The sequence below is a fragment of the Methylocystis sp. MJC1 genome (assembly GCF_026427715.1).
GTDB lineage: Bacteria > Pseudomonadota > Alphaproteobacteria > Rhizobiales > Beijerinckiaceae > Methylocystis.
In genome coordinates, this window is the sequence record NZ_CP107558.1 from 1,242,983 (window position 1) to 1,355,192 (window position 112,210).

General features: G+C 64.0%; 105 protein-coding genes, 1 tRNA gene and 1 pseudogene (2 of these 107 cut by a window edge). 52 read left to right on the forward strand and 55 right to left on the reverse strand.

The annotated features are described in order from the left end of the window. The 3 genes from OGR47_RS05990 to OGR47_RS06000 all read right to left on the reverse strand — a co-directional run. On the reverse strand, positions 1-675 hold the 5' portion of the coding sequence (locus OGR47_RS05990) for a L,D-transpeptidase family protein (RefSeq protein WP_165047835.1). It extends 642 nt beyond the left edge of the window; the window shows 675 of its 1,317 coding nt (coding positions 1-675); the start codon lies at positions 673-675; its stop codon lies off the left edge, out of view. A gap of 83 nt (positions 676-758) precedes the next feature. Continuing rightward, a complete protein-coding gene (locus OGR47_RS05995) occupies positions 759-1,031 on the reverse strand; it encodes a (2Fe-2S) ferredoxin domain-containing protein (RefSeq protein WP_165047837.1) in 273 nt (90 codons plus the stop codon). 53 nt (positions 1,032-1,084) lie between these two features. Continuing rightward, the gene (locus OGR47_RS06000) at positions 1,085-1,591 is read right to left on the reverse strand and encodes a hypothetical protein (RefSeq protein ID WP_246729510.1); all 507 of its coding nucleotides are present in this window, start codon (positions 1,589-1,591) and stop codon (positions 1,085-1,087) included. 153 nt (positions 1,592-1,744) lie between these two features. Here OGR47_RS06000 and OGR47_RS06005 point away from each other — a divergent pair, with 153 nt between their 5' ends. Continuing rightward, a complete protein-coding gene (locus OGR47_RS06005; RefSeq protein WP_165047840.1) occupies positions 1,745-2,716 on the forward strand; it encodes a helix-turn-helix domain-containing protein in 972 nt (323 codons plus the stop codon). Positions 2,717-2,901: 185 nt separating this feature from the next. On the opposite strand, the gene gyrB is transcribed toward OGR47_RS06005, so the two are convergent. The 7 genes from gyrB to OGR47_RS06040 form a co-directional block, all read right to left on the reverse strand. Beyond that, positions 2,902-5,334: a DNA topoisomerase (ATP-hydrolyzing) subunit B gene (gene gyrB / locus OGR47_RS06010; protein WP_165047842.1), complete on the reverse strand. Its 2,433-nt coding sequence runs from the start codon at positions 5,332-5,334 to the stop codon at positions 2,902-2,904. Positions 5,335-5,517: 183 nt separating this feature from the next. Beyond that, entirely contained in the window at positions 5,518-6,123 is a 606-nt protein-coding gene (locus tag OGR47_RS06015) for a glutathione S-transferase family protein (protein ID WP_165047844.1), read from the reverse strand. Between the two features lie 89 nt (positions 6,124-6,212). Further along, positions 6,213-8,012 carry a DNA helicase RecQ gene (recQ, locus tag OGR47_RS06020; RefSeq protein WP_165047846.1) on the reverse strand — a complete coding sequence of 600 codons (1,800 nt, stop codon included), beginning with the start codon at positions 8,010-8,012 and terminating at the stop codon, positions 6,213-6,215. 320 nt (positions 8,013-8,332) lie between these two features. Further along, a complete protein-coding gene (locus tag OGR47_RS06025; protein WP_165047848.1) occupies positions 8,333-9,961 on the reverse strand; it encodes an alpha-D-glucose phosphate-specific phosphoglucomutase in 1,629 nt (542 codons plus the stop codon). Between the two features lie 139 nt (positions 9,962-10,100). Next, entirely contained in the window at positions 10,101-10,496 is a 396-nt protein-coding gene (locus OGR47_RS06030) for a hypothetical protein (RefSeq protein WP_165047850.1), read from the reverse strand. Between the two features lie 146 nt (positions 10,497-10,642). Continuing rightward, positions 10,643-11,095: a cyclic nucleotide-binding domain-containing protein gene (locus OGR47_RS06035; RefSeq protein ID WP_246729511.1), complete on the reverse strand. Its 453-nt coding sequence runs from the start codon at positions 11,093-11,095 to the stop codon at positions 10,643-10,645. 26 nt (positions 11,096-11,121) lie between these two features. After that, entirely contained in the window at positions 11,122-11,703 is a 582-nt protein-coding gene (locus tag OGR47_RS06040) for a winged helix-turn-helix domain-containing protein (RefSeq protein WP_165047853.1), read from the reverse strand. 55 nt (positions 11,704-11,758) lie between these two features. On the opposite strand from OGR47_RS06040, the gene OGR47_RS06045 reads away from it, so the two are divergent. Continuing rightward, positions 11,759-12,289, forward strand: a complete 531-nt coding sequence (locus tag OGR47_RS06045; protein ID WP_165047855.1) for a L,D-transpeptidase family protein — start codon at positions 11,759-11,761, stop codon at positions 12,287-12,289. A gap of 161 nt (positions 12,290-12,450) precedes the next feature. Here OGR47_RS06045 and OGR47_RS06050 read toward each other — a convergent pair whose 3' ends face one another. Continuing rightward, entirely contained in the window at positions 12,451-13,125 is a 675-nt protein-coding gene (locus OGR47_RS06050; protein WP_165047857.1) for a YggS family pyridoxal phosphate-dependent enzyme, read from the reverse strand. 122 nt (positions 13,126-13,247) lie between these two features. Between OGR47_RS06050 and OGR47_RS06055 the strand changes: the two genes are divergently transcribed. From OGR47_RS06055 to holA, 4 genes are all read left to right on the forward strand, one after another. After that, positions 13,248-13,832 (forward strand): HdeD family acid-resistance protein, encoded by a 585-nt coding sequence (locus OGR47_RS06055; protein ID WP_165047859.1) that lies wholly within the window; start codon positions 13,248-13,250, stop codon positions 13,830-13,832. Positions 13,833-13,928: 96 nt separating this feature from the next. After that, entirely contained in the window at positions 13,929-16,562 is a 2,634-nt protein-coding gene (leuS, locus tag OGR47_RS06060) for a leucine--tRNA ligase (RefSeq protein ID WP_165047861.1), read from the forward strand. A gap of 88 nt (positions 16,563-16,650) precedes the next feature. Further along, positions 16,651-17,151, forward strand: a complete 501-nt coding sequence (locus OGR47_RS06065) for a hypothetical protein (protein ID WP_246729512.1) — start codon at positions 16,651-16,653, stop codon at positions 17,149-17,151. 166 nt (positions 17,152-17,317) lie between these two features. Beyond that, positions 17,318-18,340, forward strand: a complete 1,023-nt coding sequence (gene holA / locus OGR47_RS06070) for a DNA polymerase III subunit delta (protein ID WP_165047866.1) — start codon at positions 17,318-17,320, stop codon at positions 18,338-18,340. 186 nt (positions 18,341-18,526) lie between these two features. On the opposite strand, the gene purQ is transcribed toward holA, so the two are convergent. The 4 genes from purQ to purC all read right to left on the reverse strand — a co-directional run bounded on the left by purQ (position 18,527) and on the right by purC (position 21,039). Then, positions 18,527-19,216, reverse strand: a complete 690-nt coding sequence (purQ, locus tag OGR47_RS06075; protein WP_165047868.1) for a phosphoribosylformylglycinamidine synthase subunit PurQ — start codon at positions 19,214-19,216, stop codon at positions 18,527-18,529. Between the two features lie 118 nt (positions 19,217-19,334). Continuing rightward, positions 19,335-19,571, reverse strand: coding sequence for a phosphoribosylformylglycinamidine synthase subunit PurS (gene purS, locus OGR47_RS06080; RefSeq protein WP_165047870.1), 237 nt, complete (start codon positions 19,569-19,571; stop codon positions 19,335-19,337). A gap of 274 nt (positions 19,572-19,845) precedes the next feature. Further along, complete coding sequence (locus OGR47_RS06085) at positions 19,846-20,220, reverse strand: Uma2 family endonuclease (RefSeq protein ID WP_246729513.1); 375 nt, start codon at positions 20,218-20,220, stop codon at positions 19,846-19,848. 24 nt (positions 20,221-20,244) lie between these two features. Further along, a complete protein-coding gene (purC, locus tag OGR47_RS06090; protein ID WP_165047872.1) occupies positions 20,245-21,039 on the reverse strand; it encodes a phosphoribosylaminoimidazolesuccinocarboxamide synthase in 795 nt (264 codons plus the stop codon). 361 nt (positions 21,040-21,400) lie between these two features. Here purC and OGR47_RS06095 point away from each other — a divergent pair, with 361 nt between their 5' ends. After that, positions 21,401-21,724, forward strand: coding sequence for a DUF1476 domain-containing protein (locus OGR47_RS06095; RefSeq protein ID WP_165047874.1), 324 nt, complete (start codon positions 21,401-21,403; stop codon positions 21,722-21,724). Positions 21,725-21,944: 220 nt separating this feature from the next. After that, positions 21,945-22,937, forward strand: coding sequence for a tyrosine recombinase XerC (locus OGR47_RS06100; protein ID WP_165047876.1), 993 nt, complete (start codon positions 21,945-21,947; stop codon positions 22,935-22,937). A gap of 168 nt (positions 22,938-23,105) precedes the next feature. On the opposite strand, the gene ribB is transcribed toward OGR47_RS06100, so the two are convergent. Continuing rightward, positions 23,106-24,188, reverse strand: coding sequence for a 3,4-dihydroxy-2-butanone-4-phosphate synthase (ribB, locus tag OGR47_RS06105; RefSeq protein WP_165047878.1), 1,083 nt, complete (start codon positions 24,186-24,188; stop codon positions 23,106-23,108). 75 nt (positions 24,189-24,263) lie between these two features. Beyond that, positions 24,264-24,653, reverse strand: a complete 390-nt coding sequence (locus OGR47_RS06110; protein ID WP_165047880.1) for a hypothetical protein — start codon at positions 24,651-24,653, stop codon at positions 24,264-24,266. A gap of 126 nt (positions 24,654-24,779) precedes the next feature. Between OGR47_RS06110 and OGR47_RS06115 the strand changes: the two genes are divergently transcribed. After that, positions 24,780-25,538: a phosphodiester glycosidase family protein gene (locus OGR47_RS06115; RefSeq protein WP_165047882.1), complete on the forward strand. Its 759-nt coding sequence runs from the start codon at positions 24,780-24,782 to the stop codon at positions 25,536-25,538. A gap of 3 nt (positions 25,539-25,541) precedes the next feature. Here OGR47_RS06115 and OGR47_RS06120 read toward each other — a convergent pair whose 3' ends face one another. From OGR47_RS06120 to OGR47_RS06140, 5 genes are all read right to left on the reverse strand, one after another. Beyond that, entirely contained in the window at positions 25,542-25,859 is a 318-nt protein-coding gene (locus OGR47_RS06120; protein WP_165047884.1) for a hypothetical protein, read from the reverse strand. 10 nt (positions 25,860-25,869) lie between these two features. Next, entirely contained in the window at positions 25,870-26,874 is a 1,005-nt protein-coding gene (locus tag OGR47_RS06125) for a histone deacetylase family protein (protein ID WP_165047886.1), read from the reverse strand. Between the two features lie 346 nt (positions 26,875-27,220). Continuing rightward, entirely contained in the window at positions 27,221-28,294 is a 1,074-nt protein-coding gene (aroC, locus tag OGR47_RS06130; protein ID WP_165047887.1) for a chorismate synthase, read from the reverse strand. A gap of 44 nt (positions 28,295-28,338) precedes the next feature. Beyond that, positions 28,339-29,451: a hypothetical protein gene (locus OGR47_RS06135; RefSeq protein WP_165047890.1), complete on the reverse strand. Its 1,113-nt coding sequence runs from the start codon at positions 29,449-29,451 to the stop codon at positions 28,339-28,341. 24 nt (positions 29,452-29,475) lie between these two features. After that, positions 29,476-30,009, reverse strand: coding sequence for a SixA phosphatase family protein (locus tag OGR47_RS06140; RefSeq protein ID WP_165047892.1), 534 nt, complete (start codon positions 30,007-30,009; stop codon positions 29,476-29,478). Between the two features lie 159 nt (positions 30,010-30,168). Between OGR47_RS06140 and OGR47_RS06145 the strand changes: the two genes are divergently transcribed. Further along, on the forward strand, positions 30,169-31,902 hold the full coding sequence (locus OGR47_RS06145) for a hypothetical protein (protein WP_165047894.1): 1,734 nt from the start codon (positions 30,169-30,171) through the stop codon (positions 31,900-31,902). A gap of 1,025 nt (positions 31,903-32,927) precedes the next feature. Here the strand turns inward: OGR47_RS06145 and OGR47_RS06150 are convergent. Beyond that, a complete protein-coding gene (locus tag OGR47_RS06150) occupies positions 32,928-34,250 on the reverse strand; it encodes a methyl-accepting chemotaxis protein (protein WP_165047896.1) in 1,323 nt (440 codons plus the stop codon). Positions 34,251-34,378: 128 nt separating this feature from the next. On the opposite strand from OGR47_RS06150, the gene gshB reads away from it, so the two are divergent. Both gshB and OGR47_RS06160 read left to right on the forward strand, forming a co-directional pair. After that, the gene (gene gshB / locus OGR47_RS06155) at positions 34,379-35,335 is read left to right on the forward strand and encodes a glutathione synthase (RefSeq protein WP_165047899.1); all 957 of its coding nucleotides are present in this window, start codon (positions 34,379-34,381) and stop codon (positions 35,333-35,335) included. Positions 35,336-35,340: 5 nt separating this feature from the next. Further along, a complete protein-coding gene (locus tag OGR47_RS06160) occupies positions 35,341-38,148 on the forward strand; it encodes a [protein-PII] uridylyltransferase (protein ID WP_165047901.1) in 2,808 nt (935 codons plus the stop codon). Positions 38,149-38,277: 129 nt separating this feature from the next. On the opposite strand, the gene OGR47_RS06165 is transcribed toward OGR47_RS06160, so the two are convergent. Next, complete coding sequence (locus tag OGR47_RS06165) at positions 38,278-38,979, reverse strand: hemerythrin domain-containing protein (protein ID WP_165047903.1); 702 nt, start codon at positions 38,977-38,979, stop codon at positions 38,278-38,280. Between the two features lie 132 nt (positions 38,980-39,111). Here OGR47_RS06165 and grpE point away from each other — a divergent pair, with 132 nt between their 5' ends. Together grpE and corA are read left to right on the forward strand one after the other, a co-directional pair. Further along, complete coding sequence (gene grpE, locus OGR47_RS06170) at positions 39,112-39,720, forward strand: nucleotide exchange factor GrpE (RefSeq protein WP_165047904.1); 609 nt, start codon at positions 39,112-39,114, stop codon at positions 39,718-39,720. A gap of 8 nt (positions 39,721-39,728) precedes the next feature. Continuing rightward, positions 39,729-40,742 carry a magnesium/cobalt transporter CorA gene (gene corA, locus OGR47_RS06175; protein ID WP_165047906.1) on the forward strand — a complete coding sequence of 338 codons (1,014 nt, stop codon included), beginning with the start codon at positions 39,729-39,731 and terminating at the stop codon, positions 40,740-40,742. A 309-nt stretch (positions 40,743-41,051) separates the two neighbouring features. On the opposite strand, the gene OGR47_RS06180 is transcribed toward corA, so the two are convergent. After that, a complete protein-coding gene (locus OGR47_RS06180; RefSeq protein WP_165047908.1) occupies positions 41,052-41,417 on the reverse strand; it encodes a c-type cytochrome in 366 nt (121 codons plus the stop codon). Between the two features lie 196 nt (positions 41,418-41,613). On the opposite strand from OGR47_RS06180, the gene OGR47_RS06185 reads away from it, so the two are divergent. Then, positions 41,614-43,122, forward strand: a complete 1,509-nt coding sequence (locus tag OGR47_RS06185) for a Do family serine endopeptidase (RefSeq protein WP_165047910.1) — start codon at positions 41,614-41,616, stop codon at positions 43,120-43,122. Between the two features lie 236 nt (positions 43,123-43,358). Continuing rightward, complete coding sequence (locus OGR47_RS06190; RefSeq protein ID WP_165048399.1) at positions 43,359-44,042, forward strand: response regulator transcription factor; 684 nt, start codon at positions 43,359-43,361, stop codon at positions 44,040-44,042. Positions 44,043-44,121: 79 nt separating this feature from the next. Here the strand turns inward: OGR47_RS06190 and OGR47_RS06195 are convergent, their stop codons facing one another. After that, positions 44,122-44,574, reverse strand: a complete 453-nt coding sequence (locus tag OGR47_RS06195; RefSeq protein ID WP_165047913.1) for a hypothetical protein — start codon at positions 44,572-44,574, stop codon at positions 44,122-44,124. A gap of 158 nt (positions 44,575-44,732) precedes the next feature. Between OGR47_RS06195 and OGR47_RS06200 the strand changes: the two genes are divergently transcribed. Further along, positions 44,733-46,139 carry a sensor histidine kinase gene (locus tag OGR47_RS06200; RefSeq protein WP_165047915.1) on the forward strand — a complete coding sequence of 469 codons (1,407 nt, stop codon included), beginning with the start codon at positions 44,733-44,735 and terminating at the stop codon, positions 46,137-46,139. Here OGR47_RS06200 and OGR47_RS06205 read toward each other — a convergent pair. Together OGR47_RS06205 and pepN are read right to left on the reverse strand one after the other, a co-directional pair. Beyond that, positions 46,043-48,472: a PAS domain-containing sensor histidine kinase gene (locus OGR47_RS06205; protein ID WP_165047917.1), complete on the reverse strand. Its 2,430-nt coding sequence runs from the start codon at positions 48,470-48,472 to the stop codon at positions 46,043-46,045. The genes OGR47_RS06200 and OGR47_RS06205 overlap by 97 nt on opposite strands. Before the next feature lie 123 nt (positions 48,473-48,595). After that, positions 48,596-51,244, reverse strand: a complete 2,649-nt coding sequence (gene pepN, locus OGR47_RS06210; protein WP_165047920.1) for an aminopeptidase N — start codon at positions 51,242-51,244, stop codon at positions 48,596-48,598. Between the two features lie 236 nt (positions 51,245-51,480). Between pepN and OGR47_RS06215 the strand changes: the two genes are divergently transcribed. The 3 genes from OGR47_RS06215 to OGR47_RS06225 are packed head-to-tail and all read left to right on the forward strand — an operon-like array spanning position 51,481 to position 57,057. Then, complete coding sequence (locus OGR47_RS06215; protein WP_246729514.1) at positions 51,481-52,635, forward strand: efflux RND transporter periplasmic adaptor subunit; 1,155 nt, start codon at positions 51,481-51,483, stop codon at positions 52,633-52,635. A gap of 7 nt (positions 52,636-52,642) precedes the next feature. After that, entirely contained in the window at positions 52,643-55,759 is a 3,117-nt protein-coding gene (locus OGR47_RS06220) for an efflux RND transporter permease subunit (protein WP_165047922.1), read from the forward strand. Then, the gene (locus OGR47_RS06225; RefSeq protein ID WP_165047924.1) at positions 55,756-57,057 is read left to right on the forward strand and encodes a TolC family protein; all 1,302 of its coding nucleotides are present in this window, start codon (positions 55,756-55,758) and stop codon (positions 57,055-57,057) included. Before OGR47_RS06220 ends, OGR47_RS06225 begins: the two co-directional genes overlap by 4 nt. 106 nt (positions 57,058-57,163) lie before the next feature. Here the strand turns inward: OGR47_RS06225 and OGR47_RS06230 are convergent, their stop codons facing one another. Together OGR47_RS06230 and OGR47_RS06235 are read right to left on the reverse strand one after the other, a co-directional pair. Then, the gene (locus OGR47_RS06230) at positions 57,164-58,624 is read right to left on the reverse strand and encodes a hypothetical protein (RefSeq protein WP_246729515.1); all 1,461 of its coding nucleotides are present in this window, start codon (positions 58,622-58,624) and stop codon (positions 57,164-57,166) included. 136 nt (positions 58,625-58,760) lie between these two features. Beyond that, positions 58,761-59,633 (reverse strand): alpha/beta fold hydrolase, encoded by an 873-nt coding sequence (locus tag OGR47_RS06235; protein WP_165047926.1) that lies wholly within the window; start codon positions 59,631-59,633, stop codon positions 58,761-58,763. Between the two features lie 216 nt (positions 59,634-59,849). Between OGR47_RS06235 and OGR47_RS06240 the strand changes: the two genes are divergently transcribed. The 3 genes from OGR47_RS06240 (at position 59,850) to lexA (ending at position 63,150) form a co-directional block, all read left to right on the forward strand. Then, positions 59,850-60,815, forward strand: coding sequence for an acetyl-CoA carboxylase carboxyltransferase subunit alpha (locus OGR47_RS06240; protein ID WP_165047928.1), 966 nt, complete (start codon positions 59,850-59,852; stop codon positions 60,813-60,815). A gap of 257 nt (positions 60,816-61,072) precedes the next feature. Continuing rightward, entirely contained in the window at positions 61,073-62,242 is a 1,170-nt protein-coding gene (locus OGR47_RS06245) for a L,D-transpeptidase family protein (protein WP_165047931.1), read from the forward strand. Between the two features lie 194 nt (positions 62,243-62,436). After that, positions 62,437-63,150, forward strand: coding sequence for a transcriptional repressor LexA (lexA, locus tag OGR47_RS06250; RefSeq protein ID WP_165047933.1), 714 nt, complete (start codon positions 62,437-62,439; stop codon positions 63,148-63,150). A gap of 176 nt (positions 63,151-63,326) precedes the next feature. On the opposite strand, the gene OGR47_RS06255 is transcribed toward lexA, so the two are convergent. Continuing rightward, the gene (locus OGR47_RS06255; RefSeq protein ID WP_165047935.1) at positions 63,327-65,582 is read right to left on the reverse strand and encodes a ComEC/Rec2 family competence protein; all 2,256 of its coding nucleotides are present in this window, start codon (positions 65,580-65,582) and stop codon (positions 63,327-63,329) included. 94 nt (positions 65,583-65,676) lie between these two features. Continuing rightward, on the reverse strand, positions 65,677-65,886 hold the full coding sequence (locus tag OGR47_RS06260) for a hypothetical protein (protein WP_165047560.1): 210 nt from the start codon (positions 65,884-65,886) through the stop codon (positions 65,677-65,679). Between the two features lie 145 nt (positions 65,887-66,031). On the opposite strand from OGR47_RS06260, the gene OGR47_RS06265 reads away from it, so the two are divergent. After that, on the forward strand, positions 66,032-67,102 hold the full coding sequence (locus tag OGR47_RS06265; protein WP_165047937.1) for a DUF2336 domain-containing protein: 1,071 nt from the start codon (positions 66,032-66,034) through the stop codon (positions 67,100-67,102). A 20-nt stretch (positions 67,103-67,122) separates the two neighbouring features. Here OGR47_RS06265 and OGR47_RS06270 read toward each other — a convergent pair whose 3' ends face one another. The 3 genes from OGR47_RS06270 to OGR47_RS06280 are packed head-to-tail and all read right to left on the reverse strand — an operon-like array spanning position 67,123 to position 70,173. After that, a complete protein-coding gene (locus OGR47_RS06270) occupies positions 67,123-67,464 on the reverse strand; it encodes a DUF1491 family protein (RefSeq protein ID WP_165047940.1) in 342 nt (113 codons plus the stop codon). A gap of 47 nt (positions 67,465-67,511) precedes the next feature. Further along, positions 67,512-68,351 (reverse strand): peptidoglycan-binding domain-containing protein, encoded by an 840-nt coding sequence (locus tag OGR47_RS06275; protein WP_165047942.1) that lies wholly within the window; start codon positions 68,349-68,351, stop codon positions 67,512-67,514. Then, positions 68,344-70,173, reverse strand: a complete 1,830-nt coding sequence (locus OGR47_RS06280) for a sensor histidine kinase (protein WP_246729541.1) — start codon at positions 70,171-70,173, stop codon at positions 68,344-68,346. The genes OGR47_RS06275 and OGR47_RS06280 overlap by 8 nt, the downstream gene beginning before the upstream one ends. A gap of 258 nt (positions 70,174-70,431) precedes the next feature. Between OGR47_RS06280 and OGR47_RS06285 the strand changes: the two genes are divergently transcribed. Next, a complete protein-coding gene (locus OGR47_RS06285) occupies positions 70,432-70,704 on the forward strand; it encodes a hypothetical protein (protein ID WP_165047947.1) in 273 nt (90 codons plus the stop codon). A 180-nt stretch (positions 70,705-70,884) separates the two neighbouring features. Next, positions 70,885-71,532: a hypothetical protein gene (locus OGR47_RS06290; protein ID WP_165047949.1), complete on the forward strand. Its 648-nt coding sequence runs from the start codon at positions 70,885-70,887 to the stop codon at positions 71,530-71,532. Between the two features lie 107 nt (positions 71,533-71,639). Here OGR47_RS06290 and OGR47_RS06295 read toward each other — a convergent pair whose 3' ends face one another. Continuing rightward, positions 71,640-72,449, reverse strand: coding sequence for a hypothetical protein (locus OGR47_RS06295; RefSeq protein ID WP_165047951.1), 810 nt, complete (start codon positions 72,447-72,449; stop codon positions 71,640-71,642). Between the two features lie 308 nt (positions 72,450-72,757). On the opposite strand from OGR47_RS06295, the gene lepA reads away from it, so the two are divergent. From lepA to OGR47_RS06315, 4 genes are all read left to right on the forward strand, one after another. Further along, entirely contained in the window at positions 72,758-74,566 is a 1,809-nt protein-coding gene (gene lepA / locus OGR47_RS06300; protein ID WP_165047953.1) for a translation elongation factor 4, read from the forward strand. Positions 74,567-74,624: 58 nt separating this feature from the next. Further along, positions 74,625-74,879: a type II toxin-antitoxin system Phd/YefM family antitoxin gene (locus tag OGR47_RS06305; RefSeq protein WP_165047956.1), complete on the forward strand. Its 255-nt coding sequence runs from the start codon at positions 74,625-74,627 to the stop codon at positions 74,877-74,879. After that, positions 74,876-75,130: a Txe/YoeB family addiction module toxin gene (locus OGR47_RS06310; RefSeq protein WP_165047958.1), complete on the forward strand. Its 255-nt coding sequence runs from the start codon at positions 74,876-74,878 to the stop codon at positions 75,128-75,130. Before OGR47_RS06305 ends, OGR47_RS06310 begins: the two co-directional genes overlap by 4 nt. A gap of 88 nt (positions 75,131-75,218) precedes the next feature. Further along, a complete protein-coding gene (locus OGR47_RS06315; protein ID WP_165047960.1) occupies positions 75,219-75,581 on the forward strand; it encodes an endonuclease domain-containing protein in 363 nt (120 codons plus the stop codon). A gap of 48 nt (positions 75,582-75,629) precedes the next feature. On the opposite strand, the gene OGR47_RS06320 is transcribed toward OGR47_RS06315, so the two are convergent. The 3 genes and pseudogenes from OGR47_RS06320 to OGR47_RS06330 form a co-directional block, all read right to left on the reverse strand. Further along, positions 75,630-76,532 (reverse strand): EamA family transporter, encoded by a 903-nt coding sequence (locus OGR47_RS06320; protein ID WP_165047962.1) that lies wholly within the window; start codon positions 76,530-76,532, stop codon positions 75,630-75,632. Positions 76,533-76,658: 126 nt separating this feature from the next. Then, a complete protein-coding gene (locus OGR47_RS06325) occupies positions 76,659-77,393 on the reverse strand; it encodes a class I SAM-dependent methyltransferase (RefSeq protein ID WP_165047964.1) in 735 nt (244 codons plus the stop codon). Positions 77,394-77,446: 53 nt separating this feature from the next. Then, a pseudogene (locus tag OGR47_RS06330) lies at positions 77,447-78,147 on the reverse strand (MOSC domain-containing protein). Between the two features lie 122 nt (positions 78,148-78,269). Here OGR47_RS06330 and OGR47_RS06335 point away from each other — a divergent pair. Next, positions 78,270-78,602, forward strand: coding sequence for a hypothetical protein (locus OGR47_RS06335; protein WP_165047967.1), 333 nt, complete (start codon positions 78,270-78,272; stop codon positions 78,600-78,602). An 88-nt stretch (positions 78,603-78,690) separates the two neighbouring features. Next, entirely contained in the window at positions 78,691-78,951 is a 261-nt protein-coding gene (locus tag OGR47_RS06340; RefSeq protein ID WP_165047969.1) for a hypothetical protein, read from the forward strand. A gap of 73 nt (positions 78,952-79,024) precedes the next feature. Here OGR47_RS06340 and OGR47_RS06345 read toward each other — a convergent pair whose 3' ends face one another. Next, positions 79,025-80,239 carry a polyhydroxyalkanoate depolymerase gene (locus tag OGR47_RS06345; RefSeq protein ID WP_165048405.1) on the reverse strand — a complete coding sequence of 405 codons (1,215 nt, stop codon included), beginning with the start codon at positions 80,237-80,239 and terminating at the stop codon, positions 79,025-79,027. A gap of 114 nt (positions 80,240-80,353) precedes the next feature. Here OGR47_RS06345 and OGR47_RS06350 point away from each other — a divergent pair, with 114 nt between their 5' ends. Then, positions 80,354-81,010 carry a glutathione S-transferase family protein gene (locus OGR47_RS06350; protein WP_165047971.1) on the forward strand — a complete coding sequence of 219 codons (657 nt, stop codon included), beginning with the start codon at positions 80,354-80,356 and terminating at the stop codon, positions 81,008-81,010. Between the two features lie 80 nt (positions 81,011-81,090). Further along, the gene (locus tag OGR47_RS06355; RefSeq protein ID WP_165047973.1) at positions 81,091-82,071 is read left to right on the forward strand and encodes a YihY/virulence factor BrkB family protein; all 981 of its coding nucleotides are present in this window, start codon (positions 81,091-81,093) and stop codon (positions 82,069-82,071) included. A gap of 155 nt (positions 82,072-82,226) precedes the next feature. Here the strand turns inward: OGR47_RS06355 and OGR47_RS06360 are convergent, their stop codons facing one another. Continuing rightward, positions 82,227-83,258, reverse strand: coding sequence for a sodium:proton exchanger (locus OGR47_RS06360; protein ID WP_246729516.1), 1,032 nt, complete (start codon positions 83,256-83,258; stop codon positions 82,227-82,229). A 180-nt stretch (positions 83,259-83,438) separates the two neighbouring features. On the opposite strand from OGR47_RS06360, the gene OGR47_RS06365 reads away from it, so the two are divergent. The 3 genes from OGR47_RS06365 to OGR47_RS06375 all read left to right on the forward strand — a co-directional run bounded on the left by OGR47_RS06365 (position 83,439) and on the right by OGR47_RS06375 (position 87,270). Next, positions 83,439-83,786: a hypothetical protein gene (locus OGR47_RS06365; RefSeq protein ID WP_165047976.1), complete on the forward strand. Its 348-nt coding sequence runs from the start codon at positions 83,439-83,441 to the stop codon at positions 83,784-83,786. Positions 83,787-83,948: 162 nt separating this feature from the next. Next, positions 83,949-84,122, forward strand: coding sequence for a hypothetical protein (locus tag OGR47_RS06370; protein WP_165047978.1), 174 nt, complete (start codon positions 83,949-83,951; stop codon positions 84,120-84,122). A 139-nt stretch (positions 84,123-84,261) separates the two neighbouring features. Continuing rightward, positions 84,262-87,270, forward strand: coding sequence for a PAS domain S-box protein (locus OGR47_RS06375; RefSeq protein WP_165047980.1), 3,009 nt, complete (start codon positions 84,262-84,264; stop codon positions 87,268-87,270). A 176-nt stretch (positions 87,271-87,446) separates the two neighbouring features. Here the strand turns inward: OGR47_RS06375 and OGR47_RS06380 are convergent, their stop codons facing one another. After that, positions 87,447-87,701 (reverse strand): hypothetical protein, encoded by a 255-nt coding sequence (locus OGR47_RS06380; protein WP_165047983.1) that lies wholly within the window; start codon positions 87,699-87,701, stop codon positions 87,447-87,449. 104 nt (positions 87,702-87,805) lie between these two features. After that, a complete protein-coding gene (locus tag OGR47_RS06385; RefSeq protein ID WP_165047985.1) occupies positions 87,806-89,302 on the reverse strand; it encodes an undecaprenyl-phosphate glucose phosphotransferase in 1,497 nt (498 codons plus the stop codon). Between the two features lie 194 nt (positions 89,303-89,496). Here OGR47_RS06385 and OGR47_RS06390 point away from each other — a divergent pair, with 194 nt between their 5' ends. Then, positions 89,497-89,973: a DUF2948 family protein gene (locus OGR47_RS06390; RefSeq protein WP_165047987.1), complete on the forward strand. Its 477-nt coding sequence runs from the start codon at positions 89,497-89,499 to the stop codon at positions 89,971-89,973. Positions 89,974-89,978: 5 nt separating this feature from the next. Here OGR47_RS06390 and OGR47_RS06395 read toward each other — a convergent pair whose 3' ends face one another. After that, positions 89,979-90,992: a fatty acid desaturase family protein gene (locus OGR47_RS06395; RefSeq protein WP_165047989.1), complete on the reverse strand. Its 1,014-nt coding sequence runs from the start codon at positions 90,990-90,992 to the stop codon at positions 89,979-89,981. A gap of 210 nt (positions 90,993-91,202) precedes the next feature. On the opposite strand from OGR47_RS06395, the gene hisD reads away from it, so the two are divergent. The 3 genes from hisD (at position 91,203) to OGR47_RS06410 (ending at position 93,486) form a co-directional block, all read left to right on the forward strand. Beyond that, positions 91,203-92,504: a histidinol dehydrogenase gene (hisD, locus tag OGR47_RS06400; RefSeq protein WP_165047991.1), complete on the forward strand. Its 1,302-nt coding sequence runs from the start codon at positions 91,203-91,205 to the stop codon at positions 92,502-92,504. Position 92,505: 1 nt separating this feature from the next. Further along, complete coding sequence (locus OGR47_RS06405; RefSeq protein ID WP_165047993.1) at positions 92,506-92,985, forward strand: UPF0262 family protein; 480 nt, start codon at positions 92,506-92,508, stop codon at positions 92,983-92,985. 63 nt (positions 92,986-93,048) lie between these two features. Then, on the forward strand, positions 93,049-93,486 hold the full coding sequence (locus OGR47_RS06410; RefSeq protein WP_165047995.1) for a low molecular weight phosphatase family protein: 438 nt from the start codon (positions 93,049-93,051) through the stop codon (positions 93,484-93,486). 263 nt (positions 93,487-93,749) lie between these two features. Here the strand turns inward: OGR47_RS06410 and OGR47_RS06415 are convergent, their stop codons facing one another. Further along, entirely contained in the window at positions 93,750-94,163 is a 414-nt protein-coding gene (locus OGR47_RS06415) for an MAPEG family protein (RefSeq protein WP_165047997.1), read from the reverse strand. Between the two features lie 117 nt (positions 94,164-94,280). Here OGR47_RS06415 and OGR47_RS06420 point away from each other — a divergent pair, with 117 nt between their 5' ends. Beyond that, complete coding sequence (locus tag OGR47_RS06420; protein WP_165047999.1) at positions 94,281-94,658, forward strand: winged helix-turn-helix transcriptional regulator; 378 nt, start codon at positions 94,281-94,283, stop codon at positions 94,656-94,658. A gap of 23 nt (positions 94,659-94,681) precedes the next feature. On the opposite strand, the gene OGR47_RS06425 is transcribed toward OGR47_RS06420, so the two are convergent. Further along, positions 94,682-95,848: an amidase gene (locus tag OGR47_RS06425; protein WP_165048001.1), complete on the reverse strand. Its 1,167-nt coding sequence runs from the start codon at positions 95,846-95,848 to the stop codon at positions 94,682-94,684. A 183-nt stretch (positions 95,849-96,031) separates the two neighbouring features. Continuing rightward, positions 96,032-97,888, reverse strand: a complete 1,857-nt coding sequence (locus OGR47_RS06430) for a long-chain-acyl-CoA synthetase (RefSeq protein ID WP_246729517.1) — start codon at positions 97,886-97,888, stop codon at positions 96,032-96,034. Between the two features lie 168 nt (positions 97,889-98,056). On the opposite strand from OGR47_RS06430, the gene OGR47_RS06435 reads away from it, so the two are divergent. After that, positions 98,057-99,355 carry an O-acetylhomoserine aminocarboxypropyltransferase/cysteine synthase family protein gene (locus OGR47_RS06435; protein WP_165048003.1) on the forward strand — a complete coding sequence of 433 codons (1,299 nt, stop codon included), beginning with the start codon at positions 98,057-98,059 and terminating at the stop codon, positions 99,353-99,355. Next, positions 99,352-100,299 (forward strand): homoserine O-acetyltransferase/O-succinyltransferase family protein, encoded by a 948-nt coding sequence (locus tag OGR47_RS06440; RefSeq protein ID WP_165048005.1) that lies wholly within the window; start codon positions 99,352-99,354, stop codon positions 100,297-100,299. The genes OGR47_RS06435 and OGR47_RS06440 overlap by 4 nt, the downstream gene beginning before the upstream one ends. Before the next feature lie 42 nt (positions 100,300-100,341). Here the strand turns inward: OGR47_RS06440 and OGR47_RS06445 are convergent, their stop codons facing one another. Continuing rightward, positions 100,342-100,590, reverse strand: a complete 249-nt coding sequence (locus OGR47_RS06445) for a phosphopantetheine-binding protein (protein WP_246729518.1) — start codon at positions 100,588-100,590, stop codon at positions 100,342-100,344. 196 nt (positions 100,591-100,786) lie between these two features. Here OGR47_RS06445 and OGR47_RS06450 point away from each other — a divergent pair, with 196 nt between their 5' ends. The 4 genes from OGR47_RS06450 to OGR47_RS06465 are packed head-to-tail and all read left to right on the forward strand — an operon-like array spanning position 100,787 to position 104,339. Continuing rightward, on the forward strand, positions 100,787-101,995 hold the full coding sequence (locus OGR47_RS06450) for an acyl-CoA dehydrogenase family protein (RefSeq protein WP_165048008.1): 1,209 nt from the start codon (positions 100,787-100,789) through the stop codon (positions 101,993-101,995). 26 nt (positions 101,996-102,021) lie between these two features. Next, positions 102,022-102,945: an amino acid--[acyl-carrier-protein] ligase gene (locus OGR47_RS06455; RefSeq protein WP_165048010.1), complete on the forward strand. Its 924-nt coding sequence runs from the start codon at positions 102,022-102,024 to the stop codon at positions 102,943-102,945. Between the two features lie 19 nt (positions 102,946-102,964). Further along, complete coding sequence (locus OGR47_RS06460; protein ID WP_165048012.1) at positions 102,965-103,426, forward strand: cupin domain-containing protein; 462 nt, start codon at positions 102,965-102,967, stop codon at positions 103,424-103,426. A 16-nt stretch (positions 103,427-103,442) separates the two neighbouring features. Further along, the gene (locus tag OGR47_RS06465) at positions 103,443-104,339 is read left to right on the forward strand and encodes a branched-chain amino acid aminotransferase (protein WP_165048014.1); all 897 of its coding nucleotides are present in this window, start codon (positions 103,443-103,445) and stop codon (positions 104,337-104,339) included. 47 nt (positions 104,340-104,386) lie between these two features. On the opposite strand, the gene OGR47_RS06470 is transcribed toward OGR47_RS06465, so the two are convergent. Continuing rightward, positions 104,387-106,060 (reverse strand): thiamine pyrophosphate-binding protein, encoded by a 1,674-nt coding sequence (locus OGR47_RS06470; protein ID WP_165048016.1) that lies wholly within the window; start codon positions 106,058-106,060, stop codon positions 104,387-104,389. Positions 106,061-106,067: 7 nt separating this feature from the next. Beyond that, a complete protein-coding gene (locus tag OGR47_RS06475; RefSeq protein ID WP_246729520.1) occupies positions 106,068-106,901 on the reverse strand; it encodes a GNAT family N-acetyltransferase in 834 nt (277 codons plus the stop codon). 140 nt (positions 106,902-107,041) lie between these two features. Between OGR47_RS06475 and OGR47_RS06480 the strand changes: the two genes are divergently transcribed. From OGR47_RS06480 to OGR47_RS06490, 3 genes are read left to right on the forward strand one after another with little or no spacing between them, the layout of a single operon-like run. After that, on the forward strand, positions 107,042-107,290 hold the full coding sequence (locus tag OGR47_RS06480) for a phosphopantetheine-binding protein (protein ID WP_165048020.1): 249 nt from the start codon (positions 107,042-107,044) through the stop codon (positions 107,288-107,290). Then, complete coding sequence (locus OGR47_RS06485; protein ID WP_165048022.1) at positions 107,274-108,650, forward strand: AMP-binding protein; 1,377 nt, start codon at positions 107,274-107,276, stop codon at positions 108,648-108,650. Before OGR47_RS06480 ends, OGR47_RS06485 begins: the two co-directional genes overlap by 17 nt. Then, a complete protein-coding gene (locus OGR47_RS06490) occupies positions 108,650-109,375 on the forward strand; it encodes an SDR family NAD(P)-dependent oxidoreductase (protein WP_165048024.1) in 726 nt (241 codons plus the stop codon). The genes OGR47_RS06485 and OGR47_RS06490 overlap by 1 nt, the downstream gene beginning before the upstream one ends. A 267-nt stretch (positions 109,376-109,642) precedes the next feature. Here the strand turns inward: OGR47_RS06490 and OGR47_RS06495 are convergent, their stop codons facing one another. The 3 genes from OGR47_RS06495 to OGR47_RS06505 all read right to left on the reverse strand — a co-directional run bounded on the left by OGR47_RS06495 (position 109,643) and on the right by OGR47_RS06505 (position 111,129). Beyond that, positions 109,643-109,936 carry a hypothetical protein gene (locus OGR47_RS06495; protein ID WP_216697890.1) on the reverse strand — a complete coding sequence of 98 codons (294 nt, stop codon included), beginning with the start codon at positions 109,934-109,936 and terminating at the stop codon, positions 109,643-109,645. A gap of 248 nt (positions 109,937-110,184) precedes the next feature. Continuing rightward, a complete protein-coding gene (locus tag OGR47_RS06500) occupies positions 110,185-110,601 on the reverse strand; it encodes a DUF4326 domain-containing protein (protein WP_206527379.1) in 417 nt (138 codons plus the stop codon). A gap of 345 nt (positions 110,602-110,946) precedes the next feature. Further along, complete coding sequence (locus OGR47_RS06505; RefSeq protein ID WP_165048026.1) at positions 110,947-111,129, reverse strand: hypothetical protein; 183 nt, start codon at positions 111,127-111,129, stop codon at positions 110,947-110,949. 183 nt (positions 111,130-111,312) lie between these two features. On the opposite strand from OGR47_RS06505, the gene OGR47_RS06510 reads away from it, so the two are divergent. Continuing rightward, positions 111,313-111,747, forward strand: a complete 435-nt coding sequence (locus OGR47_RS06510; RefSeq protein WP_165048028.1) for a hypothetical protein — start codon at positions 111,313-111,315, stop codon at positions 111,745-111,747. A 91-nt stretch (positions 111,748-111,838) separates the two neighbouring features. Here OGR47_RS06510 and OGR47_RS06515 read toward each other — a convergent pair. Further along, positions 111,839-111,915: transfer RNA gene (locus OGR47_RS06515), tRNA-Pro, on the reverse strand. Positions 111,916-111,990: 75 nt separating this feature from the next. After that, a protein-coding gene (locus tag OGR47_RS06520) for a dihydrofolate reductase (protein ID WP_165048030.1) crosses the window boundary here: on the reverse strand, positions 111,991-112,210 show its 3' portion. The gene runs 311 nt beyond the window's last position; the window shows 220 of its 531 coding nt (coding positions 312-531); its start codon lies off the right edge, out of view; it ends in the stop codon at positions 111,991-111,993.

Sequence of the window (112,210 nt, forward strand, 5' to 3'; positions counted from 1 at the left end):
GGCCGTGAAGCGTTCGATCGCATTGCCGTCTTCCACGGCTTCGACGGAGGCCGCTGGAATGTTGACGTCGACATAGCGGTCGCTGAAGCGAAAATGCATCTTCGCAAGACGCGCCGCCGTCATCTCGAGCTCACGCGCGCGGTTTGCGGCGGGGACGTTCAATTCCCGCAATGTCTCGCGCGAGACGTCGCCTGTTTGCTCGAGGCCCATATGCGCCTGGAAACGGCGCAAAGCGTCGCTCAGCGCATCATCCCATGCGCTGTCGCCGCTGTCTTGCGCGTTGGGGAGATAGCCTTCGATGGCGAGCCTGCGGCGCAGCAGCGCGACCGGCTTGCCGCTGGCGTTGGCGCCGAACGGCTTGGCGATGCGCGGCCAGCCGCCGGACGCCGCGATTGTCGCGTAACGCCGTAAGGCCTCGGCGGTGGCGTTCGCTGTTTCGGGGCCATAAGCAGGAGAAACGCGCCGGGGCTGTTCGACCCGTGGCGGTGCTTCTTGAGGTTGTTCGTCTCTAGGCTGATCCACTTGGGGCGGCGGCGCGACGGGGCCATTTTCTGGGCGCTCGTAGCCCGGCTGCGGCGCGTCTGTTCCTTGCTGCGCGCCCGCCGGCGCGAGGGTGAGGAAAATCGCGGCGGACGCCAGGAGCTTCAAAGCGCTGGCGCAAGGCAGTCTTATCATTGGAATGTCTCGCTGCGCCGGGATCACGGCGCCGGCGCGTCGCCCCTCTACCTAGCGCGCGCGGAGCTGGCGGGGATTGGCAGCTAACGCAGCGCCGCCGAAACCTCGTGGATCAGCTCGTCAACATCGGGGTCGGAGAAGGCGTCGCCCGAAGGCTCCAGCCGCACCACGGGATCGCGCGTGCAGAGCCGCAGGCACTGGCGTGTCGAGATTTTGAGGCGGCCGTCGGCGAGCGCGTCGGGAAAGGTGGCGGAAAGCGCCGCTTGAACCTCGGCCAGCAAGGCGCGCCCGCGGCCATGAGCATCGCAGTTCGGGCCGACGCAGACAATGAGGCGGGCGGGCGGTTTGTTACTCACGGCTGCGATGGCTATGCGGCGTTTCACCAGGAGATGCAACGCCGCTTGCCTTGCTACATCGTCTTGGTCAAGATCGCTTGTTCTTTTTCAAGCAATTCATGCGCCGATGCGTTGTCCCTGCGCTGAAATGTCGACCGTAGGACGCTGATCGCCCCTCCGCCGAAGCCATAGGTCGCGGTCGGCAGGCTGATCATCAGATAGACACGGAAAAACAACGGCAGAAGCCCATCCGCGGGAACAGGGGAATCCAGGAGCGGAAAAATCGCTTGCAGTAGGAAAAGGCTCGGATTTGTGAAAGCGCCAACGACCATCAACCAGCGTACGGACCAATGCAAGGGAACCCGTGCGGCATAGAAGCCAAAAATCAATGCGCTCATCAACAGATAGTCGATGTGGGCCTGCACCAGTCTCGACTGTTTGCCAGCAAAGATCGCCTTCAGGAGCGGGACGCCGAAATTCAGCCCCACGAGGCAAAAGGCCAGGAGCAGCGCGACGAGAAGCCATAAGGCCGCCGCTCTTAGGAGCAGAACATTGGTCTCTTCGGGCGTGCGTTGCGTCATTTCCTTGTGTCCTCGGCCAGCAGTTATCTCGTGTGCGCCCACCATAGATACGCGGCGGGCGTCTGCTCGACCGAGACGGAACGATAATTTGACTGGGACGGCGCTCGCTGTGTTAGCGTTCAAGGAGTGAAAGGAAAGGCCCGGGCAAACGTAATGACCACGCGACTGCCGAGTCCAATGGTCCTGTCGACGGATCATCTTCCCATCAAGCAACGCGAAGAATGGTTGCGCGAAATGATCGGGAGAGAGTTCGCCGATGTCGAGATCAGTCCGCCGACGGAAGGGCGCTTGTTCAATGAAACGACGATCTACCCGTGGGAGGAGCTTCGCCTTTCGTCGATCAGATCGAACGCCATCGCGATCGAACGATTGCCCAAGGAGCCAGCCAAGATCAGTCAGGACGTTTATCTCGCGGTCGTTCTTCTTTCGGGACGCTATTCATTGGAGCAGGACGGCCGCGCGGTCGTGCTGCGTCCAGGGGATATGACGATCTATGACGCGACGCGTCCGCATCGCATCGATTGCCCGGGAAGTTTCTCGAAACTGATCGTTTCCATTCCTCGCGGAAAACTCAAAGAGAGAGTCGGCGGCGTCGAGCGTTGCTCGGCTGTGCAAATTGCTGGAGATCGGGGCGTGGGCGCTGTGGCTGCCGCATTCCTGCGATCCTGCGCCGAGCAGGCGCAGGAATTATCCGCGCCCCAATTTGCCGCGCTTTCTGAAAATTGCATGGATCTTTTGGCTCTGGCGTTGGCGGCGACCGGGCTGCCTGTGGAGGCCGCCTCATTCGTGCGCTCCAAGTCGCTTACGAGAATCAAGAATTTCATCGATCGGAACCTGCGGAATCCAGAACTCGACGCCCCCATGGTGGCCTCTGGAGTGGGCATGTCGTCGCGCTACGTCAACGACCTTCTATCGGACGAAGGGGCCTCTCTCATGCGCTATGTCTTGAGGCTCAGACTGGAAAAATGCCGGCGGGAGCTTTCCTCCCGAGCCGGAGCCCCGATCACCGACATCGCGTTTCGCTGGGGCTTCAATGACATTTCGCATTTCAGCCGCAGCTTCAAACAAAAATTCGGTTGCTCGCCGCGCGACTATCGGCGGATGTTTGCCGACCGACCCGAGTGAGCGAGGTAACGAGAAAACGTGCGGGAAATCTGCTCGATCCGTTCAGGGTCATTCCCGACGCTCGCGCAGCGAGCGATCGGGAATCCAGAGCAAAGCCAGCTACTCTGGCTCTGGATTCCCGGTCGGGCTTTCAGCCCGCCGGGAATGACAAAACCCAATGCGAGCCGCCCCAACCGGAAATAGCGTCACACATCCAAATTCGCCACGTTCAGCGCATTCTCCTGAATGAACTCGCGGCGCGGCTCGACCACGTCGCCCATCAGCTTCACGAAGATGTCGTCGGCCTCCACGGCTTCCTTCACCTTCACCTGCAGGAGCGAGCGCGCGTCGCGGTCGAGCGTCGTCTCCCAGAGCTGCTCAGCGTTCATCTCGCCCAGGCCTTTGTAGCGCTGGATGGTGAGGCCCTTGCGGCCGATCTGGTTCATGGCGTCGTAGAGCGCCACGGGGCCGGAGAGCTGCGCCTCGTCGCCGCGGCGGATCAAGGTCGCGGGCGCCGAGAAGACGTCGCGCAGCGAGTCCGCGCGCTCTTGCAGCTTGCGCGCCTCGGATGAATTCAACATGGCGGCGTCGAGAACCACCGCCTGCGTCACGCCGCGTAGCGTGCGCTTGAAGACATAGCCGTCCTCACGCGGTTCGCCTGTCCAGCCCCGCTCGGTTTCTTCGGCGATGGCGTCGAGACGCCGCGCGACTTCCTGCGCGAGACGCTCGCTCTCGCCGTTTTCGCCATGCGGCTTCAAGGCGCCCGCCATGGCCGCCTGCTCGACGACGCTGCGGTCGTAGCGCGAATGCAGGCTTCCCATCACCGTGCGGAAGGCGCGCGCGTCCTCCAGCACTTTGCGCAGATCGGCGCCGGCGCGATCTTCCGTTCCCGTGCGCAGCACGGCGCCGTCGAGCAGCGCGTCGATGAGGTAATCTTCGAGCGCGCGCTCGTCCTTGAGATATTGCGTCGACTTGCCGCGCGTCACCTTATAGAGCGGCGCCTGCGCGATGAAGACATGGCCGCGATCGATCAGCTCCGGCATCTGCCGGTAGAAGAAGGTCAGGATCAGCGTGCGGATATGGGCGCCGTCGACGTCGGCGTCGGTCATGATGATGATCTTGTGATAGCGCAGCTTGTCGGCGTTGAATTCGTCGCGTCCGACGCCTGTGCCAAGGGCCGTGATCAGCGTGCCGATCTGCTCGGAGGAGAGCATTTTGTCGAAACGCGCGCGTTCGACATTGAGGATCTTGCCGCGCAAAGGAAGCACCGCCTGGAAGGCGCGATTGCGACCTTGCTTGGCGGTGCCGCCGGCCGAGTCGCCCTCGACGATGAAGAGCTCAGCCTTCGCGGGATCGCGTTCCTGACAATCGGCAAGCTTGCCGGGGAGGTTGGCGACATCGAGGGCGCCCTTGCGCCGCGTCAGCTCGCGCGCCTTGCGCGCCGCCTCGCGCGCTGCGGCCGCCTCAACCACTTTGGATACGATATTCTTCGCGTCGGCCGGATGCTCCTCGAGCCACTGGCCGAGGAGATCATTCATGACATTCTCGACCGCGGGGCGCACTTCGGAGGAGACGAGCTTGTCCTTTGTCTGCGAGGAAAACTTCGGGTCGGGCACTTTCACCGACAGAACGCAGGTCAGGCCCTCGCGGCAGTCGTCGCCGGAGAGATCGACCTTCTCGCGTTTGGTGAGGCCCGAGGAGTCGGCGTAGCCGGTGATCTGGCGCGTCAACGCCGCGCGGAAGCCGGCGAGATGGGTGCCGCCGTCGCGCTGCGGGATGTTGTTGGTGAAGGCCAGCACATTCTCGTGATAGCTGTCGTTCCACCACAGCGCGACTTCGACGCTGATGTGTTCGCGCTGGCCCTTGATGAGGATCGGCGCCGAGATGAGCGGCTGCTTGGTGCGGTCCAGCCAGCGCACGAAGGCCTCCAGCCCGCCCTCGTAAAAAAGCTCTTCCTGCTTCACCTCCGCATGGCGCGCGTCGGTGAGGAGGATGCGCACGCCGGAGTTCAGAAAGGCGAGTTCGCGCAGGCGATGCTCGATCGTCGCATAGTCGAAATCGACCATGGTGAAGGTCGCGGGGGAGGGCTGGAAGGTGACTTCCGTGCCGCGCTTGGGCGCGCCGTCCTCGATCGGCGCAACGCCGACGACCTTGAGGTCCTCGACGGCGTCGCCATGCGAGAACTCCATGGCGTGCTCTTTGCCGTTGCGCCAGATGCGCAGCTTGAGCCAGACGGACAGCGCGTTGACGACCGAGACGCCGACGCCGTGCAGACCGCCGGAGACCTTGTAGGAGTTCTGGTCGAACTTACCGCCGGCGTGGAGTTGGGTCATGATGACATTCGCCGCCGACACGCCCTCCTCATGGTGGATGTCAGTGGGAATGCCACGGCCGTTGTCGGTGACCGTGCAGGAGCCGTCGGCGTTGAGCGTGACCGTGACGCGCGTGGCATGACCGGCGAGGGCCTCGTCGATGGCGTTGTCGACGACCTCATAGACCATGTGATGCAGGCCGGTGCCGTCGTCCGTGTCGCCGATATACATGCCCGGACGTTTGCGGACGGCGTCCAGGCCACGCAGCACCTTGATGGAGTCGGCGCCATATTCGGCGGGGTCGGTCGGCTTCTCGTTATCGCTCATTTCGCTCGGCTTTTTGGGGGATTGGGCCCCTTGATTCGTAAAGCCCATTCTACTCCGGAAGGGCTTGCGAATGCGAGCGAAGAAAGGGGTTTTCCCTATGCTGCAAGATATTGAATTGGCGCAGTTTTCCTAAACGCCTAACTGCACTGCCGCCAAGCCCTGGCGGCTGCGGCTTTGTCGCCCTCAGCGATAGCCTTCCTCGGCGAGCACCTGGCGCACGGCGGGCCGGGTCTTCATGCGGGCGTAATGGGCGGCGCAATTGGCCGGCAGGTCCATGCCGATCTTATCCGCCCAGAACTCCACATAGAACAGCGCGGCGTCGGCGATGGAGAAGGCCCCGGCCGCATAATCCCGCCCGGCGATCTCGCGATCGATCGCCTCGAAGGCCGAGGCGGCGATGGCGCGCCCCTCGGCGATGGTGGCTTCCCGGTTCGCGCCATAGCGCTCGGGCGTGAAGACGCGCCGGAAGCCTTCGCCGTGGATATGGCGCGTGCAGAAATCGAGCATGGCGCGGGCCTCGTCGGCCAAAACCGGGTCGTCGGGCAGAAGCTGGCGGCGTGGATATTTTTGCGCCAGCCATGTCGCGATGCTGACGAAGTCCGTCAAAGCGGTTCCGTCGTCGCGCAGCAGCGTCGGGATCGTGCCATTGGGGTTGATGGCGAGATATTCGGGCTTCAAATGATCGCCGCGCGGCAGATTGAGCACATAGGCCTCGAAAACAAGGCCGATTTCCTCGAGCAAAATATGGATGCCGGTCGAGCAGGAGCCCGGCGTCATGTAGAATTTCATTTGGGCGCGCCTTTCGGTTGAAGCTGTTGTGCAACGGGGGCGCCAGCCGCCGTCATTGCTTCGCTTCGCTCGCAATGACGGGGTCGTCTCTACCGCAACGCCTCTTCCAGCGCCTCCAGAAAGGCGTCGCCATAACGCGCGACCTTTCTTTCGCCGACGCCATGCACGGCGAGCATCTCATCGAGCGTCGCCGGCCGCTTCTCGGCCATGTCGATCAGCGTGCGGTCGGCAAAGATCACGTAAGCGGGCACGCCTTCCTCCTGCGCCAGATCGCGCCGCTTGCGTTTCAAGGCGGAGAGGATGCGGTCCGTCGCCTCGTCGAGATTGGCCGCCGCCTTCTCGCGGCGCTCGCGGCGCCGCAAGGGGTCGCTGCGCAGCAGGATCGTCTCGCGGCCCAAGAGAATATCCTCGCCCTTGGCCGTCAGCGCGAAACCGCCATGCTCCGCGCTCGCCGTCCGCAAGGCGCCGGCGGCGAAGAGCTGGCGCAGGATCGAGGCCCATTCCGTCTTGGAATGTTCCTTGCCGACGCCGAAGGTCTTGATCGCGTCATGGCCATGGCGGCGCACGGTCTCCGTGGCCTCGCCCGTCAGCACGTCGGCAAGATGGTTCGCGCCAAAGCGCTGGCCGGTGCGATAGACCGCCGAAAGCGCCTTTTGCGCGGGGATGACGCCGTCGAAGACGGAGACCTTGCCCAGGCAGACGTCGCAGCTCCCGCAGGGGCCCGCTTCCTCGGCGAAATAGGCGAGCAGCGTCTGACGCCGGCAGCGCGGCGTCTCGCAGAGCATGGCGAGCGCCGAGAAGCGGTCGTGCTCGATGCGGCGCCGTTCCTCGTCGATATCCTTTGCGTCGATCTGCCGACGACGAAAGGCCATGTCGTCGAGGCCATAGAGCGTCAGCGTGTCGGCGGGCAGGCCGTCGCGCCCGGCGCGGCCGATCTCCTGATAATAGCTTTCGACCGACGAGGGGATGTCGGCATGCGCCACGAAGCGCACGTCCGGCTTGTTGACGCCCATGCCGAAAGCGATGGTCGCGACGGCGATGACGCCGTCCTCGCGCAGGAAGCGGTCGCCATTGCGATTGCGCGTCTCCTGGGCGAGCCCCGCGTGATAGGGCAGCGCATCATAGCCCTGCTCGGCGAAATAGGCCGCGAGGTCCTCGGTGCGCTGGCGCGACGAGCAATAGACGATGCCGCTTTCGCCCTTGTGGCGTTCGAGAAAGCGCGACAATTGCCGGCGCGGCTGATCCTTCAGCGCGAAATTGAGCGCGATGTTCGGCCGGTCGAAACTATGCAGGAAGAGGCGCGGCGGCGCGGGGAAGAGGCGGCGCGCAATGTCGTCGCGGGTCGCGGCGTCGGCGGTGGCGGTGAGGCCGACGACCTGGATATTGCCCAGCGCCTCCGCCGCGCGGCCGATCTCGCGATATTCGGGGCGGAAATCATGCCCCCATTCCGAGACGCAATGGGCTTCGTCGATGGCGAGGCGGCGGGGCTTGGCGCGTTTCAGCTCCGCAAGGAGGCCATCCATCATCAGCCGCTCCGGCGAGACGAAGAGAAGCCGCAGCCCGCCCTCGCGCATGGCGCGGCGGGCCTCCTCGTTTTCCTCCGGGCCATTCATGGAATTGAGCGTCGCGACGCCGACGCCGAGCGCGCGCATCTGGCGCACCTGGTCGCGCATCAGTGCGATGAGCGGCGACACCACGACGGTGAGCGCCTCCTCCATGATCGCCGGCAGCTGATAGCACATGGATTTGCCGCTGCCGGTCGGCATGACCGCGAGCACCGGGGCGCCGTCGAGCACGGCCGCGATGATCTCCGCCTGACCGGGGCGGAAATCGTCATAGCCGAAGACGGATTTGAGCAGCGCGCGCGCTTGCGGGGGCAGGGAGGGCATGCGGAGGGCATAGCATGGGCGGGGCGGCCGGGGCCAATGGGGCAGGCGTCCCTGTCGAGCGCCATTGGGAGAGCGGCGATCTCACTCGTTACCCCCCCAATACCTCCCCTTTACGGGGAGGTCGGTGGCCAAAGCCCGCCGGGTGGGGTTCGTGCAGCAACCACGGTGGAGGCGGCTGGGCCCCACCCGACCCCGCTTCGCGGGGCCATCTTCACGGTAAAGGCTAGCGTATGCACACATCTTCATGACGGCCCCGAAATGTGTGACTCCCTTAGCCGTAAAGGGGCAGGATTGGCTCGCGCTGAGGGTTCTAGCCGCCGTCAGGTAATCACGCTCGGAGTCTTGCGTTGCGTGAAGCGTTCGATCTCGGCGATCTCGTGCGAGCGCGCGATCAGGTCGGACAGCGCTTGCTGCGTCTCGACGAATTGCTTCGCCGGATCGGCCTCGTAGCGCTCGATATAGACGCGCAGAGTCGCGCCCGCCGTGCCTGTGCCCGAGAGGCGATACACAATGCGCGCGCCGTCGGCGAACATCACGCGTAGTCCCTGGTTCTTCGAATCCGATCCATCGACCGGATCGTGATAGGCGAAATCGTCGGCGTCTTTCACTTCCAGCGCGCCGAAGGTTTTTCCTTTGAGCGAGGGCAGGCGGTCGCGCAGCGTCTTAATGAGCGCATTGGCGCCGTCGCTGTCGACTTCCTCATAGTCGTGGCGCGAATAATAATTGCGGCCATAGATCGCCCAATGTTCGCGCACGATCGTATCGACGCTCTGCTTGCGCGCGGCGAGAACGTCGAGCCACAGCAGCACCGCCCAGAGCCCGTCCTTCTCGCGCACATGGTTCGAGCCCGTACCCGCGCTCTCCTCGCCGCAAATGGTGACGAGTCCGGCGTCGAGGAGATTGCCGAAGAATTTCCAGCCGGTCGGCGTTTCATACATGTGAATTCCAAGCTTCGCCGCGACGCGGTCGGCGGCGGCGCTCGTCGGCATCGAGCGCGCAATGCCGGCAATGCCGTTCTTGTAGCCGGGCGCGAGATGGGCATTGGCGGCGAGGATGGCGAGGCTGTCGGAAGGCGTGACGAAACGCGAGCGGCCGAGGATGAGATTGCGGTCGCCGTCGCCGTCCGAGGCCGCGCAAAGGTCCGGCGCCTTGTCGGACATGGCGAGATCATAGAGATGCTTGGCGTAGACGAGGTTGGGGTCGGGATGATGGCCGCCGAAATCGGGCAGGGGCGCGCCGTTGAGCACGCTGCCGGGCGCGGCGCCCAGCATGCCTTCGAGAATGGCGTGCGCGTAAGGGCCGGTCACCGCCGACATGGCGTCGAATTTGATCGTGAAGCCCGAGCGGAAAGCGTCGCGGATGCGATCGAAATCGAAGAGCGTCTGCATCAGCGCGGCGTAATTTTCGACGCTGTCGACGATCTCGACGCGCATGGCGCCGAGTTGCGTTGCGCCGATCCTGTCGATGTCGACGTCCGGCGCCTCCTCGATCTTGAAGGAGGCGATCGCCTTGGTGCGGGCGTAAATGGCTTCCGTCACCTTTTCGGGCGCGGGGCCGCCATTGGCAACGTTATATTTGATGCCGAAATCGCCCTCGGGTCCGCCGGGATTGTGGCTCGCCGAAAGGACAATGCCGCCGAAAGCCTCGAGCGAACGGATGAGCGCCGAGACCGCGGGCGTCGATAAAATGCCGCCGCGGCCGACGACCGCGCGGCCGAAGCCATTGGCGGCGGCGATCTTGAGGATTTTCTGGGTCGCCTCGCGATTATAGTAGCGGCCGTCGCCGCCCACGACGAGCGTCTGCCCCTCGAAGCCCTCCAGGCTGTCGAAGATCGACTGCACGAAATTCTCGACATAATGGCGCTGCTGGAAGACGGGAACCTTCTTGCGCAGACCCGAGGTGCCGGGGCGTTGATCCTGATAAGGGGTAGTCGCGATTTCTTTCGCCATTTCTGCCTCTGCGCGCGGCTGGGGGCTTCTCGGAACGCCGCCGACGGGGCGGAATCTATAGTCGGAACGGCGTTAAAAAAACGGCGGCGCGCTTTCGCGCCGCCGCCGCTGATTTCTGGGGGGAAAGCTAGAGAGCCGCTCACCAGCCCCAATAATTGTAGGCAGGATAGGCGTAGCCATATCCGTAGGGATAATAGCCGCCGCCGTAATAGCCGCCGCCGTAATAGGGGTAGTAGCCGCCGTAATAGCCGCTGCTCGAGGCGGCGAGGCCCGCGCCCAGGAGGCCGAGGCCCACGCCCGCCGCGACCGCAGCGCCGGGATTATAGCCGCGGCGATAATAGCCCCCGTAATAGGGCCGGCGATAGCCATAGCCATTGCCGCGGCGGTACCAGACCTGATCGACCGGGGCCGAGAGGCCCACCGTCGCAGGCGGGGCGACGCCCATCGGACCCGCCAGAACCTCGGTCGGGATCGCCGTCATCGCCATGGCACCGATCACAGCGCCGGAAAGCGCTAAATTCAGGATCTTACGCATATGCACCTCCCAATTTGCGGGCGACGCGGCGAAGACGCGACGCAGCCGGCCCGCGAAGCTCGAGCGTCAATACACTCGAATCTAAACCTGAATCGTCGCCCGTCGAGTGGGGCGCGCCTCTTTTCGCAAGTGGCGTAAATTCGGTTTTACTCGCTTGCCGAAAGTCCCGTCATTGCATGGCGGGTGAAATCGACAAGGCGGTCACGGAAAAAGTCCCGAGTCCGCGCCGCAGTCGCCGGATATTGTTCGAGAATTTGATGGAACATGGCGCGCCCGATTTTGAGCGCCGTGGTCGGCTCCATCGCGCGCGCCGTAACCGGCCGCCGAGACGCGGCCACCAGAGCAGTCTCGCCGATCAGCGCCCAGGGGCGCAGAACATGGGTCGGCGGGCGATCGTCGTAAGGCAAGAGACCGACCGAACCCATCGCAAGGATATACCCGCCGTCGGACTCTTCGCCGCGACGAAAAAGCGTGTCGCCCGAACGAAAAAGGCGCGTCTCCGAAGAGAGCGCCAATTTTCGCAGCGCGCCTGCTTCGAAGATCGCAAAAAGCGGAATGCGCGTCAGATGGTCGAGATCGTCTTCCGGAGTCATTTGCATTTAAAAGCGCGACTTATGCCGCTTTTTTATGGCGAGAAATTCGCTTCGTCCCAATTCTCGATCCGATAGCCGCCGTCTTCGGTCCGCAATTTTCGCGGGCGTCGGGGATCGCGTTCCACTTTCTTTCGCAGACGATGAATATGGGTTTCCAACGTTCGCGTCGAGACGTTGGGGCCATAGCCCCAAACATCGGCCAGCAATTCCGCCTTCGAGACCGCCGCGCCCCTTGCCTGCATGAGGCGATCGAGAATGGCCGTCTCCTTTTCCGTAAGCCTCGCGCCAGACGCTTCCGTCGCTTGCGGTTTCAATGGCGTCGGCTCCAGGGCGGCGAGGAGGTCCGCGAAGCGGAAGGGGCGGGCGAGCGCCGTGTCGGCGTCGGGCGCCTTGTCCCCGATAATCACGATTGCGCCGGCAAAGCCTGCCTCACGCAGTCCTCGCGCCAGTGCGGGGGCGTCGCAAAACGCGCCGTCGAGCACGGCTGCATCCGCTCTGTCATTCCCGGCGCTCTCATCGAGCGGGCGCAACTCGTGTCCCCCGAGCGCTGCGAATTGCTGCGCGAGGCTTGCAAAGAGCCGCGGACTGGCGGCGATGAGCAGGCGTAGAACCATGAAATGCGTGCGATCTTTGCTATAGAGCGGGAAAAGGGAAAGGCGATCTTGGTCTATGCCTCGATTTTGCGCAACGCGCCTCTCGATCCTCCGCGTCGCCCGACGTATCGGCGGCAAGCCGCATGAAGGGCGCCTGATCGCCGGCGCGCTGGTGATCCCCTGCGCCTTGGGCCGCGCGGGCGTCACGCATCACAAGCGCGAGGGCGACAGCGCGACCCCGGCCGGGCGCTGGCGGATTTTGGGCTTCTATCTGAGGAAGCCCACGCCCTTGCGTGCGCCCTGGCGGCTGACGCGGCGCGACGACGTTTGGTGCGACGACCCAGGCAGCTTTCTCTACAACCGCCCGCTCCGGGCGCCGGCGCGCCTGAGCCATGAGGAGATGTGGCGCAAGGACCGGCTCTACGACCTGGTCGGGGTAATGGATTACAACATTGTCCCGCGCGTGCGGGGCAGGGGCAGCGCGATTTTCTTTCACATTGCGACGGAAGAACTCGGCCCGACGGCCGGCTGCGTGGCGCTGCGGGCGCGCGACATGGCGCGGCTGGCGCCCAGGTTGGGTCGGAAGGCGATAATCTTTGTGGATTGATGCGCGGCCCCCTCCCCAACCCTCCCTCGCTTCGCGGGAGAAGGGGCGGATTGGCGCCTTCATCCAGAAGGTTGATCGTGAGCGTCCCCTCTCCCGCCATAGCCCGTCGAGAGAGGGGCGTCTTGCAGACGCCCTATGGCGGGGGAGGGACAGGGTGGGGGTCAAGCTTGCGGATATTCCCGCGTCCCCATGATCGCCGACCCCACGCGCACATAGGTGGCGCCGAGCTGGATCGCGAGCTCATAGTCCGAGCTCATGCCCATGGAGAGCTCCGGCACACCATTGCGCCTGGCGATATCCGCGAGCAGCGCGAAATGCGGCGAGGCCTGCTCGTCCACCGGCGGCACGCACATGAGCCCGGAAATCTCGAGCCCATATTTGTCGCGGCAGGCGACGATGAAGGCGTCGGCGTCCTGCGGCAAGACGCCCGCCTTCTGGGGCTCGGCGCCGGTGTTGACCTGAATGAAAAGACGCGGGCGCTTGCCCTGTTTCGCCATCTCCTCGGCGAGCGCCTGCGCGATCTTCTCGCGGTCGACGCTCTGGATCACGTCGAAGGTCTCGACGGCTTCCTTGGTCTTGTTGGATTGCAGCGGTCCGATGAGATGCAGCTCGACGCCTGGAAATTTCTCGCGTAGCGCCGGCCATTTGCCCATGGCCTCCTGCACGCGGTTCTCGCCGAAGACGCGGTGGCCGGCGTCGAGCAGCGGCAGCACGTCCTCGGCCGGGAAGGTCTTGGTCACGCAGACCAGCGTGACGGTCGCGGGGTCGCGGCCGCAATCCGAGGCGGCGCGCGCGATGGCGTCCTTGGTGTCGTTGAGGCGTTCGGTGATGCTCATAGCCGCCACATCGGAGATTTGACGCCGAGGGTCAAGCCGGAACCCGATGGGACCGTCCGCCGTTACCTTTGGGGTCACGCGCCGGGCGCAAGCTCGGCGATCACGCGGCGGAGATCAAACCCATGACCAGCGCCAATACTTTTCCAACCCGTTCCACCGAATTCCATACCGCGCATTGCCGGGCCAAGTGGGGCTGGATCGTCGCCCTAGGCGCACTCTTCATCGTCGGCGGCATATTCGCGCTTTTCAACGTGTTCGCGGCCACGATCGTCACCGTGATTTATATCGCCGCGGCTATGGTCATTGCGGGCGCCTGGGAGATTGTCACCGCCTTCCACATCAAACCTTGGGGGCGCGCCGTGCTCTGGGGCGTGGTGGGCGCGATCACCGTCTTCGCGGGATTAGCGACCGCACGCTATCCGCTCGTCGCGGCCATGTCGCTGACTGCGCTGGTCGGCGCGCTGCTGATCGCGGGCGGGATCATGAAGCTTGTCCTTGCGTATCAATTGCGCGACTTGAGCCGCTGGCAGTTGATCGCGCTCTCGGGGGCTCTAAGCTTCCTGCTCGGCATCCTGATTCTCGCCGAGTGGCCCGCGTCGGGGCTTTACATTCTGGGCATTTTCCTCGGCGTGAACCTGCTCTTCGAGGGCGTCGGCTGGGTGGCGATGGGGCTCGCGGCGAAGCCGGCGGAGAGGATAGCAGCGTAACGCGGCTTTAGCGGCGCGGTCTCCCTTTGACATCCCCCCTCCCGCCCGGCATTTAGAGGCGCAAATCCATCGCCTCCCACCGGACAGCCGCCAAAGATGAGACCCGACCGCTATAATTTCGCCGAATCCGAGCCGCGCTGGCAGAAGATCTGGGAGGGGGCGCAAGTCTTCAAGGCGGGGACGAAGCCTGAGGCGCCTAAATATTACGTGCTGGAGATGTTCCCCTATCCGTCGGGGCGTCTCCACATGGGCCATGTCCGCAACTATTCCATGGGCGACGTCATCGCCCGCTACATGCGCGCCAAGGGCTTCGACGTTCTGCATCCGATGGGCTGGGACGCCTTCGGCCTGCCGGCGGAAAACGCCGCGGCGCAGACCGGCGCGCATCCGGCCAAATGGACCTACGCCAATATCGCCGCCATGCGCGCCCAGCTCAAAACGCTGGGCCTGTCGCTCGATTGGTCGCGCGAGATCGCCACGTGCGACCCGGAATATTACGGGCGCCAGCAGAAGCTCTTCCTGGATTTCCTGAAGGCGGGCATCGTCGACCGCAAGAAATCCAAGGTGAATTGGGACCCGGTCGATATGACCGTGCTCGCCAATGAGCAGGTCATCGACGGGCGCGGCTGGCGCTCGGGCGCGCTTGTCGAGCAGCGCGAGCTGACCCAGTGGTTCTTGAAGATCACCAGCTATTCCGTCGAGCTTCTCGAAGCGCTCGATACGCTGGAGCGCTGGCCCGACAAGGTGCGCCTCATGCAGCGCAACTGGATCGGCCGCTCGGAAGGCATGCTGGTGCGTTTTGCGCTCGCGCAGCCGCTCGACGACGCGCGCGAGGTCGAGGTCTTCACCACGCGACCGGATACGCTCTTTGGCGCGAAGTTTGTCGCGCTCGCCGCCGATCATCCGCTGGCCAAAGCCGCCGCCGCGAAGAACCCCGAACTCGCCGCCTTCTGCGACGAATGCCGTCGCGGCGGCACCTCGGCGGAGGCGATCGAGACCGCCGAGAAGCAGGGCTTCGATACCGGGCTGCGTGTCGCGCACCCCTTCGACCCCTCATGGACTCTGCCGGTCTATGTCGCGAATTTCATTCTGATGGACTATGGCACGGGCGCGATCTTCGGCTGCCCGGCGCATGACCAGCGCGACCTCGATTTCGCGACCAAATATGGCCTGGGCTTCACGCCTGTGGTGTGCCCTGAAGGCGTCCATGAGGGCGACCTCCAAGCTAAAATCCTGCACAGCGGCGAAGCCTTCGATGGCGACGGCAAGCTCGTGAATTCGTCCTTCCTCGACGGCTTCACCGTCGAGCAGGCCAAGGAGGAAGTCGCCAACCGTCTGGAGACGACGGCGCTGTTCAACGCGCCGCAGGGCGTCCGTAAGGTGAATTACAAGCTGCGCGACTGGGGCGTCTCGCGCCAGCGCTATTGGGGCTGCCCGATCCCCATCATCCATTGCGAGACCTGCGGCCCCGTTCCCGTGCCGGACGCCGATCTGCCGGTGAAGCTGCCCGAGGACGTCACTTTCGATCAGCCCGGCAATCCGCTCGATCGCCATCCGACCTGGAAGAACGTCCCCTGTCCCTCCTGCGGCAAGCCCGCGCGCCGCGAGACCGACACGATGGACACATTCGTCGATTCGTCCTGGTATTACGCGCGCTTCACCGACCCGCATAACACTGAGGCCCCGGCGGCGCCGGAAGCGCTGAAGCGCTGGCTGCCGGTCGACCAATATATTGGCGGGATCGAGCACGCGATCCTGCATCTGCTCTATTCGCGCTTCTTCGCCCGCGCCATGCGCGACAGCGGCCATGCGGCCGTCTCTGAGCCCTTCGCCGGCCTCTTTACGCAGGGCATGGTGGTGCACGAGACCTACCGCGCCCATGGGCAGTGGGTTTCGCCCGCCGCGATCCGTATCGAAAGCGGGGAGGGGGGCCGCCGCGCCTTCCTGCTCGACAGCGGCGCGGAAGTCGACATCGGCCCCATCGAGAAGATGTCGAAGTCGAAGAAGAACACGGTCGACCCCGACGACATCGTGGCGAGCTATGGCGCCGACACTGCCCGGCTCTTCGTGCTCTCCGATAGCCCGCCCGACCGCGACGTGATCTGGTCGGACGAAGGCGCTCAAGGAGCGTGGCGCTTCGTCCAGCGCCTGTGGCGCATCACCGGCGAGCTCGGCCGCGTCGCCGCGCCTCTGGGGGCGGAAGCGCCGGCGGAAATCGGGGCCGAGGCGCTCAAAGTTCGCAAGGCGACACACAAGACCGTCGCCCAGGTGAGCGACAACATCGAGCGTCTGCGCTTCAACAGCGCCATCGCCCGCATCCGCGAATATGTGAATGAGCTGACGGCGGCGCTCGACGCCGTGACGGAAACCCCTGTCGGCGCCGATCTCGCTTTCGCCTTCCGCGAGGCGGCGGATGCGCTCGCGCGTCTCGTCGCGCCGATGACGCCGCATGTGGCCGAGGAGTGTTGGGCCGATCTCGGTCACAAAGGCCTGGTATCTGAGGCGTCATGGCCCATTGCCGAGCCGGCGCTGGTCGCGCAGGATATGATCAGCCTCCCCGTTCAGGTGAACGGCAAGAAGCGTGCGGAAATTCTCGTGGCGCATGACGCCGACGAGGAATCCATTCGCAAGGAGGCGCTGGCTCAGGAGGGCGTCATCCGCGCCATCGAGGGCAAGCCTTTGAAGAAGTTCATTCTCGTGCCGAAGAGGATCGTCAATGTGGTCGTTTGAGCGACTCTGGACCGCGAGCCTTCAGGCTCGCCCGACGCAATGCGCGCCTGAAAGCGCGCGGTCCGAACGGCTGCGGGGCGTTTTTCTAATGCTGGCCGCCGCCCTTCCGCTCGGCGGCTGCATCGAGCCGCTCTACGGCGCAAATGGGGCTTTCGATTCCTCGCCGCTCGCCTCGGAGCTTCAGGCGATCGAAGTCGACGAGATTCAGGGCCGCATGGGCCACTATCTCCACAACGAGCTGATCTACGCCTTCAACGGCACAGGCTCGACGGTTCAGCCGCGCTATCGGCTCTCCATCACGCTGCGTGAGCGCGTGCAGACGCCGATCCTCGACACGGTCACCGGCCGCGCGACATCCGCCACCGTCATCGCCGACGCCGACTACCGCCTCGTCACCTTGCCGCAGAATGTGGAAGTGACCAAGGGCACGGCCTTCAACATCGCAAGCTACGACCGCTTCTCGAACCGCTTCGCCAACGTCCGCGCGGCGCGCGACGCCGAGATACGCGACGCCAAAGTAATCGCGGATTCGATCCGCACGCGCGTCGCGACAGAGATGGCGGCGCGGGCCCCGGGCCTCGCCCGCTGACGCGGGAGCGGGGAGTGGGTAGGCGCATTTATCCACATTGCTGTCATTGCGAGAGGCGTAGCTACGAAGCAATCCAGAGCCGCGGGCGTTGCTCTGGATTGCTTCGCTGCGCTCGCAATGACGGTCGTCCCCGTTAGCGGGAGAGGGACAGGGAGGGGGCTGAACCTTGGTCGCCGTCTCGAGCCGCGAGGCTGAGCGCTTCATTGCGTCTCCGCCCGAGAATATCTTTCTCTTTCTCGTCCATGGCGCCGACGCGGGCATGGTGCGCGAGCGGGCGCTCGCCATCATCGGTAAGCGCGTCGATGATCGCCACGATCCCTTCCAATTCGTCGAGCTTTCGGGCGACGCGGTATCCGCCGATCCGCTGACCCTCCTCGATGAAGCCAACACCACGCCGCTCTTTGGCGGGCGGCGCGCCATTCTCGTGGAGACAGGCGCGAAATCCGTCATACCTGCCGTTACCTCGCTCATCTCGGCCCCGCCTGCCGCCTGCGCAGTGGTCCTCACCGCCAGCGCGCTGAAGAAGGATGCGCCGCTACGCAAGCTGGTCGAGGGGGCGAAGCAGGGGGCGGGGATCGAATGCCTGCCCGACACCGAGCAGGATATTCACGCGCTCGTCGATCGCACGCTGCGTGAGGCCAATCTCGTTGCGACGCCGGAAGCGCGCGCGCTTCTTCTCGCGGCGCTGGGCGAGGACCGGCTGATGAGTCGCGCCGAGCTCGCCAAGCTCGTTCTCTATATGCATGGGCGCGAGCATGTCGAAGCGGCGGATGTCGAAGCGATCGTGGCGCATGCCTCGAGCATTGCTTCCGATCGGGTCGTGGCGGCGGCCTTCGCCGGCGACGCGGGCGAGACGCTCGATGCTTATTTCGCGCAAGGGGGCGATGCGGGCGCGATCCTCTTCGGCGCGCTGCGTTACGCCGTGGCGCTGCATCGCGCGCGGCTCGCCATGGAGCGCGAGAGCGGACGCACGGACGCGGGGGTCACGGCGCTGTTTCGCGCCGGCTTCGGCTTCATGCATCGCGCGCTGATGGAGGAGCAGCTCAAGGCCTGGACCTCGGCGCGTCTCGCCGCGCTGATCGAGCCGCTGCGCGAGGCCCAAACCCGCGTCCGCGCCAATGCGGCAAGCGCGCAAATGGAGGCCGAGCGGGCATTGTGGCGGGTGGCGAAGGCGGCGCGGAGAAGGTGATCGCGGGCGGGCAACGATCTAGATTGTCGACCCCCACCCCCTAGCCCCTCCCCGCAAGGGGAAGGGGGACGTGATCCCGCCCTTGGCTGGCGATGACGGCTACGCTGATGATTGATCCCCTCCCTCCCCCTCGCGGGGAAGGCAGGGTGGGGGGAGCCGCGGCGACAAGCTGGAAAGTTATCCCGCTTAAGCCGCGCTGGCGAGGCTCTCGAACAGCGCGCGGCCGTCGACGCCGCCCACCAGCGGATCGATGAGATTCTCGGGATGCGGCATCAGGCCGAGCACATTGCGCTGCTCCGAATAGATCCCGGCAATGTCGTTGCGGGAGCCATTCGGATTCGCGGCGCCGCCTACGCCGCCTGCCGAATCGCAGTAGCGGAATGCGACGAGCCCTTCGCCCTCCATCCGCTCGATGGTCGCGTCGTCGGCTTCGTAATTGCCCTCGCCATGGGCGATGCAGACCTCGATCACCTGTCCCTTGGCGTATTGCCGGGTGAAGGCCGTGTCGTTCCGCTCGACGCGCAAATGCTGCATCTTACAAACGAAGCGCAGATTGGCGTTGCGCATCAGCACGCCGGGCAGCAGGCCGCTCTCGCAGAGAATCTGGAAGCCGTTGCAGACGCCGAGCACCAGGCCGCCGCGCGCGGCATGCGCTTGCACCGCGTCCATGATGGCGGCGCGGCCGGCGATGGCGCCGCAGCGCAGATAGTCGCCATAAGAGAAGCCGCCGGGCAGAACGACAAGATCCGTGCCTGCCGGCAGCTCATGGTCGGCGTGCCAGAGCATGGTGGGCTTCTTCCCCGTCGCCTGCTCGAGCGCGTGCGCCATGTCGCCCTCGCGATTGGAGCCGGGGAATACGATGACGGCGGCTTTCATATCGGCTCTTCTTCTTCTCAGCGTGCGTCATTGCGAAGAGCGGAGCGACGAAGCAATCCAGAGCCCCGGTGTGGTTCTGGATTGCTTCGCTGCGCTCGCAATGACGGGAAAGCGAATGTCACAGATCGATCTGGTAGTTCTCGATAACGGTGTTGGCGAGGAGCTTCTCGCAGGCGGCGGTGAGCTGCGCCTTGGCGGCGGCGGGGTCGGCGCCCGCCATCTCCACGTCGAACACCTTGCCCTGACGGACGCTGGCGACGCCCTCGACGCCGAGCGAGTTCAACGCGCCTTCGATTGCCTTGCCTTGCGGATCGAGGACGCCGTTTTTCAGGGTGACGACGACACGTGCTTTCATGGGGCTCGATTTCCGTTTCTTTGGCGACACGGTTAGCGGTCTTGCGCGCAAAGGGCAAGCGTTCCGCGTGGGGCGCGCCCGTTAGAGGAGGCCCGTGTCGCGATAGATGTCGCGAAGCGACAATCGCGCGCCGATGATCGGCAGTTCCAGCTCGGCGTCCGCCGTCTCGAAACGGCGCTCGGCGAAGCCCGTCTTGCGGTCGTAGGAGACGAGTTCGACGGCGTCCTGAGCGACGACAATATACTGTGACAGGGACGGCAGCGTCGCATAGGCCTTACGCTTCCAGCGCAGGTCCTTGTTTGGCGGTCGAGGGAGAAAGGACCTCGAAAGCGACCATCATGTCGCTGCATTCGACGCCCTTGAGATCGTCATTGGGCCGGATCAGGAGGTCAGGAACGGGGACGCTGATCTCGGATAAACGAACGCCCAAGCCTGGCAGAACTTCCCAAGCACCATTGCCGCCTCGGGCGAGCGCTCCAAGCAAGAGCGATAGGTTGAGAAGGATCTTCTGGTGCAGGCGGCTTGCGGACGCGTTCAAGACCGGCTCCCCCTCGATCAGCTCCCATTTTTCGTCGTTTGGGCGCGCGGCGGTGAACGCGAAGAATTCCTCCGCGTTCATCGGTCGAGGGTCGAGAAAAGGGACGCCCATGGCCTCCTCTTTCTGGTCGGTCTCCTACTGCACCAGCTTGGGCGCGCCGACGCGGACGGTTTCGCCTTCCTGCATGATGCCGAGCCGGCGGGCGACCTCGGTATAGGCCTCCACCAGCCCGCCGAGATCACGGCGGAAGCGGTCCTTGTCCAGCTTGTCGTTGGACTTGATGTCCCACAGACGGCAGCTGTCGGGGGAGATTTCGTCGGCGACGACGATCCGCATCATGTCGCCTTCCCACAGGCGGCCGCACTCCATCTTGAAATCGACGAGGCGGATGCCGACGCCCAGGAACAAGCCGGACAGGAAATCGTTGACGCGAATGGCGAGCGCCATGATGTCGTCGATCTCCTGGGGCGTCGCCCAGCCGAAGGCGGTGATATGCTCTTCCGACACCATCGGATCGTCGAGCGCGTCGTTCTTGTAATAGAACTCGATGATCGAGCGCGGCAGCTGCGTGCCTTCCTCGATGCCGAGGCGCTTGGCCAGCGAGCCCGCGGCCACGTTGCGCACGACGACTTCCAGCGGAACGATCTCGACCTCGCGGATGAGCTGCTCGCGCATGTTCAACCGGCGGATGAAATGCGTCGGCACCCCAATGTTGTTGAGGTTCTGGAAGATATATTCCGAGATGCGGTTGTTGAGGACGCCTTTGCCATCGATGACTTCATGCTTTTTGGCGTTGAAGGCGGTGGCGTCATCCTTGAAATGCTGAATCAACGTGCCAGGCTCCGGGCCCTCGTAGAGGACCTTGGCCTTGCCTTCGTAGATACGGCGACGGCGGTTCATTGGGATCAACCGGGGCTTGAGAAAGTCCATGGGGTCGGCCGCGGCTCCTCCGATATGGTCCCGCGACCGGGATTCGTCCAGGGAGCGGGAGGCTAAGGTGACCGACCGCAACGATGCGCGGTCGTAACGTCTTTGGGGGCCAGTGACAAGCCAGTGGCCGCCTTAGAAAGGCGACGCCTCACTTTATCCGAAACGGAAAGGCGATACAACGCGCTATTTTTGGGCGGGTTTCAGCTTTTTTGGCGACGCATGCCCCAATATGTTGCAAAAGCGGCTTGGCATTGGCGCCGGGCGCAGTTTTCGCCTATATGCGTGCGGCGCATTCAAATGCGGCGCGCGGCGGATTCGCCGCCAGATTCCAGCAAAGACAAAAACCGGCCGAGGAATGGACATGAGCACTTTCGACCAGCGCGAAGATTCGTTCGAGAAACGCTACGTCCACGACGAGGAGCTGCGGTTCCGCGCCGAGGCGCGCCGCAACAAGCTCATCGGACTCTGGGCGGCGGAGAAGCTCGGCAAGACGGGCGCGGACGCCCAGGCCTACGCCGAGGCCCTGGTGGTGGCGGAAGTCTCCGCGCATGCCGACGAGCAGGTCGTCGCGACGGTGAAGAAGGACTTCGAGGCCGCCGGCGTCGACCAGTCCGAACATCAGATCCGTCGCACGATGGAAGAAATGCTCGCCAAGGCCAAGGCGGAAATCCAGGCGGGCGAGTAAGGAAGCGCCCACGGAACAGATGACGATCGCACGCCTCCCTTTCATGGGGAGGCAATCACCGCTATGCTCTGGACCGCGAGCCTAAGGCTCCCCGTCATTGCGAGCGGAGCGAAGCAATCCAGGGCCGCTATAGCTGCCCTGGATTGCTTCGTCGCTTTGCTCCTCGCAATGACGAGCGGTCCTAGGCGTTCCTTTAAGCTTTGCGCGCCAAGCTTCGCCCATGCGCCAACCCTCCTCTCGAAACGCCCGTCCGGCTCCAAAGCCTTTGCCCGACGCCGCGCGGTTTTCCGCCGCGCCGCAAATCGCGCGAGAGGCCGGTTTTTGGCTGCAGGCGCTCGCGGGCGAAAAACGCGCCTCGCGCCACACGATCGACGGCTATACGCGCGACGTCGCAGGCTTTCTGGCCTTTCTCACGGAACATCTCGGCGCGAAGCCAGATTCCGCGGCGCTCATCGCATTGCAGCCGGCGGATTTGCGCGCCTATCTGGCGAAGCGCCGCAATGAGGGGCTGGAGAACCGCTCGCTGCTGCGGGCGCTCGCGGCCATCCGCAATTTCCTGCGGTTCCTGGAGAAGAAGGGACTCGCCAAAACCGACCTCTTCGGCGCCGTGCGCGCGCCCAAGAAGCCGCACAGCCTGCCCAAGGCGCTCGCCGTCCAAGACGCCCGCGATCTCATCGACCCGGAGCAGCGGGCGGGCGAGGCGCGTGAACCCTGGGTGCTGGCGCGAGACGCCGCCGTGCTCGCTTTGCTCTATGGCGTGGGGCTGCGCATCTCCGAGGCGCTGTCGATCGCGCACGCCGAGGCGCCTATTGGCCGCATCGACCGGATGACGATCACCGGCAAGGGGAACAAGACGCGCACGCTTCCCGTGATCGAGCCCGTGCGGCGGGCGATCGAAGCCTATCTTGCGATCTGCCCCTATGAACTCTCCGGCGGCCCGCTGTTCGTGGGCGTCAAGGGCGGGCCGTTGTCGCCGCGAATCGTGCAACTCGCCGTTCAGCGCCTGCGCGGGGCGCTGGGCCTGCCCGACAGCGCGACGCCGCATGCGCTACGCCACTCTTTCGCGACGCATCTTCTCGGGCGCGGCGGCGATCTGCGCACGATCCAGGAGCTTCTGGGGCACGTCTCGTTGTCGACGACGCAGATTTATACGGCCGTCGACAAGAAGCGCCTGCTCGATGCTTATAAGTCAGCACATCCGAGAGCGGATTAACGCCGGCGCTCATCGGCGTTTGGTTCCCTGTCATTCCCGACGCTCGCGTAGCGAGTGATCGGAAATCCGGGGCAAAGCCAGCCTACTTGGCTCTGGATTCCCGAGCGGGCCTCCGGCCCGTCGGGAATGACATGCCCAGCGTGAGCGGTTTATGCAAAACGCCTGATATTACTCCACCGGCTCCACCGCCGTAATCTCGATCCCGAACCCCGACAGCCCCACAAACGCCCGCGGCTTGGCCGAAGACGAACGCAGCCGGATCGACGACACGCCGATGTCCTTCAAAATCTGTGCGCCGAGGCCGACGTCGAGCCATTGCCGCTTGCGCGTTTCTTCGGCGTTCTCATCCGAGAGGCCGACGACATTGGTCGGCACGCCGGCCGCGCCGTCGCGCAAATAAACCAGCACGCCATGGCCTTCGCGGGCGAAGCGCGCGAGCGTCTTCTTGATGGTCGGCGCGCCGCCCATGACGTCGGCGAGAATATCGGCGCGGTGCAGCCGCGCCGGCACGTCGCGGCCGTCGCCAATCGCGCCCATCACAAAGGCGAAATGCTGGACGCTGTCGAAGGGCGTGACATAGGCGTGGCCGGTGAAATCGCCATATTCCGTATGCACGGGGAAGGTGGCGACGCGCTCGACGAGCTTTTCGCGCGCCTGGCGATAGGCGATGAGATCGGCGACCGAGACAAGCTTGAGGCCGTGCTTTTGCGCGAATTCGACGATCTGCGACCCGGTCATCACCGTGCCGTCGTCATTGGCCAATTCGCAGATCACGCCGACCGGCGGCAGGCCGGCGAGCCGGCACAGATCCACGGCGGCTTCCGTATGGCCGGAGCGCATCAGCACGCCGCCGTCCTTGGCGATGAGCGGGAAGACATGGCCCGGCCGCACGAAATCGCCCGCGCCCATATTGCCGTTGGCCAGCGCCCGCACCGTATTGCAGCGCTGCTCGGCGGAAATGCCGGTGGTGAGCCCATGGCGCACGTCGACGGAGACGGTGAAGGCCGTGCCGAGCGGGGCGTCGTTCTGCGCCACCATGGGCGCAAGATGGAGCCGCCGCGCCTCTTCGAGCGTCAAGGGCGCGCAGACGATGCCGCAGCAATTGCGGATGATGAAGGCCATTTTCTCGGGCGTGCAGAGCGACGCCGCTATGACGAGATCGCCTTCATTCTCGCGGTCGTCGTCGTCGGTGACGACGACGATCTCGCCGCGCGCAATGGCCTCGATGGCCTCAGTGATGGAGTGGGACAAGCGGGTCTCCAAAAGGCGCCGGACGGCGCCGCTCCCGCATATGTAGCGGCGCAGGCGCGCCGATTCAAATCGCGGTCATTCGCTCGGCGGGGCGCCTGCGATGCGCGGCGCGCCGCAGTTGGTGCAGGGGAGGAAGCGAAGCTGCCCTGCCGGAAGGCCCTCGGTCGGCTCGCGGCGGGCAGGGGCGTCGACGGCGTCGGTGGAAACGAGCTTGATCCGGATGTCGTCGCCGATATGCAGGCCCGTATCCTCGATCCATTCGACGCTCTGCTCCCCGGCGGGATCGGAGGCGTCGATGCCGCCCACGCGCAGATCGAGGCCCTCGATGGCAGGGCCGTCGGCCAGGAGGGAAGGAGCCCCGGCTCCCTTGCCGACCCAGGTGAGCATGAAGGAAATCACGCCGTTCTCGTTGACGCCAGCCGTTGCGAGCTTCTCGCCGTTCTTCCAAATCTCGAAGCCGAGCAATCTAGCCTCCCACCGTTGTCCTCCCGCAATGAATAGCGCCCATATCTTGACAATTCGAAACGGTTTTTCCGAAAAACTTTATCGAAACGCGGGCCTTGCCCGTTTCGTCGAGCTGGAAAGGGTTTCATGCGCATCGCTAATCGACGGTTAACCACAGCGCTTGCGCTGACCCTGATCTGCGCCGCGCCGCGAGCCGCCGACGCCGCCTGTGTGGAGATGTCGCAAGCGGGCGCCTCCTATACGGTCTGCGACTATGACGCGCGGCGATCGTCGATCAGGCTGTTTCTGCGTGACGCGAAGGGCGAAATCTATGGCGCTTTCTCACGCCTAGCGGACGATCTTTCTGCGAAGGGGCAAAGCCTCATCTTCGCGATGAACGCGGGGATGTATGGCGAAGATTTTTCGCCCGTGGGCCTTTATGTCGAAGCGGGCAAAATGTCGCATGCCGCCAATACCGCGAATGGCGCGGGCAATTTTCACCTGAAGCCCAATGGGGTCTTTTGGATCGATGGCGCGCGCGCCGGCGTGACGGAGACGAGCCGATTCTTGAGATCGGGCGCGCATCCCACCTACGCCACGCAGTCGGGGCCGATGCTGCTGATGGGCGGGCGGATCAATCCGCATATTCACGAGAGCGGGACGTCGGAGAAGTTTCGCAATGGCGTCGGCGTTTTCGGCGGGCATGTCGTGCGCTTCGCCATCTCGAACCAACCGGTGACCTTCCACCAATTCGCGTCGCTCTTTCGCGATCGGCTGAAGTGTCCAGACGCACTCTTTCTCGACGGCGGCTCTGCTTCGGCGCTCTACGCGCCGTCGATCTCGCGCCACGATCGCTTTCACCCGATGGGACCGCTGGTTGGCGTCGTGGAGAATGCGGCGCGTTGAGGTCTATTTTTTCTTCGGCTCGGTGACGCAGCGGCGCGCCTCGCAGGAAGCGGCCACATCGTCCACCGCCGAGCCGAGGCAGAAGAAATATGTATGGTTCAACCTATCCTGCGCTTCCTCGGCATAAGTGGCGCTCACAGCGAGGCCCGATTGGCAAGGCACGGAGACGAGCGCGCAATCGTCGTTCGTCTTGCAGGCGAACCATGCTGCGGGGAGGCTGGCTTCGGCGCGGATGCGCGCGTCGTAGTCGTCGAGGTGGTGGGCTTGCGCCGTTGGCGGAAGGAAGGCGACCAGCAACGACAGGGCGAAAGCTTTTTTCATATGACCCTCTTCAGGCGCTCATCAGCGCGCCGACATGCGCCGCGACGGAGGCCGCGAGATCGGGCGGACGATAGCCGCCTTCGAGCAGCGATACGATGCGCCCGTCGCAGCGCCGCGCAGCGACCTCCATTATGCGCAGCGTCGCCTCGCGGAAATCCGGTTCCACGAGACGCAGCCCGCCGAGCGGGTCGTGAAGATGCGCGTCGAAGCCTGCGCAGATGATGACAATATCCGGCCGGAAGGCGTCGAGCCGGGGAAGGATGCGGGTCTTGATCGCGGCGCGAAAAGCCTCGCCCCCGTCTCCCTTGCGCAGCGGCGCATTGACGATGTTGTCGTAAGCGCCTGTCTCCGTAACGGCGCCCGTGCCGGGGTAATGCGGCATCTGATGCGTCGAGCAATAAAGGACGTTCTTCTCGCTCCAGAAAATTTCCTGCACGCCGTTGCCGTGATGCACATCGAAATCGACGATGCCGACGCGCTCGGCGCCGAGCGCCGCAAGTGCGTGACGCGCCGCGATGGCGGCGTTGTTGAAGAAGCAGAAGCCCATCGGCGCTTCGACGCGCGCATGATGGCCGGGCGGGCGCGCAGCGACGAAGGCGTTGCGCGCTTGTTTTGTCATGACGGCGTCGATCGCTGCGACGGCGCCGCCGGCCGCAAGATATGCGGCGCGTAGCGTTCCAGCGCTCATGACGAGGTCATTGCCGAGGCGCGCCTGGCCCTCCTTCGGCGCGGCTTGCTCCAGATGCGCAAGATGCGCGGCCGAATGAACGCGCAGCAGCGCCTCTCGCGGCGCTTCGCTCGCTTCGAGACGCGAGAGCGCGGCGAAGCTGGGTTCGCCCAGCCGCGAGAAGAGCGCCGTCAGCCGCGCGGGACTGTCGGGGAAGCCGGGGCCGGGGTCGTGTTCGAGTTCGGCGGGGTGGGAGACGAAGAGGGTGGAAGAGGCCCCTGCCTGCGCGCCGACGGCGGCGAGGCTTGCGGCGCCGGCGAGGGCGGCGCGGCGGGTGATCGAGGCCATGATCGACGCTCCCCTTTGGAAATTTCCGCTGCGCTTATCGATTGTGTTCGTGGCAGGCAAGGGCGGCGACCCCCTACCTCCTTGTAAAGGGCTACCGCATGCTACCCCGTCATGGCCGGGCTCGTCCCGGCCATCCACGCCGCGCAGTGACGGCTCATGTTAGGCGGCTGGACCCCACCCTCGAAAAATACTCCATTAGGAACGTCGCCCGGGTCGGTCTTTGGCGCAGAGCCGGTCCTGTCCGTGGCAGGGCTGTGCCCGTTGGCGTGGGTGGCCGGGACAAGCCCGGCCATGACGTCCCCGAAATGTGTGACTCCCTTAGGCCTCGTTAAATGGAGGGATTCGCTCAGCCGATCTGCCCCCTGTGCCGCAGAAAGTGGTCCGCCAGCACGCAGGCCATCATCGCTTCGCCCACCGGCACGGCGCGGATGCCGACGCAGGGATCGTGGCGGCCCTTGGTGACGATTTTCGTCTCATTGCCCGCGCGGTCGATGGTGCGGCGGGGCGTTAGGATCGAGGAGGTCGGCTTCACCGCGAAGCGCACAACGATCGGCTGCCCCGTCGAGAGCCCGCCGAGCACGCCGCCGGCGTGGTTCGAGAGAAATGTCGGACCGGCGCGCATTTCGTCGGCGTTTTCCTCGCCCGTCAGCTCCGCGGCGGCGAAGCCGTCGCCGATCTCGACGCCCTTCACAGCGTTGATCGACATCATGGCCGAAGCAAGATCGGCGTCGAGCTTGCCATAGAGCGGCGCGCCCCAGCCGGCCGGCGCGCCTTCCGCGACAACCTCCACCACGGCGCCGATGGAGGAGCCGGCCTTGCGCACGCTGTCGAGATAGTCGGCCCATTGCGCGGCCATGACGGCGTCGGGGCAGAAGAGCGGATTGCGCTCGACCTCCGCCCAGTCGAAGCGGGCGCGGTCGATCTTGTGCGGGCCGACCTGCACCAGGGCGCCGCGCATCGTCACGCCCGGGATCACTTTGCGCGCCACCGCGCCGGCCGCGACGCGCGCGGCGGTTTCGCGCGCCGATGAGCGCCCGCCGCCGCGATAGTCGCGAATGCCGTATTTCGCCTCATAGACAAAGTCGGCGTGGCCGGGACGGTATTTATTGGCGATCTCGCCGTAATCCTTCGAGCGCTGGTCGGTGTTCTCGATCATGAGCGCGATCGGCGTGCCGGTCGTGACCTGCCGGCCCTCGGTGTCAGTGAAGACGCCGGACAGAATTTTCACTTCATCCGCCTCGCGCCGCTGCGTGGTGAAGCGCGATTGACCGGGCTTCCGCTTGTCGAGAAAACCCTGGATGTCGGCCTCCGTCAACGCGATCCCGGGCGGGCAGCCGTCGACGATCGCGCCAAGCGCGATTCCATGGCTTTCGCCGAAAGTGGTGACGCGGAAAAGGTGGCCGAAGCTGTTGTGGGACATGGGCGCGTTCTAAGTCGCGCGGGCGGGCGGGTCAAACGGGTGCCTCATCGCCGCGAGGTCGCTTCGGGCGCCCCCGCGCCGGGCGTCGCTGGTTGATCCAAAAGCCGCTTCAGCTGCGCGACAGCCGCCGTCACCAGTCCCCCGCGCGGTCGGGCGGGGCCGATTTCGACGGCGGCCATATTGACGAGCGCCTTGGCGAGATTGTCCGTCGGCTGTCCGTCGGCGTCGAACAGCGCGAGGTCGTCGTTCGGCGTCGCGGCGATTCCCTCCGAGACATGCGCGGCGTAATTGCCGATGCGCGCCAGCTCGCCCGAGCAGTCGACCGAGCCAATCGAGGGCAGGGGTGGAAGCGGCGGCGGAAGGGCGGCGAGCGAGGCTGTCGCGTTGAGGTTGGGCTCGGGCAACGGCGCCGGCAGTGGTTTGGCGCGCTTGGGCAGCGCCTCGGACACGCCCGCCATGATCGACGGAGCCGGGATGAGATCCGGCGTCCCGGGGCGGGCGCGTCGCGCTCCCCAGCCGACGTCGCCGCGGCCATGGGCGGCAAGCCAGCGGGCGCGCAGCGTATTCTGCAAGCCGCGCGGCGCGAGCCCCATCGGCACGATGCGCTGTGGCAGCATGCGCATCATGCCGGCGCGAGACGCCGGCGTCACTTTCGCCGTCTGGCCGGCCGCCACGATCGGAGTCGACCGGGGCGCTGCGGGGGGCGTCGCGCGTGCGATCACAAGCGAGCATTGCGCCGGCGCCCATCGCTCGACGATGGCGCGGGCGCTGTGGCGCTTGTAATCGACGTAATAGCGCCGCAGCAGCAAAGCCGCGACGGCGGCGCCTTCCTCGGCCGAGGCGAAAGCGACATGCCCGTCTGCGTCGGCGGCGATCTCGCCGTTCCAGCCGGCGCTTTTCACGCACCAATAATTATTGAGCTTCACGCAGCGCGCCGGTTCGCCATCCTCGGCGTCGAGGGCGCGTCTCGCGGCGTCGAGCGGCTTCATGTCGAGCCAGAGGGCGCTTTCGACGCGCCAATTGTCGACGGCGCGCTTTTCGGGCGCATAGGCGGGCGTCGGCGTGCGCCAAAAGAGCGAGGCGGGGGCGATCGCCAGCGGCGGCGGCTTGGCGGGCGCGGCGGCGGCGATGAGCGTCACGAGCGTTTCGATCAGCATCTGCCCCTGCGACTTAGGTAAAGCTCAGTCCGGATCGTCCGCGTCGCCGCCCAATGTCGAGGGCGTCACGAAGCGCTGGAGCCGGCCGGCGCCTCTGCGCACCTCTGCCCAATGTTCGGTATCGAAATCGAGAATGGCAAGCGCGGCTGTTGGAAAGCTCGAGCGCATATGAGCGAGCTCTTTCTCCTCGCCGCTCCCCGCGAGCCAGACAGCAAGCTCGGCGAAACCCGGATTATGGCCCACCGCCAGCAGGGTTTGCGCCTTGTCGGGCGTTTGCCGCAGCACGTCCACGAGATGGTCGGCCTCGGCAAGATAGATCGTATTCTCGACGACATGCGTGACATGGCCGGGAAAGGCCTTGAGCGTCAGCTCCATCGTCTGCTTGGCGCGGCGCGCGTTGGAGGCGACGGCGAGATCGGGGGTAATTCCCGCCTCGCGCAAAAAGGCTCCCATGCGGCGGGAGTCGTCCTCGCCGCGCCGCGTGAGCGGGCGCTCGCGGTCTCCCCCAGCTGAGTGTCGATCGGCTTTGCCGTGGCGCAGAAGAAGCAGTCGTCGCATGGCGCCTCTGTAGCACGCATTCGAAAGTTGGGGCTAATCTCGCGCGGGCGATTTACCACCGTGCGCCCCTTGGAATGCGGGGATTACTCATCGAGGCTTTACCCGGCCTCGCGCGCCGTGCAAGCTCCGTCCGCCACCTGCCCCGCTAAGGATCTTCAAGTGACGATCATGCAAGAGCTTAGACAACGGAAGGCGGCTCTGGCGCGCGTTGTTTTTTCTGGCCTTGTCGCTGCGGCGTGCCTCGCCCCGCTGGCCCCGCTGGCGGGCGAGAGCGACATCGCTTTGGAAAATGTGAGCTTCACGGTCGGCGCCACGACCTATCGCATTCCCCGTCTTGAGCTCAAAGGCGCTTCTTTTTCGGCGATGGATTTCGCCGATCTCTTCAAGGGCGACGAAAAGGCCGTCGACGGTCGGCTCGCGCGTCTTTCCGCGAAAAGCCTGCGTATTCCCGCGCTTACGACCGAGACCAGGGCCGGCGGGATCGTGGAGCGAAGCGCCTATCGCGACATAGAAGTTGCCGACATCGTCGCCGGCAGAATCGCCCTCCTGCGCGCGGCGGGCGCCGAGCAGACGGTGGAAAAGCCCGATGGCGGCGCGCAGCGCTATCTCTGGGGCGCGAGCCTCGCCAAGGGGATCGACTTGCGTCAGCTCGTCCATCTCTCGCTCGCGACGCGGCTCGATCCGCAGGAGACGGCAAAGCCGCTCGTCGATGAGGAAAGCGTCGAATCGCTTAGGATCGAAGATAAAGCCGAGCGGATGACCACCACGATCGGCCGTCTCGCCGTCACCGGAGTGAAGGGCAGGGCGCTGCCGTTTCCCCTCGCGGAGCTTCGCGAGCGGCTTGCGAAATTCGATCCCGACAAGGCGGAGGCGGACCCGGCGCTGCTGAAGGGCGTCATCGACGCGCTTGCTTCCGTCGACGTGGGTTCGTTGGAGATTCGCGAGATCGCCGCCACCGGCAAAGGCGAGCCTTCTGACAGTCCTTACACGGTAAAAATCGGCCGCGTCGCCGCTGGCGGCATGGCCAACGCCAATGTCGGGAACGTTGTGCTGGAGGATGTCTCGCTCGTCGCCTCGGACGGCGGACGCCTGTCGCTGAAGCGCTTCGGCCTGCGCGACGCGCGTCTGTCCTCCCTTGTCGAACGTCCCTTTCCGCAGGTCGGGCATTTTGAAGCCAAGGGCCTCGAAGGCGACCTCCCCGACGCACGGCTGGGCGAGAGCTCGCGCACGAAATTCAGCCTTGGTTCTATCGAGGCGAATTTCGCCGACTTCCGCGAGATTGCGCCGACGAAGCTTACGGCGCGAGTGGATCGGCTCGCCATTGATCTCGCGTCGCGGGGCGAGGCGCCCTCGACGGCGCAATTCCAGGCGCTGGGCTATCGCGGTCTCGACCTCTCGGCCTCGCTCGCCGGGGAATGGCGCGAGAAGACCCAGGAGGCGGTTTTCTCGCCCGTGCGCGTCGAGGGGAAGGATATGGGCGCGGCGACGCTCGACGTGACCTTTGCCGGCGTATCGGGCGCCGCCTTTTCTCCCCTGGCGATCGTCTCCAAGGCCGCGTTGCTGGCGTCGTCGTTGAAATCGGCGGAGCTGACGCTCGAGGGCGGCGCCCTTGTGGAGCGGGTGCTGGCGCTCGAATCCAAAACCGAGAAGAAGCCGGTCGACAAGCTGCGCGCGGACTATGCCAGAACGGCGGCGGGGGCCGTCGCGGCCGTGTTCGGGGGCGGTGAGAAGGCGCGCAGGATCGCCGACGCTGTGGCGGCCTATGTCATGAAGCCCAAGCGGCTGCATGTGCGTCTCGCTTCCGAGAAGGGCGTCAATGCGCTCGACGCGATGGCGCACAGGCCGGGGGATATATTGGAGAGCATGGAGGTGGAGGCGATTGCCGACAAATAGGCTGTGCTCGCGTCGGAGTTCGGTCATTGCTGCGTGGGCCCCCTCCCTGTCCCTCCCCCGCTAAAGCGGGAGAGGGGACGCTCGCGATCAGCATTCTCGGTGAAGGCGCCAGCCTGCTCCCTCTCCCGCGAAGCGGGGGGAGGGTTGGGGAGGGGGCGTTCAGCGCCACGACTCCCGCCGCCGTTTCCGACGCAGGTTGATCCAGGAAGCCGGGACGCCCCGGCCCCGTTCGGCCGGTAGCGTGAGAAAATAAGCGCGTCGGAACCAAGGCGTCCCGGCTGCGGTCTTTATTCGCGCGCACCTTTCCGGGCCGAAGTAGCGCCATCCTGTGGCGGTTCCTCCGTCCAGCACGACCGCCAGGCGGCGGCCGCTTCTTTCCCGAAGGCTCGATCGCCTTCGAGCGCGTCGCAAGGGGGCAACATGCGCCGCCTCCGGCCCGCCGGCGCTTTCCCTTTCGGTACTCGGGCCGCGTGTCGCGGACACGAAAACTATGCCCAGCCTTTGCGTGACTTGCGCCACGCAATCTCCCCACGAAGGAGAGACCCGGCGGGCGGCGCCGGACTCCCGCGCGGAACGAGGGTCGTCGCCCCACGCTTAACCGACCCCGCCGGCGCCGCCGATCCTGACGGCGCCCCTGCAAGTTGGCGAGGCGAGGGAAGCATAAGGGAGGTTTGGAGGGTGGGGATAAATTAGGCGGCGAGATTCTTGATGAAGGCCGCGCTCTACCCCTCTCCCCGCGCGGGGAGAGGTTGGGTGAGGGGCTTGGGGGATGAGTGGAAGCGATAAACTTAGCAGGGCGCACGGGTTTTTAATGAACGCCCGGGCTCCGGCACCGGCCCCTCACCCAGCCTCTCCCCGCAAGCGGGGAGAGGGGCAGGCCGCTACTCAGCGTCGAGGTAACAGAACGGCCCGGAAAGAAGGGTGACAGTCTTCTCGGCACCGGACGGGCCAGCCGATGCCTTGGCGGACATAAAAAACGGGCGCCCCGGAGGCGCCCGCCGACAGCTTCGTTTGTTGATGGCGCCTCAGCTCGCGAGGCTTTTCGCCAGCTCGCCCGTATGGGCCTGCATGGCCCGAGCCATCTGGTCGATCTCGCGCGCCATCGACACCATCGATTCGACGCCCGCGCCGGTCTGCGCCATCGCGTCCGCCACTTGGCCGGCATGGGCGGACATGGACTGCGCGCTCGTCGCCGCCGAGCGGACGCTACGGGCGATTTCCTTGGTCGCCGTATCCTGCTCGTGAACCGCCTGGGTGATGATCGCGGAAATATGCTCGACCTCGGCGATCTTCGCCTTGATCTTATCCATCGAGGCCACCGACATATTGGTCGCCGCCTGGATTTCGGCGATCTGATCGGCGATGTCCTGCGTCGCCTTGCCGGTCTGGGTCGCAAGGCTTTTGACCTCCTGCGCCACGACGGCGAATCCGCGTCCCGCCTCGCCGGCGCGGGCGGCCTCGATCGTGGCGTTCAGCGCGAGGAGGTTGGTCTGGGCGGCGATTTTCGAGATCAAGTTCACGACATCGCCGACGCGATTGGCCGCCGCGGAAAGGCGCAGCATCTCGGCGGAGGAGCCGTTCGTTTCGACCACGGCCTGGCGCACAACGGCCGTCGATTCCACCGCCTGCTTGCTGATCTCGCCGATGGCCGCAAGAAGATGCTCGGAGGCGGTCGCGACCGAGCCGACGTCGGCGGCGGCCTGGGTGGAGGCGGTGCGGGCAAAATCGCTGTCGGCGCGGGCGCTGCGTTCGTGCACGATCATTTCCTCGGATGCGGCGGCCATGCGCTTGGTCATGTCGCCCAGCTTGGCGGTGGTGGCCGAAAGTTCGACCGAATAATGCTCGACCTTTTCGCGGATCGCGGCCTCGCGCCGCAACCGCTCCTCGCGGTCGTCTCGCGCCTTGATTTCGGCCGCCATTTCATTGTTGGCTCGCACCGCGTCGCGAAGCACGACGAGCGCGCGGGAGATGTCGCCGATCTCATCGGCGCGGTCGGTGTCGCTGACGTCCAGGCTGGTGTCGCCGGCGGCGAGGTCGGTCATCTGCCGGGCGACATTCTTTATCGGCACCGCGACTGTGCGATGCATGGTCGGCACCGAGACGCCGACGATCAGAAAGCTCGAGATCAGCGTGCCGATAAAAAGCTCGATGGAAAGGGAGCTTGCCGAGTCATGCGCCGCCCTGGTGAGAGCCGCCATCTGCGCATGATCGACGGCCCCGGCTGCCGCCGCCGTCAGATCGCGCACATTCGCGGCGCCGAAATAGGCGGCTGCCCCCATAATGAGCAGTAGCGCGAGGAACAGGAATTGGCGAAAGACCAGGCCGGCGCCGATGGAAAAATTGCGCATGTGCTCGATTGTCCTGCTAATGATCCCCGACGGCCCGGAAATTGGTTCGGGTAGGTTAATTCACACTCTTTCACAGTCGGTTAACGGCGGCGGCATAGGCGCGTATAAAGCGTTGGCGGGAGCGAGAAATGCTGGAAATCGCAGTGCAGATGGACCCCCTCGAGCGGATCAATTTCGCCGGGGATTCGACCTTCGCCCTCATGCTGGAGGCCAAGCGGCGCGGACATCGCCTCTGGTTCTACACGCCTGACCAGCTTTCCCTCGAAGGGGGTACGCTCACGGCGCGGGCCCATCATATCGACGTCTTCGACGACCCCTCCCGCTATTATGCGCTTGGCGAGGCGAGGGAGCTCGATCTCATCAAGATGGACGTCGTTTTGCTGCGGCAGGACCCGCCCTTCGATCTTGCTTATATCACCTCGACGCATTTCCTCGAGCGCATCCAAACGCGCGTGCTGGTGGTGAACGACCCCGGCCATGTGCGCAATGCGCCGGAAAAGGTCTTCGTGATGGAGTTCGCGGACCTCATGCCGCCGACGCTCATCACCCGCGACCGCGCGGCGATCGAGCGCTTCCGGGCGACGCATGGCGACATCGTCATGAAACCGCTTTACGGCCACGGCGGCGCGGCGGTCTTTAAAGTTACGCCGCGCGACCCCAATTTCGGCTCGCTCTTCGACATGTTCAGCGCGAGCTTCCGCGAGCCCTGGGTGGTGCAACAGTTTTTGCCGGAGGTCGCCAAGGGCGACAAGCGCATCATCTTCGTCGACGGCGAGGCGATGGGCGCCATCAACCGCGTGCCGGCGCAGGACGACATTCGCTCCAATATGGTGCGCGGCGGCGCGGCGGCGGCGACCGAGCTCGATCCGCGCGAGCAGGAGATTTGCGCAAGACTGGGGCCGGAGCTCAAGGCGCGCGGACTGGTCTTTGTGGGTATCGACGTGATCGACGGCCGTTTGACCGAAATAAACGTGACCTCGCCAACGGGGCTGCGCGCGCTGAAAAGGGTCGGCGGCCCGGATCTTGCCGCGCCCCTCTTCGAGGCGATCGAGCGGCGGCTCATGGCGTTGCGCGCCGCAGGATGAGCGTGATGGATCAGACGTTGAACGCAAGCATTTTCGACGACCTCGAGCCGGCGACGGGCTTTCTCGGGCTGCGCGCTGCGCTCGCGGCCCCGATCGCGCAAATTTGCAAGGCGGAGAAGGGCCATGCGCGGCGGACGGCGGTCGTCGATCTTTTCCGTTCGATCCTCGCCGAGGGACGCGACCGCGCGCGCACCGGGCTGGAGGCCAGGGGATCGGGACTTGCTTGCGCGCGGTTGATTTCGCAGCTCGAGGACGAGCTGATCGGCGCGATCTATGATTACGTCGTCGCTTACGTTTATCCCGCCGACAATCCGACCTTCGCGGAGCGGCTGACCATCGTCGCCGTCGGCGGCTATGGGCGCGGCATGCTGGCGCCGGGCTCCGACATCGATCTCCTCTTTCTGCTGCCCTACAAGCAGACGCCGTGGGGCGAGAGCGTTGTCGAAGCTATCCTCTATGTTTTGTGGGATCTGCGTCAGAAAGTCGGCCACGCCACGAGATCCGTTGCGGAATGCATGCGCCAGGCGCGCGCCGATATGACGATCCGCACCACGCTGCTGGAGGCGCGCTTCATCCTCGGCAGCGCCGAGCTTTTCACCGAATTGCAGGACGCCTTCGACCGCGAGGTGGCGCGTTCTGACGCGCGCGAATTCGTGGCGGCGAAGCTTGCCGAACGCGACACGCGCGTACGCCGCGCGGGCGCCTCGCGCTATCTCGTCGAGCCCAATGTGAAAGAAGGCAAGGGGGGCTTGCGCGACCTCAATACGCTCTTCTGGATTTCGAAATATGTTTATCGCGTGCGCGACGTGGAGGAGCTGGTCGCCGCGGGACTCTTCACCTCGGCCGAGCTCTCCCTCTTCGAGCGCTGCGAGGAGTTCTTGTGGCGCGTGCGCTGCCATCTGCATTTTGCCACCGGGCGCGCGGAGGAGCGGATTTCCTTTGATATTCAGCCGCTGATGGCGCGGCGGCTCGGCTACAACGACCGCGCCGGCCTGTCGCGCGTCGAGCGCTTCATGAAGCATTATTTTCTGGTCGCGAAGGATGTCGGCGATCTCACCGCGATCGTGTGCGCGGCGCTGGAAGAGAGGCAGGCGAAGCCGCGTGCGATCTTCGAGCGCTTCATGCAGCCGTTCCGTCGCCGGCGCGCCCGCGTGCTGCATGGCGACTTCATCATTGCGCATGACCGCATCAGCGTCGCGGATGAAGATGTGTTTCACCGCGATCCGGTGAATATCATCCGGCTCTTCTGGATGGCTGATCATCACAGCCTGCCGCTTCATCCCGACGCGCTACGCGCTGTGACGCTGTCATTGCGGGAGATTGACGCCGATCTGCGCGCCGACAAGGAGGCGAACAGGCTCTTCCTCGAAATCCTGCTGTCGCGGAACATGACCGAGATCATTCTGCGCCGCATGAACGAGACCGGCGTGCTCGGCCGTTTCATTCCGGATTTCGGCCGCATCGTCGCGATGATGCAGTTCAACATGTATCATCACTACACGGTCGACGAGCATCTCCTGCGCGCGGTGGGCGCGCTCTCCGATCTCGAGGCCGGGCGCCTGCCCGAGCATCAGCAGCTCGTGAGCGAAATTCTCCCCACGATCGTCAATCGCAAGGTGCTCTATCTCGGGTTGTTCCTCCACGACATCGCCAAGGGGCGCAAGGAGGATCACTCGATCGCCGGCATGGAGGTGGCGCGCACGCTGTGCCCGCGTCTCGGCTTCACTCCGGGAGAAACGGAGACGGTCGCCTGGCTCGTCGAGCACCACCTCACAATGTCGACCTATGCGCAGAGCCGCGATCTCTCGGACCGCGTGACGATCGAGAATTTCACGGCGATCGTGCAAACGGTCGAGCGGCTCAAAATGCTCTTCGTGCTGACCGTCTGCGACATCAACGCGGTCGGCCCCGGCGTGCTCGACACCTGGAAATCGCAGCTTCTGCGCGTTCTCTACTGGGAGACCGAGGTTGTGCTCGGCGGCGGTCATTCCTCGGTCGATCGCAAGAGCCGGGTGACGGGCGCCATCGCCGAGCTATGCGCCGCGCTGCCCGAGTGGAGCGCGGAAAAATTCGAGAACTACGCCAAACGGCATTATCCCGCTTACTGGCTCAAGGTCGACGTCGCCCGCAAAGTGCGCCACGCCCATATGCTCGAAAAGCTCGCCGGCGCGACGACCCCGCTCGCCACCGCCGTGGAGCTCGACCGCACGCGCGGCGCGGTGGAGCTGACGGTCATCGCGCCGGATCACCGCCGGCTGCTCTCCATCATCGCGGGCGGCTGCGCGGCGAGCGGCGCCAATATCGTCGACGCCCATATTTTCACGACCGCAGACGGGCTCGCGCTCGACACGATCTTCATCTCGCGCGCCTTCGATTTCGACGAGGACGAGCTGCGCCGCGCGCGCCGCATCGCCGACTTCATCGCCAAGGCGCTGAGCGGCGAGGTGATCGTCTCCGATGCGGTGCAAGCGCGCGCCAAGCAGCAGCAGCCGCTCGCCGCCTTCAATGTCGCGCCGGAGGTGGTGGTCGATAACAGCCTCTCCAACGTCTATACGGTCATCGAGGTCTCGGGCCTCGATCGCGAAGGCCTGCTGTTCGAGCTCACCAACGCCATTTCCAGGCTCAACCTCAACATCGCCTCGGCGCATATCGTGACCTTCGGCGAGCGCGCCGTGGACGCTTTCTACGTGACCGATCTCACCGGCGCGAAAATCGTAGCGCCGCAGCGGCATGCCGCGATCAAGCGGGCGCTGCTAGAGGTTTTCGAGCCGTCGATGGAGAAGCGGGCGGAGAAAGCGCAGAGCGTGGGGTAGGGCGCGCGCGAGCTATCAGGCAATCACCCGCCGTCATTGCGAGGAGCGGAGCGACGAAGCAATCCCGAGCCGCGACGCTGCCCTGGATTGTTCGCTTCGCTCGCAATGACGGCGCGCTTTGCAAGATCGTCACGCATGCGGTGGCAGCGGCGGCGTGAACTGCGAAATGTCGGCGATGCCGAGCGCCTCCTCGATGCGTGCGATTTGCGCCATCGCGTCCTCGAAACCGTCCTTGCCGAATTGGCGGCGCTCGATGTCCTCGAACAGATCGCCCATGTCGTCGAGGTCACGGTCTGAGAGCGCGTTTTTCCAAGCCGGAAAGATGATCGTATCCTCGCGCGCGGCGTGGTGGGCGTACATCAGCTCGATCCCGTCCAGGGAATGCGCCAGCCTCTCCGCCTCGCCCGCTCCAATCGCGCCCCTGCGGGCGATGTCGAGAAGATAGTCGGTCAGTTCCCAGCCCCGCCGGTGCTGGGCGATCAAGACATCGACATAAGGCGCCGCTGGCCCGCCGGCCTTTTTGATCGTCGGAAAGATATGGGCCTCTTCGAGCTTTTTCTCGTGATAATCTTCGCCGAAGCTGCGAAACAGCGTCGCAGCGCGCCCGAGCAGATGGGGATCGAGACTCGCCGGATCGGCGCGAAGCTTCGCGGCCATGTTGCGATAGGCGAGAATCGCCCGGCGGAGGACGCCATGCTCGCGCATGAGGTCTTCCACCGCGCCGACCTCCTTATCGGCCGCTTCGGCCATGCCGCGGTCGGTCCCGGCCAGCAGGAGGCCTGCGCCGGCGGCGATGACCAAGCGGCGGCGGGCGTCGTTGAATGCGCTCATGGGAAGCTCCTTTTCGATATGGGCCGGATCGCCCCGCCCGCGGAACCCGTTCCGACTTGATTTTGGCGCCCCAAGCGCTGATATCGAGGCCTTTGAAGAACGCCCCTTATCCTAAAAAAGACGGACAAGAGCATGAGCGACCAGAGCAACGCCGGAAACAACGCCGAGACCCCGCCGAAGGGCGCGGAGGAGAATGCGGCGCATGCGTCCTCCCTGTCGCAACCCTCGGCGGAAGCGCCCATCGGCGAGCCGGAGCCCTTCACGGAGCTCGAGAACCTCTATCAGGAGACCGCCAGCCTCAAGGACAAGCTTCTGCGCGCCATGGCGGAATCGGAGAACGTCCGCCGCCGCGCCGAGAAGGAGGTGGCCGACGCCAAGCTTTATGGCGTGACGAGCCTCGCCCGCGAAATGCTGGCTTTCGTCGATAATCTGCGGCGCGCGGCGGAGAGCGTGCCGGCTGAGGCGCGCGCCAATCTCGACCCCGTCGCGGCGACGCTGCTCGACGGCATCGGGGTCATCGAGCGAGACTTTCTGTCGCGACTCGCCCGCTTCGGGGTGAAGCCGATCGAGGCGCTGGGCGCCAAATTCGACCCCAATCTGCACGAGGCGCTCTACGAAATGCCGGACGAGACCAAGCCCGCCGGCACGGTCGCGCAGGTCATGGAGCAGGGCTATACGATCGGCGACCGCGTGCTGCGCCCGGCGAAGGTCGGCGTGACCCGAGGCGGCCCCAAGGCCTGATCCGCTTCATGGACGCCCCCGCGCGAGAGCAGATCGAGCCGGCGGGCGTCCGCCCCGGCGTCGTCAACGCCGTCGCCTATTGCGAGGGCGTCAAGGTTGCCGATATCCACATAGACGAGGCCGGCGACTGGGCGAGGCGCGAGGGGCATATCGTCTGGATCGGCCTCTACGAGCCCAGCGTCGAGCTGCTGGAGCGCGTGAGGGCGCAGTTCTCGCTGCACCCGCTCGCAATCGAAGACGCCGCCAAGGCGCATCAGTTCCCCAAGCTCGAGGAATTCGACGAGAGCATCTTCATCGTGGCGCGCACCGCGCAGATGGAGAAGGACCGCATCGTCTTTGGCGAGACGCATATTTTTGTCGGCGCAGGCTATGTCGTGAGCGTGCGCCACGGCCCCTCGCAAAGCTACGCGGCCGTTCGCCAGCGCTGCGAGGCGCGCGCGCACCAGCTGTCGGAAGGCGAGGATTTCATCGTCTACGCGCTGCTCGACTTCATCGTGGACAAGTATTTTCCTGTTCTCGACAGCATCCATGAGCGGGTCGACGATATCGAAGAACGCATTTTGACGACCTCGATCGGACAAAGCGAGATCGAGCAGCTTTATGCTTTGCGACGCGATCTCTTGCGACTGCGTAACGCGGTCGCGCCCCTGCAGGACGTCTGCCGGCGCCTGGAGCGCACGGACATCGTCCTCATCGATCCCATGATGCGTCCGCATTTCCGCGACGTGCGCGACCATCTGCGCCGCGCGGAAGAGCGCATCGACACATTGCGCGAGACTCTCGCCTTCGCCTTCGAGGCGGGATTGATGAATGCGCAAATGCAGCAGACCCACATCTCGCGCCGCCTCGCCGCCTGGGCCGCCATTCTCGCCGTGCCGACGGCGATCGCGGGCATTTACGGCATGAACTTCGAGCATATGCCGGAGCTCAAGTGGGAGTACGGCTACTACATGGTGCTCGGCGTCACCTTCGCGATTTGCGGCACGCTTTACTGGCGCTTCCGCAGGTCAGGGTGGCTGTGAGGCGTATGTCATTCCCGACGTGCGCAGCGTCGGGAATCCAGAGGCGATTCCGAATTACACTCACATATTTTGCGGCCGTCTTGGCCGGGCTTGTCCCGGCCATCCACGCCGAGGGATACAGCTAACCCAGGACGCCTGTGGCTAGCTATTCTAAAGATCACGCCAAACGGGCGCTTCCCCATCGGCTGGTTGGTCGCGGCGTAGGCCCATCCTCGCAGCGCGAGCTGTGATGTGCTCGGCGTGGGTGGCCGGGACGAGCCCGGCCATGACGGGCTGAGAGGGCGCCGCTCCAATGACAAGGCGGCGCGTTTAATGGCGCGGGCGCGTTCTCAGATACGCCAAGAGCGCGTCGATCTGATAGTCGAGCAACTCCGGATTGGGCATTTTCGTCTTGCCGAGGACGCCCCCATGCGGCGCGGCGAGGAAGCGGCGCAGATTGGCTTCATCGAGCTTGCGGCGGCGCGCCAACGTCTCGAAGCTCGGCGCCGGCGGCTGCATGATCGGCGTAAAGGGACGGTCGCGCCCGATGTCGTGGCAATATGCGCAGATGTCCTGCGCCAAGCTCCGGCCGCTCGAAACGCTCTCCACTTTTGAAACGCTTTGGTCTTGAGCCAATGTCTCGCTCGCCGCGCAGAGCGCGAGCGCTATCAAAAAAATCAGCAATCTTTCCAGCATGAGCGCATCGCTTTCTCTTTCAGGGCGGGCGGACGCGCGGCGGCTTTGCCGCCTCTTCAAGATTTCCGGCTGCGCCTCCCCTTACGAAAGTTTCATCCGGCGGCCATTGGACGGCAAGAGGCGGGCCTCCATGTTGATGTCGCAGGCGGCGTTGGAGCCTCCCCCCAAGTCGCAGCCGGAATGGAGAGTATTTGAAATGCAGCAACCGATTTTTGCGCGCAGCACTCGCTTGCGGGCGACCGCTCGTCGCCGCGCCTCGCGCCTTGCGCTGACGGCCGCGAGCGCCGCGCTCGCCTTGGGCGCGGCTTTCGGCGCGCCTGTCGGGACCGCTTTCGCCGAGGCGCCCTCCGTCACTGTCGCGCCGGCCAGCGGCCCCGCCTCCTTCGCCGACATCGTCGATCGCGTGAAGGGCGCCGTCGTCGCCATCAAGGTGAAGGCCTATGAGGAGTCGCATAGTCCGTTCGAGGGCCAGGAGCTCTCGCCCGACGACCCGATGTATCGCTTCTTCAAGCGCTTCGGCGAGACGCCGCAAAAGCGCATGACGCAGTCGCAGGGCTCGGGCTTCATCATCAGCGCCGACGGCTATGTCGTGACCAACAACCATGTCGTCGAACATGCGACCGATGTCGAGATCTCGCTCGACGACGGCCGGAACTTGCCGGCGAAGGTCATCGGCACGGACAAGCGGAGCGATCTCGCTTTGCTGAAGGTCAGCGACGGGAACAAGCTGCCTTATGTCGAATGGTCGAGCGCGCAGCCGCGCGTCGGCGACTGGGTGATCGCGGTCGGCAATCCCTTCGGCCTCGGCGGCTCGGTGACGGCGGGCATTGTCTCGGCGCGCGGCCGCGACATCGGCGCCGGCCCCTATGACGACTTCCTGCAGATCGACGCGCCGGTGAACCGCGGCAATTCCGGCGGCCCGGCTTTCGATGCGCATGGCAATGTCGTGGGCGTGAACACCGCCATTTATTCGCCCTCCGGCGGCTCGGTCGGCATCGGCTTCGCGATCCCCACGGAGGTCGCTAAGGATGTGATCACGGCGCTCAAGGAGAAGGGGACAGTGTCGCGCGGCTGGATCGGCGTGAAGATCCAGCAGGTGACGCCGGAGATCGCCGACAGTTTGGGCTTGAAATCGCCGAAGGGCGCGTTGATCGCCCAGCCGCAGAAGGGCGCGCCGGCCGAGGCCGCGGGCCTGAAGGCGGGCGACGTGATCACCGCGGTGAATGGCGAGAAAGTCGACAACCCGCGCGAGCTGGCTCGCCGCATCGCCGCCATGGGGCCGAGCAAGACGGTCGACATCACTTACATCCGCAATGGCTCGGAGAAGAACGCCAAGCTCACCCTCGGCAAGCTGCCTGAGGAGAAGGAGGCGCGCGCCGAGGAAGACCTTGGCGGCGGCGCTGGCGGCGGGACCCAGTTCTCGAGCCTCGGCATAGAGGTGGCTCCGGCCGCCCAGGTTCCCGGCGCTGGCGGCCAGGGCCTCGTCGTGACCGACATCGACCCCAGCGGCGCGGCGGCGCAGAAGGGCTTGCGTCGCGGCGACGTCATCGTCGAGGCCGGCGGCCAGGCAGTGAATTCCCGGGCCGATCTTACCGGCGCCATCGACGGCGCCCGCAAGGAAGGCCGCCGCTCGGTGCTGCTGCGGGTGAAATCGGCCGACGGCGCGAAATTCGTCGCCGTGCCGGTGAAGGAAGGCGCTGGTTGAACCCGCGCGCTTCCCGGACGTTTGGGATGAAAGCTCGCTCAAAATAACGGCTCGAAGATGAATCCGGCTTCTTCTTGCGACGCGGACCACAAAACTGCACCCGCCCGCAGGCGGTCCCCCGCAATGAAGAGCGACGGGTAGTCGCCAGTCCCCTCCTGGCTCCCGTCGTGGGCGGGCCGGCGCAATTTTAAGCGCCGGCCTGCCGTTTTTTTGCAAGGTCAGCTATCATGGGCGCGATGCGCATATTGATCATCGAAGACGATAAAGAGGCCAGCGACTATCTCGTCAAAGCCTTCCGCGAGCAGGGTCATGTCGCCGACCACGCCGCCGACGGGCTTGCTGGCTACGCCGCCGCCCGAGAGGGCGACTATGACGTGCTGATCGTCGATCGCATGTTGCCGAAGATGGACGGGCTTTCGCTCATCTCCAGTCTGCGCGAGCAGAAGGTCGAGACGCCCGCGCTTATTCTTTCCGCGCTCGGACAGGTGGACGACCGCGTGAAGGGGCTGCGCGCCGGCGGCGACGACTATCTTCCCAAGCCCTACGCCTTCTCGGAGCTTCTGGCGCGCATCGAGGGGCTGGCGCGCCGCCGCGTCGGGCCGCGCGGCGAGGAGACGCATTACCGCGTCGGCGATCTGGAGCTGGATCGGCTGTCACATAAGGTGACGGTGGGCGGGCAGGAGATCGTGCTGCAGCCTCGAGAGTTCCGGCTGCTGGAATATCTGATGAAGCACGCGGGGCAGGTCGTGACCCGCACCATGCTCCTGGAAAATGTCTGGGACTATCACTTCGATCCGCAGACCAATGTGATCGACGTGCATATCTCGCGGCTGCGCGCCAAGATCGACAAAGGGCGCGAGAACCCCTTGCTGCACACGATACGCGGCGCGGGCTACATGATCCGCGACGCAATGCGCTAGCGCGCTTTCCGTTGCACGAGTCCCTGCGAGCGGAAAGCGCGCTCGGCAGGATTTCAAAGAAATCCCGCTCAGCCGGCGCTCACCACCAGCCGCCCCAGCCCCAGCCGGGTCCGCCCCAGCCGCCCCAACCGCCATACCCCCAGGACGGGGCGGTGGCGGCGGCGATGCCGGCGCCCATCAGGCCCAGCGCCGCGCTCGCGAAAACCGCGCCTGCGGGATCGTAGTAGCCGCCATAGTAGCGCGGGTAGCCGTAGTAGACCCTGCGGTAGTAATGGGGCCGGTAATAACCCCAATAGCGGTAGTGGGGCCGGTAATATCCCCAATGCCGATAGTAGTGGTGCGGGCGATAATATCCCCAATGGTGCCGGTAGCCCCAATGGCGATAATAATGCGCCTCCACCGTCGGCGCGGCGAGGCTGACGGCGCTTGGCGGCGCCATCATCGGCCCTGCTAATGCTTCCGGCGGGATGGCGCCGATGGCGGTTGCGCCGCTCAACGACGCAAGGATTGCGTTTCTTACACTCTTACGCATCTTCTTGAACCTTGGCTGGCCCCTTAGCCAATGAACGTCGAATCCGTGTGGTTGGTTCCCCGAGGGGCAATCGGGCGACCTTGCGACAAATTGCGCCGGGAACGCCCATATCTTTGCAGAACCTCGCCGGGCGCGGCTTTGGCAGACAGGAAGATCGCTTGTTTACTGGAAAACTCGGGAAGCTCTTTCGTACGACGGCCTTCAAGCTGTCGCTCGCCTATCTCATTTTGTTCTCGATCGGCGCCGGCATCGTGCTGACGCGCGTCGGCGCGCGCGTGAAGGAGGTGCTCGACGAACAGATCGAGCAGACTGTCGAGGCCGAGATCCGCGCGCTTTCCGAACAATATGCGCAAGGCGGGCTGCGTCAGCTCACCACGGCGCTGGAGCGGCGCGTGCGCGCGCCCGGCGGTTCGCTCTATTTGCTGACGACGCACTCCGGCGACGTGATCGTCGGCAACATTGAGCCGCCGGCCTCTTCGCCGACCGGCAGCCGGCAGCTCGTCGAGACGCATTATCAGCGTCGCGGCGAGCCGGGGGTGGAGCATCCGGCCTTGATGCGGCTCTTTCTCATCCCCGGCGGTTTCCGGCTGCTGATCGGCCATGACATCGAGGATCACGAGGTCCTACGCGACATTTTGCGCCAGGCGCTCGGCGTCTCATTGTTCTGGCTTGCGCTCGTCGGCGCGCTCGGCGGCATGTTCGTCTCGCACCGCATGCTGGAGCGCGTCGACGTCATGTCCGCCTCCGCCCGGCGCATCATGGCGGGCGATCTGAACGAGCGCCTCGCCGTCTCGGGCGCTGGCGACGAGCTCGACCGTCTGGCCGAGAACTTCAACGCCATGCTGGAGCGCATCTCGGAGCTAATGACGGGCCTGCGCGAAGTTTCCGATAATATCGCGCATGATCTCAAGACGCCGCTCACGCGCCTGCGCAACCGCGCCGAAGCCGCGCTGCGCGGCGCCTCCGACAATGGCGAGCACCGCGAGGCGCTCAACAAGGTGATCGAAGAGTCGGACGCGCTCATTCGCGTCTTCAATGCGCTGCTGATGATCGCGCGGGCGGAGGCGGGCTATTCGAGCGATAATTTGACGATCTATGACGCCGACGCCGTCGTGAGCGACATTGTCGAGATGTATGAGCCGGTCGCGGAAGAGCAGGGGGTGCATCTGCAGGCGTCGACCGAGCCCGGCCTTCCCGTCACGGGGAGCCGCGAGCTTCTCGGGCAGGCGCTGGTCAATCTCGTCGACAACGCGCTCAAATATGGCGCTTCGGGAGAGAACAAGCGCATCGACGTCAGCGCCAAGCGCGTCTGCGATCGCGTGGAGATCACCGTCGCGGACCACGGGCCGGGCATTTCGCCACAGGATCGCGAGAGAGTCGTGGGGCGCTTCGTTCGGCTGGAGAATTCACGCTCGCGGCCGGGCTCGGGACTTGGCCTTGCGATGGCGGCGGCCGTCGCCCGCCTGCATCACGGCGCCCTGCGGATCGAGGACAACGCCCCGGGGTTGCGCGTCGTGTTGTCGCTGCCGGCGATGCGCGCCATGGTCTCGCGCGAGCGCGCATAGACGACGCTTCTTGCTGGCTGTTGCTCGATCGCCCGCGGCTTGATCGGCGTGACGTTCTTGCCGACGCAATGGGCGCAGGAGAGGCGCACCATCGCCACCGTGCCCATGCCGAGTCGCGAGCGGAAGCGCAGCGCGCCGCCATGGAGGTCGACCAGCGCGCGGGCGATGGCGATGCCGAGCCCGGAGCCTTTCATGCCATTTTCCATGACGCCCGCGCTCTGCTCGAAGGGGCGGCCCAATCTCGGCAGCACGGCGGGATCGATGCCCCTTCCATTATCCTCGACGAAAAGCGCGATCGAGGCGCCGAGATGGCGCGCGCGCAGGCGCACGGCGCCGCCGGGCTCGGTGAATTTGATGCTGTTCGAGAGGAGAATGCCGACCGTCTTGATGATCGCCGCTTCGTCTCCGACGCAGCGCAGCCGTTCATCAATCTCGACGTCGAGGGTGAGCTTTTTCTCCTCGGCCCGCATGCGCCAATCGCTCACGGCGCTGCGCGCGGCGTCGGCGACATCGACTTCGCGCTCGGCGAGACGCACGACGCCGGCCTCGAGCCGCGACATGTCGAGAATGTCGGAAAGCACCTCGTTGAGATAACTGCCGCCCTGCTGAATGCTGGCGCAATATTCGCTGTATTTCGGCGAGCCGAGCGCGCCGAAGGGCTCCGCCAGCATCATCTCCGAGAAGCCGATGATGGCGTTGAGCGGCGTGCGCAGCTCATGGCTCATATTGGCGAGGAATTCGGATTTTGCGAGATAAGCGGCTTCGGCTTCCGCTTTCTGGTGATGGTATTTCTCCGCGAGCGTCGCGAGCTGCTGGGCCTGTATTTCGAGCGTCTGGCGGGAGCGCGTGAGATCGGTCACGCTTGCCGTGAGGCGACGTTCCGACTCGATGAGCTTCTCCTGATTGCGCTTGAGCGCGGTGATGTCGGCGCCCACCGACACATAGCCGCCGTCTCTGGTGCGTCGCTCGTTGATCTGCAGCCAGCGGCCGTCGGCGAGCCGCGCTTCATAAGTGCGCGCGTCAGGCGAACGGGGTTCCGTCGCGGCGTTTTCGGTATGGGCGATTGGCGCGGTCGCGCGCGACATCATTTTTGCGTAGGTCACGCCAGGCGTGGCGGCTTCCAACGCCAGCCCGTGGAGATCGAGAAATTTGGAGTTGCAGACGACGAGGCGGTTCTGCGAGTCCCAGAGAACAAAAGCCTCGGAGATGGCGTTGATGGCGTCGCGCAGACGCATATTGGCCGTCGCGGTATGTTCGGCGAGCGCCTTCTGCTCCGATACGTCCACGGCGATGCCGACGAGATGACGCCCGTCGTCCTCGGCGTCGTCGATGATCTGGGCGCGCGCCCGCAACCAAACCCAATGGCCGTCGGCGTGGCGGGCGCGAAACTCGTGGTCGAAGATATTGCTGCGAGAGGCGGAGACCATTTCCGCAATCACCGAGAGATCGCCGTCGTCGGGATGCAGCAAAGCGTTGAGCTCGCCAAAAGAGAGGCAACGCCGCTCGGCCGGCAGGCCGAGCATCTCATACATCGAGTCCGACCAGTAGATGCGCCCGCGCGCAATGTCCCAATCCCATAGGCCGCAGCGCCCGCGCGACAGCGCCGCGTCGAGCCGGCGCCGAAGGAAGGCGTTGACCTGCTCGGCGGCCTGACGGCGGCGCGACTGGCGGCCATAGGCGTAGACGACCGCGAGCAGCATCAAGGTGGTGAAGGCGAACACCACTGCGTAATGCGCGGCGACGGTGCGCCATTCGCCCAACACATTCTCCAGCGGATAGATCATCGCCACCTGCCCATAGGGCGCCGGCAGCTTTTGCACCGTTGCGAGCGCAGACGCGCCGTCGGGCAAAGTGACGCGCATCACGCCGGCCTTGTCGGCGAATTCGGTCAGCACTTGCTCGGCGCCGAGCACGTCGGCGAGCGAGACGTTCTTGGCCTCGATCGGCGGAAAGGCCGCAGCGACGTGGCCGCTGTCGTCGGTGATGAGAATGCGCCGTCCGCGCGCCATGGCGCGGATCGGCAGGATCTTGTTCAGGGGCTGCGCAAGCAGCTTCGAGTCAATCTGGATCTTGTCGCTGAGATCATGTCGCACGGCGCGCGCAAAGACTTCGAGATCGGCGGTCGCGTCCTCGACAAGCTGATCCTGCATCGAGTGGACCAGCGTCACGGCGAAGGCGGCGAGCGACGCGAGGCAGATGACGGAGACGACGAAAGCCGCCCGCTTCAGCCAGGGGCTTTCTTTTGTCTCCTTAACGCCAGTGCCGTCGAAACGATAAGCGCCCCACACCATTTCCGCGTGACTCATCGCACGAGCTGCGGTGACGCGCGCCATCAAATTCTCCGAAATCTGGCGATCCTGAAACCGAGCGGTTGAGTGCCCGAATCACCTTCATTCGAATCCTTTGGGCGTTAATTGTCCAGATGCTTAATGAGTGGTTAACGCGTTTGGTAAGTTTCAAGCGAGCGCGCGCGTTCCGATGTCCTTCGTGTCAGCGGAAAGACCTTCCTGCGCAACGATCCTGCGCAATCGCTCCTCGATCATAGCGCGCCGCCGCGGCTCCATTGTGCGCCAGGAACGCAGCGACGACAGAAGCCGCGCGGCGACCTGCGGGTTCCTCGGATCGAGCTCCAGAACGATCTTCGTCAGCAGGTCGTAGCCGGAGCCGTCGAGGGCATGGAAGCGGGTGGGATTGGCGTTGGCGAAAACGCCGATCAGCGAGCGCACGCGATTGGGATTGGTCAGCGCGAAATCCGGGTGCGACATGAGCTTGATGACGCGCTGGGTGGTCGCCGGCTCGGGGATCGTCGCCTGCAGCGCGAACCATTTGTCGATGACGAGCGCGTCGCCGGCAAACTGCTCGTAAAAAGCCGCGAAAGCTTTTTCGCGCGCGTCCCCGCCGAGAAGCGCAAGGAGCGCAAGCGCGGAGAGGCGATCTGTCATATTGCCGGCTGCGGCAAATTGACTCTCCGCCAGCGCCGAGCCCTTCGCCGGGTCGCCGGCGGCGACGAGATCGAGCGCGACTGCTTTGAGCGAACGGCGGCCGGCGCTAGCGGCGTCGGGGCTGTAGGGGCCAGCGTCGGCAAGGCGCGTATAGGTCGACGCAGCTTCCGAAAGCAGCGCGCGGCCGATCTCCTCGCGCAGTCCGAAGCGTGCGGCGAAAAGTTCGTCGGGGTCTACGTTCGAGCCCGTTTCGCGCGCGAGATCGGTTTCCGAGGGAAGCGACAGCGCCTGGGCGGCGAAGGCTGGATCGGCGTCGGCGCCGCTCAGGATCGTGCGCAGCGCCGCGACATAGCCCGTCGCCGAGGGCAGCGGCGCGCCAGCGCGAGCCGCGTCGACGCGGGCGAAGATCGCCCGCAGCGCCAGGCTTTGCGCCGCTTGCCAACGGTTGAAGGGATCGTCGTCGCAGGCGAGCAGCTTTTCGAGATCGGCGCTCTCCGGCGCCGGCTCCAGCCGCACGGGCGCGGAGAAGCCCCGCAATGCCGAGACCACCGGCTGCGAGGGAATGTTCTGGAAGGTGACGGTTCGGGCGGTGTCCGACAGTTCGAACAGTCCGCGCGTCAATTCGTCGGGCCGGGCGTCGGCGCTTTCGAGATCGAGCTTTTCGCCATTCTGGCCGAAGAGCGCGAGGGCGACGGGAATGACAGCCGGCTTTTTCTCCTGCTGGCCCGGCGTCGGCGCGATCTCCTGACGCAGCGTCAAAGCGAATGTTTTCGCGTCCGCGTCATAGGCGCCTTCCGTCGAGAGCACGGGCGTGCCGGCCTGGCTGTACCAGAGCGCGAAATGCGAGAGGTCGCGACCGGAAGCCTCGGCGAAGCAGGAGAGAAAATCTTCGACCGTCGCCGCCGTGCCGTCAAAGCGTGCGAAGTAAATGTCCATGCCGCGGCGGAAGGCGTCGTCGCCGATCAACGTACGCAGCATGCGGACGATCTCGGCGCCTTTCTCATAGACGGTCGCCGTGTAGAAGTTGTTGATCTCGTGATAGACTTCCGGCCGCACCGGATGCGCGAGCGGCCCGGCGTCCTCGGGAAACTGCGCCAGCCGGAGACCGCGCACGTCGCCGATGCGCTCGACCGCGCGCGAGCGCATGTCGGCGGAAAATTCCTGATCGCGGAAGACGGTCAGCCCTTCCTTGAGGCAGAGCTGGAACCAGTCGCGGCAGGTGATGCGATTGCCGGTCCAGTTGTGGAAATATTCATGCGCGATAACCGCTTCGATGCCGGCGTAATCGACGTCGGTCGCGGTCTCGGGCGAAGCGAGCACATATTTGTCGTTGAAGATGTTGAGGCCCTTGTTCTCCATCGCGCCCATATTGAAATCGGAGACGGCGACGATGTTGAAGACCTCGAGATCATATTCGCGGCTGAATTTCTCCTCGTCCCAACGCATCGAGCGCTTCAGCGCGTCCATGGCGTATTCGGCGCGCGCCTCCTTGCCGTGCTCGACGTGAATGGCGAGCGCCACCTGACGCCCGGACATGGTCTTGAAACGATCGCGCACCACGCCGAGATCGCCGCCGACGAGCGCGAAGAGATAAGACGGCTTGGGGAAGGGGTCGTGCCAGACGGCAAAATGGCGACCGCCCGGAAGGTCGCGCGTCTCGCCGGGATTGCCGTTGGAAAGCAGGATCGGCGCCTCGCTCTTATCCGCCTCGACGCGGGTCGTGTAGACGCTGAGCACGTCGGGACGGTCGAGGAAATAAGTGATGCGGCGGAAGCCTTCGGCTTCGCATTGCGTGCAATAGGCCGAGCCGGAGCGATAGAGTCCCGAGAGCTGGGTATTGGCGGTCGGGTCTACCCGCGTCTCGATCTCGAGCGTGAAGGGGGCGTCGGGAACCGCCGTGAGGGCGAGCTGGTCGGGTGTCGCCGTATAATCCTGCGCTGCGAGCGGGCGCCCGTCGAGCTTGACGCTCACGAGGGTCAGCTCGTCGCCGTCGAGGACAAGCGGCGCGCCGGGCGCGCCCTTGGGATCGCGGCGCAGCGCGAGCCGCGCGACCACCTTCGTCTCCGTCCGGTGAAGCGAAATATCGAGCGCCACAGTGTCGATCAGGAAGTCGGCGGGGCGATAGTCTGCAAGGCGGACGGCGACATTGGAGGGGTGGCGCATGAAAACCTCTAGGCAGGGAATCGGGGCTTCGGACGAATATAGGCGCCTATGCAAGATTTGCGACCGGCCGCGCCTGCGCCCGAGCGGCGAGGTGACGAAATTTTAATTGGAAAGCTACGGCAAAGATTTGGTAGGCCTTGAGTTGGCGGCAGTTGGCGGTCAAAGTCGCTCGAAGCTTCCTTCGATCCGCCGACCGACGCCTTCGCTCGCTTGGCGCCGTTTTTCGCTCTAAGCCGGTGTCGTCTCTGCCCATGTGGCGAAAGCTCCTTCTCACCCTCTTTTTCGTCGCTGGCGGCGCGCCGAGCGGCTCCCTAAGCGCCCTCGGCGCGCCGCAGGCCGCAGCGCCGCCAGTTCGCGACATTCTCCTGTCGCTCTCCGAGGAGCAGATCCGCGCCGCCGGCATCGAGACGCAGCCGGTCGAAGCCGAAACCGGGGCCGGCGAGATCGTCGTGCCCGGCGTCGTGGCCGTGCCGCCGCAGCAGCTGCGCGTGGTCGCCGCGCCGGCTGCGGGCCTTGTCGAGACCCTGCTCGTCGCGCCCGACGAGGATGTGAAGGAGGGCGATCCGATCGCGACGCTGCGCTCCTCGGAGCTGGTCGAGGCGCAGCGGGCCTTTCTGCACGCGGTGTCCGACGCCGATCTCGCCAATGAGAAGCTGCGCCGCGACGAGCAGCTCTTCAAGGAGCGCATCATCGCCGAGCGGCGGCTCATCATCACTCGCGCCGAAGCCGTCCAGGCGCGCGGGACATTGGAGGAACGAGGCCAGATCCTCACCCTTTCCGGCATGAGCGAGGCCGATGTCGCGCAATTGCGCAAGGATCGTAAGCTCGCGAGCGCGCTGCTGGTGCGCGCGCCGATCAGCGGAACCATCCTGCAGCGGCACGGCACGACCGGCGAGCGCGTGCAGGCCTCGGCGCCGCTCGTCACCATCGCGCGCCTCGACCCCATCTGGGTCAATCTGCAGGCGCCGCTTAGCCGCGTCGCGGCGCTCGAGAATGTGGACCGCGTGTATCTGCCGTCGGTCGATCTCGTCGGTCGCCTCATTCGAATCGGCCACACCGTCGACCAGGCCACGCAATCGGTGACGGCGGTGGCGGAGTTCCGCCCCGGTAAAAGCTCCCTGCGGCCGGGGCAGGCGTTGCAGGCCATTCTGCGCGTCAAGGGCGCCGGCGCCTCGCAATGGCGCGTGCCGGCGGACGCCGTGGCGAGCCATCTCAACCATAGCTGGGTCTTTGTGCGGTCGTCGCAGGGCTTCCGCGCCATGCCGGTGACGCTCGTCTCCGAGACGCCGCAGTTCGCCTCGGTGCAGGGCGAGCTTGCGGTCGGCCAGCGCGTCGCCGTGCATGGTCTTCTGACGCTCCTCGCCGAACTCGCCAAGACCGAGAGCCAGTGATGCCGAGATGCTAGAGCGGCTGATCCACTTCTCGCTGCGCCAGCGGCTGATCACCTTCCTCTGCGCGCTCTTTGTCGCCGCCTGGGGCGCCGTGAGCTATCTGAAGCTCCCGATCGACGCTTTTCCCGACGTCGCGCCCGTGCAGGTGCTTGTCGCGATGCGCGCGCCGGGCCTGACGCCCGAGGAGCTGGAGGCGCGCGTCACCGCGCCGATCGAGATCGCCGCCAAGGGAATTCCCTCGCTGACGCATATGCGCTCGACGACGCGCTATTCCGTCGCGCTGATTACATTCGAATTCGCCGAGGGAACGGATATCTACTGGGCGCGCGCGCAGGTGAACGAGCGCCTCTCGCAAGTCCAGGATCAATTGCCGGCGGGCGCATCCGGAGGGCTTGCGCCTATCGTCACGCCGCTCGGCGAGATGCTGATGTTTACCATCGTCGGCGGCGATCTCACGCCGATGGAGCAAAGAAGCCTCTTCGACTTCACCCTCCGCCCGGCGATACGCGGCCTGCTCGGCGTCGCCGATCTGAATGTTCTCGGCGGCTATGTGCGCACCTTCGAAGTGGCGCCGTCGCCCTCGGCCATGGCGGCGCGCGGCGTCACCGTCGAGATGCTGGAATCGGCGCTCAAGGACAATAATAGAAACGATGGCGCGGGCCGCGTGCAGGACGGCGAGGAAGCGCTGCTGGTGCGCGCCGAGGGCCGATTGCGCTCGCTGGAAGAGATACGCTCTGTCGTGATCGCGGCGCGCCCCAACGGCGTCGTTCGCGTGGGCGACGTGGCGGAAGTGCGCAACGGCTCCCTGCCGCGCAACGGCGTCGTCAGCCGCAACGGCCAGGACGAGGCAGTCTGGGGATTGGTGCTGGGCCTGCGCGGCGCCGACGCTCGCACGGTCGTTTCCGGCGTGAAGGCGCGGCTCGCCGAGCTGGCGCCGACGCTGCCCAAGGGCGTGAAGGTCGAGATTTTCTATGATCGCAGCGAGCTGATCGGCAAAGCTGTCTGGACCGTGCAGAAGGTGCTGATCGAGGCCATTGTTCTGGTGGTGATCCTGCTGGTTCTGTTCCTCGGCAATCTCCGTGCGGCGCTCGTGGTCTCGGTCATCCTGCCGCTTGCGGCGCTCGCTACTTTCGGCATCATGAAATGGTGGGGGCTTTCGGCCAACATCATGTCGCTCGGCGGCCTCGCTATCGCCATTGGCCTTCTCGTCGACTGCGCGGTGGTCGTCGTCGAGAATGTCGAGCATCGGCTGTCGGAAGCGCATGACGCGAGCTTCGCCGACCGCGTGTTCATGACCTTCGAGGCGACGAACGAAGTGGCGACGCCGCTTGTCTCGGGCGTCGTCATCATCGTCACTGTCTTTCTGCCGCTGCTCTCGCTGGAGGGCCTCGAAGGCCGGCTTTTCGCGCCGGTGGCGCTCACTATCGCCTTCGCCCTGGGCGCGGCGTTGATCCTGTCGCTCACGGTCGTGCCCGCGCTGAGCGCGACCTTCCTGCGGACCGGCGCGCTCAGCGAGCCTTGGCTCGTTCGCAAAATCGCCGCGGTTTACGAGCCTCTTCTCGAGCGCGCCTTGGCGCGGCCAATTGCGGTCGCGGCCATCGTTGTTTGCGGGCTTCTCGTCGCGGGCGTCGCCTATTCGAGGATCGGCCAGACATTCATGCCGGTGATGGACGAGGGAACGCCCGTCATCACGATACGCAAGCATCCGACGATCAGCGTCGCCGTCGCGGCGGAAACCGACCGGCGCATCCAGCGCGAGATCATGGCGAAAGTGCCGGAGGTGAAAGGCATGATGGCCCGCGCCGGCGCCGATGAGCTCGGCATCGATCCGGTGGGCCTCAACGAGACGGATAATTTCCTCACCCTTGCGCCGCAGAACGAATGGCGCGGGCATGGCATGGAATGGCTCCTCGGCGAGATCAGGTCTGTCCTCGACGGCATCCCCGGCATTTCCTACGCCTTCTCGCAGCCGATCGACATGCGCGTGCAGGAAATGATCATCGGCGCGCGCGGCGATGTCGTCGTGAAGATTTTCGGCGACGACATCAGCGAATTGAACCGCCTCGCGCGCGATGTCGCGACGGAGCTGAAGAAGATCCCCGGCGCTCGCGACGTCTTCGGCCTGCAGAATGACGGCATGCGTTATCTGACGGCGCGCGTCGACAGGCTGGCGGCAGGGCGCTTCGGCCTCAACGCCAGCGATATTCAGGACGCCTTGCGCGTCTGGGTCGACGGCCAGCAGGTCGGCATCGTGCTCGAAGGGCCGATCCGCACGCCGCTTGTCGTGCGCGGCTCCGAAACCTCGCGGCGCTCCTCTGTGGATTTCGCGCGCCTGCCGATGGTGTCGAAGGACGGGAAAGTCGTCGAACTGTCCCAGCTCGCCGATGTGAAGGTCGAGAACGGGCCTATTCAGGTCATTCGCGAGAGTGGCCGGCGTTTCGCAACTGTGCTCGCCAATGTCGAGGGACGCGATCTCGTCGGTTTTGTCGACGACGCCAAAGCGGCAGTGGCGCATCATGTGACGACGCCGAAGGGCTACAGCTACCAATGGGGCGGGCAGTTCGAGAACCAGCAGCGCGCCTCCGCGCGCCTTGCGATCGTCGTGCCCATCGCGCTCGCTTTGATCTTCCTGCTGCTCTACTTCACCTTCAATTCCGCGCTGCAGGCGACGCTGGTTTTCTGCAATGTGCCTTTCGCGGCGATCGGCGGCATTCTCGCGCTTTGGCTCTCGGGCGAGTTTCTCTCCGTGCCGGCGTCGGTCGGCTTCATCGCGCTCATTGGCATTGCCGTGCTGAACGGCGTGGTGCTCATCTCTTACATCAACAAGCTGATGGCCGAGGGCGTCGGCGCGACGCGCGAAGCCGTGATCGAGGGCGCGCGTCGCCGCATGCGGCCGGTGATGCTCACCGCGACGATCGCCGCTTTTGGCCTCATTCCCTTCCTCTTCGCGACGGGCCCGGGCGCCGAGATCCAGCGGCCGCTGGCGATCGTCGTCATCGGCGGCCTCATTTCCGCGACGACGCTGACGCTCATCTTGCTGCCGATCCTTTACGACCGCGCCATGAGCTGGCGCTTGCGCACGAAGTGCAACACCATCGCCGTGCAAAGAATGGCTTCGCAATGACTGGCGCGCCGCTTCTCGCCGCTTTGATTCTCGCGCTCGCGGGGCCGGCTTTCGCCGCGCCGCAGTCGCGCGGCGAAGTGACGGCGAGAAGCAGCGACGGCGCCAGCCAAAAGAAGACCAAGAAGCCGCTCGGCCATGCGCTGATGCGTCATCTCGACATGGCTGTGGCGATCGACGCGCAGAGCAGGGCGCTTGAAGCCCAATCCGGCGCGGTCTCGGCGCGCTATGCGACGACGCGCTCGATCTCGCCCGGCTCGCCCTATGTCGGCGGAACGCAGCGGAACGCCGTCGCCGGCAATCTGCGCAACTATAATGAGACGGAGGTCGAAGCGGGACTGCCTCTCTGGCTGCCGGGCCAGCGCGACGCCATGGAGGCGACCGTGTCGAGCGGTGTCATAGAAATTGGGGAAAAAATCGCGCTGCGTCGCCTCGATGTCGCAGGGCTTTTGCGTGACGCCTGGTGGAATGCGCAGCGAACGGCGCGAGAGGCGACAGTGGCCCGCAACCGCGTCGCGACGGCGCGCGAGATCGGCGCGGACATGACCCGGCGCGTGGAGCTTGGCGAAGCGGCGCAAGCCGACGCCTTGCTGGCGAAAAACGAATTGCTCGCCGCCGAGACGGAGCTCGCGCAGGCGGAAGGCGCCGAAAAAGTCGCGCGCGTGAATTATGCGGCGCTCACCGGCGGCGCGGGGCCGGACGGCGCGCTCGAATCGATCAAGCCCGCGGCCGATATCGAAGATCATCCGGCGCTACGCACGCCGCTCGCCGCGCTGCGACGCGCCGAGGCGCAATTGCGCCTCGTCGACGCCACGCCGATCGACAATCCGGATGTCGGCGTTTTCGGCCGTCAGGAGCACAATCGGCAATATTCGACCGACCCGTCGCAGTCGGTGACCGATCAACGCACGGACGCAACCACTGTCGGCGTGCGTATTCGCATCCCGCTCCCGACCGAAGGCCGGCAGGCGCCGCGCCAGGCCGAGGCGCTCGCCGAAATGACGCGGGCGCAGGCCGAATATGAAAAGGCCAAGCGCGTCGTTCTTGCCGATATAAAAGCGGCGCGCGCCAATCTCGCCGCCGCGCAGAAGGCCGCAGGCCTCGCCGACAAGCGGCTTACGGTCGCCAATGAGCAGTTCGAGCTGTCGCGCAAATCCTTCGCGCTCGGCGAGATCAGCGCCTTCGATCTCTATCGCGTGCGGCAATTGCAGTTGGACGCGCAGCGTGCGCAAGCCAGCGCCTCGGTGAATGTGGGCGCGGCGGTGTCGCGGGTAAATCAGGCGCAGGGGTATGCGCCGTGAGTTTGTGTGAGTGATGACCGTCATTGCGAGCGGAGCGAAGCAATCCAGGGTCGCACCGCTGCTCTGGATTGCTTCGTGGGCTTCGCCTCCTCGCAATGACGGTTGCTTACGGCTTCGCCAATCCGTTGGCGTTGATGAAATCCACCACTGCCGCCGTTTCGGACGCGGCGCGCCGTGTCGCTGTCGCCTCTAGTTTGCCGGGACGCAGGAAGGACGGGAACCAGCCGAAATTGCGCACGTTCCATTTCTCCTGCGGCAGCACGGCCGGATCGACGCCGGGGATCTTTGCGTTTTTCAGAAGGTCCATCGTGCGGCGCGTATCCGTGTGGCAGCTCACGCAATCGGTGTTGAAGAAATGGCTGCGGGCAGGATCGGCGACGAGATCGACCGTATCTTGAATTTTCTTGATCGTCGCAGGGTTGGAAATCTTGGCGTCGCCGAGGTCGAAGAGCTCGGCTGTCGCAAGGCCCTTGCGTTGCGCCACCGGCAGAGCCGCCTCGCCCTCCGGCAAAGCAGCGTTCTTGCAGGTGATGGGATTGAGGTTGTTGGGCGCCGGCGTCGGGATCACTTGATGCGGCTTTTCGAGCACCGCGAGAGCTTCGGCGAACTGCTTGCCGTCGAGCGCCGGCCCGCGCACCGGAATGAAGCCGCCGTTGGGCAGCGAGGGAACGACGCCCGGCCCGACCGGCGACATGGCAAGGAAAACCCAGGGCTCCGGCCCATTGTCGGCGAGCCCCATCACCGCCATGGCGCTGAGCTTCGCGCCCGTGAGATGGCGCTCGAGCACGGTCACCAGCGCGTCGCGAAGCGACTTGGCCGTGCGCCGATCGGCAAGGCCCGGATGCACGCCGAGCAGCTTGCCCTGCGTCGTGATCGCCGCGCCGCCAAAGCGGCCGTTCGCCAGATCGTCGCGCAGACCCGCAAAGTCGCGCGCGATTTTTTTGAAGGCGTCCGTGTCTGGCTTGACGCGCGGCAGGCAGCCCTGTTCGGCCGGCGCGTCGGCTCCGGCCGCGAAAGTGTAGACAAGATGCGCAGTGACGTCGTGGACCTTCACGGCGCCCTTGGCTTGCGTCGTCACTGGCTGAAGGATGAAGCGCACTTGCGGCGACTGTCCAAATTGCGCGATGACGTCGTTCGTCAGACCCGGCGCGCCTGGATCGATGCGCAAACCCGCGACGCGCCAGACTTTGATGTCATGCGCCTCTTTGGGCAATTGCAGATGATGGCTTCCGATCTGCGTCGATGGGCCATCGGCGTTGGCGAGGAATTGTGCGAAGGCGCTCGCGGGCCATATGGCTTCGCGTTTCGACGCGTCCTTGGGATCGGGCGCGGTCAGATCCGCGATCGCAATGGTGTTTGCGAGATCCGCGCTGTTCTTGGGCGGCGGAAAGAGCCACGAGACGTCGTCCGCTGAGAGCGGCGCGCCAGGCGATGTTGCTGAAAGCGCTAGCGCCGGATGCGCATGGCGCAGCTTGGCTGCAAGAGTGGGCGTGGAGGCCGCTGCCGCAAGCGCGATCACCGAACAAGCAACGCAAGCACGAAAGCCGTGAAAATGATTGGAATGCATCCTTCGCCTCGCCGTAAAATTTCGAAATAGGCGCCGCGAGAGTCAGGCTAATCCGATTGCGCCGATACAGGCAAGAGATATGGCGCTGCGGCGCGAGTGGATAAGCTCGGCCGTGACGAGGAAGGGCGTCGGCGCATCAGCTTTGCTTGTTCAAGAACTGCATCACCCGTTCGATTGTCGGTTGATCGAGCAGCAATGGGGCATGGCCCTGGCCGGGGACGGTATGACGTTCCAGCTGCGGCGCGCGTCGCGCCATCTCGTCCAAGGTCTCGACGGAAAGAATGTTCGATTTCTCGCCGCGCAGCGCGAGAATCGGGACGTTGGCGAGCGCCGCGAAGTGCTCCCATAAATTCTCGACGTCGCATTCGGCCGTGATGTCGTCGAGCGTATGGGCCAGCTCGGGATCGTAGCGCAGCGCGATCTTGCCGTCCTTTTCTTCGAAGGTCTGGCGGGCGAAGATTTCCCACTGCTCGGGCGTGATCGCGGGGAAGACCGCGCTTGCGGTCAGGCGCATCAGCGCGGCGGCGTCGCTCATTTTTTGGAGCGGCGGCATCTTACCGACATAGCCCTTGATCAGCAGCAAGCCGCTCTTCTCGATCACCGGGCCGATGTCGTTCAATACCGCCGCGCGGATCAGCCCCGGCCGGGCGCGCGCGATGCGCATCGCATGAAGCCCGCCGCGCGACGTGCCGAAGAAGACGGCCTCCGTGACGCCGGCGTCAGCGAGAACGGCGAAAATATCGTCTTCTTCCACGTCTGGCGCGTAATGGCGCCAGTCCTTGTCCCATTCGGAGCGTCCGCGTCCGCGGTAGTCGAGCGCGAGCACGCGCCGGCCGGATTGCTGCGCGGCTTGCGCCGCGAGGAAAAAATCATTGGCCGTGCGGGCGAGGCCCGGCAGGCACACGAGCGGCAGGCGCGTCGCATCCGGGCAGGGGTAATCGAGATAATGCAGGCGCAGGCCGTCGCGGGCGAGAATGAATCGGTTTTCGGGGGCTAAGGTCGAGCTCACGCAATTGCTCCATCTGTCGGAAGCCTTCTACCGCGCGGGGCGGAGCGAGCCAAACGCAGCTTTTGCGCGATGTTGGGCTCTCGGGCGCGAAAAGTAAGCGGCGCTTGCTGCGGATTGTTGAGCTTTCTTGACTTCCCGCGCCGATGCGGCGAGTTTGCGCGCGCCCGAGAGGCCGCCGGGCGCGAGACTTATAATTGGCAGGAAATACAATCGCCCATGCGCTCCTATCTCGACTTCGAAAAGCCCGTCGCCGAACTCGAAACCAAGGTGGAGGAATTGCGCGCGCTGGCTGAGAACGGCGAGGGCGTCTCGATCACGGAGGAGCTCAGCAAGCTCGAGGCGAAGGCGGCGAAGGCGCTCGCCGATCTCTATGCGGTGCTGACCCCCTGGCAGAAGATTCAAGTCGCGCGCCATCCGCAGCGGCCGCATTTCTCGGATTACGTCAAGCAGCTCATCTCCGAGTTCACGCCCCTTGCGGGCGACAGACTGTTTGGCGAGGACTTCGCCATTGTCGGAGGTTTCGGCCGTTTCAAAGGCGAGCCCGTCTGCGTCATCGGCCAGGAGAAAGGCTCCGACACGGCGAGCCGGCTCAAGCATAATTTCGGCATGGCGCGGCCCGAGGGCTATCGCAAGGCCGTACGGCTCATGGAGCTTGCCGATCGCTTTGGACTGCCGGTGATTTCGCTGGTCGATACGGCCGGCGCCTTTCCGGGGATCGACGCCGAGGAGCGCGGCCAGGCCGAGGCGATTGCCCGCTCCACCGACGTGTCGCTGTCGCTGGGCGTGCCCAATGTGGCGGTTGTCGTCGGCGAGGGCGGCTCCGGCGGCGCGATCGCCATTGCAGCCGCCAATAAGGTTCTGATGCTGGAGCACGCGGTTTATACGGTCGCCTCGCCCGAGGCTTCGGCCTCGATCCTGTGGCGGGATTCCGGCAAGGCGCAGGAAGCCGCGACCAGCATGAAGATCACCGCGCAGGATCTGCTCAAATTCGGCATCATCGACCTCATCGTCGCCGAGCCTGCGGGTGGCGCGCATCGCGATCCCGCCGCCGCCATCGCCGCCGTGGGCGAAGCCATCTGGTCGGAGCTTTCCCGCTTGACCAATCTCTCGCGCGAGCAGCTGCGCGCCGCGCGCGCCGAGAAATTCCTTAACATGGGCCGCAAGATCGAGGCGAAAGGTTAAGGTAAATAGATCGAATTGCCGGCTTCGCCTAAGGCGGCAAGGGGGTTGGACACTTTCTCGTCCCATTCTGCTCGTTAGCTTTCGGGGCGGGCGAGAAGAGTCTGGCCTGGTAAGAATCGGGTTACCCAACGCAGCGTAAGCATGGGGCAGTTGCGTATTTGGACCGCGCGCCTTCGGGCTCGCATTGGCCTGGCGGGCCCGCTGGCTCGCGGCCGACAAAATGCGCGGGCGCCGGGGCGCTGAGGGGAGCTGAGCGCATGGAACATCGGATCTTGAAGCCGGCCGCGGTCGCCGTCGCTTTCGCCGGCCTGTCGCTTTCCGCCTGCCAGGACAGCGGTCTTTCTCATCGTGCGCTGGCGCCCGTGCCGCCGGAGACGCTCGCCAAGATGGAGCAGCTCGGCACCACCAAAGAAGCGCCGATGCTGATCCGCGCCTATAAGAAAGAGGCGGAGCTCGAGATCTGGAAACAGGGCGCGGACGGCAATTACATCCATCTCAAGACCTTCCCCATGTGCCGCTGGTCGGGCCAGCTGGGCCCCAAGACGCGTGAAGGCGACCGTCAGGTGCCGGAGGGCTTCTATGCGATCACCCCGGCGCAAATGAACCCGAATTCCTCCTATTATCTTTCGTTCAACGTCGGCTATCCGAACCAGCTCGACCGCGCCCTGGGCCATACAGGCGGCACGATCATGGTGCATGGCGCCTGCTCGTCGGCGGGCTGTTTCTCCATGACCGACGCCCAAATCGCCGAGATCTACGCCATCGCCCGCTCGAGCTTCGACGGCGGACAGCGCGCCATTCAGATGCAGTCCTATCCGTTTCGCATGACGGCGGAAAATCTCGCCAAGCACCGGCTCGACGCGAATATCGGCTTTTGGAAGAACCTCAAGGAAGGCAACGACGTTTTCGAGGTGACGAAGCAGGAGCCTCAGGTCGCTTATTGCGGCGGCCGCTATGTCTTCAATGCGACGGCGAGCGGCGCGATGGACCCGGTCTCGGCCTGTCCGGCCCTCAAACGCGATCCCGAGCTCGTCGCCAGCGTTTCCGCCAAGGCCGCTAAGGACGACGAGAAGATCGCCGAGCTTTCTCAGACCGTGAAGCCGGTGCGCGTCGTCTATGAAGACGGCGGCCAGCATCCGAGTTTCGCCTCCAAGGCGGGGGAGGCCAGCCGTCCCGAGGCGCTGACGGGGCCGACCGAAATCGCGCTCGAAGAGAAGCCGGCGCGCGCCACCGGCAAAGCCGCGCAGCAGCTCGCCGCAAAATCGCCGGTCGTGACCATGGCCGCCGCCAAGGCCGCGGCGCAGAGCCACGAAGCCTCGACCGTCGTCCGGGCGCTTGCGCCGGAGCACCATCGCGAAATGTCGGCGCTGGCCGACGAAAATGGACCGACAGCGTCGATCAAAAAGGCGCTCAACGCGAAGAAATAGCCGATCCGATCGGCATTGCTTTCAGCCGCGCTCGTTCGGGCGCGGCTTTCCTTTTGAAAAGCTTTTGTTAACCGGGGCTGGGCAATAGTTCTTGCGGAACGCACCGGGAACGTTTATAAGCCGTTCATGATTTGTTTTGAGGCTCGCGGCCTGAGGGCGAGGCGCGCGGCGGTTCGTGTCGCGAGGGGCGGGTTATGCTGACAAAAAAACAGAGCGATCTGCTGCGTTTCATCCACGAGCGTCTGAAGGAAACCGGCGTTCCGCCGTCTTTCGACGAAATGAAGGACGCGCTGGATCTACGCTCCAAGTCCGGGATTCATCGGCTTATTCTCGCGCTCGAGGAGCGCGGTTTCATTCGGCGCCTGCCCAATCGCGCGCGCGCGCTCGAGGTTTTGCGGCTTCCCGAATCGGCGACGCCGCGCGGGGGCGGCGTCGCGCGCGGCGGCAAATTCTCGCCTTCGGTGATTCAAGGCAATCTGGGCCGCGTCCGGCCGCTGCATGAGCGCGGCGAGGACGAGGCCAATCAGCAGGTGGCCATTCCGGTGATGGGCCGCATCGCCGCCGGCACGCCGATCTCCGCCATTCAAAGCCGCAGCCATACCATCAGCCTGCCGCCCGAAATGCTGTCGAGCGGCGAGCATTTCGCGCTGGAAGTGCGTGGCGATTCCATGATCGAGGCTGGCATCCTGGATGGCGACACGGTCGTCATCAAGAAGCAGGACTACGCCGACACGGGCGACATTGTCGTCGCGCTGATCGAGGACGAGGAAGCGACATTGAAGCGGCTACGCAAGCGTGGCGCGTCGATCGCGCTGGAGGCGGCGAACCCCGCTTATGAGACGCGCATCTTCGGGCCGGACAAGGTGCGCATCCAGGGTAAGCTGGTGAGCCTGCTGCGTAAGTATTGACTGTGACCACCGCCGTCATTGCGAGCGAAGCGAAGCAATCCAGGGCCGCATTACTGCTCTGGATTGCTTCGTCGGCTTCGCCTCCTCGCAATGACTGGGCGGTTTTGTTCTGGATTGCCGATCGCCTCTTTGTTCGGGCGTCGGGAATGAGCCACCCCAATCCGCCACCCACGCTATCACTCCAGCGGCTCCGCAAGTTCCGCTTCCTCCGAGCTTTCGTCCTCGAGCGCTATTGCGCGTTTCGTCGCCTGCGCGGGTTTGGGCGACCAGGGGCGATCTTCGTCGACGCCCCGGGCGGTCGTCCATGCGACGGCGCCGCCTTCCAGAATTCGCAGCGAGACGGCGCCCGTCTCCGCGAGCTTGCGCCGGTCGATCACGATCGGCGCTTTGCAGCCCTCCGGCGCCCGTAGCGGCGTGATGACGATGGCGGCGCGGGGGCAGTCTTCGAGAAGCGCCGCTCGTGACGTCGCCAATACGACGATCCTCCCATCGACAGCCTTGCCGATGCAGCCATAATCGTCGCAGGACGCCGCTTTCGCCTCAGCGACGGCGCGCGCATCCGCATCGGCGCGCAACCATTGTTCCGCGGCGAAAGCGCCGGGCTTCTTACCGAGAAGGGCCAATTCGCCCGAGGGGCGTCGCAAAGCAGCGGCCTCTCCCGTCGCCGGAATGGCGATGTCGAAGCGGGCTGCGTTCGTCGCTCCCATAAGGCCGATCAAAGCGAGCGGAATGGCCGTCGCCCGCCAGACCCATGTCCGCCACAGCACGGCGGACAGCACGGCGAGCGCAAGAAAAACCATTGCCCAAGGCGCGAAGGCCTTCACATGCAGGCTCGCTCCCGGCGCATTCGCGATGAGGCCGGCGAGCCAGATCACGAGGCCGATTCCCATCTCGAGATAGCGCCATATGAAGCCGTCGAGGCCAAAGGGGTAGAGCGCCGCGCCGATCAGCGCGCAGGGCACGGCGAAGAACTCGATTGCCGCAAGCGTCAGCGGATTGCCGATGAGCACATAAGGGCTCAGCTCGTGAAAGTCGTAGGCCATGAAGGAGGCGGTGGCGGAAGTCGCGCAGAGCGTCGCGACAAGCGCCGCGCCCGGCCCGTGCAGCAAACGCTCGCCGATCATCTCCCGCCATTCGGCAAGATGGCTGCCAAGGCCGGCCTGCGCCGGTTGCCCGCGCCTTTCGGCCAGCTGGTCGCCGCGCCATTCGTAAATGGCGATGAGCGCCGCAACCGCGGCGAAGGAAAGCTGAAAGCTCGCGCCCATGATCGCCTCTGGCTCGAGAGCCATGACGATGAAGGCGGCGAGCGCCAGATTGCGCATGGAGAGCGAGGGGCGATCGAACAACACGGCCCCCAGCATGATCAGCGTCATGACCAGCGCGCGTTCGGTTCCAACGCGCGAGCCTGTGCCGATGTCGTAGAGAATGGCGCCGACCATGGCGAGCGCAGCCGCCCATTTCTTGATCGGGTAATTGAGCGCGAGCGCTTGCGACATTGCCAGCAACCGTCGGAGACCGACGAAGAAAATGCCGGCGACGAGCGTCATCTGCATGCCGGAGATCGTGACGATGTGAAATATGCCGGCGCGGCGGATGAGGTCCTTTGCGCTTTCGGAGAGAAAATCGCGCTTGCCTGTCACCATGGCGGCGGCGATGGCGCCCGCGTCGCCGCCGATCGTTTTGTAGACCCGTAGCGCCAAGGCGTTTCGGATGCGATCGACCGAGGCGAAAAAGCGCAATGACAGCGGCGCAGGGTCCGGCGGCGGCATGGTTTCGATCCGCCCGAGCGCATTGCCCACGCCGCCCAGCCCTGCAAAAAAGGCGTCGCGGGAGAAGTCGTAGCCGTCGGGAAGCGCCGCGCGGGCGGGGGGCATCAGCCGCGCCTTCAAGGCGATGAAATCGCCTGCAGCAAAATTCGGGTCGCTGCGCATGGTGAGCCTCACGCGGGCTGGAACCACGCCGCCCGGCAGACCTTCGGCGCTCGCGACCCGCAGCACGAAGCGCGCGCCGGCGCGGCGCGGATCGATCTCTTCGACAAAGCCAGTGAGCTCGCCGACGCCCACGCGCGGCACGATCGGCGCGGCCACGCGCGCGGCGCGCCAGGCGCCAGACGCGAAGCCCGCGGCCACAAAAGCGAGCGCGAGAAAGAGCGCATATGCGCGGGCGTGGCGGCGCGTGGCGAAGGCGAGAGCGGCGAAGGCCGCAAGCGCGCCGACGCATAATAAGAGAGAGGGCTCGCGCTCGGCGCTGAAATAAAGGACGACGCCCGCTCCGATCGCGACGGGCCGCCACAGGAAAGGGCGCCGAAGCTCGGCTTCCTGCGCATAGGCATCGTGCAGGATATTCGTGAGCTTTTGCGCGCGGGGCGCGAGCCGGAGGGCGAGGGCGCCTTCACGCTCGTCTTTCTCCGCCGCGCGCGTCGCGTCGCTCACGCCAACACCCTGGGTTACGGCGCCTCAGGGCAAGGTTAGCGCGGATCCTGCGGGCGCGCCACGGCCAGGGTTGGAGAAGGATGCGAGACTGCGCTCAGGCGCTCGCGCGGCCCTTGCGTCTCTTGCCGCCGCTCGGGCCGCGGCCAAGGGCGGGCGAGGCTCCGCCTTCGACGCGCTGCTGCGTTTCGTCGATGCGGATATATTGCACCCCGAGAAAGAAAAGGATCTGCGCGTCGCCCTTCGGCGGCTCGTCGTTGTGGCGCGACCTTTTCTCGCGCTTCCGGAAGCCGATGACGTCCCCCATGTCAGTCTCTCCCACAGTCGATGCTGAAAAAGGTGAATCGACCGTTACCGCGATTAGGGAGCCGCGAGGGTTAATGTTCCGTCAACGCCCCGGCGCTAATTTGAAAAGCATATCGGCCTAAGTGTTTGAGTCAGTGGGCGCGTCAATGCAGTCAGACAAGAGTCGCAGGCGAATCGCCGACGCCTCGCTTTTGCGGGCGGTCGTCGATCAATTCGTCCAACGGCCCGCGCATCCGATCAGCGACATAAAGCAGTTCGAGCGGCTGGCGATCGGCCTCATGGATCTGCTCGACGTCGACGAGGTGGCGCGCGTCGTGCGGCCGCTGTGCTTCTACTCGGAGACCCCGCGAACGATCTTCGCGCGTCTGCTCGAGAAGGGCGGCGCTTGCGCGGAGCTGGCTTTGGCGTTCTCGCCGAGCCTGCCGCGCGAGCATCTGCTTGCGACGGCGCGGCAGGGAGAACGATCGCTCGCCCGCGCGCTCGCGCAGCGCACGGATCTCGATCGCGAGATCGTGGAGGCGCTCGCCCAGCGCGGCGAGGCGGAAACGCTTAGAGCGCTTGCCGCCAACTGGTCCGCGCATCTCGACGCGGCGGCGCGCCGCGCGCTGATGCAGGCGGCGCGCGACGACATCACTTTGGCGCGTATCCTCCTCGATCGGGACGATCGCGCCTTGGAGCCGGAGGCGCTCTTTCTGGCGGCGACGCGGCTCGAGCGCACGGGGATCATTCTCAATGCCTGCCGTCGCGCGCTTTCCGGCGGACATATGGAAATGCGCCATGCCGAGCCGGCTTTCGTCTCGCGGCTCGAGGGCGCGGCCCTGCGTCGGGATCGCGACGCGATGGCGGCGCTCCTCGCCGACGCCTTGGAATGCCGGAAGGAGCGCGCCCGCGCCGTCATCTCGGACGTTCAGGGCGAGGCGCTGGCTCTCGCGCTGGCGGCGCTGGGCGTCGACCCTGACGTAGCGACCCGGGTGTTTTTGTGCGCCGATCCGGCGATTTCTCACGATGTCGAGCGCGTGCGCGCGCTCCTTGCTCTGGTGCGGTCGACGCCGCAGCGCGCCGCCATGCAGATCGTGGCCGCAATGACAGGGGCGGCGAGGGGCGAAAGGGATGCGGCGCGTCGCCTGGCCTCGCGCGACGAGGCGCCGGCGGGATCGACCTGGAGACGCGGCTTGCAGCGAGTGGAGCCCGCCCGCAAATTCGATCAATCGGCCTGAGCGCGTCCCGCTGACTGAAATCAGGCGGCGAGTTCGACGAAGACGCGGCCGTCACGGTCTTCTATTTCGACGAACCAAAGGTCGGGGTCGAACATGATCTCGCGCTTGAGGCGGGACTCCGCCTCGGCCGGTTCGACCCAGTCGCCCTTGTGGACTTTAGAGAAGAGCCGATCGACGCCCTCGGGCATCGCTTCGCTTTGCGGGGCGGGGCCGTAGACGGCGGCGCGCCCGTCGAGGCGATCGAGCTTGATGAAGACGGCGCCCGCTTCCGCGGCGCCGCGACGCCGCAGCATGGCGACCGCTCCCTCCACTTCCGCGCGGCGGATGAGGGCAGCCACGAAAATATCGGATCGCAGACGCATGTCGCTAACTTAGAGCGAAATGCGTCCGCGGTCTAAGCCTGTCTTTCTCACCGGGGCGCGGCTGCGTGGCTGGCCAGGAGCTTGGCGATCTTGGCGCTGAGTTCGCCCTTGGCCGGCAGGCCATTGTCGCGCTCGAATTTCTCGATCGCCTGGCGGGTGCCCTCACCCATGACGCCGTCCGGCTTCACCACATAACCGAGCCGCTGTAGCGCGCGCTGCGCCGAGGCGACGCCCTCGCTCGGCGCCGGCGTCTCCTCCTGAGGCTTGCTCAGCGACTGTGTCTGAGGCTTGGTCTGCGGCAGCGCACGAGGCTTGGACAGCGTGGTCTTGGCCGCCGTTTCCGCGCCGCCGAGCATGGCGGCGATCTGGTCGCGGGAGGCGGACTCGCGCTTCTTCTCGGCTTTGTTCGCCGGCTGCGCCTCGGTTTTCAGGATCACGGCCTTCAGCGCCGCTGCGTCGGCTTTTGTCGGCTTGGCGGCGGGCTGCGCCGGTTCGGGTTTCGCAGCTTCGATCTTGGCGAGTTCCGTTTCGAGGCGCGCGTTTTCGATTTGCGCCGGGCGCGCGGGCGGCGTCGGCGCGTCGGACTCTTCGATAAAGCGCGGCGCGAGCGGGCGCGCGGAGAAGAGCGGGGCAGGGTGATGGCCGTCCTGCAGGAAGAGGGCGTTCATCGGCACGCCGACAAATGCAAGCCCGCCGATGCCCAAAAGCAGCATCACGCCTATCCGATGCGGCGCAAAAACGCGCGCGAGCACCGAAGGCTTCTTCTTCGGCAATCGAAACGGCTCGTCGTGGAACTCTGGGCCGGGAGCCGGCCCGCGGCGCCTGGGCGCGGCGCGTTCTTCCGGGAATTCCTCGTATCGGGAGGCGCTGAGCGAGAGGTCACGCAATTTTCTTCACCGTTCCTTTTTCGTGGCACAGGTCGGCCCCGTGCCGCGGAATGGCTTCAATCTTGGCGGAGACGTTGGGACTCGTCGCCGGCTCGCGGCAATCGAGCGGCAGGCGGATCGTGACCGACGTGCCTTTCTTCAGCGCGCTTTCCACGGTGATGCCGCCGCCATGCAGGCCGACGAGACCCCGCACCACGGAAAGGCCGAGGCCCGTGCCTTCATAGGCGCGATCATGCGAGGCGCTCGCCTGGAAGAAGGGATCGCCGAGACGCGCGAGGTCGGGCGGCGCGATGCCGATGCCCGTGTCGGCGACGGTCACGGCCAAAAGATTGCCCTCGGGGACGACGCGCACGGAGACCGTACCGCCCGCCGGCGTGAATTTCACCGCGTTCGAGAGAAGATTGATCAGAATCTGCTTGCAGGCGCGCTTGTCGGCGACAAGCTCGTCGATATTGCCGCGATAGTCGCGCTCGAGGGTCACGCCTCCGTGATCGGCCTTCAATTGCACCATGTCGCAGCATTGATCGATGAGCGACGGCAGATCGAAAGGCTCTGGGAAAATCTGCATCGAGCCGGATTCGATCTTCGACATGTCGAGGATTGTATTCACGACTTCGAGGAGATGATTTCCCGAATTGGCGATGATCTGGGCATATTCGCGTTGCTTGGCCGGATCGTTCGGCGCGAGCTCCGCATTAGCGAGCATTTCAGAGAAGCCAATGATGGCGTTGAGCGGCGTGCGCAGCTCATGGCTGACATTGGCGAGGAAGCGCGTCTTGCCTGCCGCGGCGCGCTCGCTTTCGGCCCGCGCCGCGGCGATCGCGCCTTCGGCGCGCTTTTCGACCGTGATGTCGCGCAGGATGCAAACAACCGGCAGAGAGGCTTTCGCCTGACCGATCCTGGGAAATTCTCCTTCGACGGGCTGCGCGAGGCACATGCGCGCGTCGAAATAATTGAACACCGGCTCGACATATTTGCCCGAAGACGAGGGCGCGAGGCCCACCTGCACTCGCAGCACCGCCGTCATCGGCGCGCTCCGGTCGAAGACGTCCGAAACGAGCTTCAGAAAGGCAGGCCGATCGGCGATATGCACGCGCTGAAAGAAGCCGCGGCCGATGAGATCGCGGCGATCGAGGTTATAGGCCTTGTGCGTGTCGCCGACGATGTTTGCGACGGCGCCGCTTCGGTCGAAATGCAGAACGATATCGCCGATCGCGTCGGTCAATAGTCTGAGGTCTCGGGCGCTCGTCGAATCGGCGAAAGTGCGCGCACGCTCGGCGCGGATCGCGCAGGCAGCCACGAAAGCCACGTAAAGCATCAACGGCGCGGCGACGATCGCGAAGGTGATCGAATGCTCCATGTCGAAGGCATTGGCGAAGCCGGCCTGCGCGGCGAGCGCGGCGGCGACAGCGGCGATGACCGACGTCGTCACCACTTGGGATGTCAGCGCGCTCTCGACGAGCGCGATCGCCAGCAAGGTGACGGAGACGGCTTCATATCCTTCGGTCAGCGCATTGACCGCCAGAGCCATCGCGAGCCAGCCGAAGATGGATATATTCTGCGCAAGACGGAGATTGCCCGTGCGCGCTAGGGCGCCGACCGAGATGAGCGGGATTTGTGACAAGGCGAAGATCACGGCCGCGGAAGTCGTGGGGGCGTCATGGAAGAACAACCAGATCGGCGCGCTGAGAAGGGCGCAAGCGGCGACCAGAAGACGCGGCATGATGAAACAGCGGTGGCGCGCCACTTCCACTGGCCGCTCGACCACGCTTTCATGGATGAGATGGTCGAGCCATGGGGCCGACTGCTCGAATGAGTCCATTTTACTCAAATCACGCGCTCCTACTGCGCCGGAACCTCGCAGATCTATCTTAAATGACTGCTAAACGGCTGCCGCTGCCTATTAATTCCCATTTTTCGGCGCCGGGATGGTTTGTATTTTCTTGCGATGGGTCGCTCGATTTGATCATTTTTGTTTACCGCTGCTTAATCTCCGAAAGAGAGAAACTGACGTGCGTCGCCAGCGGCGCGAGCGCATTCGGGCGCGCCGGAAGAGGCCGCGCTGGATCGGGGAGCGCCCGTGTTCTTTCTCCTTAAATGCCTTGCCTGCATCGCGATCGTGATCTTCGCTTTGCAATTGCGTGAGTCGGAGACGCCGGCGACTCGCGAATCGCATGCGCGCGTCTTGGCGCCTCAGCCGCCGCGACGCCCGTCGATCGAGGACAGCGCCAGGGAATGGGCTCAGGCCGGCGTCGATGCGCTGACGTCGGCCGCGCGCGAGAAATGTCTTGCTGCGCCTCGCGATTGCGCGGCTACGCTGCAGCGCTTGCAGGGCGTCGCGCATGAGCGATGAGGCGCCCAGCGGTGTGGCCAAGCCACGTTAAAAGCGAACAGATTTTGCGTAATTGAAAAATTAACCGTAATGATGGATTTCGTCGGCGAGCGATCCTGAGGCCAAGCGCTCCACTGACGCGCGCGTTTCTTGCAACTCTGTTGCGCGCGCCATTCCCTTTTACAGCTTCCAGGAGGCGGTATGACCGACGAAACCGTTTCGCAACACGATGATAACCCGTCCCGCGTTGAGTTCGACACGCTGCAGGAACAACTCAAGGCGGCCCGCGCCGAGCGTGACCGTCAGATATTCGAGAAAACTGAAATCGTCGCCAAGGCCAACGCTTACGCCAAGGAGCGCGACGATCTGAAGGAGCAGCTCGCGTCCGTTCTTTCCGAGCGCGATCAGATTATCGGAGATGTCGTCGCCGATCACGACAAGGTGGTGGCGGACGTCACGTCTCAGCGCGATCAGCTCGCCCATGAAAAGGCCGCGGTCGAGACGTCGCTCAAAGAGGCGGCCCGCCGCGCCGACGAGGCTGCCGCCGAGATCGCCCGGCTGCGCCGCACGGTCGACGCGAAGCCGCCGACGGACCTCACGGGCGTCCTGCTGGCGATCCTTGCGGAAAACACCAAGGCCGCGGTCGCCTGGCTGCGCTCGAAGATTCCGGCCGATAGCCCGGCGCTGCCATATTTCGACAAGACCGTCGAGACGGCGACCAAGCTCGGCTGCATGGCGGTGAAGCTGAGCAAGGAGTTCTATGTCTGGGCGAAGCCCCGGGTCATCGAGCTCTACAAGCTTGGCAAGGCCAAGGTCCAAGAGCTGGTCGCCGAGCAGGGTAAGAAGTAAAAGCCAAGCGCCAGCCAGTAGCCTCTGTCATTCCCGGCGGGCCAAAGGCCCGGCCGGGGATCAAGGGCAAAGGCCTCGAACGGCCCTATTACTGTTTTTGTTTGGATTTAGTTGCCATTGGCTGGCTTAGCGCTTGCGCCCGCCTCCGAAGCTTCTTTTGGTTGCTTTGCCGCTTCCTTCGCCAGATCGGCCCTGAGCGTCACGATATCAGCGACAAGCCGCTTCTTTCGTTCGTCGAGCGGCTCTTTGACGATCGTTTGGAAGCCATCCTTCGACGCGCCATAAAAGGCGACGCCGAGCCCCGCCACTCGTTTTTCCAGGTCGCCACATTTTATCTCGATGACTTTCGCCAATGTTTCGGCCGGCTCATTCGATGTCGGCACGAGGCTTTTCAGCTCGGTGGCCAGACAGTTATCGAAGGCGCTCGACGCTTCTTTCAAAAACTTGCTCCGCTCGATTTCCATTGCTTTGATCTGATCCTGCGAAACGCTACCCGTCTCACCTGCGTGCGGCGGTTGAGCGGCCTGATCCTTTTCGACCTGACGTCGTTGCCGCTCAGAGGAGGCGGCTTGGTCGAACGAAAAACGGAGCTCCGGCTGCATCGACGCGTAGGCGGAGCGAATGATTGCATTCGCCTCGCTCCGGTTGAAATCACTGCGGAAAAGAGCGTCGCGCGCGAGATCGACATGATGGCCACATGCGGGGCGCAGTGAACTCTCGATGCGCTCGAAGGTCGTCGTCGGGTCTTTTTTGGCGGCCTGTCGCAGATACTGCTTGGCGCAGTCGGCATAGGCGGCAAGATGCGGCTTCGCCTGGGAAGCAATAATTCGATCTGCTCCTTGGGCAAAGACGGCGGAGGACGCTGTCACAGAGAAGCAGCAAACAACTCTGGAGATAAACCGGACGACTTTGCTCATATGACACCTCCGGAAACGCCAGGGCGCGCGATGGGGGCTCTGCGCGCTCGCAAGAAGCCAGCGCGAGACGGGACAGGGTGGGGGCCATCAGAGACGATGGTTTGAAACTTCCGAATCGAAGTATTCAGAAGCTACAACGCAACCTTCGCCAATTAAAGCATGTAAAACAAGAACTTAGTTCATACGAGGCGATCGATGACGCTCGTGTGCGGCTTAGCGGGCCTTGACGAAAGGCTTTGACGGCCTCGCAAATGGCTGTGTTAACCGCGCCCTTTCTTTTGGGGCCGGGCGCTGCTATCCGAAACGCCATGAGCACCCCCCACAAATTCGACAACATCCGCAACTTCTCGATCGTGGCGCATATCGACCACGGCAAGTCGACGCTCGCCGACCGGCTGATCCAGGAGACCGGGACGCTCGCGGCGCGCGAGATGGTCGAGCAGGTGCTCGATTCCATGGATATCGAGCGCGAGCGCGGCATCACCATCAAGGCGCAGACCGTGCGCCTGCATTACCGGGCCGTGGACGGCAAGGATTACATCCTGAACCTGATGGACACGCCCGGCCACGTCGACTTCGCCTATGAGGTCTCGCGCTCGCTCAAGGCCTGCGAGGGCTCGCTGCTGGTGGTGGACGCCTCCCAGGGCGTCGAGGCGCAGACGCTGGCGAACGTTTATCAGGCGATCGACGCGGGGCACGAGATCGTGCCGGTGCTCAACAAGATCGACCTGCCGGCCGCCGAGCCCGACCGTATCAAGGAGCAGATCGAGGAGGTGATCGGCCTCGACGCCAAGGACGCGGTGCTCATCTCGGCGAAGACCGGCATTGGCATTCCGGACGTTCTGGAGGCGATCGTCACCCGCCTGCCGCCGCCCCAGGGCGACGAGAAGGCGCCTCTGAAGGCGTTGCTGGTCGATAGCTGGTATGACGCTTATCTGGGCGTCGTCGTGCTGGTGCGCATCTTCGACGGCACGCTGAAAAAGGGCCAGAAGATACAGATGATGGGCACAGGCGCCCATTACGACGTCGATAAGATTGGCGTGTTCCGCCCCAAGATGCAGGACGTCGCCGCGCTCGGCCCCGGCGAGGTCGGCTTCATCACCGCGCAGATCAAGCAAGTGGCGGATACGCGCGTCGGCGATACGATCACCGACGATCGCAAGCCCTGCGACGAGGCGCTGCCGGGCTTCAAGCCGGCGCAGCCGGTGGTGTTCTGCGGCCTTTTCCCCGTCGACGCCGCCGACTTCGAGGATTTGCGCGCCGCGATCGGCAAGCTGCGCCTGAACGACGCGAGCTTCTCCTATGAGATGGAGACCTCCGCCGCGCTCGGCTTCGGCTTCCGCTGCGGCTTTCTGGGCCTGCTGCATCTCGAAATTATTCAGGAGCGGCTGTCGCGCGAGTTCAACCTCGACCTCATCGCGACGGCGCCCTCGGTCGTCTACAAGATATTGCTGACCAATGGCGACGAGATCGAGCTGCACAATCCGGCCGACATGCCGGACGTCGTGAAGATCGAGGAGATCAAGGAGCCCTGGATTCGCGCCACGATTCTGACGCCCGACGACTATCTGGGCTCGGTGCTCAAGCTCTGTCAGGATCGGCGCGGCGTGCAGGTGGATTTAAATTACGTCGGCAAGCGCGCCATGGCGGTCTATGACCTGCCGCTCAACGAGGTGGTGTTCGATTTCTACGATCGCCTGAAGTCGATCTCGAAGGGCTACGCCTCATTCGACTATCAGCTCACCGACTATCGCGCCGGCGACCTCGTGAAGATGAGCATTCTCGTGAACGCCGAGCCGGTGGACGCCTTGTCCATGCTCGTGCATCGCACGCGCGCCGAGGGGCGCGGCCGGCAGATGTGCGAGAAGCTCAAGGAGCTGATCCCGCCGCATATGTTCCAGGTGCCGATCCAGGCCGCGCTCGGCGGCAAGATCATCGCCCGCGAAACCGTGCGCGCCTTCCGCAAGGACGTGACCGCCAAATGCTACGGCGGCGACGTGACCCGCAAGCGCAAGCTTTTGGAGAAGCAGAAGGAAGGCAAGAAGAAGATGCGCCAGTTCGGGCGGGTGGAGATCCCGCAGGAGGCGTTTATCGCGGCGCTGAAGATGGAGGACTAATGGGGCCTTTGCCGGGTAGGGCCTTGCTAGCGTACGCGATTACGTACATATTCCCTCCATGCGCACGACCTCTTACAGCGACCTCCGCAAGAACCTCGCGGCCACGCTTGATCGCGTGACCGAGGACCACGAGCCTGTCGTCATCACCCGCGACCGCGGAAAGCCGGCGGCGGTGCTGATCTCCCTCGAAGATTTCGCCTCCTATGAGGAGACGGCCTATCTGCTGAAAAGCCCGCGCAACGCCGAGCGCCTGCTTGCGTCGATCAAAGAGCTCGAAGCTGGTGGCGGCGCAGAGCGTAAGCTTTCCGAATGAAGCTCGTCTTCTCGGAAAGCGCCTGGGAAGACTATCTCCACTGGCAGGCGCAGGACGCGAAGATTCTCGACCGTATCAATTCGCTCATCAAGGAGTGCCAGCGCACGCCTTTTACAGGCACTGGAAAGCCCGAGCCTTTGCGGGGAGATTTGCGCGGCTGGTGGTCTCGGCGGATCACGCTGGAGCATCGCCTGGTATATCGCGTCGAAGGCGAGAGCCTGCTGATTGCGCAGTGTCGGTATCATTATTGAGTGAGCTTGTTATCGCGGCGCCAACTCCTCACCCCGCTTGCGGGGAGAGGTTGGGTGAGGGGCCGGGGGATTAATTGAGAGATTTGCCATGCGCGGCCTGCGTTTCATCGAAACTCGTCGGTCTCGTGAGCTGAGACGCGACGCCACCTCCGCGGAAAAGATTGTGTGGGGGCGGCTGAGGAATAGAAGTCTTGGCGGCTTCAAATTCGTGCGTCAGGAGCCCATTGGGCCATTTATCGCTGATTTCGTGTGCCGGGAATACAGGCTGGTCGTCGAGATTGATGGCGAAACGCATTCCAGCGCGGAGGAAATCGCGGCGGATGCACGGCGTACGGACTACCTCAATAAACAGGGCTATCGGGTAGCCCGCTTCACGAACCAGCAGGTTTATGAGAATGCCGATGCTGTTGCGGAGGCTATTCTTGGCGTCCTTTTGCGAGACCGGGGATAATCACCCGGGCCCCTCACCCAGCCTCTCCCCGCGAGCGGGGAGAGGAGTCTATGCCCTCGCCAGCGCGATCATCACCGCTCCCGCCAGCATCACCGCCGCGCCGAGGAGCCGCCCGCCGGTCTCCTCCTTCAGCACATGAGAGCTTGCGAGCACGGTGAAGAGCGCCGAGAGGCGCTTGATGGCGATGACATAGGGCGTGAACAATATCGTCAGCGCCCACATCTGCACCGTATTGCCGAAGGCCATGGCCGAGCCCGCGAGCAGCGCATAGCGTAGCGAGGAGAGACGCGGCGTCTTGCGTGGCCCAAGCGCCCAATAGAGGTTCGCGCAAAGCGCGATGACGATCATTACCCCCGCGTTCCATATCAGCGGCGTCGAGGCCGTCACGCCGAGCTTGTCGATATTGGCGGTGATGCTCCAGATTGCGGCGGTGACCAGCATGTAGCGCGCGCCGGCGTCCTTGACGAAGACAGCGAAATTGAAACGTTTGCCGTTCGCCCGGTTGGCGTCGAGAAGGCCGACGCCGAGCACGGTGAACAGCACGCCGAACATCCCCATCGGCGGCGCCTGCTCGCCGGTCATGATCGGTGAGGTGACCAGCATCAGCACCGGCGTCAGCAGCACGAGCGGCGCGACGAGCGAGGCGTCGGAGAGGCGGAAACCCCGAATGTAGAAGAAATAGGCGACGACGTTGAGAACGCCGGACCAGGCGAGGAGCTTTGTAAAGCCCGGCTGCGTCAGCGCGTCGAGCGTCGCGATCGGCGCGGCGACGAGCCCCGGATAGACGATTAGGCTGGCGATAATGAGCAGCAGCGCGCCGGCGTTCCATTGGGCGGCGAGGATCGCGCGGTCGTCGGCATAGCGCGTCGCGGCCTTGGTGCCGAGATCGGTGGCGGATTGGCAGAGCGCGGTGAGGAGGGCCGCGAGGAGAGCAAGCAGGGCGAGGTCCATGCCGCTATGACGCGACCGCCGTGTTTCGTTCTGACGAGGCTGAAGGCTTGCTGCGCGCCTGAAGGCGCGCGGTCCAGCGCCCGTCCGGACCGCGCGCCTTCAGGCGCGCTTGTCCAAACGCGTTCCTCACGCTTTCACCGCCTTCACCAGCGTATCGACGCCCTCGCGGTAGTCGACCGTCACCGCAAAGCCGAGCGCTTCGAGCAGCTTCATCGACGGGGTGAAATACATGACATGGTCGGGCGATTCGTCGCTGTAGAAATGCACCACCCAATCCTCGAGGAGGTCGAGGCGGTTGATTTCATTGAAGAGCTTGAACCAGCGGCGCACGGTCTCCTGCGTGTCCTGCAGATGCGCGGCGCGGTCGTCCATTGCGTAGCGGTCGCCATTGACGAAGAGGCCGCCGGGCTTCAACACGCGATGGATTTCAGCGAGAACCTTGGAACGGTAATCGTCGAGGAAATTGTGAATGGCGTAATTGGAGGCGACGAGGTCGAGGCTATTGTCGGGCAGCGCCTTCAGCGCGTCGAGCGCGTCGGCTTCCTTGAAGGTCACGCGGCCGGCTTTCACGTCGTCCGCCAGATTTTCGCGCGCCTGATCGAGCATCGCTGCCGCGGCGTCGACGGCGGTCAGCGTGAGGGCCTCGCGCGCGGCAAGCATCAATGTGGTGCTGATGCCCGTGCCGCAGCCGATCTCGAAACCCTTCAGCGTTTCACCGGGCTTCCAGGCGGCGACCGTCGCGCTGAGGCGCTTGGCGAGCAGGACGTGGTTGGGGCACATCAGCCGCAGGATGTCGTATTCCGCGCCGATCTTTCCGGTGAAGAGATTGTCCTGCAGCAAGTCTTGTGAGCGTGACGACATGGCCTTCCCCGCATTTTGGCGCGCACCTTAAGGCTGTTGCGCGAGCGAGGCAATCAGCTCCGGCGCTGCCGGCCGTAGAGCCGCGCGCTCCAGTTTTCGGTCTTGCCGGTATCGAGACGCCGCTGCGCCAGCGCGCGCCAGCCCTCCGCCAGTTGCGGGAGCGCGGCCATGGCCGCGAGGCCTTCGCGGTCGCGCGTGTCGCGGTAAAGCAGGCCAGAGAGGCGCGCGAGCGGCCAGCCGGGGCAGGGCGCTCGATCAGCGCGAGGGCGTCGCCCTCTTGCGCGACGCCTTCTTGCAGCACGCGATAATACCAGCCCGTGCGGCCGCTGCGCTGGACGCGGACCGCCATGTCGCGCAGGCCGAAACGCAGATTGAGCTTGAAGCAGGGCTGGCGTCCTTGGCTCACTTGCAAGAGCGCCGCGCCGAAGCGGATCACGTCGCCGAGGCAGAGGGTCTCCTCCGTCCAGCCGGACGTCGACAAGTTCTCGCCGAAGGCGCCGGGCGCGGCGAGGGGCGCCGCGTCGCCGATCTTTGCGCGCCAGGTCGCGTAATGATCCAATGCGTAATGATGCAGCGCCTTTTCCGGCCCGCCATGGTGTTTCAGATCGGCCTGGGCGTCGCCCTCTAACCCCGTTTGGCCAATTCGCCATGGGCCGGGGGTGGGCGCTTTGACGATCGCGCTCGTCTGCCCGGCTTCGCCGAGCGGCGCGATTGCCCCGACCAGAACGAGGGGGTGAGCGGGAGCGAGAGTCATGTTGGTTGGCTGCAAGGATATTTCAGGAACTCTCGGGCATAAAGGCGCATTGCCAACGCGCCGGCAAGCGTAATTCCAAAGCGCCAAGACGCCGGCGTGGGGCGCGGTTCGGGGAGGATCACATGCGAAGATCGCTCGGCCTGATTTTGCTCTTGCTCGTCGCCGCCGCGCCGGCGCGCGCCGATGTCGCCTGCCTCGTGCAGGCTTCCGGCGTTTCCGGCGTCATTGCCGATCAGAAGGATGTGATCGGCGCGGTCAATTGCCTCGGTCAGCAATTGGCGAGGCTGCGCAACGACGCGACTGTCTCCGAGAGGGCGACTGCCGCCCGTATCGACGATCTTGCACGGCAGATCGCCGCGCTACAGAGCGCCGTCAATGTTCTCGCCAAGCGGGTGGGCGCGTTGGAGGCCAATATCGTCGATAGCGAGACGCCGCTCGCCAAACGCCCGTGGTGACGGCGAGGTAAGGTAAGGGCGCCGCAAAGCAGCCATTTTTCGGCTGGACTTTTGTGTGAATCTCAAACGGGCCAACGAGGGTCTAGAGATGCGGATTTCTAGTTTATTTGCAGTCCTGGCTTTGGGCGCGGCGCTCGGCGCCTGCGAGTCGACGACGCCGGCCGAGCAGCGGGCGATGGACGACGCGCGCTGCAGATCCTACGGGTTCAAGCGCGGGAGCGACGGATTCTCCAAATGCCTGTTGGACGTCGACCTCGACCGCTCCGCCGATCGCCGCGAACGGCGGATGGAGCTCTCTACTTTTCCACGCTACGGCGGATTTGGCGGCCCCTATTGGCGCTATTGGTGAGGCGCTGCGCGTCCCCGCGGAAGGCCGTCATTGCTTCGTCGCGCTGCTCCTCGCAATTACGGGAATGACAGCGTCACATGCTGCTGCGGATGTGTTCGCGCAGCACGGGATAGATGTGATTGTCCCAGCGCCTGCCGTTGAACACGCCATAATGGCCGACGCCCGCCTGCATATGATGTGATTTCATATAAGGCCGCAGGCCGCTGCACAGGTCCTGCGCGGCGAGCGTTTGGCCGATGGCGCAGATGTCGTCCTTCTCGCCCTCGACCGTGAGCAGGAAGGTTTTCTTGATGGCGCGGGGTTCGACCTTGCGGCCTTTGAAGGTCAGATTGCCTTCGGGCAGGGCGTATTTCTGGAAGACCTCTTCGATCGTGTGCAGATAAAAATCTGCATCGAGGTCCATGATCGCGAAATATTCTTCGTAAAAGGTGCGTATCTGGTCGGCCTTGGCGTGATCGCCGTCGACGCGATGCTTGAAGAGATCGGCGAAGGCGTTTCGGTGCCGGTCCATATTCATGCTCATGAAGGCCGAAAGCTGCATGAAGCCCGGATAGACGCGCCGCCCCGCGCCCGGCAGGCCGTGCGGCACCTTGCTGATCATCTTCTCGCGGAACCATTCGATCGGCTTCGAGGTGGCGAACTCATTGACCTTGGTGGGCGAGATGCGCGTGTCGATCGGCCCGGCCATCAGCGTCAGGCTGGCCGGCGTATCGGGGTCCTGATCCTGCGCCATCAGCGCCACGGCGGCGAGCGCCGGGACGGTCGGCTGGCAGACCGCCACGAGATGCGACTGCGGCCCCATGAACTTGAGGAAGTCGATGATGTGCTGAACGAAATCCTCGAAGCCGAAAGTTCCCTCGTGAAGCGGAACGTCACGCGGGTTGCGCCAGTCGGTGACATAGACCTCGTGGTCGCGCAGCATGGTGCGGATCGTGCCGCGCAGCAGCGTCGCGAAATGGCCCGACATGGGCGCGAGCAGCAGCACGCGCGGCTCGCCGCTCGCGCCCTGGCGGGAAAAGCGCAGCAGGTCGCAGAAAGGGGTTGCGGCGACGACCTCCTCCACCACGGGCACGGTCTCGCCCGCGTCGGTCTTTACATCCGCAATGTCGTAGTCCGGCCGCCGATGCGTGAAGCCGGCAAGCGCCACGAGCTCGTGATAGGCCTGAAAGCAGCGCAGGGGCGCGGCGAATTGCATCGTCCCCCAGAGGCTCAGGATGCGTTCGCCGCTTGCCGCCGCCAGGCGAATCTGGTCGGTGAGGTCGGCATAGGCCTTATAGGCGTCGTACATGCGCTGGAATGAGACCTCTGGTTTCGGTAGCATGTGAGCGAGCAAGGGCTGTGCCATTGCTGGAAAAATTGGCACATGGCTTGCTCTGGGCCGTGGAGTCAATGAGGAAAATCAATGCCGACCGCCACGCTTACCATCAGCAGCAAGAACTATTCGTCCTGGTCGCTTCGCGGCTGGCTGTTGATGAAGCTTTCCGGCGTTCCCTTCGAGGAGGTCACAGTCGACCCCGACGACGCGACGGCGCGCGAGGAAATTCTGCTGCTCTCGCCCTCGATCCGCGTGCCTTGCCTCACCTACGGCGATTTCCGGATTTGGGACACTCTGGCAATCGGCGAGTTTCTCAATGAAATCGCTCCCGACGCCAGGCTGCTGCCCGCCGACCGCCTGAGCCGCGCGCGCTGCCGTTCGATCTGCGGCGAGCTGCATTCGGGCTTCAACGCGCTGCGCGCGGCGCTGCCGATGAATCTCAAGGGCCATTTCCCCAAATTCAAAGTTTGGTCCAAGGCGCAGGGCGACATCGCGCGCATCGAGGAGATTTGGCGCGAGAGCATCGAGCTGCATGGCGGGCCCTATCTTTTCGGCGACAGCCTTTCCATGGCTGACGCCATGTATGCGCCGGTCGTGACGCGGCTGCGCACCTATGAAGTCGCGCTCGACCCTCTTTGTGAGAACTACTGCGACCGCATTTTGGCTTGGCCGGCGATGCAGGAGTGGATCACGGCGGCGAAGCTCGAAGAAGATGAGATCGAGGAGCTCGAGGTCGAGTTCTGAAAATCGATCTCTTCAGGAACGTCCTGCAATAAAGGCGGTTCTTCCGGGAGCGCGAATGCGTGCGCCGGAGGAAGCGCGTCATGGCGGGGAAAGAGGCTCCTTCAGCAAATCCTGCGGCGATCGAACGGGGCAGGGCGGCCTCGACCCCTTCCGAAATCCCGGCGCGCGGCTGGAAGGATGTGTTGTCGCGCGTCTTTGACGACATCAACCGGCATCGCATTCTCGCTATCGCCGCGGGCGTTACTTTCTATGCGCTGCTCGCGATCTTTCCGGCGATCGCCGCATTCGTGGCGATCTATGGCCTCGTCGCCGACCCCTCGACGATCAGCGAGCATCTCCAGGCGCTTTCCGGCTTCCTGCCCGCCGAGGGCCTGTCCATCATCGGCGATCAAATCCGCCGCGTCGCCGCGCAGGGCGCGACAAAGCTGGGGCTCGCCTCGCTCATCGGCGTGCTGTTTTCGCTCTGGAGCGCCAATGCCGGCATGAAGGCGACATTCGACGCGCTCAACGTCGTTTATCAGGAAGAGGAGAAGCGCGGCTTCTTCAAGCTCAACGCAATATCGCTGGGCTTCACGCTCGCAGGCATGGCGCTGCTTGCACTTTCTCTGGGCGCCATGGTGATCCTGCCGCGCGCGCTCGAAGCGGTTGGGCTGCCGGCGCTCGAAACGTGGACCTCGGCGCTGCGCTGGCCGATCTTGCTTATTGTCATCGCGATCGCAATCTCGGTCGTTTATCGCTTTGGTCCCAGCCGAGATAGGGCGCAGTGGCGATGGGTGAGCTGGGGCGCCGCCTTCGCGGCAATCTCCTGGTTGATCGCCTCGCTGCTTTTCTCCTGGTATGCGGCCAATTTGGGGAATTTCAATAAAACCTATGGGTCGCTCGGCGCGGCCATCGGCTTCATGCTGTGGATGTGGGTGTCGGCGATCGTGCTGCTGGTCGGAGGCGAGCTCGACGCCGAGATGGAGCATCAGACCGCGAAAGACACGACGACAGGCGGGCCGCGCCCCTTGGGCGAGCGCGGCGCGGTTATGGCGGATACGATTGGCCAACCGAAATCGTAGCCGCCGTCGTTGCGAGGAGCAAAGCGACGAAGCAATCCAGAGCCGTGTTGCGGCCCTGGATTGCTTCTCGCTTCTGCGAAATCGGGTATACCCGACTTCGAAAAAATGCTCGCAATGACGGCCAGTCACGTCGGGAATGACGCCGACCCGTCGATTTAGCCCCACCAGAAAATTGCGGCGATGATTGCGTAAAGGCCGATGAGCGCAGCGCCGTCGACCATGTCGGCCTGGCCGTCGACGGTCACCACTGTCACGACCATCACAGAGAAGAAGAGCGCGACCGCCAGGATCGGCGGAACGGCGAGCGTGAAGGCCGCGCCACCCATGCCGAAGCTCGTCAGAATGAGGACTGGCACGACGACCACGGCGACCTGGAGCGCGCTGGTCAGGACGACGCTGACCGCAAGCTCGGATTTGCCTGCGGCCGCAAGGCGCACGCCCACGACATTCTCGATGGCGTTGCCGGCGATGGCGACGACGACGAGGCCCGCGAAAGTCTGGCTCAGTCCTAGCGTATCGATTGCGGGCTCCAACGCTTCGACGAACCAATCGGAGACCAGCGCCGCGCCGCCGGCGCAGACGAGCAGCACGGCGATCGCGGTCGAAAGCGGCCAGGCGTGCGCGCGCGCATGGGCTTCCGCCGGCACGGCGCGCTGGCCTTGTTCGAGCATCGATTTGGTCATGATCGCAAAGACCAGCAGCAGCACGACGGCGCAGACGACGGCCAGCTCCTGCTCATGCGACGCGGCCGGCAAATGCAGCTCATTTGCGAGCGTCGGTAGCACCAGCGCGGAGACCGCAAGCAGCAGGAGAGAGGCGATCATGCGCGGGGTCTGGGCGTTGAATTCCAGCACGCCATGGCGCCAGCCGCCCACGACGAAAGCGAGGCCGAGCACGAGCAAGACATTGGCGAGGATCGAGCCGATCAGCGATGCCTGCACCACGGTAACAAGTCCCGCTTGCAGCGAGAAAATACAGACGAAAAGTTCGGGAAGACTTCCCACTGCCGATTGGATGAGCCCTGTCGTCGCGGGGCTCAAATGATTGCCGATTTGATCCGTCGCCTCGCCGATGACATGGGCGACGCCGGCGAGCGCGAGCGCGCAGGCAAGAAAGGCGAGGATTGCGCCCGCATGTAGAACATGCGCGGCGCCGGCAACACCGACGAGCGCCGCAGAGGCGCCCATGACAATCATTTCCTGGCGATCAATTGCAGCCACCTACCGACCCTCTCAAAAATTGTCAGATTTTGTCGGGCGCATGGTGACGGCTCGGCTCGCGCCAATCAAGGGGCGGCGCGGTCCAATTGCAGGTTGCGTCGCTCTGGCTTTTGAGCTTCGATGCGACGGGGCTCGGAGGATATCGACATGATGAAATCGATGCCTGCGCGCGCCCTCCTCGCCGCGATTTTATGGGGCGCGCCTCTCGCGGCGGCGCACGCGTCTCCCTTCTCCTGCCGACTGCTCGAAGCAGAAGCTTTTCTTCCGGAGCTTTCAACATTCAGCGGCTATCGTTGGATCGAATGTCGCGCTGTGAGCGATGTCGTGGTCGACGGCGTTTCGATCAATAATGGAAAATGCTACGCCTTTGATTATGGGTATACCGGGCGCCGCTTTGTGGCGGGGCAACCGATCTATGTCCCTTACGCGTGCATGAGTCCGGTAACGCTGGCCATTGCGGCGAATGGCGTGATAACCAAGCTTCCGTTGCGTTAGGAATCCTAGGAGAGAAGCAATCGCTTAAACTCTGGAGAGATTCCAATCAGCGAAAAATTTCGCAACTTTCACATGATGTAGCGCCAGGCTTTGACGAGGACGATGATGCGTTGGCTGTTTCTTTTCCCGATGACTGTGATCGGTTTGGCAGGCTGCAACAGCTTGAGCTCCAAAAACGTCGCGAACGAGCAATATGCCGCAGATTCCTACGAACAATCTCACTCCGCCTACCAGATCTGCGTCGCGCAAAACGCCAATGACCCGCAGAAATGCGAGGCCCTCGCCCGCGTGATGGAAGCGGATAAAAAACGTTACGAAACGACAACGCGGAACTGAGCGGGAGGTCGAGTTCATGCTCTCTGCCACATTGTATAGTTCAAGAAAACACAAAGCTGTCTCATTTGAGGTTGGGCGAAATGTAATGTATTTCGTGTCTCTCAGATATTTCGATTGAATAGCTTGAGTGGCAAATTGCATGCAGACTCTAACGGGCGATCACTTTTGGCTAACGAGCTGGGCGAGCGATCCACAAGGACGCGCCATCCACGTCGATCCGGCATGGCTTCAATTTACGGGTCAAAGCCCCGAGCAGGCGCGTTCGGACTGGATCGAAGCCGTTCATCCGGAAGACAGAGAGAAAGTTAAAACGGCTTGGATGCGCGCGCTCGAAGCTCGCGGCCCCTATCAGGCTGAATGCCGACTCAGGCGTTTCGATGGCGTCTACCATTGGACATTCGCCGCTGCGGGCCCTCGCTTCGATGAGAATGGAATCTTCCACGGCCATATCGGCTCCGTCGTCGACATCGAGATGCGGCGCGCCGTGGAGGATGCGTTGCGTGAGAGCGAGGAGCGGTTTCGCGCACTGACGGAGTCATACGCTCAAGCCGTTTGGGAAAAAGACGCCGATGGCGCCGCTATCGCGGATAGTCCGACATGGCGCGCCTATACGGGGCAGACGCGCGAACAATATCTCGGCCATGGATGGCTCGGCGCCATTCATCCTGACGATCGCCCTTGTGTCGAAAATCGGTGGCGGGAAGCCGTTGCAACGCGCTCGAAATACGAGTCGGAATACCGGTTGAAATGGAACGGCGGCGGATGGCGGTGGACCTATGTCCGCGGCGCGCCGCTACTCGACCGCGAGGGATCTGTTCGCAAATGGGTCGGGGTCAATTTCGACATTCACACGCGCAAAATGGCGCAGGAGGCGTTGCGCGAAAGCGAAAGGTTGATGCGGCTTGCACAGGATGCGGCGCATGCCGGCTCGTGGGAATGGAGCCTCGACGACAACAGGACCGTCTGGTCGAAAAATCTCTGGGCGCTTTACGGTCTCGATATAGGCGCTTGCGAGTCCAATCTCGAAAATTGGGCAAATTCGGTCCATGAAGACGACCGCGACCAGGTGGTCGCGGCGGTATTGGCGGCGGCGCGCGCGGGCGAGGAGTTCGAGGTCGAATGGCGGGTCAATCTTCCCAATGGGCAGGCGCCGAGATGGCTGCTCTCAAGGGGCAGGCCGCGTTTGGAAGCGAATGACGCGCCGGCGCGCTATTACGGCATTGTCTTCGACGTCTCCGCCCGCAAGAACGCCGAGGAAGCTCTCAGAGCGAGCGAACGGCGCTACCGCATGTTGTACGAGTCGCTGCGCGATCCCTTCGTGCGCACCAGCATCGACGGCCGCATCCTGGAGTTCAACGAGCTCTATCGAGAGATGCTCGGTTATTCCGACGACGAACTACGCGCGCTCACTTATCGAGATCTGACTCCCGAAAAATGGCATGCAATGGAGGACGCCGTCATTTGGGAGCAAATCCTGCCTCGCGGATATTCGGATGTCTACGAGAAGGAATATCGTCGCAAGGACGGCACGATTTTTCCTGTCGAGCTAAGACCCATTCTCTCGAGAGACCAAAGCGGCGCGCCGGACGCCATGTGGGCGATTATCCGGGACATTTCCGATCGGAAGCTCTCGGAGCAAATTCTGCGCGAACGCGAGGAGCGGCTGCGCATCGCTCTGGACGCAGCGAAATTCGGCTCTTTCGCCTATTATCCGCAAAGCGGCAAGGTCGTCTGGGACGCCCAGATGAAAAGGATGTGGGGGCTCGAGCCCGATCAGGACATCCTCTATGAAGAGGCGCTCGAACGCGTTCATCCGGCTGACCGCGCGCGCGTTCGCCAGGCGATCGAAGCTTGTTTGAGTCCCGAGGGGAGCGGCGATTACCAGGCCGAGTTCCGCGTCGTCCTGCCGGATGGTTCGGTGAATTGGCACGGCGTCAGCGGGCGGGCATATTTCGACGAAGGACCGGGAGGCGTGCGGACCCCCGTCCGCATGACCGGAGTCGAAGCCGACATCACCGACCGCAAGAAGGGCGAGGAGGCGCTCAGAGACGCAGATCGGCGAAAGGACGAGTTCATCGCCATGTTGGCGCATGAGCTGCGCAATCCGCTCGTGCCCATTCACAATGGCGTTCATCTGTTAAAGGCGCGCGCCGAGCCGAATGGCTCGGAAACCAATCGGCCGCTGCTTGATATGATGGAGCGTCAGGTGGCGCATCTTGTGCGCCTTGTCGACGATCTCCTCGAAATGTCGCGCGTCGCCAACGGAAGAATAGAGCTGCGTCGCGAGCAGACAGACATTGCGGCCGTCTTGCGCAACGCTTTGGAGACGAGCAGGCCGCTGATCGAGAAAAGGCGTCATGACGCGACGCTTTCCACGCCACCGGAGCCGCTGCTCATTTACGGCGATCCCGTGCGGCTCACGCAGGTCTTCGCGAATATTCTCAACAATTCTGCCAAATACACCCCTGAGGGCGGACGCATCGACATATTGGCGGAACGCCGGGAGCAGGAAGCGGTCGTCGTCGTGCGCGACAACGGCCGAGGCATCGGGCCGGAAGCGTTGTCGCAAGTTTTCGAGCCTTTCTCCCAGCCGGGCGGCCGGCCCGACGACCACGGTCTCGGCATTGGTCTCGCCCTTGTCCGCAACCTTGTGCAAATGCATGGCGGCTCGGTCGAAGCGGCGAGCGAAGGGTTGGACAGGGGAAGCGTTTTCATCGTTCGCCTTCCCATGAGCGTTTCATTCCAGCGAACCGCGCCGCCAGCCGAGCGCGCCGAGGCCGCGCTGGCGTCGACCGGCCGGCGGGCGCTTGTGATCGACGACGATCGAGATGTCGCGGATACTTTGGCGATGGTTCTCGAACTGCTCGGCGCTTCGGTGCGCGTGACATACGGGGGGCGAGATGGTCTGCGGGAATTGCCTGCTTTTCAGCCGGATATCGTGTTTCTCGATCTCGGCATGCCGTTGCTGGACGGTTTCGAAACGGCTCGATTGATCCGGCAGAGCGACATTGGCCGTCGGCTGAGGCTCGTGGCGCTCACCGGCTGGGGGCAGGCGGAGGATCGCGCAAGAACGCGCGCGGCCGGCTTCGACGCGCATCTGACCAAGCCGGCTTCGCTCGGGGAGCTAAGGTCTTTGTTGCAAAATTAGACCTGTCTCGGCGCACGCCCGTCATACGAGTTCCGCTCGATTGGTTCGCTGTCATTCCCGACGCTCGTAAAGCGAGCGATCGGGAATCCAGAGCAAAACCAGCGCTTTTGTGGCTCTGGATTCCCGGTCGCTGGGAATGACAAGCGACAATGCGAGCTGTTCAAACGGAAATGGCATCAGTCGATCGAGGAAATCCGGATGGGCGCCGTTACGTCCGCGTAGGCCACCTTGATGCCCGCCTTGGTGACAGCCGCTTCATCCGGATACCAGGTCGACTCGTGGTCGAGCCCGCCGTATTTGTTGAAAACCATCACATATTTGGCTTTTAAGTCCACTTCGCAGCGCAGCCCTTTTCCCGGCTCGCTGACCGGCCGCATTTTCCCATCCCAATCAATGAAATAACCTTTGGGCGCATCGGCCGCTTCGGACATGCTGCGTTCCTTTCCCGACAATGATTTGCCGATAGAGGCGCGTGAAGCATGTTGCGGGCCAGATAAGCGCGGCGGGCGACGGCAGTTCGCCCGCCTGCCGCAGATCAATAGGCGTTCTTCGTTGTCAGGAGAGACCAGGGCGTCGCGAACAAGATCCGCAGATCGAACAGCATGGACCAGTTCTCGATGTAATAGAGGTCGTGCGCGACGCGCTGCTCGATCTTTTCGACCGTGTCCGTTTCGCCGCGCCAGCCGTTGATCTGAGCCCAGCCCGTGATGCCGGGCTTCACCTTGTGGCGGGCGAAATAACCGTCGACGACCTCGTCATAGATGTGCTCGCCGACCTTCGCCTGCATGACATGCGGCCGTGGACCGACGAGCGAAAGCTCGCCCCGGAGCACATTGAAAAGCTGCGGCAGCTCGTCGAGCGAGCTGCGGCGCAGGATCGCGCCGACGCGGGTGACGCGCGGATCGCCCCGCGTGACCTGCTTCTGGCCCGACATGTCGCATTTATCGACGTACATCGATCTGAACTTGAGCACGCCGATCGGCTCGTTGTTGAAGCCGTGGCGCGTTTGCTTGAAAAACACTGGGCCGCGCGAATCGAGCTTCACGGCGAGGGCGATCAGCGCGAGCAGCGGCGCGAGCACGATAATGCCGATCGCCGCCAGCACGCGGTCCTCGATCGCCTTGAGGGCGACGCTCGAATCCGACATCGGCTTGTCGAAGACAGGGAGAAAAGGCGTGTCGCCGATGTAATTATAGGCGCGCGAGCGCAACTTCAGCTTGCTGTTGAACGCCGCGATTCGCACGTCGATCGGAAGGACCCACAATTTCTTGAGGATGTAGAGAATGCGCTCCTCGGCGGTCGGGGGCAAAGCGATGATGAGAAGATCGACGCGCTGCTCCCGGCAGAAATCCTCGAGGTCGTCGAAGCGGCCGAGCTTGCGATAACGGCCCACGGTTTCCGGCGAGCGCATTTTGTCGCGATCGTCGAAAAGGCCGAGAATCTGAATGGCCGCGCCGCCCGAGCGATCCAGCCGGTCGATGAGCTCCGCGGCGGCGTCTCCGCCGCCGACGATCACGGCGCGGCGCGCCAGACGTCCCTCTCGCGCCCAACGCCCGAGCGCGCGCGCCGTGAAGAGACGCGCCGCGGAACAGGCCGCCCAACCATAGGCGAGCCAATAGGGGACCCAGCGACGCATTTGCTCCAGATGCGTTCCGAACAGCGCCTCGGCGACGATCAATCCGCCGAGCGCGAGTGAGAGCGCCAATCCCACATTCGCCACTTGCGCCAATCCGTGGGAAAGGGACGCGACGGTATAGGCCCACCGCATCTTCAGAATGGTCGCGGCGCCGATCGCCACCCCGGCGAGCGCCAGAAGAAGCGCGCTGGAGCCATAGGGATCGCCGTCGAAGACAGCGAAATGGGTTATGGCGCCGGTCGCCGCGACGCTGAACAGATCAAAGAGTAGAACGCCAGCAATTACAGCTGGTTGCTTGATAAGCTGATCGGGAGGGACGACCGGAGCGCGTCCGGAGGAGAGCGTGCGCCGCCCGTTTGCCAATCCGGCCAAGGAATGCGCCGTCGCCTCGCCCATCGTCTTGTTCCTCTAAGCCGAATTTCGTGGCTTCCATCATGGCGCAAACTCGTAAACAACACGCCACTGGGGCCAGGCGGCGGCGGGCGTGGCGTTCCCTATCGTTTGGACCAGCTCGATAGGAGTTTTACGATGTTCGCTTGGTCTTGCGCGTCTCGGCCTGTCTCGCCATATCCCGGCGAGGGAGGATTCGCATGGCCGTTAATCTGCTCGAAAATGCGCCCGCGTTGCGGCTGCATGCGTTAGACAGCGAAGATCTCGCGCTTGTTTCGGCGCATCTCCAGGATGCGCTGGTGCGCGTTGGCGATATCGCCTACCTCCCGGCCAAGCGCCGCTTCGCGCTTGTCGGTTCGCGTTTCGACTGGTCGGCCGAGATGGAGGGGCGGCTCGAGCGCTGTCGGTCCGGCCTGCATTTCGAGGGCGTCGAGCGGGTGCGCTGCCAGCATGTTTCGCGCGACCAGCCGGATGCGATCCTCGACCTTCTGGCCGTCACTTTCGAGCCCGGCCCCGAGCCGCCGGGAGGAACCATCCGCCTGACCTTCGCCGGAGGCGCGGTGATTTGCCTCGACGTCGAATGCGTCGAGGCGCAGCTATGCGACATCGGGCCGCGCTGGAAGACCGCGGCGCGGCCGGCCCATGACGGCGCCGAGCCGGGGGTGAACATTTCCTGAGGAGGTCAGCGCGGCGCGTCGTCTCCTCGGTTGTCCTTTCCGTAAAGCCGCCGGAGCGCCCAAAGCAGGCCGGGCCGCGTCATCCTCCCATGGCCCGGCGTCGACGCCAGCAGCCGGCGATAGGCGCGCGGCAGCGCATAATAGGGGACGCCGGGAAAAGCGTGATGCGTCGCGTGATAATGCAGGCCGAGCGGAGCCCAGAGCTCGGTCCAGAAACGACCTGGAATATCGTTTGAGTCTGCGATCTGGGCCGGTTTGTCGATCGGGACGCCGGGGCTTTCATAGGCGTGCTCGGTCAATGTCCGTATCGCTTCGAGGAAGCCGATCGCGACCATGACGACGTACCACAATGTCGCGGCCCGGATCAGCACGCCGGTGTCGATGGCGACCAGTCCGAACGCGATCAGAACCGCCCACATCGCCAGCAGGAGAGCGCTATCGCGGCGCGCCAGTCGAACCAGCCCGGGAGTAGCCTTGCGCCGGTAGGCCGGGTTGAAAGCGATGGCGGAGGCCCGCTCGATCAGCCAGATTTCGACGCGCCCGGAAACAAATCCGATCGGCGCGAGCAGCATGAAGCGTAAGGCAAGAAAGGCCGGCGCGATCAAGGTGTGGAGCAGATAGGCCGTAACCGTCCAGGACGAGCGCGCAAAGGGCAAATAGGATGGATCGGCATTCGTGCCGTACATCGCGGTGCGATGGTGATCGAGATGCACCTGCCCATAGATGAAGGTGGGCAGAAGGAGCGGAAACCCGACGACCGCGTTCCATGCCGCCTCGAAGCCGGTCAACCCACGGCGATGGTGGCTGATCTCATGGGTGAAGGCCACGGCGCGATTGAGCGCGAAGACCGCAATTATGATGGCGACAAGGCCCGAAAATGAGCCCCAAGGGCTGAGGGCGCCGATGGCGAAGGCCGCCCAGCCGGTCCCGGCGCTGGCGAGGAAATCGACCCAGTAGATTGCGGGGCGGACCTTGTAGAGGTCTGCGAGAAGGGCGGCTGAGGGAAGGGGTTGGGCCATTACAGGAAGCGGCGGCTGCTCGAGGGGACCGAAGCGGAGGGGCGTTGGAAGCTCGACCGCCGCATCTGCTTCTATCACACAGCCGACGATTTGTACGCCGGTCTGACTCCGCCGGGGAGGCGGCCGCGAAAGGCTCCGCGCCGCGCTTCAAACTTGACGAAAGCGCTCCCACAAGGCCATGACAGCCGGAAACCCCGGTTGGAGATGGAAATGACCCTGCGCCTGGACGCCGCCGCCCCCGATTTCGAACAGCGTTTTGTCTCGCTGCTCGCCATGAAGCGGGAGTCCTCCCAGGACGTCGACGCCACCGTCCGCGCCATCATCGAGGACGTTATCGCTCGTGGCGACGAGGCGCTGATCGATTATTCCAAGCGTTTCGACCGCATCGATCTCGCGCAGACCGGCATCGCCGTCTCTGCCGCCGAGGTCGCCGCGGCGGAAGGGAAATGCTCGAAGGAGCAGCTGGCCGCGCTTGATCTCGCTCTCGAGCGCATCACTGCCTATCACGAAAAGCAGAAGCCCGAGGACGCGCGCTATCGCGACGCGGCGGGCGTCGAGCTCGGCTGGCGCTGGTCGCCGCTCGATTCGGTCGGGCTCTATGTGCCGGGCGGCACGGCGGCCTATCCGTCTTCCGTTCTGATGAATGTCGTGCCCGCCAAGGTCGCCGGCGTGAAGCGCATCGTGATGGTCGTGCCGACGCCGGGCGGCCATGTCGAGCCGCTGGTGCTCGCCGCCGCCAAGCGCTCGGGGATAAATGAAATCTACCGCGTCGGCGGCGCGCAGGCCGTGGCGGCGCTCGCCTATGGCACCAAGACCATTGCGCCGGTCGCCAAGATCGTCGGCCCCGGTAACGCCTGGGTGGCCGCCGCCAAGCGCCGCGTCTTCGGCCAGGTCGGCATCGATATGATTGCCGGCCCCTCGGAAGTGCTGGTGCTTGCCGACAAGACCGCCAATCCCGACTGGATCGCCGCCGACCTGCTGGCGCAGGCCGAGCATGACGAATCCGCCCAATCCATCCTCATCACCGACAGCGTCGAGATCGCCGACGCGACCGTCGCGGCGGTGGAGCGCCATCTTTCGACGCTTTCCCGCGTCGAGATCGCCAGCAAGTCCTGGCGCGATTATGGCGCGGTGATTTTGGTCAAGAAGCTTTCGGATTCGCTGCCGCTCGCCGACCGTATCGCCGCGGAGCATTTGGAGATCATCTCCGAGGACGCCGAGGCGCTTGCCGCGCGCGTCTCCAACGCCGGCGCCATTTTCATCGGCGCCTATACGCCGGAGGCGGTGGGCGATTATGTCGGCGGCAGCAATCACGTTCTGCCGACGGCGCGTTCCGCGCGATTCTCTTCGGGCCTCAGCGTGCTCGATTTCGTGAAGCGCACGTCGATCCTGAAGTGCGACGCCGACTCGCTGCGCGCCATTGGCGGCGCGGCGGTGACGCTCGGCGACGCGGAAGGACTCACGGCGCATGCCCGTTCGGTTTCGATCCGCCTGAATTCTCTCGGGGCTTGAGGTGGACTCGAGCGCACAGAAACGGCTTATCTCGGTCACGCTCGACGAGAATTCGATCGGGCGCGGCTCCGCCGATCAGGAGCATGAGCGCGCTATCGCGGTTTATGACCTGATCGAGGAGAACAGCTTCGCGCTCGTCGGCCATGCCGGCGGGCCCTATGCGCTCAACATTTCCTTGATGGACGCCAAGCTCGTCTTCGATATCCGGGACCAGAACGGAAACGTCGTCGTCACGCATATTCTGTCGCTGACGCCCTTCAGGCGCATCCTGAAAGATTATTTCCTGATTTGCGAAAGCTATTACGCCGCCATCCGCACGGCGACGCCGAGCCGGATCGAGGCGATCGACATGGGCCGGCGCGGCCTGCACAATGAAGGCGCACAGCTTCTTGCCGAGCGGTTGAAGGGAAAAATCGAAACCGACTCCGACACGTCGCGCCGCCTCTTCACTCTGATTACGGCCTTGCACTGGAAGGGCTGAGGCGGATGGCAGCATTTTCCGCCGAAGCACAGGCCAGTTCGGCGATGAAAATGCGGTAGCGACATGGCGCGCCCGCAATCCGTCCTCTTCGCCTGCACGCTGAATACGGTTCGCTCGCCCATGGCCGAAGCGATCGCGCGGCATTATTTCGGCCGCGAGATTTATTTTGCCTCCGCGGGGATCAAGCGCGGCGAGCCGGACCTTTTCGCCACGGCGGCGATGGACGAGATCGGCGTCGATATGAGCCGCCATAAGCCGCATACTTTCGAGGATCTGGAAGACTCGAACTTCGACCTCATCGTCACGCTTTCCCCCGAAGCGCATCACAAGGCTTTGGAGTTCACGCGCGCCATGGCGGTCGACGTCGTCTATTGGCCGACGCCCGACGCCACGGCGACGCAGGGATCGCGGGAGGCGATCCTGTCAGCCTATCGCGACGTACGCGATAGGCTGACGGCGCGGATCAAGGAGCTGCTGGGACGGGGACCAACGGGCGCTTAGGGCAACCACCGTGAGGCGCGACCGGAATCTTAGGGTTGCAATGGGCAATGTCGGCGCTGCCCTGGATCCCCGATCAGGCCTTTGGCCTGTCGGGGATGACACGCGGCATCAGCGTGCCTTTACTTGATCTATTGAAGAGAGCGCTGTGGGCGTCTGTCATTCCCGGCGCGCGGAGCGCGACCGGGAATCCAGGGGCCACAATAGCGACCTCGGTGCTGCTCTCGAGTCCAGCCGGCCTGTTCGGATGACAGGGGCGGCCGCCCTCATTTAACCCAGCCGAAGAGGGCGGCGATCAGAACCCATTGGCAGGCCCAGCCGATCAGAAACATGGGCGCGCGCGCCCAAGGCAGGCCGATAACGTAGATCAGGTAATGGGCGATGCGGACGGCGAAATAGACCGCCGCCGCCGCCGCCGAGGCGGATGTCGTATGGCCGGTTATTTGAATGGCGGTCGCGAGCAGGCCGAAGACGGCGAGATTCTCGACGGCGTTGCCGTGGGCGCGGATCGAGCGCTGCGCCCAGGGCGCTTGTGTGGGCGCATCATGCAGCGGATCGCGGAAGCCGCCGACGAGGCCCATTTCGAGCAGGCGCTGCGCCACATGCGGCGCCCAGAGCAAGGATGTGAAAGCCGCTGTCAGAACGGCATAGTAAAATTCGGGGGTCATTGCGTTGGTCATCGTCTTCTCCTTCGAGACGTCAATGCCGCGACGCTAACGACAGTATAGATCGCTGTGAAGAACGCAGTAATATCGCCACTAGGCAGGAATGCCGCCCATAGGGCAAAATAGGATACCATGCGCAAGCAACGTCACCCGCAATACGACCAATGCCCCATCGAGGCGGCGATGGACATTATCGGCGGCAAATGGAAGGGCTCGATCCTCTTCCTCCTGCTCGACGACAAGAAGCGCTTCAGCGATTTCCAAAAGCGGCTGACCAAGATCACCCAGCGCACGCTCACGCAACAGCTGCGCGATCTCGAACGCGACGGCATGGTGTCGCGCGAAATTTTCCCGCAAGTGCCGCCGCGCGTGGAATACAGCCTTACGGAGAAAGGCCGCACGCTTGCGCCGCTGTTGATCGAGCTGAAGAAGTGGGGCGAAGCGCATGCGCTTCCTGCAGAAGGCGAAGAAGCCCAGGAGGGTTACCCGTCAACGCCTTGTTTGCCGTAACCAGTGTTGGTTCGACGTGAGCCTTATTTCTTCATCTTCGAGCAGAAGCGCTGCGCCAGAGCCAGCAGCTTGCGGTCGGTTCCGCGCCTGCCGACGAAAGAAAGCGCCACCGGCGCGTCAGTCGTGGGCAATGGCAGGCTGATCTGCGGCAGGCCGAAATAGCTCGCGATGAGGAAGAGCCGCATCATTTGGTAGCGCTTGGCGTCGAGCTGCTCCTCGCTTTCGGTGAGCAGCGGCGAACGGAAGGGCGTCGTCGGCATGACGAGAAAGCCCTTGTCTCCAAACAGCGCGCCGATGCGCTTTTTCGCCTCCTCGCCAAAGGCCAGCGCCGCATTTTTCTGTTCGAGCGTGACTTTGGAGGCGATTGCGAAGCGCGCCTCGACGCCTTTGCCGAAGGTCGGATGATGCGCCGCGACCCATGCGCCGTGCGACGCCCAGGCCTCATGCGCCTGCAGATTGCGGAAATGCGCCAGAGCCGTCTTGAAGAAATCTTCGTCAAGCCGACCTTCGCGCCACGGCCCGCTCTTCAACATATCGACGGCGGGCGCGGCGGCCGCGGCGAACTCGGTTTCGGCGCCGCGAAAGGCGTCGCTGAGAAAAACCGCTTCTTCCAACACCCCCTGATCGGCGTCTTCGGGCAGCAGCACATTGCCCACCTCCGCCATCCGCCGCAGATCGCGCGCGAACCAGCCGATGACGTCGAGCGAGGGCGCCAGCGGCACGACGCCGTCCATGGGGATCGCGCCATGCGAGGGGCGGAAGCCGAAGACGCCGCAAAAGGCGGCGGGCGCCCGGCAAGAGCCGGCCGTATCTGTGCCGATTGCGAAATTGACAAGACCGGCCGCCACTGCGACGGCGGAGCCGGAAGAGGAGCCGCCAGGATGCCTGTCCTGCGCCGCCGGGTTTATGGGCGTGCCAAAATGCGGGTTCGCGCCGAGCAGGCTATAGGCCATCTCGTCCATATGGGTCTTGCCGACGAGCCGCGCCCCGGCGGCGAGCAGCCTGTCGACGACCGCCGCATTGGCTGGCGCCGGCGCATGGGTCGCCGCCCATTGGGGATGGCCGTTGGTCGAAACCTCGCCTTTGACGTCGATGTTCTCCTTGACGACGAAGGTCGCGCCGGAGAGGGGGCCAGGCCCCTCCGCGCCTTCGTTGAGGACGACCGACAATGCCCCGAGATCGCCTTTCATCCGGCGCCCTTTCCCGCTGAATTTTGGTTTGGCGTCATTTCCGGTTGGAAGCGGGTCTTCGGACACGACGCCTGGAGCGCATTCTTCGCAAAAGTTGCAGGCTTTTGCGAAGAATGCGCTCCAGTGGTTCGATCTTGCGCGATTTCTTATCGCTCGCATGATTCCATGCGAGCGGAAAGCGCGCTAGAGAGCAACGGCGCCGGCGAGGATCTCCTCGTAAAGCGCCAAATCCAAGGCGGCATATATAGATCGCTCGCAAGACGCGAAAAAGACAGCGTCGCCGATTGCGCGCGGATCGAAACCCTCTTCGGCAAGCTCAAGTTTGCGGTGCTTGAACGTCTCCGTGACCTGCAACGCATGCGATAGGCGCAGGAAGAGCGGACGCGCATAGGCGGGCAGCTGCGCCGAAAGATGCGCATAGAGGCCTGCTACGTCGAAGCAGTCGTCCGCCACGATCGCCGCCATGCCGGCGCGACCGTCGCGGCCGGGGACCTCCACGCCATAGACAGTGACGTCTAAGACACCGGGATAAGCGGCGATCGCCTGCGCGACCTCGGCCGTCGCAACATTCTCGCCTTTCCAGCGGAAAGTATCGCCGACACGGTCGACAAAATAGAAGAAGCCGCGCGCATCGCGACGCATGAGGTCGCCGCTGCGCATCCAGGCGTCTCCTTGCGTGAAGACGTCACGCAGGATTTTCTTTTCTGAAGCCGCGCGGTCGAGATAGCCCTCGAAGTCATTGGCGACGCGCGCGATGGCCTCGCCTGGCTCGTCGGGCCCGCAGGCAACGCAGAAGCCTTCCGCGTCGCGCAGCGGCGCGTCGTTCTCGGCGTCATATCGCACGAGCTGGATCGCCCGGCTTGCCGCAAGGAAGGAAGGGATGCGGCCGATGGCGCCGGGTTCGCCCTCGACATTGTAAAGCGAGAAATTGCTTTCCGTCGCTGCGTAGAATTCGAGTATGCGCGGAATGGCGAAACGCTTCTGGAATACCGGCCAGACGTCCGGCCGCAGGCCATTGCCGACGGCGAGGCGCAGCCTATGTTTCGTCTCCGCTTCGCAGGGCGCTGCATGGGCGAGGTAGCGGCAGAGCTCGCCGATATATTGAAAAAGCGTGCAGCCGTAGTCGACAACGTCGTTCCAAAAGGCGCTCACCGAGAAGCGCTCGCGTAGCACGACCGAGCCGCCGCCCAGCAGCGTCGCCCAGATGGCGACGACGCCGCCGACCGAGTGATAGAGCGGCAGGCAATCATACATCCTGTCGTCGGGCGTGACGTCGATCAGACCGCAAAACCACAGCGCCCAATTCATAATGCGGCGATGGGAGACAATCGCCGCCTTCGGCAGGCCGGTGGTGCCGGAGGTGTAGATGTAAAGCGCGTGATCCGAAAGCGTTGGGCGCGTCGCCTCATCGAGAACAAGGGGCGCGCTCGATTGCGCGACTATCTCGTTTTCGAGAGAGTCGTCGCAACGCACAAGGCGTGCATCGTCGCCGGCGAGCGCCTCGACACATTTCGCGTAATTCGTAACCGAGGCCAGGATCAAGCGCGGCGCGGCGATCTTGATGCAATGCGCGAGCGCTGGGCCGGCAAGATTATAATTGATGAGTGCGACCACGACGCCGATGCGTGTGAGCCCGAGCCAGATTGCGACGTAATCGGGCCTGCTCTCCATGACAAGCGCGACAGCGTCGCCCTTGCGCAGACCGCGCGCCTGCGCCCAGCGCGCGTAGCGCCGGGAGCGCTCGGACAATTCGCGAAAACTGAATCCGCCGCCTTCAAAAAGGATCGCCGCGGCGTCGCCGCGCAACGCCACCATGTCGTCGAACGCGATAGCGAGCGTGCGATTGGGATCGCGCTCGATGGACGCGGAGAGCTTCAGAGCCCGCAACCAATCCTTGTTCGTCGAGCGCCCCGCGCCTTCCGCAAGTTCGCTTTTGGAAGGCCCCGCGCCCGCGCCGTAAGCCGTCATCTCTCGTCGTCGTCCGTTGAGAATGGTTAATGCGCGCCAATCGCGCAGGTCGTTCGCGATCCTATCGGACATTCCCTGCGAAATCTCTACAAATGCAAAAGAACCTTATTAAGCCTACCGGGCGCTTTTCGTCGCTGCGCGCGCGAAAACCGCATAAATCTTTAGGCGTTTTCTCTACGTCAATAGCCCAGCTTCACCCTCTCGACGATGCGGCCGGGCGCGCCGCAGGAGGCAAACCCAATGCGCAACGAAACGATAGCGGTGCATGGCGGCTTTGACGGCGATCCGGCGACGCGCGCGGTCGCGGTGCCGATCTATCAGACCGTCGCCTATGAGTTCGACAGCGCCGACCACGCGGCGGCGCTCTTCGATCTTGAAGAGGAGGGCTTCCGCTACAGCCGCATTGCCAATCCGACCGTCGCCGTGCTGGAGAAGCGCGTCGCCCAGCTCGAGGGCGGGGTCGGCGCTCTGGCGGTCTCGACGGGGCAGGCGGCGCTCTATTACGCTTTCGCCAATGTCGCCGATAGCGGCGGCAATATCGTCGCCGCGCCGACTCTTTACGGCACCACGCATACGCTGCTTCAGCATGTGATGGCGCGCCAGGGCGTGAAAGTTCGCTTTGCGGCGAGCGACTCTCCCGCTGATATGGCCGCGGCGATGGACGCTGACACCAAAGCGGTCTTCTGCGAAAGCGTCGGCAATCCGGCCGGCAATATTTGCGACTTGGCCGAGATCGCCGAGGCCGCGCACGCCCATGGCGTGCCGCTCATCGTCGATAATACGGTGGCGACGCCGATCCTGTGGCGGCCCATCGAACATGGCGCAGACATCGTCGTTCATTCCATGACAAAGTTCATGGGCGGCCATGGCGCAACGCTTGGCGGGATCATCATCGACAGCGGACGTTTTCCGTGGGCCAAATACCCCGAGCGGTTCCCGACCTTCAATGAGCCGGACGTCTCCTATCATGGCCTCGTCTATGCCGATCGCTTCAAAGAGAACGCTTATGTCGCACGCGCCCGCAGCGTCTATCAGCGCACGACCGGCGCGGTGCTCGCGCCGTTGAACGCCTTTCTTCTCTTGCAGGGGTTGGAAACCGTCGCGTTGCGCGTCGAGCGCCATGTCGAGAATGCGCGAAAGGTCGCTGCGTTTTTGCGCGACGATCCGCGCGTCGCCTGGGTGAATTACGCCGGCTTCCCGGAGAGCCCCTATTACCCGCTCGCGCAGAAATATCTCGGCGGCCGCGTGCCCTCGCTCCTCACTTTCGGCGTAAAAGGCGGGCTCGAGGCCGGCAAGCGCGTCTATGACTCGCTGCGCATCATCAAGCGCCTCGTGAACATCGGCGACGCAAAGTCGCTCGCATGCCACCCCGCCTCGACGACGCACCGCCAAATGACGCCGGACGAGCAGGCAAAGGCCGGGGTCTTGCCGGAGATGCTGCGCATCAGCGTCGGCATCGAGCACATAGACGACATCATCGAAGATCTGGACAATGCGCTTGCCTCCGTCAATGCGAGCATCGCCGAGGCGGCGGAATGACGTCGTTCTCTTTGCGCTCGCACGACGCCCTCGAAATCGCATTCGTCAATAACATGCCCGACCAAGCGCTCGCGGCGACGCGGGCGCAATTCGAGCGTCTCGTGCGCGGGGGCGCCGAGGGCCGCGAGATTAGCTGGCGTTGCTACGCGTTGCCGGGCCTGGAGCGCAGTGAAACGGCGCGCCGCTATTTGGCGCGCGACCATGAAGATATAGAGGCGCTATACAGGCGCGGCGCCGATGCGCTGATCGTCACCGGGTGCGAGCCCCGCGCAGCCCGCCTCGAGCACGAGCCATATTGGCCGCAGATTCAGACGCTCGTCGATTGGGCGCGTGCACATACCTTCTCGACTCTCTGGTCTTGCCTCGCAGCCCACGCTGCGGCGCTTCATCTTGCGGGCGTCGAACGCCGGCGAGTGACGAAAAAGATCAGCGGCGTCTACTCCTTCCAGCATCTCGCCGACGATTGGACAGGGGAAAGAGCTGGGACTGCAATCTTGACGCCGCATTCGCGCTACAACGCGATCGACGCTGAAACGCTGGAACGCCGCGGATTCCAAATCGGCGCAGGCTCGCTGGAAGCCGGCGTTGATATGTTCTGGCGCGAAGAGCCCAGCCTCTTCGTTTTCCTGCAAGGTCATCCTGAATATGAGGCGGAGACTCTGCTGAAGGAATATCGCCGCGACGTGCTGCGCTATCTTTCCGGCGAGCGCGCGGAGTATCCTGAACAGCCCGAGAATTACTTCAGCGCCGTAACGTCCGAAAGGCTGTCGGCGCTACAAAGCCGCGTGCTTGAAAAGACCGAGAGCCATGCGGACGAGGCGCTCGCGGAAGTTCTTTCCGCCGAGAAATGCGCTCGACCCTGGGCCGATGACGCGCAGCGCCTCTACCGTTCCTGGATGAAGAATGTCGCGACCAGGGTCGAAGCCTTGCGTCACAGCGCCTGATTGAGAGGCGGCGCCGGGCAGGTCGGCGCCCCCCTCAAAATCTCAATGGTCGAGATCGCGCACCAACGCTTCGATATTCCCGATGGTGCGAAAATTGGCCGGAACGAGTTTCGAGCTCGGAATCGTCAAATCGAATTCCGCCTCGATCGACAGCATCAGATTCACCATTTCCATCGACGTCATCCCAAGCTCCTGCAAATCCTGGTGCGGCGGGATCTGCGAAGCATTCTTTATGAATTGGGCGACGATGGCGTTGATGCGATCGATGGATTGAACCGTTAAGACGTCCACGCTGTCCTCCAGAACACAGGTTTCTTCCAATTGACAATTAGAATTCTAACGACTGCCTGTAAAAAGAAGCTGCGCAACAATACATAAAATCCATTTTATTAAGGCTGACCCTGACAATTTATTCGACAAAACGGATTGTTCAGAACTGCAGCCTAGCCTCCAACAGATCAGGCAAGGGTAAGTTGAAGAGGCATCCATGTTGGCCGCTGAAATTTCAAAGGCGCAGGAAGATACCGAGGCGGGCGATGATTTTTCCGCTCGAATCGGATCAGCCGTCGCCGTCGCCGCAAAATTTGCCGACGCCGTCGATGAGGGCGCGCGCTTTCCGAGAGAGGCTTTCGATGAGCTGAAAGCACAACGGCTGCTTGGGATATTGCTACCGAAGCGATTTGGCGGCGAAGACCGCAACGTCGCCGAGGCCGCGCAGGTTTGTTATGCGCTCGGTCGCGTCTGTTCCTCGAGCGCGATGATTTATGCGATGCATGCCGCAAATGTCGCGTGCGTCATGATCCATGCGGGAAACAGCGAGAAGTTTCCATACTATCTTCGTCGCATTGGCGAAGAGCAGATGCTGATTGCCTCATCGACGACTGAAGGAAAAAACGGGGCCAATGTGCGCTCCAGCGCCTCGGCAATCATCGCTTCCGATGGCGGCGTTTCTCTCGATCGCGACGCCTCAGTGGTGTCCTATGGGGCGTCTGCCGACGCCATCGTGACAACCGCGCGCCGTTCGCCCGACTCTCTACCCAGCGACCAGGTGCTCGCGCTCTTCTTCAAGGAAGACTACACGCTCGAGCGCACGTCCAAATGGAACGTGATGGGCATGCGCGGCACGTGCAGCGAAGGTTTCCATCTCCTCGCAAAAGGAGAGCTCGAGCAGGTTCTCCCAGAGGCTTACGACAAGATTCACCGCCGCTCGATGGTGCCGGTGACACATCTGCTTTGGGCGGCCTGCTGGGCGGGCGTGGCGGCTGGCGCGGTGGAGCGCGCACAGAACTTCACGCGTAAAATCTCACGCGCCCAAAAAGGCGCCTTGCCGCCGGGCGCGCCCTTCGCAACGCAGGCGTCTCTCGCCCTCATGCAGCTGATCAACCTCGTCGATTCCTCGATCGCGGATTATCTCGGCAGGGCCGAAGAACCCGATACGCTCGACGAAATCTCCTTCCAGACTTCGCTCAACCTTTTGAAGGTGAGCGCCTCCGAAATAGCGATCTCGACGGTTATGCATGCGTTCAATGCCTGCGGAATCGCGGGCTATCGCAGCGACGGCGAATTCAGCGTCTCGCGCCCGCTGAGAGATATTCTTTCGTCGTCGGTCATGATCAACAACAATCGGATTCTTTCGAATGTGGCCTCGTCCTGCCTGATCGGCGGCGTGCCAGACTCGATCGTGAAGCCGAGATAATGAAACAGCCTGGGGAAGATCGTGCGATGGGTAGGATGACGTGCGCAGATCCGGTGGCGAACAGCGACCAGACGATCCTCGATTATCTCTTTCGCCCGATGGGCGTTGACGGCGTTTACGCGCGCACGCGGCGTTATGAAGATGTCGTCGATGCGCTTCAAAGCCTGATTTCAAGACATCGCCCCGATGAAGCGGTCGTCTTTCGATTTCCACCGGTGATGAGTCTGAGGCAGCTCGAGAAGCAGGGCTACCTCAACAGTTTCCCTCAACTGCTCGGCTGCGTTTGCGCCCTCCATGGCACCGAGGCCGATGTCGCCGCCGCGGTGAACCGAGCCAAGGAAGGCGAAGATTGGACGCGAGGCGCGACTTCCGCCGGTCTCGTGTTGAGCCCGGCGGCCTGTTATCCGGTCTATCCTATCGCTGCGGAAAATGGGCCGGTCCCCGAAGAGGGTCTCACCTTCGATGTCGCTGCGGACTGCTTCCGTCACGAGCCATCGAAAGATTTGGACAGGCTGCAGTCATTTCGGATGCGTGAATTCGTTCGAATTGGCGCGCCCGCGCAGATCGTCGTCTTCCGCGAGCAGTGGATGAAAATCGCGGAGTCGATCGCCGAGTCGCTTCGGCTGCCATTTGTCTTCGATCGCGCCAGCGACCCATTCTTTGGCCGGATCGGCGTGTTGATGGCCGCGAACCAGATCGAGCAGGCTCTGAAATTCGAGCTTCTCATCCCCGTGCGCGCCGATAGCGCCCCGACAGCTTGCATGAGCTTCAACTACCATCGCGAGCATTTCGGCAAGACATGGGAGCTCGTCGATCAGCAGGGCGAATTGGCGCATTCTGGTTGCGTCGCTTTCGGCATCGACCGGCTGGCGCTTGCGCTCTTTGCGATGCATGGACTTAACGTCGAGGAATGGCCCGGCGACGTGCAGGAAATTTTGCGTTTGAAATAACTGGCGGAAGGAAATCGCGATGAGCGGTGAGGACAAAATCGTTTTTTATGAGGGCAGGAATGTCGAAATGCGGCCTTGTCCGATCAACCCTGCTTGGGTGATCGACGGCGCTCCCGTTGCGCGCAATTTCATATTGTCTCGCAGCCTCGACAACTCTGCCACCACGCTGCTTTGGGACTGCACGAAGGGCGTGTTTAACTGGCACTATGACGTGGACGAGACGGTCTATGTGCTGGAGGGTTCGGTCGTCTTGCGCGACGATGACGGCGTGGAGCATCATCTCGGGCCGGGCGACCATGTGCTTTTCCGCGCAGGCTCGCACGCGGTTTGGACCATCGACGATTATGTGCGAAAAGTCGCGTTTTGCCGCACGCCGCTGCCTGCGCCTGTGATGTTTATGGCTCGGGTCATTCGGAAGCTTGCGCGCATGATGAAGCTTACGCCGGGCGCCAATGCGCCGGCAATGTTCAACGGCGCCTAAGGAGAAGGAAACGACGATGTCCTCTCCTGTTCCGCTACGTCAGGTCTCGCAGACATGGACATTTTTTCAGGGTCAATGGCGCGAGGGCAATACGCCGATACTCGGCCCGCGGACACATGGGGCTTGGCTAGGCTCGATGGTGTTCGACGGCGCTCGGGCCTTCGAAGGCGTGACGCCAGATCTCGATCTGCATCTTGCGCGCGTCAATAATTCCGCACGTGAAATGCTGCTGGATCCTTTGTTGTCGGTCGAAGAATGGCGCGCGCTTGTCGAAGAGGGGTTGAAGAAATTCGCCCCCGACGCCCCGCTTTATATTCGCCCGATGTATTGGGCGGAGGAGGGTTTCGGCGGGGGCGTTCGCTTCGAGCCGTCCTCGACCAATTGGTGCCTGACGATCTACGAAACGCCGATGCCGGGTCCTAAGGGAGGCGCAGTGACGCTGTCGCCGTTCCGTCGGCCAACGGCGGAAACCGCGCCAGTCGGCGCCAAGGCGAGCTGCCATTACGCCAATGGGGCGCGGGCGTTGATCGAGGCGGCAAAGCGCGGCTTCGATAATTGCCTCATGCGCGACATGCTGGGCAATATCGCGGAATTTGCAAATTCCAACGCTTTCCTCGCCAGGAATGGCGTGGTTTTCACGCCAGCGGCGAACGGAACCTTCTTGAATGGCGTCACGCGCCAACGCGTCATCGGACTGCTCCGCGCCGATGGCGTGGAGGTGATCGAAACGACGCTTAGCTATGACGACTTCCTCGGGGCTGACGAGATTTTCTCGACCGGCAATTTCCAAAAGGTGGCACCGATGTCACGCATCGATGACCGGGTTCTGGAGGCGGGCCCGATGTATAAGCAGGCTCGCGCGCTCTACTGGGACTTCGCACATTCGCGGACGCCGCTTCGCGCCGTTTCGTGACCCTTCAAAAAGGCGCCGATTGCGGCGCCTTTTTCCTATAGAGTAGTTTATTGGCGAGAAAACGCTTCGGCACGCAGCGCTGAGAGATTTGCGGTCGGCGTGATGCGATCGGGGTCCATCATCAAATGGATGATAGAGGGAAGCCCTGACGCGCGCGCGGCCTCGAAGGCTTCCGGAAAGTCCTGGGTGCGTTCGACGCGCGCGCCATATCCGCCGAAAGCGCGGGCATAGGCGGCGAAATCGGGATTGCGTAGATCCGTTCCGACCACGCGCGCGGGATAATTGCGCTCCTGATGCATGCGGATCGTGCCATAGCTGGCGTTGTCGCAGACGACGACAATGATCGGCAGGTCGTATTGCACCGCCGTTGCGAATTCCTGGCCATTCATCAGAAAATCGCCATCTCCGTTGAGAGAGACGACCAGACGCTCGGGATAAAGCCGTTTGATCGCGACGGCCGCCGGCACGCCATATCCCATCGTGGCCGAGGTCGGCGCGAAATGTGAATTATAGCTGCGGAAACGGAAATAGCGGTGAATCCATGACGCGTAATTTCCCGCGCCGTTGCAGATGACCGCGTCACTGGGCAGATGGTCCGAGAGCCAGATCATGGTCTGCGCCAGATCGACGTCGGCGGACGGCGCGAAGCTGCGCGAAAAGCCGAGATAGTCTTGGTGCGCCTGGCGGGTCTCTTCACGCCAGGGTCGGACGGCGGGCGGCTCTTGTTTCGCCAGCATTTCGATGAAAGCCTTTGGCGAGGCGTGAATGGCGAGCGTGGGCGCATAGACGCGGCCGAATTCCTCCCCCTGCGGATAAATATGGACGAAACGCGTTCGGGGCGCGGGAATATCGAGGAGCTTGTAGCCCTGAGAGGGAATTTCCCCCAGTCGCCCGCCGACGAGAACAAAGAGATCGCTCGCTCGGGCGCGGGCGACGAGCTTTGGATTGGCGGCAAGGCCGAGGTCGCCGGCGTAGCAATCATGGAGAGGATCAAAGAGCGGCAGGCGTCGGTAGCTCGTCGCGACAGGCATGTCGAAAGCGCTTGCCCAATCCATCATGCGGCGGGACGCCGTTTCGTCCCAGCGCGTTCCGCCGAGGACGAATAAAGGACGCTTTGCCTCAGCGATCATTGTGGCGAGGGCGTCCATGGCCTCGGCTCCTGGCGCCGTCTCCACTGCTGCGGCAGGAGGGCAGGGGCGTGGTAGGACGCGTTCTTCGAGCATGTCTTTTGGCAAAGCGAGGGCGACGGGCCCCGGACGCCCGGCAAGCGCGACATGAAACGCTCGCGAGACATATTCTGTCACGCGCGCGCCGTCATCGATCTCGGCCGTCCATTTGGTCTGTCCGGCGAACATTGCGCGGTAATCGACTTCCTGGAAAGCGCCGCGGTCACGATTGGAACGCTCGATCTGGCCGATGAACAAGATCATCGGCGTCGAGTCATGCTGTGCGATATGGACGCCGGCAAATGCGTTGGCGGCGCCGGGGCCGCGCGTGACGAAGCAAATGCCGGGGCGGCCGGTGGCCTTGCCATAGGCGTCCGCCATCATCGCGGCGCCGGCTTCGTTGCGGCAGACCGTGAGTTTGACGTTGCGTTCATAGCAGGCGTCGAGCACGGCGAGATAGCTTTCGCCAGGCACGCAGAAAATATGGTCGACACCATTGGCGATGAGCTGATCGACCAAGGCTTGCGCGGCGGAAATTTCAACAATGGCGTTCATGCTATGCTCACGGTCCGAAGATGACGCTTTCGCAAAAGGCGAGATCGCCGAGCCGGGGGCGCTCGGGGCCTTTGAAATATTTGGGCCCGCGATCCGGGAGATAGATTCCGAAAAGGCCTGGAATCTTCTCTGTTGCGTCGAGAAGGACCGTGGGGTGGCCGCGTCGGAGCAGGTCGCGGCCCAAAGGCCCAGCGAAGCGTTGGAAGTCAGCAAGGTTGCGGCAGTAGATCAACTGCTGCGTGGGCACGAGGCCCTTCAACACCCGGCGCGGCAGAAAGACGAAGGGATGCGCGTCCCGCTTTTCATGCACGATCAGCGCGAGGCAGCCGCGCTCGGCATGGGCGGTGAGGAGGGCGCGTTCTTGCGATGAAAGAGAGTCGCCATAATCGCGTAGCGCGTCGAAAGGTTTAACGCGGGCGTTGGCTGCCCAGCGCGAGAGCGCGGGAATCGTCAGCATCTGACCGTTGCAATAGCGACGGAATCCCTGCGCTTCGATCACACGCCAAGTGTGCGGCGCCGGCGACGTATTGATATAGGTGACGTCCCTATGGCGCACCGCAGCGGCGATGAGCAGCGAGGCGTAGCCGCGATAGGCCTCCTCGACATACCAGCTCGAGATATTGCAGCGAATTTTGTCCGCGCCGAGCTGGGTGAAGATCATCAGGATGACGCCGACCGGCGCGCCCTCGTGCTCGAGGAGGTAGCCGAAACGTGGATAACCTGCGGGCGCATCGCGGCGCGCGAGCGCTTCGAGGGCGTGACTCCAATAATCGATCGTGCGCTCGGGAAAGCCTTTGGCCAGCAATTTGGCGAGCGCCGGCGCGTCGGGCTCATCGATCATTCGGCATCGAATGCGCGGCGTCGCTGGCTGAGTCATCTGGGCTTAACCTTCGTCATCGATCTTTGCGACATGGGCGAGGAATTGCTTACAAAACGACGATAGAAAGACCTTCTTAGCCGAAGATGAAAAGGCGAGTCTCGATGAGCATAAGGTTAACAGTGCTTTCCGTCGTGGAAAACGTGGCCGCGGAGCAGGAAAAAAAGCTTGCGCCGCTCGAGAGCGACACGGTTCTTGCCGACTCTGGGCTAGATTCTCTGTGCTTTGCGATCATCGTCGCGCGTCTCGAAGATGCGCTCGGGGTCGATCCCTTCACAGCTTCCGAAGAGGTCTATTTTCCGGTCACCTTCGGCGATTTCGTCGCGCTTTATGAAAATGCAGCGACCGTTTGATCTGCGCGGTTTGGCGCGCGACTCCGTCTCTGATGGCGCCTGCGGTTTGCGGGCGCCAAATGGACAGGCGCTTTGGCGCGACGCGGTCCAGGGCACGATCTTTGGCGGCGGCAATTTGCTTGCCGGCAAATCGGTGCTTATCGGCGTATCGTCGCAATTCGACGCCGCGCTCGCCATGCTGGAGCTCGACGGGCTTGTCGCGCGCATGGTGGTCACGCCGCCGGATTTCACGACGGAGCGTCTCGCCTCGGCAATAGAGCAGGCGCAGGTCGAGGCCGTCATTTGTGACGACGACGGCAAGGATTTCGGCGTCGCGCTCCCGCGCGTTCGGGTGTCGGCGCTCGCGCCCGAGACAGTGCCGCGCCCGGCGCCGATCGAGACGGAATGGGTTCTCCCGACGTCCGGCACGACGGGGGCGCCGAAGCTTGTCGCACATCGTCTCGACGGGTTGCTCGGCACGGTTCGCGGGCGCGCCATAGGCGAGCCGGCGCCGGTTTGGGCGACCTTCTACGACATTCGCCGCTACGGCGGCATGCAGATCTTCCTGCGCGCGGCGTCGAGCGGCGCGACATTGCTGCTCACCGAGTCGAGCGAGTCTCTCGCCGATCATGTAACGCGCATGGCAGAGGCGGGCGTCACGCATCTCACGGGGACGCCGTCGCATTGGCGCCGTCTGCTGATGAGCCCTGACGCTGCGCGGATCAGCCCTAAATATGTGCGCCTTTCTGGTGAGATCGCAGACCGGGCCATCCTCGGCAATTTGGCCGTTGCCTACCCGGACGCAAAAATCATCCACGCCTATGCGTCAACGGAAGCGGGCGTCGGCTTCGAGGTGAGGGACGGGCGGGAAGGGTTCCCCGCCGCTTATCTCGATGGCGTTGGCGGCGTCGATATGCGCGTCGTCGACGGGTCCTTGCGCCTGCGCTCCCGACGCACGGCGGATCGCTATGTCGGCCGCGACGATCTCCGGCTGGCGGATGCGGAGGGTTTCGTCGACACGGATGATCTCGTCGAAAGAGTCGGCGATCGTTTTTTCTTCAAGGGGCGGCGCGCAGGAACGATCAACGTCGGCGGTCTGAAAGTTCACCCGGAGGAGGTCGAGCAGATCATTAATCTGCACGCTGCCGTGCGCATGTCGCTGGTGAAGGCGCGGCGCAATCCGATCACAGGCGATCTCATCGTCGCAGAAGTTATGCTCGCGGATAGCGATATCTCGACGGAGCAAAAGCGGGCGGTGAAAGAAGAAATCCTCCTTGCCTGCCGCGCGCGGCTCGAACGTCACAAGGTCCCCGTTTCGATCGACTTCGTCTCGTCGTTCGCCATGTCGGCGGGCGGCAAACTGCTGCGGGGGAAAGCTTGATGCGCAATGTGATCGTCACCGGCGGCAGTCGTGGTCTCGGCTTGGCGATTTCCCGTCGCCTTGTCGCCGACGGCTTTCACGTCGTCGCTGTGGCGCGAAAGCCAAGCGAGGCTCTCGAAGAGGAGATCGCTCGCGCATCGGGCGCGCTTTCCTTCGCTGCGCTCGATCTATCTGACGTCGACGCGATCCCGGATTTCGTCTTACGGCTCAAGAAGGAGTTCGGCGCGCCTTATGGGCTCGTCAATAATGCTGGGCTCGGCACGGAAGGCTTGCTCGCCACCATGCATAATTCGCAGATCGAGATGCTCACCCGCGTAAATGTGACTGCGCCGATCGTTCTGACGAAATATGTCGTGCGCAATATGATGTCGGCGGGCGCGGGCGGTCGCATCGTGAATATGTCCTCCATCATCGCCTCGACCGGCTACAACGCGCTTTCGGTCTATGGCGCGACGAAAGCGGCGCTCATTGGCTTCACCAAGTCTCTGTCGCGCGAAGTCGGGCGGATGGGCGTCACCGTCAATGCGGTAGCGCCGGGTTTCGTCGAGACGGAGATGACGGCTTCGCTTGGCGACGCGGATCGCGGTAAAATTGCCGCACGCGCGGCCTTGCGCAGGTTGGCGATGCCGGAGGATGTCGCGAACGCGGTCTCTTTCCTGCTCGACGACAAGGCGCGCAACATTACCGGAACGGTGGTGACGGTGGATGCGGGGGCAACGGCGTGACGCAAGGCGCGCTCGGGCGGCAGTCGTTAACCGCCTGTTAACCATCCGGTTGCATCCTGGGCTTCGCCAGCGTGTTTCGGTTGCTTCAGGCAGAGCCGAAACTGGCTGTGTTTTCGGTGACGGCCCGCGACCTCGGATGTAAAGGCGCGGGCCGCTCGTTTTTTACGAAGCGATTTTGACTGGGCCTCATGCTGCGACTACCAACTCCCGCCGCCATAGGCCGAGCCCAGTAGGCGGCGAGTGCGGCGTAACGCGATCTCTTTGCCTTCAAGGGTGGCTTCCCGACGCAGGTCGCTCGGTTAGATCGAAGACATGTTGTGAAGGGCGATAGTTCAACACGGGAACAACGCGCGAATAGCCGTTGTCACCGTAGAAAACGCCCCCGCCACCGTAGAAGCCGCCGTCGTTGCGAAAGCGACTCCCGCCTCTCCCGCCGCCGGATGCTGGCGTAACGGACATTGCGATCGCGAAGGCGATGACCAGAAACGACACTCGAGACATCTGCTCAGCTACCCGCTTCACTTGCAATGACGCCGCCGCTCCGCATAGCCAATCGAGCATGAACAGCGCCTATCCGGCGCGTTCATTTGGCGTTCAGCGAAATGCGGCGCAGGGCGTGATACGAGATCTGCTTGATTAGTCGGTGTCATTCCCGACGCCGGCGCAGCGAGCGATGGGGAATCCAGAGCAAAACCAGCGAACTTTTGTGGGCTCTGGATTCCCGGTCGGGCTCTCAGCCCGCCGGGAATGACAAGGCCCAATGCGAGCTGTTCAAGCGGAAAAGTTTTGAATCGCTCTCGGCTAGCCGCTCATCCCGCCGGCGTAAAGGATTCCGTGCGCGCCAGGCGCAGAACCTCGAGCCTGATCCTGTCGCCATGGCAGGGGCGCTGCGGGCGCGTGGGCGGCTCGGCGCACCAGCAGCGTAAGGCAATTTTCTCGCCCCTGCGCAATCGATACGCGATCTTTTCGATTTCTCGAGTCTTTGGGCCGCGTTCGGCGAGATCGCAATCGAGATCGCGTTCGTAGGCGGCGATCACGCGCAGCCGCTCCTGCATGTCTCGATGGTCGCGAAGCACATGCGGATTGCCGAGAATCGGATTGCTACGATCCACGTCGATAATTGTTTCGTCGGGGGCCGCCTGGAGCCCTCCTTTGCGCTTGGAAACAACTCGGATTCGCGCCCCATAATCGGTGGGTGGTTTGCTGGATTTGAAGAGATCGTCCAAGGATGCTTCTCCTGCGCCGAAAAATCCGATGATCTTCGAACCCGAGGCTACGTATTTTTGGCAGCTTGAATGGCCCGCGCTTGCAGGTCACCCTGGTCGATCGCCTCATTGCACAATGAGAACGCCATGATCGACTTGCTCTATATCGCCCGGCTGGACTTCCTTATCAAAATCCGCAGCTCGCAGGAATGCGAGCTCCCGAGGCCGCGCGCTCGGTTTGTCCCCATAGACAATGGCGACGCATCTAGAGTTCCTCTCGCTCAAAGACGCTCGCGGCAACAAAAAAAGGCCGCCCCTTAATTGCCTGCGCCGGGCAGCCTCGTGCAAGGACGTCGATGCGCCCGCTCAACTCTGGTGCGGCCCGAGCATTTGATACAATGCGGCTTCGATCCGTCGCCAGTTTTTGGCCTGCTCGGTCTCGCCGCTCTGCTCTAAAGTGGCCGCCTTTTGCGCCGCTTCGGCGACGGACTTGTCGCCATGCGCCTCGAACAGCCGCCGCGCATAGTCTTGGATGTCGAGTTCTTCCAATTGGACGGCTCCGCTTTGGTTGGGTTGAACCTAGAAGTCGCGTCAACGTTTATTGCAACGAAATTCGGCGGAATCTGTTCCTGCCTGCCAGAAATCCAGACGCGCTGTTGTCGAGGCGGTGATCGGGAACCGCGCGTGCGATCGCTCGTTGAAGCTGCTCTGAAAAGGCTTGAGGAGGGCGCGGTGGCGTTGCTCGAGGATCTGCCCGTACCCAAGAGCGTTCTTGGGCTGGGCCTGGCCATCGTGGCCTTGCCTTTCGCCTTTCCCTCATTGCGCCCGCTCTGGGGGACGGCGGTCAAAGGCGGCGTGAAGCTTTACCTGGAGGCGAACGCCGAGGCGCAGGACGGCCTTATCGACACGCTCGTCGAGGGCGCCGTCGACCAGCTTGTCGACGCCATCGCAAAGCCGGTAGAAGAGCGAGACGAGAAAATCCCGGAGATTGTTTCCAATTTCAAGGCCAAAGCGCGCCGGCGATCCAACCGCAAGGGACGGGCCCCCAAAGATCGCGAGTTGCTTTACGATCGACACAAGTCGAAGCTTCGGTGCAGGCTGGCGCGCCTGGATAACAACCCGTCGACGCAGCCACACATGGAAGAGATCATGAAAAGCGTCCGCTAGGCTGCTAGTGGATTCCGTCCGGCTCTCTTCCGAACGTGAAGAAGGCCCCGAAGGGGGCCTTTTCTGACGCTTTGGTTTGCGGGATTTAAATTGGTCGGAGTGAGAGGATTCGAACCTCCGACCCCCTCGTCCCGAACGAGGTGCGCTACCAGGCTGCGCTACACTCCGATCCAACGGCCGCGTGGGCCGCTTTCGAGGGGCCTTATAGCCATAGTGGGGCGGAGCCGCAACTAGTTTCGCCGTTTAATTTGTCGCTTCTCCACCGTGGCGACGGCGTAGCGTCACGAAGGAAAAATCCGCCTCGTCCGTTTCGCCGCGCGGCGGCGTCTCGCGGGCGATTTCCTCCCAATCCAGCGGTGAAAGCTCCGGGAAATGGGCGTCTCCCGGAATGTCGAGCGCGACTTCAGTGAGCTCGATCATTTGCGTCTCGCCGAGCAGCGCCCGATAGATTTCGGCGCCGCCA

Coding starts and splice junctions, on each gene's coding strand:
- corA (WP_165047906.1), top strand. CDS start 39,729: ATGGACGCCCCCGCGCGAGAGCAGATCGAGCCGGCGGGCGTCCGCCCC.
- OGR47_RS06305 (WP_165047956.1), top strand. CDS start 74,625: ATGCGCACGACCTCTTACAGCGACCTCCGCAAGAACCTCGCGGCCACG.
- OGR47_RS06240 (WP_165047928.1), top strand. CDS start 59,850: ATGCGCTCCTATCTCGACTTCGAAAAGCCCGTCGCCGAACTCGAAACC.
- OGR47_RS06265 (WP_165047937.1), top strand. CDS start 66,032: ATGCAGTCAGACAAGAGTCGCAGGCGAATCGCCGACGCCTCGCTTTTG.
- OGR47_RS06040 (WP_165047853.1), bottom strand. CDS start 11,703: ATGGTTCTACGCCTGCTCATCGCCGCCAGTCCGCGGCTCTTTGCAAGC.
- grpE (WP_165047904.1), top strand. CDS start 39,112: ATGAGCGACCAGAGCAACGCCGGAAACAACGCCGAGACCCCGCCGAAG.
- OGR47_RS06320 (WP_165047962.1), bottom strand. CDS start 76,532: ATGGACCTCGCCCTGCTTGCTCTCCTCGCGGCCCTCCTCACCGCGCTC.
- purS (WP_165047870.1), bottom strand. CDS start 19,571: ATGAAAGCACGTGTCGTCGTCACCCTGAAAAACGGCGTCCTCGATCCG.
- OGR47_RS06185 (WP_165047910.1), top strand. CDS start 41,614: ATGCAGCAACCGATTTTTGCGCGCAGCACTCGCTTGCGGGCGACCGCT.
- OGR47_RS06485 (WP_165048022.1), top strand. CDS start 107,274: ATGCAGCGACCGTTTGATCTGCGCGGTTTGGCGCGCGACTCCGTCTCT.
- OGR47_RS06385 (WP_165047985.1), bottom strand. CDS start 89,302: ATGGGCGAGGCGACGGCGCATTCCTTGGCCGGATTGGCAAACGGGCGG.
- OGR47_RS06375 (WP_165047980.1), top strand. CDS start 84,262: ATGCAGACTCTAACGGGCGATCACTTTTGGCTAACGAGCTGGGCGAGC.
- OGR47_RS06180 (WP_165047908.1), bottom strand. CDS start 41,417: ATGCTGGAAAGATTGCTGATTTTTTTGATAGCGCTCGCGCTCTGCGCG.
- OGR47_RS06470 (WP_165048016.1), bottom strand. CDS start 106,060: ATGAACGCCATTGTTGAAATTTCCGCCGCGCAAGCCTTGGTCGATCAG.
- OGR47_RS06360 (WP_246729516.1), bottom strand. CDS start 83,258: ATGGGCGCCTCTGCGGCGCTCGTCGGTGTTGCCGGCGCCGCGCATGTT.
- OGR47_RS06085 (WP_246729513.1), bottom strand. CDS start 20,220: ATGGGCGTCCCTTTTCTCGACCCTCGACCGATGAACGCGGAGGAATTC.
- aroC (WP_165047887.1), bottom strand. CDS start 28,294: ATGTCCCACAACAGCTTCGGCCACCTTTTCCGCGTCACCACTTTCGGC.
- OGR47_RS06450 (WP_165048008.1), top strand. CDS start 100,787: ATGTTGGCCGCTGAAATTTCAAAGGCGCAGGAAGATACCGAGGCGGGC.
- OGR47_RS06195 (WP_165047913.1), bottom strand. CDS start 44,574: ATGCGTAAGAGTGTAAGAAACGCAATCCTTGCGTCGTTGAGCGGCGCA.
- OGR47_RS06030 (WP_165047850.1), bottom strand. CDS start 10,496: ATGCGTAAGATCCTGAATTTAGCGCTTTCCGGCGCTGTGATCGGTGCC.
- OGR47_RS06205 (WP_165047917.1), bottom strand. CDS start 48,472: ATGGCGCGCGTCACCGCAGCTCGTGCGATGAGTCACGCGGAAATGGTG.
- OGR47_RS06260 (WP_165047560.1), bottom strand. CDS start 65,886: ATGGGGGACGTCATCGGCTTCCGGAAGCGCGAGAAAAGGTCGCGCCAC.
- lepA (WP_165047953.1), top strand. CDS start 72,758: ATGAGCACCCCCCACAAATTCGACAACATCCGCAACTTCTCGATCGTG.
- OGR47_RS06190 (WP_165048399.1), top strand. CDS start 43,359: ATGCGCATATTGATCATCGAAGACGATAAAGAGGCCAGCGACTATCTC.
- OGR47_RS06150 (WP_165047896.1), bottom strand. CDS start 34,250: ATGCGCAATTTTTCCATCGGCGCCGGCCTGGTCTTTCGCCAATTCCTG.
- OGR47_RS06490 (WP_165048024.1), top strand. CDS start 108,650: ATGCGCAATGTGATCGTCACCGGCGGCAGTCGTGGTCTCGGCTTGGCG.
- OGR47_RS06135 (WP_165047890.1), bottom strand. CDS start 29,451: ATGCTGATCGAAACGCTCGTGACGCTCATCGCCGCCGCCGCGCCCGCC.
- OGR47_RS06355 (WP_165047973.1), top strand. CDS start 81,091: ATGGCGGGGAAAGAGGCTCCTTCAGCAAATCCTGCGGCGATCGAACGG.
- pepN (WP_165047920.1), bottom strand. CDS start 51,244: ATGCGCCACCCCTCCAATGTCGCCGTCCGCCTTGCAGACTATCGCCCC.
- OGR47_RS06335 (WP_165047967.1), top strand. CDS start 78,270: ATGCGAAGATCGCTCGGCCTGATTTTGCTCTTGCTCGTCGCCGCCGCG.
- gyrB (WP_165047842.1), bottom strand. CDS start 5,334: ATGAGCGATAACGAGAAGCCGACCGACCCCGCCGAATATGGCGCCGAC.
- OGR47_RS06115 (WP_165047882.1), top strand. CDS start 24,780: ATGCGCATCGCTAATCGACGGTTAACCACAGCGCTTGCGCTGACCCTG.
- gshB (WP_165047899.1), top strand. CDS start 34,379: ATGCTGGAAATCGCAGTGCAGATGGACCCCCTCGAGCGGATCAATTTC.
- OGR47_RS06065 (WP_246729512.1), top strand. CDS start 16,651: ATGCTGGCCGCCGCCCTTCCGCTCGGCGGCTGCATCGAGCCGCTCTAC.
- OGR47_RS06225 (WP_165047924.1), top strand. CDS start 55,756: ATGACTGGCGCGCCGCTTCTCGCCGCTTTGATTCTCGCGCTCGCGGGG.
- OGR47_RS06245 (WP_165047931.1), top strand. CDS start 61,073: ATGGAACATCGGATCTTGAAGCCGGCCGCGGTCGCCGTCGCTTTCGCC.
- OGR47_RS06325 (WP_165047964.1), bottom strand. CDS start 77,393: ATGTCGTCACGCTCACAAGACTTGCTGCAGGACAATCTCTTCACCGGA.
- OGR47_RS06000 (WP_246729510.1), bottom strand. CDS start 1,591: ATGACGCAACGCACGCCCGAAGAGACCAATGTTCTGCTCCTAAGAGCG.
- OGR47_RS06365 (WP_165047976.1), top strand. CDS start 83,439: ATGATGAAATCGATGCCTGCGCGCGCCCTCCTCGCCGCGATTTTATGG.
- OGR47_RS06315 (WP_165047960.1), top strand. CDS start 75,219: ATGCGCGGCCTGCGTTTCATCGAAACTCGTCGGTCTCGTGAGCTGAGA.
- OGR47_RS06410 (WP_165047995.1), top strand. CDS start 93,049: ATGGCGCGCCCGCAATCCGTCCTCTTCGCCTGCACGCTGAATACGGTT.
- OGR47_RS06340 (WP_165047969.1), top strand. CDS start 78,691: ATGCGGATTTCTAGTTTATTTGCAGTCCTGGCTTTGGGCGCGGCGCTC.
- OGR47_RS06165 (WP_165047903.1), bottom strand. CDS start 38,979: ATGAGCGCATTCAACGACGCCCGCCGCCGCTTGGTCATCGCCGCCGGC.
- lexA (WP_165047933.1), top strand. CDS start 62,437: ATGCTGACAAAAAAACAGAGCGATCTGCTGCGTTTCATCCACGAGCGT.
- OGR47_RS06480 (WP_165048020.1), top strand. CDS start 107,042: ATGAGCATAAGGTTAACAGTGCTTTCCGTCGTGGAAAACGTGGCCGCG.
- OGR47_RS06420 (WP_165047999.1), top strand. CDS start 94,281: ATGCGCAAGCAACGTCACCCGCAATACGACCAATGCCCCATCGAGGCG.
- OGR47_RS06475 (WP_246729520.1), bottom strand. CDS start 106,901: ATGATCGATGAGCCCGACGCGCCGGCGCTCGCCAAATTGCTGGCCAAA.
- OGR47_RS06430 (WP_246729517.1), bottom strand. CDS start 97,888: ATGTCCGATAGGATCGCGAACGACCTGCGCGATTGGCGCGCATTAACC.
- OGR47_RS06230 (WP_246729515.1), bottom strand. CDS start 58,624: ATGCATTCCAATCATTTTCACGGCTTTCGTGCTTGCGTTGCTTGTTCG.
- OGR47_RS06295 (WP_165047951.1), bottom strand. CDS start 72,449: ATGAGCAAAGTCGTCCGGTTTATCTCCAGAGTTGTTTGCTGCTTCTCT.
- leuS (WP_165047861.1), top strand. CDS start 13,929: ATGAGACCCGACCGCTATAATTTCGCCGAATCCGAGCCGCGCTGGCAG.
- OGR47_RS06350 (WP_165047971.1), top strand. CDS start 80,354: ATGCCGACCGCCACGCTTACCATCAGCAGCAAGAACTATTCGTCCTGG.
- OGR47_RS06310 (WP_165047958.1), top strand. CDS start 74,876: ATGAAGCTCGTCTTCTCGGAAAGCGCCTGGGAAGACTATCTCCACTGG.
- OGR47_RS06125 (WP_165047886.1), bottom strand. CDS start 26,874: ATGGCCTCGATCACCCGCCGCGCCGCCCTCGCCGGCGCCGCAAGCCTC.
- OGR47_RS06435 (WP_165048003.1), top strand. CDS start 98,057: ATGCGCAACGAAACGATAGCGGTGCATGGCGGCTTTGACGGCGATCCG.
- OGR47_RS06395 (WP_165047989.1), bottom strand. CDS start 90,992: ATGGCCCAACCCCTTCCCTCAGCCGCCCTTCTCGCAGACCTCTACAAG.
- OGR47_RS06140 (WP_165047892.1), bottom strand. CDS start 30,009: ATGCGACGACTGCTTCTTCTGCGCCACGGCAAAGCCGATCGACACTCA.
- OGR47_RS06290 (WP_165047949.1), top strand. CDS start 70,885: ATGACCGACGAAACCGTTTCGCAACACGATGATAACCCGTCCCGCGTT.
- OGR47_RS06345 (WP_165048405.1), bottom strand. CDS start 80,239: ATGTACGACGCCTATAAGGCCTATGCCGACCTCACCGACCAGATTCGC.
- OGR47_RS06415 (WP_165047997.1), bottom strand. CDS start 94,163: ATGACCAACGCAATGACCCCCGAATTTTACTATGCCGTTCTGACAGCG.
- OGR47_RS06495 (WP_216697890.1), bottom strand. CDS start 109,936: ATGCTCGATTGGCTATGCGGAGCGGCGGCGTCATTGCAAGTGAAGCGG.
- OGR47_RS06455 (WP_165048010.1), top strand. CDS start 102,022: ATGGGTAGGATGACGTGCGCAGATCCGGTGGCGAACAGCGACCAGACG.
- OGR47_RS06055 (WP_165047859.1), top strand. CDS start 13,248: ATGACCAGCGCCAATACTTTTCCAACCCGTTCCACCGAATTCCATACC.
- OGR47_RS06005 (WP_165047840.1), top strand. CDS start 1,745: ATGACCACGCGACTGCCGAGTCCAATGGTCCTGTCGACGGATCATCTT.
- OGR47_RS06425 (WP_165048001.1), bottom strand. CDS start 95,848: ATGAAAGGCGATCTCGGGGCATTGTCGGTCGTCCTCAACGAAGGCGCG.
- OGR47_RS06045 (WP_165047855.1), top strand. CDS start 11,759: ATGCCTCGATTTTGCGCAACGCGCCTCTCGATCCTCCGCGTCGCCCGA.
- hisD (WP_165047991.1), top strand. CDS start 91,203: ATGACCCTGCGCCTGGACGCCGCCGCCCCCGATTTCGAACAGCGTTTT.
- recQ (WP_165047846.1), bottom strand. CDS start 8,012: ATGCCCTCCCTGCCCCCGCAAGCGCGCGCGCTGCTCAAATCCGTCTTC.
- OGR47_RS06465 (WP_165048014.1), top strand. CDS start 103,443: ATGTCCTCTCCTGTTCCGCTACGTCAGGTCTCGCAGACATGGACATTT.
- purC (WP_165047872.1), bottom strand. CDS start 21,039: ATGGACTTTCTCAAGCCCCGGTTGATCCCAATGAACCGCCGTCGCCGT.
- OGR47_RS06050 (WP_165047857.1), bottom strand. CDS start 13,125: ATGAGCATCACCGAACGCCTCAACGACACCAAGGACGCCATCGCGCGC.
- OGR47_RS06015 (WP_165047844.1), bottom strand. CDS start 6,123: ATGAAATTCTACATGACGCCGGGCTCCTGCTCGACCGGCATCCATATT.
- OGR47_RS06280 (WP_246729541.1), bottom strand. CDS start 70,173: ATGGACTCATTCGAGCAGTCGGCCCCATGGCTCGACCATCTCATCCAT.
- OGR47_RS06380 (WP_165047983.1), bottom strand. CDS start 87,701: ATGTCCGAAGCGGCCGATGCGCCCAAAGGTTATTTCATTGATTGGGAT.
- OGR47_RS06035 (WP_246729511.1), bottom strand. CDS start 11,095: ATGCAAATGACTCCGGAAGACGATCTCGACCATCTGACGCGCATTCCG.
- OGR47_RS06120 (WP_165047884.1), bottom strand. CDS start 25,859: ATGAAAAAAGCTTTCGCCCTGTCGTTGCTGGTCGCCTTCCTTCCGCCA.
- OGR47_RS06460 (WP_165048012.1), top strand. CDS start 102,965: ATGAGCGGTGAGGACAAAATCGTTTTTTATGAGGGCAGGAATGTCGAA.
- OGR47_RS06100 (WP_165047876.1), top strand. CDS start 21,945: ATGCGCCAACCCTCCTCTCGAAACGCCCGTCCGGCTCCAAAGCCTTTG.
- purQ (WP_165047868.1), bottom strand. CDS start 19,216: ATGAAAGCCGCCGTCATCGTATTCCCCGGCTCCAATCGCGAGGGCGAC.
- OGR47_RS06095 (WP_165047874.1), top strand. CDS start 21,401: ATGAGCACTTTCGACCAGCGCGAAGATTCGTTCGAGAAACGCTACGTC.
- OGR47_RS06390 (WP_165047987.1), top strand. CDS start 89,497: ATGGCCGTTAATCTGCTCGAAAATGCGCCCGCGTTGCGGCTGCATGCG.
- OGR47_RS06270 (WP_165047940.1), bottom strand. CDS start 67,464: ATGCGTCTGCGATCCGATATTTTCGTGGCTGCCCTCATCCGCCGCGCG.
- OGR47_RS06160 (WP_165047901.1), top strand. CDS start 35,341: ATGGATCAGACGTTGAACGCAAGCATTTTCGACGACCTCGAGCCGGCG.
- OGR47_RS06025 (WP_165047848.1), bottom strand. CDS start 9,961: ATGGCGAAAGAAATCGCGACTACCCCTTATCAGGATCAACGCCCCGGC.
- OGR47_RS06440 (WP_165048005.1), top strand. CDS start 99,352: ATGACGTCGTTCTCTTTGCGCTCGCACGACGCCCTCGAAATCGCATTC.
- OGR47_RS06220 (WP_165047922.1), top strand. CDS start 52,643: ATGCTAGAGCGGCTGATCCACTTCTCGCTGCGCCAGCGGCTGATCACC.